At 31.3% G+C, this 115,343-nt stretch carries 113 protein-coding genes (2 of these 113 running past the window's edge); 47 read left to right on the top strand and 66 right to left on the bottom strand.

Features of this window, described 5'->3' with window-relative positions:
- Together ACTTA8_RS01150 and ACTTA8_RS01145 are read left to right on the top strand one after the other, a co-directional pair.
- Positions 1 to 136, top strand: the final stretch of a protein-coding gene (locus ACTTA8_RS01150) for a hypothetical protein (protein ID WP_440653883.1). It extends 305 nt beyond the left edge of the window; only the last 136 of its 441 coding nucleotides appear in the window; the start codon falls outside the window, past its left edge; the stop codon is at positions 134 to 136.
- A gap of 20 nt (positions 137 to 156) precedes the next feature.
- Entirely contained in the window at positions 157 to 1,008 is an 852-nt protein-coding gene (locus ACTTA8_RS01145) for a DMT family transporter (protein WP_440653881.1), read from the top strand.
- Here ACTTA8_RS01145 and ACTTA8_RS01140 read toward each other — a convergent pair whose 3' ends face one another.
- The 4 genes from ACTTA8_RS01140 to ACTTA8_RS01125 are packed head-to-tail and all read right to left on the bottom strand — an operon-like array spanning position 1,009 to position 6,115.
- Positions 1,009 to 1,596, bottom strand: a complete 588-nt coding sequence (locus ACTTA8_RS01140) for a sarcosine oxidase (RefSeq protein ID WP_440653880.1) — start codon at positions 1,594 to 1,596, stop codon at positions 1,009 to 1,011.
- A complete protein-coding gene (locus tag ACTTA8_RS01135) occupies positions 1,593 to 4,589 on the bottom strand; it encodes a sarcosine oxidase subunit alpha family protein (protein ID WP_440653878.1) in 2,997 nt (998 codons plus the stop codon). Before ACTTA8_RS01135 ends, ACTTA8_RS01140 begins: the two co-directional genes overlap by 4 nt.
- The gene (locus ACTTA8_RS01130) at positions 4,589 to 4,858 is read right to left on the bottom strand and encodes a sarcosine oxidase subunit delta (RefSeq protein ID WP_440653876.1); all 270 of its coding nucleotides are present in this window, start codon (positions 4,856 to 4,858) and stop codon (positions 4,589 to 4,591) included. Before ACTTA8_RS01130 ends, ACTTA8_RS01135 begins: the two co-directional genes overlap by 1 nt.
- Entirely contained in the window at positions 4,859 to 6,115 is a 1,257-nt protein-coding gene (locus ACTTA8_RS01125; protein WP_440614112.1) for a sarcosine oxidase subunit beta family protein, read from the bottom strand. It abuts the gene before it with no gap.
- Between the two features lie 124 nt (positions 6,116 to 6,239).
- Between ACTTA8_RS01125 and ACTTA8_RS01120 the strand changes: the two genes are divergently transcribed.
- Positions 6,240 to 7,925: a formate--tetrahydrofolate ligase gene (locus ACTTA8_RS01120; protein ID WP_440653874.1), complete on the top strand. Its 1,686-nt coding sequence runs from the start codon at positions 6,240 to 6,242 to the stop codon at positions 7,923 to 7,925.
- Here the strand turns inward: ACTTA8_RS01120 and ACTTA8_RS01115 are convergent.
- Positions 7,917 to 8,705, bottom strand: coding sequence for a type 1 glutamine amidotransferase (locus ACTTA8_RS01115; protein ID WP_440653873.1), 789 nt, complete (start codon positions 8,703 to 8,705; stop codon positions 7,917 to 7,919). The two genes, ACTTA8_RS01120 and ACTTA8_RS01115, sit on opposite strands and share 9 nt — an antisense overlap.
- Positions 8,705 to 9,856 carry an iron-containing alcohol dehydrogenase gene (locus ACTTA8_RS01110; RefSeq protein WP_440653871.1) on the bottom strand — a complete coding sequence of 384 codons (1,152 nt, stop codon included), beginning with the start codon at positions 9,854 to 9,856 and terminating at the stop codon, positions 8,705 to 8,707. The genes ACTTA8_RS01115 and ACTTA8_RS01110 overlap by 1 nt, the downstream gene beginning before the upstream one ends.
- Before the next feature lie 169 nt (positions 9,857 to 10,025).
- On the opposite strand from ACTTA8_RS01110, the gene ACTTA8_RS01105 reads away from it, so the two are divergent.
- The 5 genes from ACTTA8_RS01105 to ACTTA8_RS01085 all read left to right on the top strand — a co-directional run bounded on the left by ACTTA8_RS01105 (position 10,026) and on the right by ACTTA8_RS01085 (position 15,810).
- Positions 10,026 to 11,270 carry an ABC transporter substrate-binding protein gene (locus ACTTA8_RS01105; protein WP_440614108.1) on the top strand — a complete coding sequence of 415 codons (1,245 nt, stop codon included), beginning with the start codon at positions 10,026 to 10,028 and terminating at the stop codon, positions 11,268 to 11,270.
- Between the two features lie 74 nt (positions 11,271 to 11,344).
- Positions 11,345 to 12,265: a carbohydrate ABC transporter permease gene (locus ACTTA8_RS01100; protein WP_440614107.1), complete on the top strand. Its 921-nt coding sequence runs from the start codon at positions 11,345 to 11,347 to the stop codon at positions 12,263 to 12,265.
- On the top strand, positions 12,266 to 13,117 hold the full coding sequence (locus tag ACTTA8_RS01095; protein ID WP_440647539.1) for a carbohydrate ABC transporter permease: 852 nt from the start codon (positions 12,266 to 12,268) through the stop codon (positions 13,115 to 13,117). It begins immediately after the preceding gene.
- Position 13,118: 1 nt separating this feature from the next.
- On the top strand, positions 13,119 to 14,447 hold the full coding sequence (locus ACTTA8_RS01090) for an alpha-glucosidase/alpha-galactosidase (protein WP_440614105.1): 1,329 nt from the start codon (positions 13,119 to 13,121) through the stop codon (positions 14,445 to 14,447).
- 1 nt (position 14,448) lies between these two features.
- A complete protein-coding gene (locus ACTTA8_RS01085) occupies positions 14,449 to 15,810 on the top strand; it encodes a GH1 family beta-glucosidase (RefSeq protein WP_440614104.1) in 1,362 nt (453 codons plus the stop codon).
- Here the strand turns inward: ACTTA8_RS01085 and ACTTA8_RS01080 are convergent.
- From ACTTA8_RS01080 to ACTTA8_RS01060, 5 genes are all read right to left on the bottom strand, one after another.
- Positions 15,807 to 17,060: an MGH1-like glycoside hydrolase domain-containing protein gene (locus ACTTA8_RS01080; RefSeq protein WP_440614103.1), complete on the bottom strand. Its 1,254-nt coding sequence runs from the start codon at positions 17,058 to 17,060 to the stop codon at positions 15,807 to 15,809. The genes ACTTA8_RS01085 and ACTTA8_RS01080 overlap by 4 nt on opposite strands.
- Positions 17,060 to 18,253, bottom strand: a complete 1,194-nt coding sequence (locus ACTTA8_RS01075) for a carbohydrate ABC transporter permease (protein WP_440614102.1) — start codon at positions 18,251 to 18,253, stop codon at positions 17,060 to 17,062. Before ACTTA8_RS01075 ends, ACTTA8_RS01080 begins: the two co-directional genes overlap by 1 nt.
- On the bottom strand, positions 18,243 to 19,502 hold the full coding sequence (locus ACTTA8_RS01070) for a carbohydrate ABC transporter permease (RefSeq protein ID WP_440614101.1): 1,260 nt from the start codon (positions 19,500 to 19,502) through the stop codon (positions 18,243 to 18,245). Before ACTTA8_RS01070 ends, ACTTA8_RS01075 begins: the two co-directional genes overlap by 11 nt.
- A 47-nt stretch (positions 19,503 to 19,549) precedes the next feature.
- Positions 19,550 to 20,881: an ABC transporter substrate-binding protein gene (locus tag ACTTA8_RS01065; protein WP_440653869.1), complete on the bottom strand. Its 1,332-nt coding sequence runs from the start codon at positions 20,879 to 20,881 to the stop codon at positions 19,550 to 19,552.
- 114 nt (positions 20,882 to 20,995) lie between these two features.
- The gene (locus ACTTA8_RS01060) at positions 20,996 to 22,072 is read right to left on the bottom strand and encodes an ABC transporter ATP-binding protein (RefSeq protein ID WP_440614099.1); all 1,077 of its coding nucleotides are present in this window, start codon (positions 22,070 to 22,072) and stop codon (positions 20,996 to 20,998) included.
- An 81-nt stretch (positions 22,073 to 22,153) separates the two neighbouring features.
- On the opposite strand from ACTTA8_RS01060, the gene ACTTA8_RS01055 reads away from it, so the two are divergent.
- A complete protein-coding gene (locus ACTTA8_RS01055) occupies positions 22,154 to 23,485 on the top strand; it encodes an NAD(P)-binding domain-containing protein (protein WP_440614098.1) in 1,332 nt (443 codons plus the stop codon).
- On the opposite strand, the gene ACTTA8_RS01050 is transcribed toward ACTTA8_RS01055, so the two are convergent.
- The 7 genes from ACTTA8_RS01050 to ACTTA8_RS01020 all read right to left on the bottom strand — a co-directional run bounded on the left by ACTTA8_RS01050 (position 23,486) and on the right by ACTTA8_RS01020 (position 31,150).
- The gene (locus tag ACTTA8_RS01050) at positions 23,486 to 24,448 is read right to left on the bottom strand and encodes a 2-dehydropantoate 2-reductase N-terminal domain-containing protein (protein WP_440653868.1); all 963 of its coding nucleotides are present in this window, start codon (positions 24,446 to 24,448) and stop codon (positions 23,486 to 23,488) included.
- 8 nt (positions 24,449 to 24,456) lie between these two features.
- Positions 24,457 to 25,935, bottom strand: coding sequence for a glycerol kinase GlpK (gene glpK / locus ACTTA8_RS01045; protein ID WP_440614096.1), 1,479 nt, complete (start codon positions 25,933 to 25,935; stop codon positions 24,457 to 24,459).
- 4 nt (positions 25,936 to 25,939) lie between these two features.
- Entirely contained in the window at positions 25,940 to 28,093 is a 2,154-nt protein-coding gene (locus ACTTA8_RS01040; RefSeq protein ID WP_440652235.1) for an ABC transporter permease, read from the bottom strand.
- Between the two features lie 3 nt (positions 28,094 to 28,096).
- Positions 28,097 to 29,128 carry a quaternary amine ABC transporter ATP-binding protein gene (locus tag ACTTA8_RS01035; RefSeq protein ID WP_440614094.1) on the bottom strand — a complete coding sequence of 344 codons (1,032 nt, stop codon included), beginning with the start codon at positions 29,126 to 29,128 and terminating at the stop codon, positions 28,097 to 28,099.
- Between the two features lie 65 nt (positions 29,129 to 29,193).
- On the bottom strand, positions 29,194 to 29,745 hold the full coding sequence (locus ACTTA8_RS01030; protein ID WP_440614093.1) for a hypothetical protein: 552 nt from the start codon (positions 29,743 to 29,745) through the stop codon (positions 29,194 to 29,196).
- Positions 29,745 to 30,122, bottom strand: coding sequence for an MORN repeat-containing protein (locus tag ACTTA8_RS01025; protein WP_440614092.1), 378 nt, complete (start codon positions 30,120 to 30,122; stop codon positions 29,745 to 29,747). Before ACTTA8_RS01025 ends, ACTTA8_RS01030 begins: the two co-directional genes overlap by 1 nt.
- Before the next feature lie 83 nt (positions 30,123 to 30,205).
- Positions 30,206 to 31,150 carry an ABC transporter substrate-binding protein gene (locus tag ACTTA8_RS01020; RefSeq protein WP_262590397.1) on the bottom strand — a complete coding sequence of 315 codons (945 nt, stop codon included), beginning with the start codon at positions 31,148 to 31,150 and terminating at the stop codon, positions 30,206 to 30,208.
- 145 nt (positions 31,151 to 31,295) lie between these two features.
- Between ACTTA8_RS01020 and gcvT the strand changes: the two genes are divergently transcribed.
- From gcvT to ACTTA8_RS00935, 17 genes are all read left to right on the top strand, one after another.
- Complete coding sequence (gene gcvT, locus ACTTA8_RS01015; RefSeq protein ID WP_440653867.1) at positions 31,296 to 33,635, top strand: glycine cleavage system aminomethyltransferase GcvT; 2,340 nt, start codon at positions 31,296 to 31,298, stop codon at positions 33,633 to 33,635.
- A gap of 4 nt (positions 33,636 to 33,639) precedes the next feature.
- A complete protein-coding gene (locus ACTTA8_RS01010) occupies positions 33,640 to 33,990 on the top strand; it encodes a hypothetical protein (protein ID WP_440652230.1) in 351 nt (116 codons plus the stop codon).
- A 102-nt stretch (positions 33,991 to 34,092) separates the two neighbouring features.
- Positions 34,093 to 35,421 (top strand): NAD(P)/FAD-dependent oxidoreductase, encoded by a 1,329-nt coding sequence (locus tag ACTTA8_RS01005; protein ID WP_440614090.1) that lies wholly within the window; start codon positions 34,093 to 34,095, stop codon positions 35,419 to 35,421.
- A 70-nt stretch (positions 35,422 to 35,491) separates the two neighbouring features.
- Positions 35,492 to 36,961 carry a glutamine synthetase family protein gene (locus ACTTA8_RS01000; RefSeq protein ID WP_440653866.1) on the top strand — a complete coding sequence of 490 codons (1,470 nt, stop codon included), beginning with the start codon at positions 35,492 to 35,494 and terminating at the stop codon, positions 36,959 to 36,961.
- A 30-nt stretch (positions 36,962 to 36,991) separates the two neighbouring features.
- Positions 36,992 to 37,936 carry a glutamine amidotransferase gene (locus ACTTA8_RS00995; protein WP_440653864.1) on the top strand — a complete coding sequence of 315 codons (945 nt, stop codon included), beginning with the start codon at positions 36,992 to 36,994 and terminating at the stop codon, positions 37,934 to 37,936.
- On the top strand, positions 37,924 to 38,778 hold the full coding sequence (locus ACTTA8_RS00990) for a GXGXG motif-containing protein (protein WP_428079748.1): 855 nt from the start codon (positions 37,924 to 37,926) through the stop codon (positions 38,776 to 38,778). The genes ACTTA8_RS00995 and ACTTA8_RS00990 overlap by 13 nt, the downstream gene beginning before the upstream one ends.
- On the top strand, positions 38,778 to 40,181 hold the full coding sequence (locus ACTTA8_RS00985; RefSeq protein WP_262590391.1) for an FMN-binding glutamate synthase family protein: 1,404 nt from the start codon (positions 38,778 to 38,780) through the stop codon (positions 40,179 to 40,181). Before ACTTA8_RS00990 ends, ACTTA8_RS00985 begins: the two co-directional genes overlap by 1 nt.
- Positions 40,182 to 40,190: 9 nt before the next feature.
- Positions 40,191 to 40,604: a hypothetical protein gene (locus ACTTA8_RS00980; RefSeq protein WP_075506197.1), complete on the top strand. Its 414-nt coding sequence runs from the start codon at positions 40,191 to 40,193 to the stop codon at positions 40,602 to 40,604.
- 128 nt (positions 40,605 to 40,732) lie between these two features.
- Positions 40,733 to 42,133, top strand: a complete 1,401-nt coding sequence (locus ACTTA8_RS00975) for an ammonium transporter (protein ID WP_440618157.1) — start codon at positions 40,733 to 40,735, stop codon at positions 42,131 to 42,133.
- An 11-nt stretch (positions 42,134 to 42,144) separates the two neighbouring features.
- Positions 42,145 to 42,375 (top strand): hypothetical protein, encoded by a 231-nt coding sequence (locus ACTTA8_RS00970; protein ID WP_440653862.1) that lies wholly within the window; start codon positions 42,145 to 42,147, stop codon positions 42,373 to 42,375.
- A 57-nt stretch (positions 42,376 to 42,432) separates the two neighbouring features.
- Positions 42,433 to 42,585: a hypothetical protein gene (locus tag ACTTA8_RS00965; RefSeq protein ID WP_440653861.1), complete on the top strand. Its 153-nt coding sequence runs from the start codon at positions 42,433 to 42,435 to the stop codon at positions 42,583 to 42,585.
- A gap of 13 nt (positions 42,586 to 42,598) precedes the next feature.
- Complete coding sequence (locus tag ACTTA8_RS00960) at positions 42,599 to 43,477, top strand: class II glutamine amidotransferase (protein WP_440634355.1); 879 nt, start codon at positions 42,599 to 42,601, stop codon at positions 43,475 to 43,477.
- 3 nt (positions 43,478 to 43,480) lie between these two features.
- Positions 43,481 to 44,161, top strand: coding sequence for a protein glxC (locus ACTTA8_RS00955; protein ID WP_440634354.1), 681 nt, complete (start codon positions 43,481 to 43,483; stop codon positions 44,159 to 44,161).
- Complete coding sequence (locus tag ACTTA8_RS00950; RefSeq protein WP_440618152.1) at positions 44,162 to 45,469, top strand: FMN-binding glutamate synthase family protein; 1,308 nt, start codon at positions 44,162 to 44,164, stop codon at positions 45,467 to 45,469. It abuts the gene before it with no gap.
- 34 nt (positions 45,470 to 45,503) lie between these two features.
- Positions 45,504 to 46,829 carry a type III glutamate--ammonia ligase gene (glnT, locus tag ACTTA8_RS00945; RefSeq protein ID WP_440618151.1) on the top strand — a complete coding sequence of 442 codons (1,326 nt, stop codon included), beginning with the start codon at positions 45,504 to 45,506 and terminating at the stop codon, positions 46,827 to 46,829.
- Between the two features lie 3 nt (positions 46,830 to 46,832).
- On the top strand, positions 46,833 to 47,963 hold the full coding sequence (locus tag ACTTA8_RS00940) for a diaminopropionate ammonia-lyase (protein WP_440653859.1): 1,131 nt from the start codon (positions 46,833 to 46,835) through the stop codon (positions 47,961 to 47,963).
- 5 nt (positions 47,964 to 47,968) lie between these two features.
- Complete coding sequence (locus ACTTA8_RS00935) at positions 47,969 to 49,390, top strand: cryptochrome/photolyase family protein (RefSeq protein WP_440653857.1); 1,422 nt, start codon at positions 47,969 to 47,971, stop codon at positions 49,388 to 49,390.
- Position 49,391: 1 nt separating this feature from the next.
- On the opposite strand, the gene ACTTA8_RS00930 is transcribed toward ACTTA8_RS00935, so the two are convergent.
- Genes ACTTA8_RS00930 through ACTTA8_RS00895 form a run of 8 tightly spaced genes read right to left on the bottom strand, consistent with a single transcriptional unit; the run spans position 49,392 to position 56,844 of the window.
- Positions 49,392 to 49,811, bottom strand: a complete 420-nt coding sequence (locus ACTTA8_RS00930) for a secondary thiamine-phosphate synthase enzyme YjbQ (RefSeq protein ID WP_440653855.1) — start codon at positions 49,809 to 49,811, stop codon at positions 49,392 to 49,394.
- The gene (gene zapE / locus ACTTA8_RS00925; RefSeq protein WP_440653853.1) at positions 49,808 to 50,863 is read right to left on the bottom strand and encodes a cell division protein ZapE; all 1,056 of its coding nucleotides are present in this window, start codon (positions 50,861 to 50,863) and stop codon (positions 49,808 to 49,810) included. The genes ACTTA8_RS00930 and zapE overlap by 4 nt, the downstream gene beginning before the upstream one ends.
- Complete coding sequence (locus tag ACTTA8_RS00920) at positions 50,863 to 51,294, bottom strand: hypothetical protein (RefSeq protein ID WP_262590382.1); 432 nt, start codon at positions 51,292 to 51,294, stop codon at positions 50,863 to 50,865. Before ACTTA8_RS00920 ends, zapE begins: the two co-directional genes overlap by 1 nt.
- A 2-nt stretch (positions 51,295 to 51,296) precedes the next feature.
- Positions 51,297 to 52,595, bottom strand: coding sequence for an outer membrane protein assembly factor BamB family protein (locus tag ACTTA8_RS00915; RefSeq protein WP_440653851.1), 1,299 nt, complete (start codon positions 52,593 to 52,595; stop codon positions 51,297 to 51,299).
- Positions 52,588 to 53,232, bottom strand: a complete 645-nt coding sequence (locus tag ACTTA8_RS00910; protein ID WP_440653849.1) for a tetratricopeptide repeat protein — start codon at positions 53,230 to 53,232, stop codon at positions 52,588 to 52,590. Before ACTTA8_RS00910 ends, ACTTA8_RS00915 begins: the two co-directional genes overlap by 8 nt.
- A gap of 1 nt (position 53,233) precedes the next feature.
- Complete coding sequence (acnA, locus tag ACTTA8_RS00905; RefSeq protein WP_440653847.1) at positions 53,234 to 55,903, bottom strand: aconitate hydratase AcnA; 2,670 nt, start codon at positions 55,901 to 55,903, stop codon at positions 53,234 to 53,236.
- A 3-nt stretch (positions 55,904 to 55,906) separates the two neighbouring features.
- The gene (locus tag ACTTA8_RS00900) at positions 55,907 to 56,500 is read right to left on the bottom strand and encodes a LysE family translocator (RefSeq protein ID WP_440653845.1); all 594 of its coding nucleotides are present in this window, start codon (positions 56,498 to 56,500) and stop codon (positions 55,907 to 55,909) included.
- 2 nt (positions 56,501 to 56,502) lie between these two features.
- Positions 56,503 to 56,844: a tRNA-binding protein gene (locus tag ACTTA8_RS00895; RefSeq protein ID WP_440655459.1), complete on the bottom strand. Its 342-nt coding sequence runs from the start codon at positions 56,842 to 56,844 to the stop codon at positions 56,503 to 56,505.
- A 27-nt stretch (positions 56,845 to 56,871) separates the two neighbouring features.
- Between ACTTA8_RS00895 and argE the strand changes: the two genes are divergently transcribed.
- Positions 56,872 to 58,050: an acetylornithine deacetylase gene (argE, locus tag ACTTA8_RS00890; protein ID WP_440653843.1), complete on the top strand. Its 1,179-nt coding sequence runs from the start codon at positions 56,872 to 56,874 to the stop codon at positions 58,048 to 58,050.
- Here argE and ACTTA8_RS00885 read toward each other — a convergent pair.
- Both ACTTA8_RS00885 and speB read right to left on the bottom strand, forming a co-directional pair.
- A complete protein-coding gene (locus tag ACTTA8_RS00885; protein WP_440653841.1) occupies positions 58,047 to 59,480 on the bottom strand; it encodes an aldehyde dehydrogenase family protein in 1,434 nt (477 codons plus the stop codon). The genes argE and ACTTA8_RS00885 overlap by 4 nt on opposite strands.
- Positions 59,481 to 59,500: 20 nt before the next feature.
- Entirely contained in the window at positions 59,501 to 60,460 is a 960-nt protein-coding gene (speB, locus tag ACTTA8_RS00880; RefSeq protein ID WP_440653839.1) for an agmatinase, read from the bottom strand.
- A 53-nt stretch (positions 60,461 to 60,513) separates the two neighbouring features.
- Between speB and ACTTA8_RS00875 the strand changes: the two genes are divergently transcribed.
- Positions 60,514 to 61,242: a putative zinc-binding metallopeptidase gene (locus ACTTA8_RS00875; protein ID WP_440653837.1), complete on the top strand. Its 729-nt coding sequence runs from the start codon at positions 60,514 to 60,516 to the stop codon at positions 61,240 to 61,242.
- A complete protein-coding gene (locus ACTTA8_RS00870; protein ID WP_440653835.1) occupies positions 61,239 to 61,889 on the top strand; it encodes a peptidylprolyl isomerase in 651 nt (216 codons plus the stop codon). The genes ACTTA8_RS00875 and ACTTA8_RS00870 overlap by 4 nt, the downstream gene beginning before the upstream one ends.
- Here ACTTA8_RS00870 and ACTTA8_RS00865 read toward each other — a convergent pair.
- Positions 61,882 to 64,104, bottom strand: a complete 2,223-nt coding sequence (locus ACTTA8_RS00865; protein WP_440653834.1) for a 3-hydroxyacyl-CoA dehydrogenase NAD-binding domain-containing protein — start codon at positions 64,102 to 64,104, stop codon at positions 61,882 to 61,884. The two genes, ACTTA8_RS00870 and ACTTA8_RS00865, sit on opposite strands and share 8 nt — an antisense overlap.
- Positions 64,105 to 64,209: 105 nt before the next feature.
- Here ACTTA8_RS00865 and ACTTA8_RS00860 point away from each other — a divergent pair, with 105 nt between their 5' ends.
- Positions 64,210 to 65,337, top strand: a complete 1,128-nt coding sequence (locus tag ACTTA8_RS00860; RefSeq protein WP_440653832.1) for a thiolase family protein — start codon at positions 64,210 to 64,212, stop codon at positions 65,335 to 65,337.
- 2 nt (positions 65,338 to 65,339) lie between these two features.
- On the opposite strand, the gene ACTTA8_RS00855 is transcribed toward ACTTA8_RS00860, so the two are convergent.
- From ACTTA8_RS00855 to ACTTA8_RS00830, 6 genes are all read right to left on the bottom strand, one after another.
- Positions 65,340 to 66,194, bottom strand: coding sequence for an ABC transporter permease (locus ACTTA8_RS00855; RefSeq protein WP_440653830.1), 855 nt, complete (start codon positions 66,192 to 66,194; stop codon positions 65,340 to 65,342).
- 2 nt (positions 66,195 to 66,196) lie between these two features.
- Complete coding sequence (locus ACTTA8_RS00850) at positions 66,197 to 67,459, bottom strand: ABC transporter permease (RefSeq protein ID WP_440653828.1); 1,263 nt, start codon at positions 67,457 to 67,459, stop codon at positions 66,197 to 66,199.
- Positions 67,460 to 67,528: 69 nt separating this feature from the next.
- Positions 67,529 to 68,647, bottom strand: a complete 1,119-nt coding sequence (locus tag ACTTA8_RS00845; RefSeq protein ID WP_440653826.1) for an extracellular solute-binding protein — start codon at positions 68,645 to 68,647, stop codon at positions 67,529 to 67,531.
- A 116-nt stretch (positions 68,648 to 68,763) separates the two neighbouring features.
- The gene (locus tag ACTTA8_RS00840; protein ID WP_440653824.1) at positions 68,764 to 69,849 is read right to left on the bottom strand and encodes an ABC transporter ATP-binding protein; all 1,086 of its coding nucleotides are present in this window, start codon (positions 69,847 to 69,849) and stop codon (positions 68,764 to 68,766) included.
- A 45-nt stretch (positions 69,850 to 69,894) separates the two neighbouring features.
- A complete protein-coding gene (locus ACTTA8_RS00835; RefSeq protein WP_440653822.1) occupies positions 69,895 to 71,064 on the bottom strand; it encodes a M24 family metallopeptidase in 1,170 nt (389 codons plus the stop codon).
- Positions 71,064 to 71,810 carry a maleate cis-trans isomerase family protein gene (locus tag ACTTA8_RS00830; protein WP_440653820.1) on the bottom strand — a complete coding sequence of 249 codons (747 nt, stop codon included), beginning with the start codon at positions 71,808 to 71,810 and terminating at the stop codon, positions 71,064 to 71,066. The genes ACTTA8_RS00835 and ACTTA8_RS00830 overlap by 1 nt, the downstream gene beginning before the upstream one ends.
- A gap of 59 nt (positions 71,811 to 71,869) precedes the next feature.
- Between ACTTA8_RS00830 and ACTTA8_RS00825 the strand changes: the two genes are divergently transcribed.
- From ACTTA8_RS00825 to ACTTA8_RS00815, 3 genes are read left to right on the top strand one after another with little or no spacing between them, the layout of a single operon-like run.
- Positions 71,870 to 72,739, top strand: a complete 870-nt coding sequence (locus ACTTA8_RS00825; RefSeq protein ID WP_440653819.1) for a DMT family transporter — start codon at positions 71,870 to 71,872, stop codon at positions 72,737 to 72,739.
- Positions 72,739 to 73,680: an NAD(P)-dependent oxidoreductase gene (locus tag ACTTA8_RS00820; RefSeq protein WP_440653817.1), complete on the top strand. Its 942-nt coding sequence runs from the start codon at positions 72,739 to 72,741 to the stop codon at positions 73,678 to 73,680. Before ACTTA8_RS00825 ends, ACTTA8_RS00820 begins: the two co-directional genes overlap by 1 nt.
- Before the next feature lie 21 nt (positions 73,681 to 73,701).
- Positions 73,702 to 75,135 (top strand): aldehyde dehydrogenase family protein, encoded by a 1,434-nt coding sequence (locus ACTTA8_RS00815; RefSeq protein WP_440653815.1) that lies wholly within the window; start codon positions 73,702 to 73,704, stop codon positions 75,133 to 75,135.
- Here the strand turns inward: ACTTA8_RS00815 and ACTTA8_RS00810 are convergent.
- The 9 genes from ACTTA8_RS00810 to ACTTA8_RS00770 all read right to left on the bottom strand — a co-directional run bounded on the left by ACTTA8_RS00810 (position 75,116) and on the right by ACTTA8_RS00770 (position 83,727).
- Positions 75,116 to 75,835 carry a DUF1868 domain-containing protein gene (locus tag ACTTA8_RS00810; RefSeq protein WP_440653813.1) on the bottom strand — a complete coding sequence of 240 codons (720 nt, stop codon included), beginning with the start codon at positions 75,833 to 75,835 and terminating at the stop codon, positions 75,116 to 75,118. The genes ACTTA8_RS00815 and ACTTA8_RS00810 overlap by 20 nt on opposite strands.
- 9 nt (positions 75,836 to 75,844) lie before the next feature.
- Entirely contained in the window at positions 75,845 to 76,768 is a 924-nt protein-coding gene (locus tag ACTTA8_RS00805; protein WP_440653811.1) for a glycerophosphodiester phosphodiesterase family protein, read from the bottom strand.
- 2 nt (positions 76,769 to 76,770) lie between these two features.
- Positions 76,771 to 77,823, bottom strand: coding sequence for an ABC transporter ATP-binding protein (locus tag ACTTA8_RS00800; RefSeq protein WP_440653809.1), 1,053 nt, complete (start codon positions 77,821 to 77,823; stop codon positions 76,771 to 76,773).
- The gene (locus ACTTA8_RS00795; protein ID WP_425321982.1) at positions 77,824 to 78,669 is read right to left on the bottom strand and encodes an ABC transporter permease subunit; all 846 of its coding nucleotides are present in this window, start codon (positions 78,667 to 78,669) and stop codon (positions 77,824 to 77,826) included. It abuts the gene before it with no gap.
- Positions 78,670 to 78,671: 2 nt separating this feature from the next.
- Positions 78,672 to 79,493: a carbohydrate ABC transporter permease gene (locus tag ACTTA8_RS00790; protein WP_440653807.1), complete on the bottom strand. Its 822-nt coding sequence runs from the start codon at positions 79,491 to 79,493 to the stop codon at positions 78,672 to 78,674.
- Positions 79,493 to 80,371 (bottom strand): carbohydrate ABC transporter permease, encoded by an 879-nt coding sequence (locus tag ACTTA8_RS00785; protein WP_440653805.1) that lies wholly within the window; start codon positions 80,369 to 80,371, stop codon positions 79,493 to 79,495. Before ACTTA8_RS00785 ends, ACTTA8_RS00790 begins: the two co-directional genes overlap by 1 nt.
- Before the next feature lie 57 nt (positions 80,372 to 80,428).
- On the bottom strand, positions 80,429 to 81,736 hold the full coding sequence (locus ACTTA8_RS00780) for an extracellular solute-binding protein (RefSeq protein ID WP_440653804.1): 1,308 nt from the start codon (positions 81,734 to 81,736) through the stop codon (positions 80,429 to 80,431).
- 123 nt (positions 81,737 to 81,859) lie between these two features.
- Positions 81,860 to 82,996, bottom strand: coding sequence for a TauD/TfdA family dioxygenase (locus ACTTA8_RS00775; protein WP_440653802.1), 1,137 nt, complete (start codon positions 82,994 to 82,996; stop codon positions 81,860 to 81,862).
- A complete protein-coding gene (locus tag ACTTA8_RS00770; protein WP_440653801.1) occupies positions 82,996 to 83,727 on the bottom strand; it encodes a class II aldolase/adducin family protein in 732 nt (243 codons plus the stop codon). The genes ACTTA8_RS00775 and ACTTA8_RS00770 overlap by 1 nt, the downstream gene beginning before the upstream one ends.
- A 120-nt stretch (positions 83,728 to 83,847) precedes the next feature.
- Here ACTTA8_RS00770 and ACTTA8_RS00765 point away from each other — a divergent pair, with 120 nt between their 5' ends.
- Positions 83,848 to 84,873 carry a quaternary amine ABC transporter ATP-binding protein gene (locus ACTTA8_RS00765; protein WP_440653799.1) on the top strand — a complete coding sequence of 342 codons (1,026 nt, stop codon included), beginning with the start codon at positions 83,848 to 83,850 and terminating at the stop codon, positions 84,871 to 84,873.
- Positions 84,874 to 84,880: 7 nt separating this feature from the next.
- Here the strand turns inward: ACTTA8_RS00765 and ACTTA8_RS00760 are convergent, their stop codons facing one another.
- Positions 84,881 to 85,279, bottom strand: coding sequence for a GFA family protein (locus ACTTA8_RS00760; protein ID WP_440614058.1), 399 nt, complete (start codon positions 85,277 to 85,279; stop codon positions 84,881 to 84,883).
- A 42-nt stretch (positions 85,280 to 85,321) separates the two neighbouring features.
- Here ACTTA8_RS00760 and ACTTA8_RS00755 point away from each other — a divergent pair, with 42 nt between their 5' ends.
- The 11 genes from ACTTA8_RS00755 (at position 85,322) to ACTTA8_RS00705 (ending at position 97,697) form a co-directional block, all read left to right on the top strand.
- Entirely contained in the window at positions 85,322 to 85,789 is a 468-nt protein-coding gene (locus tag ACTTA8_RS00755; RefSeq protein WP_440614057.1) for a thioesterase family protein, read from the top strand.
- Positions 85,790 to 85,829: 40 nt separating this feature from the next.
- A complete protein-coding gene (locus tag ACTTA8_RS00750; protein ID WP_440653798.1) occupies positions 85,830 to 86,783 on the top strand; it encodes a DMT family transporter in 954 nt (317 codons plus the stop codon).
- Between the two features lie 28 nt (positions 86,784 to 86,811).
- On the top strand, positions 86,812 to 88,398 hold the full coding sequence (locus tag ACTTA8_RS00745; protein ID WP_440653797.1) for a choline dehydrogenase: 1,587 nt from the start codon (positions 86,812 to 86,814) through the stop codon (positions 88,396 to 88,398).
- Position 88,399: 1 nt separating this feature from the next.
- Positions 88,400 to 89,368 (top strand): 2OG-Fe(II) oxygenase family protein, encoded by a 969-nt coding sequence (locus ACTTA8_RS00740; protein ID WP_440653796.1) that lies wholly within the window; start codon positions 88,400 to 88,402, stop codon positions 89,366 to 89,368.
- A 54-nt stretch (positions 89,369 to 89,422) separates the two neighbouring features.
- On the top strand, positions 89,423 to 90,574 hold the full coding sequence (gene glpD / locus ACTTA8_RS00735; RefSeq protein WP_440653795.1) for a glycerol-3-phosphate dehydrogenase: 1,152 nt from the start codon (positions 89,423 to 89,425) through the stop codon (positions 90,572 to 90,574).
- A gap of 123 nt (positions 90,575 to 90,697) precedes the next feature.
- Entirely contained in the window at positions 90,698 to 91,867 is a 1,170-nt protein-coding gene (locus ACTTA8_RS00730) for an LLM class flavin-dependent oxidoreductase (protein WP_075506231.1), read from the top strand.
- The gene (locus ACTTA8_RS00725) at positions 91,864 to 93,567 is read left to right on the top strand and encodes a thiamine pyrophosphate-binding protein (protein WP_440653794.1); all 1,704 of its coding nucleotides are present in this window, start codon (positions 91,864 to 91,866) and stop codon (positions 93,565 to 93,567) included. Before ACTTA8_RS00730 ends, ACTTA8_RS00725 begins: the two co-directional genes overlap by 4 nt.
- Positions 93,564 to 94,151, top strand: coding sequence for an amino acid synthesis family protein (locus ACTTA8_RS00720; RefSeq protein ID WP_440653792.1), 588 nt, complete (start codon positions 93,564 to 93,566; stop codon positions 94,149 to 94,151). Before ACTTA8_RS00725 ends, ACTTA8_RS00720 begins: the two co-directional genes overlap by 4 nt.
- Before the next feature lie 6 nt (positions 94,152 to 94,157).
- The gene (locus tag ACTTA8_RS00715; RefSeq protein ID WP_440653790.1) at positions 94,158 to 94,940 is read left to right on the top strand and encodes an alpha/beta fold hydrolase; all 783 of its coding nucleotides are present in this window, start codon (positions 94,158 to 94,160) and stop codon (positions 94,938 to 94,940) included.
- Positions 94,933 to 96,414: an aldehyde dehydrogenase gene (locus ACTTA8_RS00710; RefSeq protein ID WP_440653789.1), complete on the top strand. Its 1,482-nt coding sequence runs from the start codon at positions 94,933 to 94,935 to the stop codon at positions 96,412 to 96,414. Before ACTTA8_RS00715 ends, ACTTA8_RS00710 begins: the two co-directional genes overlap by 8 nt.
- Positions 96,415 to 96,506: 92 nt before the next feature.
- Positions 96,507 to 97,697 carry an ABC transporter substrate-binding protein gene (locus tag ACTTA8_RS00705; protein ID WP_440653787.1) on the top strand — a complete coding sequence of 397 codons (1,191 nt, stop codon included), beginning with the start codon at positions 96,507 to 96,509 and terminating at the stop codon, positions 97,695 to 97,697.
- 31 nt (positions 97,698 to 97,728) lie between these two features.
- On the opposite strand, the gene ACTTA8_RS00700 is transcribed toward ACTTA8_RS00705, so the two are convergent.
- The 16 genes from ACTTA8_RS00700 to ACTTA8_RS00625 form a co-directional block, all read right to left on the bottom strand.
- Positions 97,729 to 98,904, bottom strand: coding sequence for an MFS transporter (locus tag ACTTA8_RS00700; protein WP_440653785.1), 1,176 nt, complete (start codon positions 98,902 to 98,904; stop codon positions 97,729 to 97,731).
- Positions 98,905 to 98,978: 74 nt separating this feature from the next.
- Positions 98,979 to 100,310, bottom strand: a complete 1,332-nt coding sequence (locus tag ACTTA8_RS00695; protein ID WP_075506298.1) for a branched-chain amino acid ABC transporter permease — start codon at positions 100,308 to 100,310, stop codon at positions 98,979 to 98,981.
- A gap of 35 nt (positions 100,311 to 100,345) precedes the next feature.
- Complete coding sequence (locus ACTTA8_RS00690; RefSeq protein ID WP_440653784.1) at positions 100,346 to 101,356, bottom strand: branched-chain amino acid ABC transporter permease; 1,011 nt, start codon at positions 101,354 to 101,356, stop codon at positions 100,346 to 100,348.
- A gap of 1 nt (position 101,357) precedes the next feature.
- Entirely contained in the window at positions 101,358 to 102,065 is a 708-nt protein-coding gene (locus tag ACTTA8_RS00685; protein ID WP_262590337.1) for an ABC transporter ATP-binding protein, read from the bottom strand.
- Entirely contained in the window at positions 102,065 to 102,853 is a 789-nt protein-coding gene (locus ACTTA8_RS00680; protein ID WP_440653783.1) for an ABC transporter ATP-binding protein, read from the bottom strand. Before ACTTA8_RS00680 ends, ACTTA8_RS00685 begins: the two co-directional genes overlap by 1 nt.
- Positions 102,854 to 103,621, bottom strand: a complete 768-nt coding sequence (locus ACTTA8_RS00675; RefSeq protein WP_440653781.1) for a pyrroline-5-carboxylate reductase — start codon at positions 103,619 to 103,621, stop codon at positions 102,854 to 102,856. It abuts the gene before it with no gap.
- Positions 103,622 to 103,655: 34 nt separating this feature from the next.
- Positions 103,656 to 104,567, bottom strand: a complete 912-nt coding sequence (gene glaH / locus ACTTA8_RS00670; RefSeq protein ID WP_440653779.1) for a glutarate dioxygenase GlaH — start codon at positions 104,565 to 104,567, stop codon at positions 103,656 to 103,658.
- A 41-nt stretch (positions 104,568 to 104,608) separates the two neighbouring features.
- On the bottom strand, positions 104,609 to 104,932 hold the full coding sequence (locus tag ACTTA8_RS00665; RefSeq protein ID WP_440653777.1) for an AzlD domain-containing protein: 324 nt from the start codon (positions 104,930 to 104,932) through the stop codon (positions 104,609 to 104,611).
- On the bottom strand, positions 104,922 to 105,626 hold the full coding sequence (locus ACTTA8_RS00660; RefSeq protein ID WP_440653775.1) for an AzlC family ABC transporter permease: 705 nt from the start codon (positions 105,624 to 105,626) through the stop codon (positions 104,922 to 104,924). Before ACTTA8_RS00660 ends, ACTTA8_RS00665 begins: the two co-directional genes overlap by 11 nt.
- A complete protein-coding gene (locus ACTTA8_RS00655; RefSeq protein ID WP_440614039.1) occupies positions 105,626 to 106,411 on the bottom strand; it encodes an ABC transporter ATP-binding protein in 786 nt (261 codons plus the stop codon). Before ACTTA8_RS00655 ends, ACTTA8_RS00660 begins: the two co-directional genes overlap by 1 nt.
- Complete coding sequence (locus tag ACTTA8_RS00650) at positions 106,411 to 107,151, bottom strand: ABC transporter ATP-binding protein (protein WP_075506243.1); 741 nt, start codon at positions 107,149 to 107,151, stop codon at positions 106,411 to 106,413. Before ACTTA8_RS00650 ends, ACTTA8_RS00655 begins: the two co-directional genes overlap by 1 nt.
- Positions 107,148 to 108,200, bottom strand: a complete 1,053-nt coding sequence (locus tag ACTTA8_RS00645) for a branched-chain amino acid ABC transporter permease (protein ID WP_440618105.1) — start codon at positions 108,198 to 108,200, stop codon at positions 107,148 to 107,150. The genes ACTTA8_RS00650 and ACTTA8_RS00645 overlap by 4 nt, the downstream gene beginning before the upstream one ends.
- Entirely contained in the window at positions 108,187 to 108,369 is a 183-nt protein-coding gene (locus tag ACTTA8_RS00640) for a hypothetical protein (protein ID WP_440653773.1), read from the bottom strand. Before ACTTA8_RS00640 ends, ACTTA8_RS00645 begins: the two co-directional genes overlap by 14 nt.
- The gene (locus tag ACTTA8_RS00635) at positions 108,366 to 109,259 is read right to left on the bottom strand and encodes a branched-chain amino acid ABC transporter permease (protein WP_075506246.1); all 894 of its coding nucleotides are present in this window, start codon (positions 109,257 to 109,259) and stop codon (positions 108,366 to 108,368) included. Before ACTTA8_RS00635 ends, ACTTA8_RS00640 begins: the two co-directional genes overlap by 4 nt.
- 63 nt (positions 109,260 to 109,322) lie before the next feature.
- Positions 109,323 to 110,561: an amino acid ABC transporter substrate-binding protein gene (locus tag ACTTA8_RS00630; protein WP_440653771.1), complete on the bottom strand. Its 1,239-nt coding sequence runs from the start codon at positions 110,559 to 110,561 to the stop codon at positions 109,323 to 109,325.
- 88 nt (positions 110,562 to 110,649) lie between these two features.
- Entirely contained in the window at positions 110,650 to 111,219 is a 570-nt protein-coding gene (locus ACTTA8_RS00625) for a LysE family translocator (RefSeq protein WP_440633680.1), read from the bottom strand.
- 169 nt (positions 111,220 to 111,388) lie between these two features.
- Here ACTTA8_RS00625 and ACTTA8_RS00620 point away from each other — a divergent pair, with 169 nt between their 5' ends.
- Positions 111,389 to 111,685, top strand: a complete 297-nt coding sequence (locus tag ACTTA8_RS00620; protein WP_440653770.1) for a TIGR03643 family protein — start codon at positions 111,389 to 111,391, stop codon at positions 111,683 to 111,685.
- Between the two features lie 3 nt (positions 111,686 to 111,688).
- Positions 111,689 to 111,946 carry a glutaredoxin 3 gene (gene grxC / locus ACTTA8_RS00615; RefSeq protein WP_440653768.1) on the top strand — a complete coding sequence of 86 codons (258 nt, stop codon included), beginning with the start codon at positions 111,689 to 111,691 and terminating at the stop codon, positions 111,944 to 111,946.
- An 8-nt stretch (positions 111,947 to 111,954) separates the two neighbouring features.
- Here the strand turns inward: grxC and msrB are convergent, their stop codons facing one another.
- The 5 genes in view from msrB to ACTTA8_RS00590 are tightly spaced (at most 27 nt apart) and all read right to left on the bottom strand, a layout consistent with a single transcriptional unit that may run on beyond the window.
- Positions 111,955 to 112,329, bottom strand: coding sequence for a peptide-methionine (R)-S-oxide reductase MsrB (msrB, locus tag ACTTA8_RS00610; RefSeq protein WP_440653766.1), 375 nt, complete (start codon positions 112,327 to 112,329; stop codon positions 111,955 to 111,957).
- Positions 112,330 to 113,223, bottom strand: coding sequence for a histone deacetylase family protein (locus tag ACTTA8_RS00605; RefSeq protein WP_440653765.1), 894 nt, complete (start codon positions 113,221 to 113,223; stop codon positions 112,330 to 112,332).
- 2 nt (positions 113,224 to 113,225) lie between these two features.
- Entirely contained in the window at positions 113,226 to 114,176 is a 951-nt protein-coding gene (locus ACTTA8_RS00600; protein ID WP_440653763.1) for a D-2-hydroxyacid dehydrogenase family protein, read from the bottom strand.
- Complete coding sequence (locus tag ACTTA8_RS00595; protein WP_440647431.1) at positions 114,169 to 115,038, bottom strand: DMT family transporter; 870 nt, start codon at positions 115,036 to 115,038, stop codon at positions 114,169 to 114,171. Before ACTTA8_RS00595 ends, ACTTA8_RS00600 begins: the two co-directional genes overlap by 8 nt.
- A 27-nt stretch (positions 115,039 to 115,065) precedes the next feature.
- Positions 115,066 to 115,343, bottom strand: the end of a protein-coding gene (locus ACTTA8_RS00590; RefSeq protein ID WP_440647429.1) for an NAD(P)/FAD-dependent oxidoreductase. Its footprint extends 964 nt past the window's final position; 278 of the gene's 1,242 nt are visible here — the last part of the coding sequence; the start codon falls outside the window, past its right edge; its stop codon occupies positions 115,066 to 115,068.

Genomic DNA, 115,343 nt, shown 5'->3' with positions numbered 1-115,343 from the left:
TTATACAAAAACTCATTTCCCTTTGGAATTGTCTCAAAGAGCCTTTAATCATCTTTGGAGAGTTTGTGAAAGTTACGAAATGTGGTGCAAAGAAACTAAGCAAAAAAATTTGATTAAATTAAATTTAATTGATTAAATTTAAATTTATTAATTATAGTGATTAAGGTATTCCCATTTATATTTATTTTACTTTGGTCATCCGCATTTATAACTACAAAACCAATCATTGATTACAGCGATCCTTTTGCTGCATTAGCCTTTCGATTTGCACTCGTAGCATTTGGTTTTTTAATTTTTTCTATCTACTCAAGGCAGAAAATAATTGTAAGTAAGAAAAATTTTTTACAATCTTTTTTCAGTGGAGTTCTTTTTCATGGATTTTATTTAGGAGGTGTTTTTTATTCAATTTCTATTGGAATGCCTACTGGCCTTGCTGCTTTAATTGTAACTCTTCAGCCAATACTAACTAACGCATTAAGTGGACCAATACTTAAAGAGAAGGTTTCTATTAAACAATGGATAGGTGTTTTACTGGGATTTATTGGAGCATCTTTGGTTCTAGGTTTTGAAATTGGATCAAAAATTCCAACTGCTGGATTAATTGCAACCATTATAGCTTTGATAGCAATAACAAGTTCAACTCTTTGGCAAAAAACAATAAGCAACAACCTACCCTTATCAGTAAGTAACATGAACCAAGCACTTGGGGGTTTTTCATTTCATTTATTAATTATAATTTTCTTTGCCGATCCTTACATTGAATTTTCAAAAACATTTATATTTGCGATGAGTCATCAAATTTTTTTAGTGTCCTTTGGAGCATTCACAATACTTATGTTCTTAATTAAAAAAAATTCTGCAAGCAAAACTGTTTCGATATTTTTTTTAATTCCTCCTACATCTGCGTTCATGGCGTGGTTATTTTTAAATGAGAAATTATCAAATTTAGATCTTTTAGGATTTTTTATAGCTACTATTGGTGTTTATATTGCTACTAGAGATAAATAATTACTTTGCAATATATCCAAATTCTAAAGATGCGTCTGTTATTGAGTGATAAAGAGATTCACCAAAACTTCTTAATCCAAATATTCTAAATTTATCTGGATCATCATCAAGCATATCAATAGTTACTGACATTCCGTTATAAGTAGAATTTAAACATTGATTTTTTTCTAGCTCACCAAAATTAAATGGGCATCCTTTTTTTAAAACTTCCTTAGCCTCCTTACCTTCAATTTCAATTATTGCTTTTGAATGAGATATGTCTGTTATTGCAAATTCATTATCATTAAATTTTTGCTCTATTTCATTTAAAGTTTCCTTTTTCTTAGAAACTAAAATCCAATTTCTTGGACCGTTCCAAAGTATTCTTGTGTTATCATTTGAGCTAACTAAAGATGGATTGTCTCTTAAATTTAGACCATCTACCTGTATATTGTCTAATGATGAGTTTGAACTTTTATACTGAACTATCTGTACAATTAATAAATTAGTAGTTTCAGATATTGAAAGTAAATTTTTATCATCTTTACCTTCAAAATCTCCAAATTGACCTTTTGCATGCACATTATTTAAAGCTGAAATTAAACTCATGATCTAACTCTTTCTCCTTTTGGATCAACATAATGTGATGAAACTATTTCTACTGGAATAACTTTGTTTTTTAATGGAGACATTACGAATAATTTTTCTCCAATCATATTTTTTCCATCTTTTAATATTGCTAGTGAAAATGGATTATCATGCTCAACACTCCAACAAGAGGCTGAGATATGACCTAATTTTTTATTCGGCAAAGGAGCGTTAGCGTCTTTAACTAAGTGTGAACCTTCTGGAATACTAGTTTTTTTATCCAATGGAACAACGCCTACAATTCGCTGTCTATCTTCAGCTACAAAAGCTGCTCTCTGCAATGATCTTTTTCCAATAAAGTCTTTCTTTTTACTTAATAACCCTTCTAATGCATTGTCGTAAGGAATTGTTCTTCCATCTAATTCAGAACCTGCAACATGCCCCATTTCAATTCTAAGTGTAGACAGTGCTTCAGTTCCATATGGTTGAATTTGAAACTCTTCTCCAAGTTCAATTATTTTTTTCCACATAAATGTTCCGTTATCAGACTCAACATTAACTTCGTAAGCTAATTCACCTGAGAATGAAATTCTGAAGATCCTAGCTTTAACACCAAATAAATCACCCTCGACATATCCCATAAACGGAAGACCTTCATTAGATACATCTGTTTTAGGGAACAATTTCTGTAATAAATCTCTTGATTTAGGACCAGCTATGGCAGCTCCTGCCCATTGCTCGGTTGTTGAAACTACATTTACATTAAGTTCAGGCCAAACAAGTTGCAAATAATACTCTAAATGCGAAAGCACATTCGCTGCTTGAGCAGTAGTTGTTGTCATGTGATAGTGGTTTTCTGAAATTCTAGTAGTTGTACCATCATCCATCACTATCCCATCTTCTCTTAACATCACTCCATATCTTGCTTTTCCAACAGGTAACTTCAACCATGCATTTGTGTATACTCTGTTTAAAAATTCCGCAGCATCAGGACCCTTAACGTCGATCTTACCAAGTGTTGTTACATCACAAACACCAACATTTGCTCTTACATTTTTCGCTTCTCTTTTTGAAGCTTCGAACAAAGTTTCATTTCCTCTTTTATAGTATCTTGGTCTTAACCAAACTCCTGCATCAACAAAAACAGCGTTATGCTCTTCATGCCAATTGTGAATTGGAGATTTTCTTGTTGGTTTTGAGTGCTTTCCTACTTCTCTACCAACAATAGCACCTATGGAAATAGGTGTATAAGGAGGTCTAAAAGTTGTGTGGCCAACGGACGGAACAACTTTGTTTTCAATCTCAGATACTAATTGTAATCCATTTAAATTACTTGTTTTTCCTTGGTCTGTTGCCATACCTAGAGTGGTATATCTTTTTACATGTTCAATTGATCTATAACCTTCTCTTAATGCAATCTCTACATCAGAAACAGCGACATCATTTTGAAAATCTAAAAATCTTTTATAACTTTTACCTTTTGGTAATGGAACACACCAAAACTTATCATGTTTAGAATATTTTTTTTCAACTACATTTGGAATAGATATTTCATTATCTTTCTCGGTAATTTTTTTTGATAATTCTTTTCCTTTTTCAAATGATGTTTTTAAAGTTTCTTCTAGAGTAAACACACCATTAGCAGCTCCCAAAGTTGTTTCATTTTGTTTTGAAACTCCTGGAACAAACGCGTCTATCTCTTCATTAAATTTAGTTTTATTTCCTGATTGTGATGCCAAATGAATTGTAGGTGTCCAAAATCCAGAAACACATATACAGTCACAATTTATATTTTCTATTTTACCAAGTGTTTTCTTGTCTTCAGAAATAGTTGCCACATCAGCTGATTTTACTTTTTTATAACCTTGTGCTGCAACTACTACATATGAATTTTTAATATTAATTCCTAAATTTTTTGCTTCATCAATAATTTCTGATTGAGGATTTGATCTTGAATCTAAAACTACAGGCTCAACTCCATGTTTTTTAAATTCAATTGCAGTTTCATAGCCACTATCATTGTTTGTAAATACTAAAGGTTTTTTTCCAACTAAGACGCCATAAACTTTTAAATATTCTTTAGCTGCAGATGAAAGCATTACTCCTGGAGTATCATTGTTTCCAAAAACAATTGGTCTTTCGATTGATCCAGATGAAATTAGAACTTCTTTTGCTCTAATGTACCAAAGTCTTTTGTTTGGATGATATTTTTTAGTTTTAGGTAAATGATCACTAACTTTTTCAGACATTACCAACATGTTGTGATCATAATATCCAAAAACTTGAGATCTATTTTTTACGATTACATTTGGCATCTCTTTCAATTCTGAAATAATACCGTCTGCCCAATCTTTTCCAGATTGGTTACCGATATTCACATCGCTTGTTAATAATGAACCACCATATCTTGGTTTGTCCTCAGCCAAAATTACTTTGGCTCCATTTTTCGCTGCAGAATACGCACTCGCTAAACCTGATGGTCCAGATCCAGCAATTAAAAGATCACAATACTCATACTTATGTTCATATCTTTCTTTATCATGTTTTGTTGATGCTACTCCTAATCCAGCTGCTTTTCTAATAAATGGCTCATAAATTTTGTACCAAAAGCTTTTTGGCCACATAAAAGTTTTATAATAAAATCCAGCAGGTAAAAATATTTTTAAAAAATTGTTTATAGCCCCAATATCAAAGTTAACACTTGGCCAACAATTAACACTGCTTGCCTCTAATCCTTCAAATAATTCTTGTTCGGTTGCTTTAATATTTGGCTCCGTTTCACCATTTCTATAAAGTTGAACAACAGCGTAAGGTTCATCAACTCCTGCACCAAAAAACCCTCTAGGTCTGTGATATTTAAAGCTTCTACCAACTAAATGAACACCATTTGCCAATAAAGCTGAAGCTAATGTATCACCTTCATATCCAAAATAAGATGTACCGTTGAACTTAAAAGAAATTTTTTTATTTCTATTTATTAAGCCGCCTGTTTCTATTCGATAACTCTGAGTCATTAAGCAATTTCTTCGTTAGCTTTATAAGTTTTAAAAATTTCATGTGTTGCAGTATCTCTTTCAACTTTTATCCACTGTCTGCAACCAGATAAGTGCTGCCAAAGTTCTAAATGTTTTCCTCTGGGACTAATTCTATTGTATACGAAATTATCCCATACTTGATCTGTGACTTCTTTATTTAGTTCTGGTCTTTTAACAGTTGCATCTCCGCCATAAGAAAATTCATTTTGAGATCTCATTCCACAATGTGGGCATTTAATATGTAACATTTATGAAATCCAAGTTTTTGTACCAAGACCTTTTTCATCAATAAGATGACCAGTACTAAATCTGTTCAAACTGTATCCTGCATTTAATTCATGAACTCTATCTTGAGCAATAGTATGTGCAAATGTCCATCCTGATGCTGGAGTTGCTTTAAAGCCTCCGTAACACCATCCACAATTTAAATACAAACCATCAATATGAGTTTTATCAATTATTGGTGAACCATCCATTGACATGTCCATAATCCCACCCCAAGTTCTTAGCATTTTTAATTTACTTAAAAATGGCATCATCGCAATTCCTTCAGTTAAAACATGTTGTAATGTTGGAAGATTACCTCTTTGAGCGTAACTATTGTAACCATCGAGGTCTCCACCCATTACCATTTCACCTTTGTCTGATTGACTAATATAAAAGTGACCTGCACCAAAAGTTACAACTTTATCTAAAACTGGTTTCACTGGTTCAGAAACACAAGCTTGTAAAAGATGAGTTTCAATTGGCAAAGTCATATTTAATTTTTCTGCTAAAATATTTGTGCTACCAGCAACACATAGACCTACTTTTTTTGCTTTAATATTTCCTCTAGATGTTCTGATCCCTTTTATTTTTCCTGCAGAAACATCAAAACCTGTAACTTCACAATTTTGAATTATATCTACCCCCATCGAGTCAGCTTGACGAGCATACCCCCAAGCAACTGCATCATGACGAGCAGTTCCAGCGCTTGGTTGCATCAATCCACCAAAGATTGGAAACCTTACGTTATCTGAAAAATCAGCCATTGGAATTAATTCTTTTACTTCTTCTCTATTCAAAAGAACTGCATCTATTCCATTTAATCTCATCGAATTTCCTCTTCTTGCGTATGCATTCATTTGTGCATCTGAGTGTGCAAGATTAATTATTCCTCTTGGAGAAAACATTACATTGTAATTTAAGTCCTGACTCATCTTTCTCCATAGATCCATTCCAAACTCACTGAAAAGACCATTTTCATCATGCATGTAGTTTGATCTGATAATTGTAGTGTTACGTCCAACGTTTCCACCGCCAATCCATCCTTTTTCAATGATGGCTACTTTTGTAATTTGATGCTCTTTAGCTAGATAATACGCTGTAGCTAAACCATGACCACCGCCTCCAATGATAACAACATCGTACTCTTCTTTAGGATTTGGATCTTTCCAAGCTAAATCCCAATTTTGATGGCCTGTTAATGCATTTTTAACCAAGCTAAAAATAGAATACTTTTGCATATTAGAATTTTATATTAATGAATTTAAATAGTTCTTATTTTTTTTATATATATATTTTAGAAGTTTCGAAAAATCTCAAATAAGATAATTATTATGCAAAAAAATTTACAATAAAGGATAACGAATGAGCGAAGTAAAATCAGATATACAGATAGCTAGAGAAGCTAAAATGCAACCAATAAATGATATTTTAGCAAAAATAAATGTACCTGATGAAAGCTCTGCGTTTAGTCCTATGGGCAGACATATTGCAAAAATAAATTTAGAATATTTAGAGCAACTAAAAGACAAGCCAGATGGAAAATTAATTTTGGTAACTGCTATTACTCCAACACCAGCAGGAGAAGGAAAAACTACAACTTCAGTTGGATTAAATGATGGTTTAAATAAAATTGGAAAAAAATCTATCGTATGTCTTAGAGAACCAAGCTTAGGTCCTTCTTTTGGTATGAAAGGTGGAGCAGCTGGTGGAGGTTATGCACAAGTCGTTCCAATGGAACAAATCAATTTGCATTTTACAGGTGACTTTCATGCAATTACATCGGCTCATAATTTATTATCAGCATTAATCGATAATCATATTTATTGGGGAAATAAACTGGATATCGATGTTAGAAGAATTGTTTGGAAAAGAGTTATGGACATGAATGATAGATCGTTAAGATCTATAAATATAAATTTAGGTGGTGTAGCAAATGGTTTTCCAAGAGAAGATGGTTTTGATATTACAGTTGCATCAGAGATAATGGCAATCTTTTGCTTATCAAATGATTTGGAAGATTTAGAAAAAAGAATTGGAAATATAACTATTGGGTATACTAGAGATAAAAAACCAGTTTATGCAAAAGACCTAAATGCTCAAGGTCCTATGACAGTTCTTTTAAAAGAAGCTATCAGACCTAATGTTACACAAACTTTGGAAAATAATCCTGCAATTATTCATGGTGGTCCGTTTGCAAATATTGCTCATGGTTGTAACTCGGTTATCGCAACTAAGACTGGTTTAAAATTAGCAGACTATGTTGTAACTGAAGCGGGATTTGGTGCTGACCTTGGTGCAGAAAAATTCTTAGATATTAAATGTAGAAAATCAAATTTAAAACCAAGCTGTGTTGTAATTGTTGCAACTATAAGAGCTTTAAAAATGCACGGTGGTGTTGCTAAAGATGATTTGAAAAACGAAAATGTTGAAGCTTTAAAAAAAGGGTTAGTAAATTTAGAAAGACATATTCAAAATGTTAAAAAATTTGGTTTACCTGTTGCTGTAGCAGTTAATCATTTTATAAAAGATACTGATAATGAAGTGAAAGCACTTATAGATTTTTGTGATAATTTAAGTGTTAAAGCTAGTCTGTGTACTCATTGGGCAAATGGTGGTGAAGGTACAAAAGAATTAGCAGCTCATGTTTCAGAATTATGTGAAAAAGATGAAGCTAAATTTCAATTTTTATACGAAAGCAAAACACCTTTGTTTAAAAAAATAGAGACTATTGCAAAAGAAATATATAGAGCAGATGAAGTAATCGCTGATACAAAAATTAGAGATCAACTTAAAAACTTTGAAGAAGCTGGATATGGTGATTTACCAATTTGTGTTGCAAAAACTCAATACAGTTTTTCAACAGATCCAAATCTTAAAGGAGCGCCGACAGGTCATGCTTTACCACTTAGAGAGGTGAGATTATCATCAGGTGCAGAGTTTATTGTGGTTATTTGCGGTGCAATCATGACTATGCCTGGATTACCTAGGGTTCCTGCAGCTGACTCTATTAAACTAAATGAAAAAGGTGAGATTGAAGGATTATTCTAAGTTAAGATAATCTAACCAATTCTCTAATTCTCTCATTCTGGAAATTTTATCTAATTTTTTGTTTTCTATTTCTATATTTTTAATGTGGTCATCAATATGATTTTGGTCTTTAAAAGCACCACGTTCTATAAGTCTATCTTTTCTAAAAATAATTAAGTTAATCATCTTGTTGTAAGTAATTTCTGGATGATACTGAAGGCCCCACACATCACAATTTCCAACTTTAAAATTTAAACCTTGAACGTTGTTAATTGGGTTTGAAGCTAGCAGTGTTGAATTTTCTGGAAGAGTTACAACTTCATCAAAATTAAATGCTGGAGTATTAAACTTTTTATTTTTGTTTTTATATAATGGATGATTTAAACCATTCTCATTAATTTCAATATCTCTTGCAATCCCTCGGTGTGACCCCTTCTCTGCCTTTTTTACTTCACCACCTGCAGCGGTTACTGCAACTTGCATTCCCCAACATATCGCTAGAACTTTTTTAATTTTTTTCTGGCATTCCTTCATAAATTCTATTTGTCTTAAAATTTCAGGTGTCTTGTTATAAATATTTAAACTACTTCCACCCCAAATAAGACCATCATAACTTTCTAGTGGATCTATATTCTCACTTATATTTTCATCTGAAGAGGGATTAACTACATCTATATTTAGTTGATCAGTAAAATTAGAAAGACTATGTTTTAAGCTTTCTGTATGAGTTTGAATACCTGCTTCTGTAAAACTTTGATTTTCCTCTTGTAAATTACCTTCTACTACCAAAATTTTCTTCATTAAAATAACTCTCCTGAAATACTTTTTTTATACATTTCTTTTAAATCATCTTTTGTTATTTTTTTTGGATTGCCTCCTGTAGATGGATCTTCAAATGCCATTAAAGAGAGTTTTTCTAAATCAATTTCATTACAATCCATAACATCTGAAAGTTTATGAGGGATGTTTAATTCTTTACGCAAATTTAATATCCATCCTAAAAAGCTTTCAAATGTACTATTTAGATTAAGATAATTACAAATAGATATAATTCTTTTTTCAATAACTGATTTATTGAAAGTTAAAACATAAGGCATAAATATCGCGTTACTTAAACCATGATGTACATCAAACTGTGCATTTATTGGATGACTTAGCGAGTGTATTGCACCAAGACCTTTTTGAAAAGCAGTAGAGCCCATGCTAGATGCCGCTAACATTTCAGATCTAGCTTCTATGTTCGTACCATTTTTATAAACCTCTATTAAAGAATTTTTAATTAACCTCATACCTTCAAGCGCGATACCATCTGCCATTGGGTGAAATCCAGGTGCACAAAAAGCCTCGAGATTGTGAGCAAGTGCATCCATTCCTGTTGCAGCTGTTATTCTTGGTGGAAGATCTTTGGTTAAATTTGGATCTAAAATTACAATAGAAGGTAAAATTTTTGGATGAAAAATTATTTTTTTTATTCCTGTTTCTTCATTAATGATGGCTGAAGCTCTTCCTGTTTCTGATCCTGTTCCTGCAGTAGTTGGAACCGCTATAATAGGAGAAATTTTATTTTCATCAGCTCTTGTCCAATAATCACCTATATCTTCAAAATCCCATATAGGTCTTTTTTGACCGCACATAAAAGCTATTCCCTTTCCGACATCTAATGCACTACCTCCACCAAAGGCAATTACTCCATCACATTTTTTTTCTATATATAAAGAAACCCCATCCATCACGTTTTTTCCAGTTGGGTTTCCTGAAAATTGTGAAAATACTTGTAAATGATCAAAGTCTTTTTTTAATTTTTCAATTACTTTTGAAGTCATTGGAAGATTTAAAAGATCTTTATCAGTTACAAAAAGTGGACTTTTAATTTTTAAACTTGAACAGGCAGTTGCAAGATCTTCTATTTTACCTGCTCCAAACCAAATAGTAGTAGGATAATTCCAATTCATAAAAAAATTATAATTAGTATAATTATATAGATATTTTCTATAATTTAATATTAGAAACTATTTATAATTTACCAATTTTTTTTTGCGACAAATAGTAATCGAAATTTTCGTTTGTAATCGATTTGAAAAATACATAGTCTATTACTCATACATAATAAAAGGAGTATAAATGAAAAAGATTATTATCTCATTAATAATGACGTTTGGAATAATCTCTTCAACTTCATTTGCTGGTACTTTAGTAATAAACACAGATACATCTGATGCAGCACCTAAAGCAGCTTTTGAATATATCATTAAGAAATTTGAAGATGAAAATCCTGATGTCACAGTAAAATGGAATGTTTTTGATCATGAAGGTTACAAACAATCTATTAGAAATTTTTTGAACACTGATCCACCTGACGTGGCAAACTGGTATGCAGGAAACAGAATGTTGCCATTTGTTAGAGCAGGTTTATTTGAAGATGTGTCTGATATCTGGTCAGATTCAGGATGGGTTGATGGAAACTTAAGTGAAAATATGGAGCATGCTAAAAAATCCATGACAATTGGTGGCAAGCAATGGGGAATTCCTTATACTTACTATCAGTGGGGAGTTTATTACCGAAAAGATATTTTTAATAACTTAGGTATTAGTGTTCCAAAAACTTGGGATGAGTTCGTTAAAGCTTGTGAAACAATTAAAGCAAGTGGTGTTACACCGATAACTATTGGATCAAAATATCTATGGACTACTGCAGGAGTATTTGACTACTTAAATTTAAGAACAAATGGATATGAATTCCATATGGATCTTACTTTAGGAAAAGTTCCTTATACTGATGCTAAAGTTCAAGCAGTTTTTGATAAATGGGATGAGTTGGTTAAACCTGGTTACTTTTTAGAAAATCATGCTGCTCTAAGTTGGCAAGAGGCTCTAACCCCAATGATTAATGGTGAAGCTGCAATGTATGTTATGGGTAATTTTGCAGTTGCTCCTTTAAAAGAGGGTGGTTTAAATGATGATACTTTAGGATTCTTTCAATTTCCTGAAATAACTCCAGGTATTCCAATGGCTGAGGAGGCACCTACTGATACAGTGCATATACCTTCAAAAGCTAAGAATAAAACTGATGCAAAACGTTTCTTAATATTTATGTCTCGAGCAGATGTGCAAGAAGAGATTAATAAAATATTAGGTCAGCTACCTATTAACAAAAACTCTGGTGTTAAAGAAGGAGATCCTTTCTTATCAGCAGGATTAAATATGCTTAATAATGCTTATGCGATGGCGCAATTCTACGATAGAGATGCTCCAGCTCAAATGGCATCAGAAGGTATGAAGGGCTTCCAAGAATACATGTCTAATCCAGACAGAAGACAAAAAATCTTGGAAAGATTAGAAAAAGTACGTCAAAGAGTTTATAAATAAACTTTTAAATTAACTTAGGGGCTTATTGGCCCCTAAGTGTAAATCGATTTCATCAATTTTTAAAATAGAATTAAATGGAACTAAATAATTCAAAAGCAAAAAGAATTACTTGGTGGCAAAAAAATCAAATTAAAGTAAGCCCATGGATTTTTTTAGCTCCAGGTTTGATATTTTTTTTCATTTATGTAATAGCTCCAATATTTGTATCTATTGGTATATCTTTTTATCAATGGGATGGCTTGTCCCCTTCGATATATGTTGGTCTTCAAAATTATATTGAACTACTAGATGATGAATATTTTTATATTTCACTTTGGAATAATGTTAAGTGGTTAGTATTTTTCATGCTAGCTGTTCCTATTGGTCTTGGATTAGCAATATTTTTAAATCAAGTTGTTTTTGGAATTAGGTTAGTAAAATCTCTATTTTTTTTTCCATTTGTTATATCTCAAGTGGTTATTGGTCTAATTTTTACCTGGTTTTACCAACCAAACTATGGGGTCATTGCACCATTTCTAAATTTCATTGGGTTAGAGGGATTTTCAATTCTTGCAAATGAAGATACTGCTACTTATGGGATAATATTTGCAGGTCTATATCCGCAAATTGCTTATTGTTTAATTTTATATTTAACAGGACTTAATAATATTAACCCTGAACAAATCGAAGCTGGAAGAATGGATGGTGCTAAAGGGTTTCATTTATTTTGGAACATAGTACTCCCACAGCTTAGACCTGCAACTTTTCTAGCAATTGTAGTTACTGTAATTGGTGCACTAAGAAGTTTCGATATGGTAGCAATAATGACTCAAGGAGGTCCTTATGGATATTCAAATGTCTTGGCGTACTACATGTTTGAGCAAGCTTTAAGTGAATATGGTTACAGAATGGGATACGGGTCAGCAATAGCAACTGTTTTATTTACGATAATGATGTTTTATATTTTGTTTTTCATATACAGAATGTATCGAAATGAGAGAGAGGATAATAACTAAATGTTCCCTACTCCTATTCATCAAAGACCAGTTGTAAATCAATATATTTATAAAATATTTTTACCTATCTCATTAATTATTTGGCTGATACCAATATTTGGTATTTTAATGACATCTATCAGAGGCCTGGGAGATATTACAGCTGGAAACATGTGGGGAACTCCGAGTGAATTTTTACTTTTTTCAAATTTACACGATGTTTTCACTAATACTCCAATGGTTAAATATACTCTAAATAGTTTTAAAGTAACTATACCAACAATGTTAGGAGCAGTTGCTTTAAGTTGTATGACTGGCTTTGCACTTGCTAACTATAAATTTAAGACAAATTTAACAATATTTTTTATTTTCATAGCTGGAAACTTTGTTCCATTTCAAATTTTAATGATACCAGTTAGAGACCTGACTTTTAAAATTGGTCTCTACAACACTATTACAGGATTGGTGTTATTTCATGTAGCTTTTCAAACAGGGTTTTGTACACTTTTTATGAGAAATTTTATTAAAGCTCTACCTCAAGAGCTTATTGAAGCCGCAAGAATGGATGGAGCATCTGAATTTAAAATATTTTGGAAAATAATATTACCTTTAACTAGACCAGCTATAGCAGCACTTTGTGTATTAATTTTTACATTTATTTGGAACGATTATTTTTGGGCAACTGTCTTAATACAAGGTGATCATGCAATGCCTATTACTGCTGGATTAAAATCATTGAATGGTCAATGGATTACAGCTTATCACTTGTTATCAACTGGATCCATTGTTGCTGCTATACCTCCCGTTGTTATGTTTTTCTTAATGCAAAAACATTTTATTGCTGGATTAACTCTTGGGGCAACTAAAGGTTAGTATGATTAAAGTTACATTTATTGGAGCTGGAAGTACTGTGTTTATGAAAAATATACTTACAGATATTTTGCTTGAAAAAAAATTCAGTAACTGTGAAATAGTTTTGCAAGATATTGATGAAAGACGATTAAAAACCTCAAATTTAGTCGCAGAAAAAGTTGCAAAATCAATAGGTGTAAATCCAAAAATTATAATTGAAAAAAATCAAAAAAAAGCACTCAGTGGAGCTGACTTCGTAATATTAATGTTTCAAATAGGAGGTTATGAGCCTTCTACAGTTATTGATTTTGAAATACCAGCAAAGTATGGACTAAAACAAACTATTGGTGACACTTTAGGAATAGGTGGAATTATGAGAGGATTGAGAACAGTTCCTGCCCTGTTGTCCGTTGCAAAAGATATGAATGAAGTTTGTCCGGGCGCAACTATGTTGCAGTATGTTAATCCTATGGCAATTAATTGTTTAGCATTGTCTAAATTTGCCCCTGAGCTTAAATATGTTGGGCTTTGTCATTCTGTGCAAGGAACTGCTGAAGATTTAGCAAAAGATATTGGTGAGGATATTAAAAATATTAGTTATGAATGTTCAGGTATCAATCATATGTCTTTTTATACTAAGTTTGAAAAAATTAATTCTGATGGAAAAAAAGAAAATCTTTATCCTAAAATTTTTAAAGCTGGAAAAGAAAAAACATTTGGAACCAATTGGGACGGATGCACGAATGAAGTTAGATATAAAGTTTTAGAAAAATTTGGATATTTTGTTACAGAATCATCCGAACACTTTGCAGAATATACTCCTTGGTTTATCAAAAATAACAGAGAGGATTTATTGAGTGAATTCAATATTCCAATTAATGAATATATTAGAAGGTGCAAAAAACAAATTAAAGAGTGGGATCAACAAGAGCAAAATTTATTAGATGGAGAAAAATTTGTTTGTGAGAAATCTTTAGAGTATGCTTCACGGATTATTGTATCAATTGTTGACGGAAAAGAAGACACAATTAATGGTAATGTTTTGAATAACAAGTTGATTTCTAATTTACCAGATGATTGTTGTGTTGAAGTACCATGTAAAATAAATAATGAAGGAATTAACCCACAAAAAGTTGGGGATTTACCAATGCATTTAGCAAACCTAATGAAAACTAATATAAATGTACAACAGTTAACTGTTGAAGCTTTAAGAACTAAAAAGAAAGATGCTATTTATCATGCAGCTATGTTGGATCCACTTACTTCCTCTTTATTAAGTTTAGATCAAATAAGTTCTATGGTAGATGAGTTGTTAATAGCTCATAAAAATTGGATACCAAAATTTAATTGACATGAAAAATAACTTTCCTAATGGTTTTTTTTGGGGGACTGCAACTGCAAGTTACCAAATAGAGGGTGCTATTGATAAAGATGGAAAGAGTAAAAGTATTTGGGATACTTTTACACATACACCTGGAAAAGTAAAAAATAATGAAAACGGGGATACAGCTGTAGATCATTATCATAGATACGAAGAAGATATTGAGTTGATGGCTAATATAAATCTAAATTCCTATAGATTTTCTTTAGCGTGGACTAGGATTATTCCAGAAGGAAAAGGTAAAATAAATCCAAAAGGGATAGATTTTTATTCAAGATTAATTGACAAATGTTTAGAAAAAAATATTGAACCTTTCATAACTTTATATCACTGGGATCTTCCTCAATCTCTACAAGATAAAGGAGGTTGGGCAAATAGAGATATGACAAATATATTTGCAGATTATTCAGAGTCTATTGTTAAAAATTTTGGAGACAGATGTAATCATTTTATCACATTTAATGAACCAGCTGTTTTTACAATTTATGGATATGTAGATGGTTATATGGCTCCAGGATACAAAGATTTAGAGAAATATTTTGCATCAATACATAATGTTAATCTTGCACATGGTACAGCTTTTCAAGCAATGAAAGCTTTAAACAATAATATTAAAATTGGTTGTTCATTTAATATGGCACCCTGTATTCCTGCTACAAAATCAAGTGAAGATCTTCATGCTACTAAATTATTTGATACTTATTGGAATAGATCATTTGCTGACCCTATGTATCTTGGAAAGTATCCAGAATTATTAATTGATAATGTCTCAAAACATATTCAACAAGATGACATGAAAACTATTTTTCAAAAAAATGATTTTATAGGATTAAACCATTATCAACATTATAGAATTAAAGCTGACAACAATAATTTACTTAAAGCAAGAGGAGCAGTTAATGATGAATTACCTTTTGGTCTTGAAGATAAAGATACAAAGTTAACTCTTATGGGATGGGAAATTGTTCCAGATGCTTATTATGATCAAATTATGGATTTAAAAAATAATTATGGAAATCCAGATATTTATTTAACTGAAAATGGTGCTGCATATCCAGATTTAATTGAAAAAAATGGAGAAATAAACGACACCGATCGTATTGATTATTTTAAAAAATATTTAAATGCTGTAAAAAAATCTATTGATGATGGAGCTAAAGTTAAAAGCTATTTTGCATGGACATTCATGGATAATTTTGAATGGGCATTAGGATTTGAAAAGAGATTTGGAATAGTGCACGTTGATTTTAAGACTTTAAAAAGAACTCCTAAAAAGTCATATTATTTTTTCAAAAAACTTGTGGAAGAGAATTCCATTCCACTAGACTTTTAATTTATTAAATCCAAATATAAAGCTGCTGACCAAGAAAAATTATTAGCACCATAAGGAGTTCCTGATTTACAACTGTAGTATTCATGAAAATCCTTTTCATGCATTAAATCTAATGTATGTGATTTTATTTTATTAGCAAAATTAGGGTCTTTTTCCAATAATCCTTTATATAAGATCCAATTACAATTAATCCAAACAGGTCCTCTCCAATATCTTATCTCCTCAAAATATTTGCTATCAGGCTTTATTGACGAAAAGAAATATTTTTCATTCGAATTATACTTTTTTAAACTTTGAATTATCGAATTATTAATTTCTTTATTTTGAATATCTGCAAACAAAATAAAATAATTTGTAATAGAAGGGATTTCTAAAGATTGCTTATTTAAAACATCGAATGAATAAAATGAATTATCATTTTGATTATATAAACTAATCAATTTATTTTCAGTTTTTGTTATTTTTTTTTCAATTGAAGCACAGTCAATATTATTTTTTGTTGCAATATAGACTAGATCTTTGCAAGCTTTCAAAAACAAAGAATTAAAACCTATATCAGCAACATTAAACATTGAAATATCATAGAGCTTTTCAGGATTATATTTTTCATTTCTGAACTGATTTAAAAGAGTAATATAACAATCGTAATCTCTTTTAAGTGGTCGTACATCACTACTTGAGACATCCAAATCTCTTCTTTTATATTCCAAATTTTCTTCAATTAAAATTTTACTTAAAGGAAAATCCCATAAAGGCGAATTATCTGTGCCACTTTCCCAAGGATGTAATATTGATACTAAACCAGTATCATTTGGGTCTCTATATTTATAAAACCATTCTAAATATTTTTTTGTTTTTTTTATTAAGTTCAAAATTCTTTTCATTTCACTCGAACTAAATTCATTCTTATCTAACATTAATTTTAAAATACTTGAGACTATAGGTGGTTGAGTTATTCCAGATGATGGAATTTTATCGCCACACTGCCAAGTATTATGATTGGGAAAATAATTTTCATCCTTTTGATGAAACAAAATATGAGGAACCATACCGTCTGACCATTGTCCTTCGAACAACTTTTCTAACTCAACTATTGCGTATTCTTTATTAAAATAAGAATAACCGAGGGCTATATATGCTGAGTCCCAATTCCATTGAGCTGGGTACAACTTATTGTTTGTAGGCAGAGTGTATCCCTCACGCCTATTATTTAATAAAATATTCTCAGCTTCTCTTTTTAACAAACTCATTAACCCTTAACGCTCCCTGATGTTAATCCACTAACTAAATATTTTTCAAAATAAACAAAAATAAATAAAATTGGTAAAGTTACAACTACTGAACCAGCCATTAAATATTGTCTTGGTGTTTCAGCTCCTACGTTTAAGAACTGTATTGCTCTTGATAATGTAAATGAGCTAGGGCTATCTAAAAACATTAGTGAAAATAAAAACTCATTCCAGGCAATCATAAATACATATAATGCTACAGAGGCAATTGCTGGTAAACTTAAAGGTAAAATGATTTTAACAATTATTCCAAACCAATTTTGTCCATCCATTATACCCGCTTCTTCAAGTTCTTTTGGTATACTTTTGAAATATCCTTGGAGCATATAAATTGCAACTGGCAGTGTTGTGGCTGTATAAATAATTAATAATCCAAATACAGAATTTCTTAGACCTAATTGACTAAAAACTGTGTAAAGAGGTATGACGAGGACAATAGCTGGAAACATATATATAATTAAAATAGAAGTAGATAAAAAATGTTTTCCAAAAAAGTTTAATCTTGCTACTGCATAAGCTGCTGGGATCCCAAGTAATAAAGTAATTATAACCGTGCCTACTGAAACAATTGAACTATTAAGCATGTACCTGCCAAAATTATATTCTGTAAAAACCACAATATAGGATTTGAATAAGGTTTTTATATCTTGTGTTAAATCAACACTGAAATCTAAAGGATTAATTAATAAAAGGGCTTGGGTCTTGAAGCTTGTTACTAGCATCAAGTAAAAAGGGAATAAAATTACAAAAGAAAAAAAGATTATTCCAAATAAGGTTAAAAAATCAAAAAATATAATTTGTGCAGAAAAATCATAATTAAAATGTTTTTTATTATAATTAGATAGCTTATTAACAAAAAATAATAGTATAAGAAATGTACCTATATAATGCCAAACAGGTAAAGAACTATTAATAAAATAATCAACTAAAACAAACACAGATGCTAATAAAATTACTTTAGATAATTTGTTAAATTTTTCACTTAAGAAAATTGAAATAATAGAAATTATAATTCCACTTAAAAAATAAAAATTAAAATTTAAAGTTTGAAGCTCAATTCCTTGTAATGTGGATAAAATTTTCCAAATAGAAATCAGTGAAAATAAAAAAAATGAGGAAATTAGACTAAATGTGATAATTGATTTAATTCTCATTGGCTCTTTTTCCTATAAGCTTAAAATAAATTAACATAAAAAATAAAAGTAATAATACAATCACCATTGATACAGCAGATCCCATTCCAATATTTCCTATTGAAAATCCCTGTTCATAGACATTAATTGGAAGTGTTCTTGTTCCTGACGCACCTCCTGTTAAAAGAAAAATATCTTCGAACTTATTAAAATTCCAAATAAACCTAATCATAAACAAAATTGAAATCACTGCAGTAATCTGTGGCAATGTTATATTCATAAATTTAGTGTAAGGCCCAGCACCATCAATATCTGCTGCCTCATAAAGTTCTTTAGGAACTGCTTGAAGTCTTGCTAATATAAAAAGAAAAGCTAAAGGAAAATATCTCCAGATTTCAAAGATAATAACAGTTGTAAGCGCTAATCTTAATTTAAATTCAAAACCAAAAATAAAAATTGATACATACTTTTGACCTAATAAATTTATTGGCTTATCTATTATACTATAATTCAGTAATAGATTATTTAAAGTACCACTATTAGGATCTAATAGAAGTTCCCATGTAAAAGCTAAGGCCACAACTGGAGCCACATAAGGAAACAATAACGTACTTCTTACAAAGCTTCGACCTCTAAACTTTTGATTTACCATTTGTGCTGACAAAATTCCAAAAACAATCGCACCCACAGTTCCAAAAAAAGTATAATAAAATGTTGTTAATAATAAATCTTTAAATTCATAGTTTGTGATTACTTTTTTAAAATTTGACAAAGTAAAATCACTTGTCAAAAGTATGTTATCTGCTTTTCCCTTTAAATTAGGTTTATTTAATTTAAATTGTTTTTTATCAATTTTTTCACCATTTTTTGTCTCAAAAAAAATTATAAATTGCTCTCTGTATTTTTTTGACCAATTACCAAAATCACACTGAACTTTATTTGAAGTGAACTTACATCTCTCATCTAAATCAATCGGTTTAACATTACTTGGGAATTTATCTTGAAATTTAACATTTCTAATATCTTGAATTAAGGAACTATTTCTTAATTTATATATAATCTTTATTTTTGAATCTTCGTTTTTAATAGATTTAACTATTTTTTTAGCTCGTGGCTCTGGAATTCTTATATCTTTTAATTGAACTTCCTTAAAACTAATCCAAACGTTTGAAAATATTGGAAATAATACTATTGCAAATACTATTAAAACTGCTGGCAAAGTTAAGGCATAAGCAGTTCTTTTTTCTATTTTTGAAAGTGAATTACTCATAAAAAAAGCGGATAATTAATATTATCCGCTTTTTTAAAAAATTAAAATTAATTGAACTGTGCTAATGCAGTATTGATCATATCAACTGCTTCATCAACATCAATTTGATCATCAATATATAATCTTGTTATTCTATTAATGAATTGAGAATTGATAACTTTAGAAGCTCTAGAAAGTTCACCTTCTTTAACTCCCCATCTATTAGCAGTATCTAAACCAGCTACAATGTTATCGATAACATCTGCTGAATAAAGATCAGTTAATGGAGCTTTTCTATCTACTCCAACTGGAAGTTTTGACCAAGCTTTAGTATACGCAGCTGGATCACTTGCATTACCTCTTCTTACAGGAAATTTTCCTTCAGGAGCAATTGCTAAAGTTGAAGTATATCCTTCATCCATAGAATAAAGAATAAACTGTTTAGCTTCATCCGTATCTGCATCAGCTGTTATACCAAAGTATCTTACATCTGCCCAAGCAGCACCTTTTTTATTGTTCGGTCCACTAAAGTTTGTAATGAAACCAGTTTTTGATGCTAACTCACTTGAAGTTGGATCGTCATTTATTGTTGGAGGAGCAGAATCTCTTAACCCTGCTAACTCATCCATAATAAATGGAGACCAGATAATCATTGGAGTTTTACCTGCAAAATAAAGTTCTCTAGATTGCTTCCAGTATAATTCACCTTCTGGACTAGCTTTTGAAATTGTTTTATAAAACTCTAAAGCTTTTTTAAGTTTGTTTCCTTGTTTTTTAATACCACCTTTTTTAACTACGTTAACTCCATTAGCCAATAATACATGTTCTAAAACCTGACTCATGAAGTTTTCGTCTGTTTTTGTAGCAGCAACAAATCCAAACATATCACTTGAAGATAAAACCTCTATTGCTTTGGTGATATTTGCATAACTAGTTGGTGGCTCTAAACCCGCTTTCTCAAAAAGATCTTTTCTATAAACGATCATTTGAGTCCAACCATCAACTGGAACAGCAGCAATTTTTGATCCTTGCTTAGCCATTTTTAATGCTCCAGGTGCAAAAGTTTTCTTACCTAATTCTTTAACTACATCATTGTTAGCATCAACATCTAAAATTCCTGCTTCAGCCCATGGCAATACATATTGAAGTGTATGATAAATTACATCAGGTAAATCACCTGCTGCAGCTGCAGCTGTTGCTCTTTTACCTAATTCTTTCTCATCGATTGGAATAACTTCAACTGCAATACCAGTTTTTGCTTCGAAAGCTTTAGCCATATCTTCTTGCTTAGCCATTCTTGCTGGTTGAGTTTCAGTTGTCCAAAACTTGATATCTGCAAAAGCAACATTATTAATAAAAAATGCTAAAGCAGATAATACTATTAATGTTTTTTTAAACATTGTTATCTCCTTATTATTATTTTAATTAAACCTTATTATTTTTAAAAAGAAATTTCTTATGCAATAGTGTCATATCTCGTTTGAGTAAGTTTCAACAAGAAATGAAAAAAACCTTTATTTAAAGGCTAAATTATTGCTATCAAATAAATGACATTTGTTTAGATCGAAACTTAAGCTAAGATTGTCGCCTACGTTAACTTTGCTGGCTCCATCAGTTTGAACTACTAGAGGTTCTCCCTCTTTTTCAAGATACAAAAAAGTAGATGAACCTAATTTTTCAATTACGAATACTTTGCTTTCCCAGCAATTTTCGCCTCCATTGATTAAGATATGCTCAGGTCTGATACCAATTTTAACACTATCACCAGGTGAAACTTTATCTGAAATTTTTGGAACAATAATTTTCCCTTGTCCTGAAATTTCAACTTCTGTTCCAGAATTATTAGAACTTAGAACTTTAGAATTAATAAAGTTCATCTTTGGTGAACCAATAAATCCACCTACAAATAAATTTTCTGGCTCATTATATAATTTTAAAGGTGATCCTTTTTGAGAAACAATACCCTGGTCCAATACAACTATATCATCTGCAAGTGTCATTGCTTCTGTTTGATCGTGTGTAACATAAATCATTGTTGCATTTAATTGATCATGCAATTTAGCTAATTCTACTCTCATCTGAACTCTTAAAGCTGCATCTAAATTGGACAAAGGTTCGTCAAACAAAAATACTTTTGGTTTTCTTGTAATAGCTCTACCAATTGCAACTCTTTGTCTTTGTCCCCCTGATAATTGTTTTGGTTTTCTCTCTAAGTATTCTTCAATTTGAAGAATTTTAGCAGCTTCCATAACTCTTTCTGTAATTTCTTCTTTAGATTTTTTTTCAATCTTTAATCCAAAAGCCATATTATCAAACACTGTCATGTGTGGATACAAAGCATATGATTGAAAAACCATTGCGATATTTCTTTCTTTAGGAGGAAGGTCATTTACAACTTGTCCATCTATTGAAATTGTTCCTGAGTTGATCTCCTCTAAGCCAGCAATCATTCTTAACATTGTTGATTTTCCACATCCGCTTGGTCCAACCAATACAGTGAAAGATTCACTTTTTATATCCAAAGACACATCTTTGATCACATGCGTAGATCCAAAAGATTTATTTATATTAGAAATATTTATCTCAGCCATCTTGAGTTAATAATTATATTGTAATTTTATTTTTAATTTGTTTATATTTGGTAAGCATATTTATAAACTGGAGAAAACACAATGAGTAAAATTGCAATTATTGGAGCAGGACCTTGCGGTCTATCAATGTTAAGAGCATTCGAACACTTAGAAAATAAAGGTGAAAAAATTCCTGAAATAGTTTGTTTTGAAAAACAAGAAGATTGGGGAGGTTTGTGGAACTATAATTGGAGAACAGGTAGTGACCAATACGGAGACCCAATTCATAATAGTATGTATAGATATTTATGGTCAAATGGTCCTAAAGAATGTTTAGAGTTTGCAGATTATTCTTTTGATGAACATTTTGGACAGCCAATTCCTTCTTTTCCGCCAAGAGAAGTTTTGCAAGATTATATACTTGGAAGAGTAAGCAAAGGTAAAATTAAAAATAAAATAAAACTAAACACAAGAGTTACAAATGTAACTTTCAGCAATGAAAAATTTGAAATTACTTATCAAGACAAAGCTAAAGACGAAATTTTAAAAGATACATTTGATTATTTGGTTGTATCTACTGGTCATTTCTCTGTTCCATTTATTCCTGAATACAAGGGAATGAATTCTTTTCCAGGAAGAATAATGCATTCACATGATTTTAGAGATGCAGAGGAGTTTAGAGGAAAAGATGTGATTGTTTTAGGAAGCAGTTATTCAGCTGAGGATGTTGCTCTACAGTGTAATAAATATGGGGCCAAAAGTGTAACTATTGGATATCGAAATGTACCTATGGGATTTAAGTGGCCTAAAGGTATGAAAGAAGTTCATTATCTAGATAGATTGGAAGGAAAAAAAGCAATTTTTAAAGATGGTACAGAACAAGATGCAGATGCAATAATCTTGTGCACTGGTTACCTGCATCATTTTCCATTTTTAGATGAAAGCATAAAGTTAAAAACACATAACAGATTGTATCCACCGAAATTATATAAAGGAGTTGTTTGGCAAGATAATCACAAACTTTTATATCTTGGTATGCAAGACCAATTCCATACTTTTAATATGTTTGATTGCCAAGCTTGGTTTGCAAGAGATGTGATCATGGGGAAAATTAAAATGCCAAGTGCTGATGATATCAATAAAGATATCAATAAATGGGTTGCTATGGAGGAAAAATTAGAAAACCCAGATCAAATGATTGATTTTCAAACTGAGTACACGAAAGAACTTCATGATATGTCTGATTATCCAAAAATAGATTTTGAATTAATTAGAAAACATTTCAAAGAATGGGAACATCATAAAGTAGAAGACATCTTAACTTACAGAAACAAATCGTTTTCATCACCTGTTACAGGTTCTGTTGCACCTATACACCATACTCCATGGGAAACTGCAATGGACGACTCGATGAAGACTTTTTTAAATAAATAATTAATAGTTAACTTTTAATTTTTTATTTTTTGTGATTGCACTTAATAGTGCATGCATAAGTGGTATTTTATTTTTATTCATTTTTTTCAATATATAGGGTGCAATCTCTCTAGCCAGATCTGCGCCCTCAACTGTATCATTTTTCATAAATTTATTTTTTGCAACTTTAAAAGTAAAACCTTTTCCTAAATATTCACCCATTTTACTGTTTCTTCCTCCAACTGCACTAACATATAAGTCGCCCACTCCAGCCAACCCATGAACTGTTTCTTTTTTACCTCTAAAATATTTTATTAAATATTCCATTTCATCTAATGATTTTCTAAATAAAGCTGAAGCAGTATTTTCACCTTCACCCGATCCAATGATCATTGAATATATATTTTTAATTGCAGATGAAAATTCAACACCTTTTACATCAGTTGAATATTCTGTTTTGTAATATTTAGTTGAGATTAATTTTCCTATATATTTTGCAATATTAATATTCTTGTTAGCTATCACGGTGTAACTTTTGATTTTTTTTGCCAACTCTTTTGCCAAACAAGGTCCTTTTAAAACTGAAATATTTAAATTTTGATTTCCTTTGTTTAGTTGCTCAGACATAGTAATAATTTTTTTATTATTTCGATCATATTTAAGACCTTTGGTCAAAACGAGAATAGAAACTTTTCTTTTTATATTTTTTAAATGCTGTCTAACCATTTCAATTCCAATAGAACTTACTGCAACAACAACTAATTCCCATTTTTCATTAAGTAAGTCTGATGAAAATTTTTTGATTGAAACTTTTTTTGACAATTTAAGTTTTAATGCTGGATGAAATTTGTTTTTGGTTATTAATTTATTTAATAGATTTTTACTGTAAGGCTCGGTTAAAGTTACTCTATGATTATTGTCAGCAAGGGGAAAAGTAAATGCAGCACCCATTGCGCCCGCTCCTATTATTAAAACTTTTTTCATAAGACTAGTTACGCTAAAGTTTTTTTAATTGCTAGTTTCCACCCCGCTAAAAGTTCGTTTCTTAATGTTTTTTTAATATTTGGAGAGAAAACACGATCTTTTTTCCACATATTTTTGATTTGATTTAAAGATTTATATTCTCCTATTTGAAGTCCAGCTAATAAAGCTACACCCAAAGCAGTTGTCTCTAATATTTTTGGTCTAACTACTTTTAAATTAATAATGTCAGCTAAAAATTGTGTGAACCAATTATTTGCAACCATTCCACCATCTACCTTAACTATTCTTGGTTTCAAACCATCCTTGTTCATTGAATCAAACAAATCAAAACTTTGATAACCAACAGATTCTACGGTTGCTCTTACTATACTTTTCCAATCACTGTCTCTTGTTAGTCCTGTGATTACTCCTCTTGCATCTGGTCTCCAATAAGGTGCTCCCATTCCGCTAAAAGCTGGTACAACAAAAACACCGTCATTAATTTTAGATGATTTTGAAATTTTTTCAGTTTCAGGTGCTTTTTTGATCAATTTTACTTTATCTCTTAACCATTGTACTCCTGCGCCAGCTATAAAAATTGAACCTTCTAAGGCGTAAGTATTTTTATTATTTAATCGATAGCAAATAGTAGTCAGTAATTTGTTTTTCGAATTAATTTTTTTTGGACCAGTATTCATAATAACAAATGCACCAGTACCATATGTACTTTTTATAGATCCTTTTTCAAAACAAGTTTGTCCAAATGCTGCAGCCTGCTGATCACCAAGAACTGCAGAAATTGAAATTTCGACCCCTGTAATTTTTTTATCTGTTTTTCCAAAATTATCTGCTGAGTTTTTGACTTCTGGTAAAATCTTAAGTGGAATATTTAGTTTTTTTAAAATTTCTTTGTCCCATTTATTGTTATTAATATTATACAGCATTGTTCGGCTTGCATTAGATGCTTCAGTTAAATGCTGCTTACCTTTTGTTAATTTCCAAATTAAAAATGTATCTACAGTCCCAAACAATAAATCATTTGAACTAAGAAGTTTTTTGGAAATTTTAACATTGTCTAAAATCCATTTAATTTTTGTTGCTGAAAAATATGGATCTATAAATAATCCAGTTTTATTTCTAAATAGATTTTCATAATTTTTTTTCTTAAGCAATTTACAGTAATCTTGGGTTCTTCTATCTTGCCATACAATTGCATTATAAATTGGCTTTCCTGTTTTTTTATTCCATAGAATTGTTGTTTCCCTTTGATTTGTAATTCCAATTGTAAGTATGTGACCTTTTAATTTTTTGGCTTTATTTATTACTTGTTTTAAAGCTTTAAGTGTTGTGGACCAGATCTCATTTGGATTATGTTCTACCCAACCATTTTTTGGAAAATATTGTTTAAATTCAAATTGTGAAACAAAAACAATATTACCTTTTATGTCAAATAAAATTACTCTTGAAGATGTTGTTCCTTGATCAATAGAAATAATAAATTTTTTCAATGGACTAAGCTATGCCTAAGTGTTTTTTTCTTTTCTCAACCCAAGTTCTGATTAAATTATCAAAAATCAATCCTATGAAAGCAACACAGATACCTAGAGTTAATCCTATTCCAGCTCCATTTTTATCTGACAATGCCTTTAAAATGTACTGGCCTAGATCTTCTGTTCCAATAAAGGCTCCAATAATGACCATAAATAAAGCAAATACGATTGTTTGATTTATTCCAAGCATCATATGTGGGAAAGCTAATGGAAATTCAATCTTAGTTAATCTTTGAAATTTATTAACACCAGACATCGTTGCTGCTTCATGCAAACCAGCAGGTACACTTCTTAACCCTTCAATAGTATATCTGGTTGCTGGAATTGTAGCGTAAACAATTACAGCAATTAATACTGAAGTATCTGTAATTCCAAACAGCATCATTACAGGAATTAGGTATACAAATGATGGGAAAGTTTGAAAAATATCACAAACCCCTAACATAAATGCTGCAGACTTTTTGTTTTGAAAACATAAAGTTCCAACTGTGAAGCCTATTAAACAAGAAACAACTACTCCAAAAGTTGCCATGTACAATGTAACCAATGCTCTATCCCACCAAGGACTTAATGCTATAAATAAAGTTAAAGCAGCAACAACTAATGCTGATCTAATTCCTCCAATTAAATAACCAGCACCTACAGCTAACACTAAAGTAGCAACAGCTGGCATTCTTAGATACAGAGCTCTCATTGGTTGAAGCACTTCTGTAATTAACCATGTATTAAATGCTTTTATATAAACAAAAAATGTATCAAAAATCCAATCTACACCTTTGTTCCAAAAATCAGCTGTTGAAAATCCTTTGTTATGTGGAACTTCAAATAAATAATTAAATGTATCTTTAAAAATAAATGTTCCGATATAAGCAAGAATAGCTCCAACAACTACTGATCCACCAAAAAATATAATATTTTTATTTCTTTGGAAGAAAGTAAGATTACCGAAATAATCTTGTTGTTGATTTGCCCACGCTAATGACATTTTATCTAATAGAATTGCAATCAAACTAATACATAAACCTGCTTCAAGAGCTAACCCGATGTTAAGTTGGTTTAAAGCAAGCAATAGATTAAATCCTAATCCTTTAGCACCAATAAACGCAGAGATCACTGCCATAGAAAAACAAACCATAATTACTTGGTTAACTCCTATTAAGATATCTCTTCTTGCGGTTGGAATAAGTACTTTAGTCATTAACTGCCAATTTGTGCAACCACTCATTCTTCCTGCTTCTATGACTTCTGGAGGAACTGCTCGTAGTCCAAGAATGGTTAATAAAATCATTGGAGGAACTGCTACTACCATTGTGATTATTACAGCTGCATGATCACCAACACCAAATAAAACAAGCGCAGGAACTAATACTGCATATTGAGGCATGGTTTGCATCACTAAAAGAATTGGATACAAAGCATTTTCTACTCTTTTGCTTTTGTAAGCAGCAATACCTAAACTGATACCGAATGCAAATGACAAAGGAACAGCCACTAATATAAAAGAAAGTGTTTGCATTGATGGTTTCCACTGACCAAAGATTGAAATATAGACCATTGTTAACCCTGCAAATAAAGCAAGTCCTATACCACTCAGTTTATATGCAAGTATTGTTGCTCCGGCTGCAACGATAGTCCAAGGTAAACCTGGTAATTCTAACCAAGGATAAGCATCAATAAAATCCCAGCTCGTGAATGCAACTATAGTTTCTAAACCTCCAAGCAAAATTTCTCTAATCAACTCAATCAAAAACGTCATAAAAGACGTCAAATTTCTACTAATCTCTAATAACAGTGGTCTTGTTTTGAACTCTTGAGTATCTTCATTCCAAAACTCCATTGGCATCCACTCGTTCATCAAGAAAAATAAAGTGTCGTTTATCCAAATAGGTAGCCACCCAAGTAAAGGTGGTAATCTCCAAAATACATCGAAAGCATAATATCGGACTTCTTTACCTAGAAAAAAATAAACACTTTGGTTAGGATCTTTTACAAATTCTGCTTGGCCTCTTATGAATTTATAAGTTTCAGGAACTTCAATTGCAAAACATAGAGCAAAAAATACAACCAACAAAAATATCCATTGAAACAACTTTGGGTATTTTTTTAAATATTCCATGGTCTAGCTACTATTTTTTCTTCCTCCAAAAACTGTATCAATAATTGTTGAAGGTTTTATTGAACCAATAATATTGTTATTAGAGTCAACCACTCCTACAATTTTTTCTTGAGTAAGAATTTTTTCTGCAACATTTTCGATAATGTCGTCTTTTGAAACTTTTATATCTCCTAAATTATCTTTATTTGAACTATCCATTACATCTTCAATGACTAAAACTTTTTCTCTTGGAACTTCTTCGGTAAATTTTCTTACATATTCTGTAGCTGGATTTAAAACAATGTTGGCAGGTGTATCTAACTGTTCTATAATGCCATCTTTCATGATCGCAATTCGATCAGCTAATTTTAAAGCCTCGTCAAAATCATGAGTAATAAACATAATTGTTTTTTGTAATTTTTCTTGCAATCTTAAAAACTCGTCTTGCATTTCTTTTCTTATTAGTGGGTCTAATGCTGAAAACGGTTCATCTAAAAACCAAATATCAGGTTCTACTGCTAAAGACCGAGCGATCCCGACTCTTTGTTGTTGACCTCCTGAAAGCTCTCTTGGAAAATAATTTTCTCTTCCATCAAGTCCAACTAGTTTAACCATTTCCATTGCTCTACTAATACTATCTTCAGTCTTAATACCCTTTATCTGAAGTGGGAAAGCAATATTTTCTACAACTGTTTTATGAGGCAACAAGGCAAAACTTTGGAAAACCATTCCCATTTTATTTCTTCTAAGCTCAATTAATTCTTTATTGTTTAATTGAAGTAGATCTTGACCTTCTATGAAAATTTTTCCTCCAGTTGCATCTGTTAATCTTGAAATACATCTTAGTAATGTTGATTTACCTGACCCAGATAAACCCATTACTACTAGCATTTCTCCTTTTGAAACTTCAAACGAAGCGTTGTTAACTCCAACTATGCAACCGTTTTCTTGAAATGTCTTTGCATCTACATTGCCGTTGGACTCTTCAAGCATTTTTTTGGCATTCTCACCAAAAATTTTATAAACTGACTCACACTTAATAACGGTCTCAGACATAAATCTTTTCAAAGTTATATGAAATTCAATAAAATTTAAATGTTAATTATTGTAACCTTTCATCATTAAAAATTCTTAATATAGTAAACTCTAGTATCAATACCTGTACTTAAAAAACTCAAAGCTTCTCCACTAACAGTAATGGTTTCATCTACCCCAACATTGTTTCCACTTACTGTAAAACCTGCATAACACTTACCTTTTTCTTGATCCCATTTAACAAAAGTTTCATCAATTTTATTTCCGTTGATTGTGTAAATCTCGTGTGCTCTAAAATTTAAAAAATTAGCACCCATAATTGCTCGTTGTGGAATTAATTTCGTAGCTTTACATACTTGCTCATATACCTCATCAGTTAATCTATAGTGGTCAGTTCCATCGAAGGATACTAATATTCCTGAAGGTAATTTAGATATTAATTCACTTAGTTTTCTTTCTTCAGCAATTCTTTGTTCTTCCAATTTCATTTTTTCTACAAGCTCTTCTCCCCCTCCAAATATTCCATTTAAAACAGCAAAAAAAGCTATCACTATTGCTGTAACAATAACTAAACCAATAAATTGCTTTGTTGAGTTTGAATTGTCTTCAGTTTTATTTAAACTATTTTCTTTTGACATTACTCTTTTAACTTTCCGTTTACCCAAGTGCCTGATTTTTGTTTTCCATCTGCCCAAGTAAATGTTCCTTGTCCATTCATAAAACCTTTGGACCATTCACCGTCATAAGTAGATCCATCTGGAAAAGTTAAAACTCCTTTTCCGCTCCATTGACTGTTTTTAAATTCACCTTTGTAAATATATCCGTTTGGCCATGTCTCAACTCCTTGACCTTCTTTTTTTGTTGCAACCCACTCACCTTCATAAGTTGTCTTATCGGTATAAATCCATTTGCCAAAACCATTTTCACAGTTTCCTTCTTTACATCCTGTACTTCGAGCAAATGCAGTTGAGTTAATTAAAGAAATTAAAAATATGAAAATTAGAAATTTTTTCATTTTGTCACTTTACACAAATTAGAATAAAAAAAAATCCCCCCCAAACAAGTTGGGGGAGATTTTAATTTTTTTAACTTTTACCCTTATTTAGTAAAAGGTTTCCAAACTGACTCGTTGTCAGCTAACCATTTTTTAGCTGCATCTTCGTGAGTCATTTTATCAACATCAACTAAAGCTGCCATCGCACCAATGTGACTTGTTGAGAATGACATCTTTTTAAATGCTGCTGCTGCGTCTGGGTGAGTTTTTGGGAAATCCTCATGAACTGCTTTTTTCAAGTATCCATCAGGAGAACCACATTTACCATCACCACCATCTTCTGGTCTGCAACCTGCTGTGTATGGAGGGAAGTCAATAAATGTAAAACCAGCACCATCTGTAAAGTTTGGTGTCCAGTTAAAGATTATAGTTCCTCTTCCTTCTTTTTCAGCCGCTGCTAATTCAGCCCAAAGTGCATCTGCACCTCCAGCAAATTTAACCCACCAAAGATCACCTAAACCTAAAGCTTCAACTCTTTGCGGAATTAAATCACCATGCCAACTTTGAGGTCCTTCCAACATTCTTCCTTTTCCATCTGGAGAGTCAGGTGTTGTAAAGTTTTTAGCACAGTCTGGATTTTTTAAAGCTGTCCAATCTGGTAGACCTGGGCATAAACCTTTTTCAACAACCCAGTTTGGGTAACCCATATCTTCAAGAGTTCTTGCCTCATGATCACCCCAGTCAAGTAAACCACCTTTGTCTAAGGCAGTAGTAAATGACTTACCGAATGCAGACTCCCATACTTCGTGAGAAATAGTTACGTCTCCAATTCTGATTGATTCATAAACCGCTTGTGAGTCAGCGTTTACATATTTTACGTTGTTACCCATGCTTTCAAAAATTCCACCAATAACGTAAGCCATTACAATTTGAGATGACCAGTTATGAGTTGGGATTACGATGGGCTTTTTGCTATCAGCGTTAGAAATTCCTGAGAAACTTACTACAGAAATAACTAGAGCAGATAATAATGACATTATTTTTTTCATTTTTTTCCCCTCTATTAATATTAATATTAACACTCTATGTTAAAACGAATAGCTAGGTAAAGAATTATTAGTTCTAAAAAATATATATATATTTAATCAATAAAAATGGTGATAAAAAATATATCAATATTAAAAAATTTTAAAAATGTTTGGAACAAGTAAAGACATTAAAAATCCTGGACTAAATATTTTACCACCTGGAGTTGAACGACATATTGTAAATGGTGGCGCTCTTACTGCTTTTCAAATTTTTCCAGATGATGAAATAGAAATAATCAACGATGAAGGAAATCAAATTTGTGAAATAATTTGTTTTAATAAAGATGGAAAGTCAGAATTAGGAATTTTAAATTTAAGAGAAAACAGTCAAAAAAATTTCATAAGAGACATTTTAAATGGAAAAGATGAAACAATCTTAGCAACAAATTATCAATTAAAAAAAAGAAACTTAAATATAAAAGAGTCTAAATCATCAATAGTTTTTGATCTTGATACAAAAGCTGATGAAAAGATTAAACTTAAGTCAAAAGATAAATGTTATGCAATCTTTGCTGCACCAGGTGAAGATATGGACGTTACCAAACAAAATCCACCAACAGATTTAACTATTTTTATTAAAAGAGCGAAAGTTATAAATGATAAAGAGTTGAGTGTTATACCTGATCCAGTTTTTGAACCACTTTATGAAGAAAACATAGATAAAGAAACTTCAACATCTTACCAAGTTAAAGAAGGAGATTACATTCAAGTTATAAGTCCTACTGGAAGACAATGTTCAGATTTTGTAGCATTTGATACAAAAAAATTAGAAAAAGGAATAGAAAAAGGATTAGATTGGCAAACAACTAGAACTTTTATGGGAAATACTTTTCCTGGTCCTGGATTACATTCAAAATTTTATGATACTGATCATGAACCCTTAGTAGAGGTAATAAGAGATACAGTTGGTAAACATGATACTTTTAATCTTGCATGTACTTCAAAATATTATGAAGATGCTGGTTACTTTGGTCATCCTAACTGCTCAGATAATTTAACTGAGAGTATGTCTAAATATGGAGTTCAAAAACAAAAAGGATGGCATGCAATTAATTTATTTTTTAATACATCGGCTGCTGGATTAAATTCAGTAATATCTGACGAATCTTATTCTAGACCAGGTGATTATGTAATGTTTAGAGCGTTAAAAGATTTAACAATTGGTACCACAGCTTGTCCTAGTGATATTGATGCTTGTAATTCATGGAATCCTACTGAAATTTTTGTTAGAACTTATGACAAAAATAAAGAATTTAGAAAGTCATTTGCTTTTCGAATGAAAACAGATTCAGAAAAAAAATTAACAAGAAATTCAGGTTTCCACGAACGTACATCTCAACTTACTAGAAATTTTGTTGATGCAAGAGGTTTTTGGCTTCCAAATGATTATACGAAACACGGAATAGTAAACGAATATAATGCCTGTAGAAACGATGCGGTATTAATTGATTTATCTTCACTTAGAAAATTTGAAATAATAGGTCCAGATGCTGAGGAATTATTAAACTACACACTTACAAGAAACATCAAAAAATTATCAGTTGGCCAAGTTGTATATTCTGCAATGTGTTATGAAAATGGAATGATGTTTGATGATGGAACATTATTAAGATTAAGCGAAACAGGATTTAGATGGATATGTGGTGATGAGTATGCTGGAGAATGGTTAAAAGAAATAGCGAAGAAAAAAAATTTTAATGCAAATGTTAAAAATTCAACAGACCAAATCAGTAATGTTTCTATACAAGGTCCAAAAAGTAGAGAAATTTTAAAAAAGATAATTTTTACACCACCTACCCAACCATCTATTGGTGAGCTAGGTTGGTTTAGATTTACAATTTGTAGAATAGAAGAATTACAAGGTATTCCACTAGTTGTTTCTAGAACTGGTTATACAGGTGAGCTTGGTTATGAAGTATGGTGTCATCCAAACCATGCCCCTGAAGTTTGGGATAAATTAATGGAAGCAGGAAAAGATGATGGTTTAATTCCTGCTGGTTTTGCTGCTCTTGATAAACTTAGAATAGAAGCTGGATTAATTTTATTTGGAAATGAATTTGATGGTCAACAAGACCCCTTTGAAGCAGGGATAGGTTTTGCGGTTCCTTTGAAAACTAAAGAAGAAGACTTCATTGGTAAAGAAGAATTAATTAAAAGAAAAAACAATCCTCAAAAAAAATTAGTTGGCTTAGAATTGATTGGAAAAGAAATTGCAGGTCATGGTGATTGTGTTCATATTGGTAGAGCTCAAGTGGGTATTGTTACAAGTGGATGTCTATCATCAACTCTAAATAAAAATGTAGCTCTTTGCAGAATAGATGCTCAATATTCAGAAATTGGAACTGAAGTTGAAGTTGGAAAAATTGATGGTCACCAAAAAAGAATTAGTGCAAAAGTTGTTGGCTTCCCATTCTACGATCCAACTAAGTCTAGAGTAAGATCTTAAAAAAATGCCGAAAGAAAAAAAAACCCTATTAGATTTTTGGGAAGAACAAATGAAACAATCTCATACTTCTAGTAATTATTTTTTCAGAAAGTCACCTTCTCACTATCACATGATGTTATTAGTTATGTCAGCTTTTAAAGAAGGAACAAAAATATCTGTTGAAGAATTAAAAACAAAATTATTTAAAACATCTAGGCCAAAATCAGCTTTAATAATTACAGAGGCTTGTGAAAAAGGATTCTTTAAACTTGAAAAAACTTCAACTGACCAGCGAATTAAAAATATAGTCCCAAGTGAGTCATTTATTAAAGAATTTAATAACTACTTAGAAACGCTAAAAAACATCAGTTATTAATTAATTTTTTGACTGATATAAAAAGTATCTAATTTTTATATATAATTTTTACTTCTATAAATAATTATATTAATTAACATTATCAAAAAATAATGTTTTGATATGACGACATTACCTTCAAAAGCAAAAGTAGTGATAATCGGTGGTGGTATACACGGTTTAAGTACTGCATGGAAACTTTCAGAAACTTACAAAAATCCTGGTGACATAGTTGTATTAGAAAAAAAAGATACAGCTGCTGGTGCAAGTGGAATTGCATGTGGAGTTGTAAGAAATAATTATTTTCAGCCAGCAATGAGAGAATTAATGGCTCATTCAGTTTCAGTTTGGGAAAGTGATCCTAAAGCATTTAAATATAATCCAGTTGGATACTTACAAATATCTCCAGAAGTAATGCATGAAGATGTTGCAAGTATATATGAACAACAAAAAGCAATTGGATATGAATCAGTTTTTATTGAAGGTGAAAAAGATTGCACAAATTACATGAAGGGAATTTTTGATGATTGGCAAGCTCAAGGCATCACTTCTGTACTTCATGAGAAAAAAGGTGGATACGCATTTAATAAAGATTCAATTAAAGCTTTAGAGAGTAAATCTACATCTAATGGTGTTCAAGTTATGAAAGGTGTAAGAGTAACTGGTTTTAAAAAAGGAAGTAACAGTCAAGCAGTAACTGGTGTTGAAACCGACAAAGGAACTATTGAGTGCGAACAAGTAGTTGTTGGTGCAGGACCATGGGCAAGAGATTTTTGGAATATGTTAGAGTTACCAAAGACAGCTCACATAAAAGGTAAAGATGGTAAGATGCATGAAACTGATATGTGGACTTACTGGATGCTTCAAGAAGGAGTTATCGGTGTTGAGCCAGATTTCTTAAAAACAAATGATGGTAAACAACCACCTGTAGTTCACGTTGATTCGACAGCACCTTTATACTCTGACAAAACAAAAAAATTGTTAACAGATAAAATTTGGGGAATTTATTATAAACCTGATATTGAAGGCTTAGGTGTTCAAGGTGGAACTTCTCCTTACATAGTTAAAAAACATTTTGATCAAGTAAATGTTGATCCTTATGGAATTGAATCTCCAGAATATCAAACAACAGACGCTTTTAGTGAAATGTGGTGTTCAGCACTTGCGCATTGCCAAAAAAGATTTGAAGGAAAATCAGATTTATACAGAAAAGGACCATCAGGTGGTTTAGGATGTATGACACCTGACTCTTTTCCTATCTTCGATAGATTTTTTGAAAACGTTTACATGATTGCTGATGCTAATCACGGATATAAAATGATTGGTGTTGGTGAACTTGTTGCAAAAGAAATTCTTGGTACTGAAAGTGATTTATTGAAGCCGTTTAGATTCAACCGTTACGAGAAGGGTGAACTTCATCCGACTTCTAACAGTCCGTTCCCTTGGAGTTAAACTCTAAGCCTAGACACGAATAAAGTTTTCAGCTACGCTTGAATAATTAATAATTCATTGAGGGGTGAAAATGACGGATCTAGAAAAACATGTTAACCAGCCAGGTAGAGCTAAACTAGTAAAAAAAGTTCGAGAAAAAATTAACGAACTTGGAATAACTTATATTTATTATCAATTTATTTCTGTAACAGGAAGAGTCGTAGGTAAAGGTATACCTGCCGATCACTGGGAAAGAACAGCAGAAAAAGGATTTCAATTAGTTTACGGAGCAACAGCAAACTTATTTTTAGATCGTCATAATAACTACATTGGTTATGGTCCAGAGGCTATGGAGCTTGTTGGAATACCTGATCCAGAGACTTTTGTGCAATTACCTTGGGACAAAAGAGTTGGAAGAGTTTTTGTAACATGTTTTAGAAACAGAGAAGAAAGAGAAAATCCAGGTGGTCACTTAACTTCAGACTGCAGAGGAAATCTAAGAATTTTCATGGATGAATTTAAGAAAAAACATGGTCTAGAATTAAGAGTTGGTACTGAGCCTGAAATGATGTGGTTAACAAAAAATGAAGATGGAACCCCAACAGGTAAAGGTTTTTCTAAACCGTTCTGTTATCACATTGATCAATTTGAGTCGTTAAGACCAGTATTTATGAAAGTAATTGAATATGCAAAAGCGATGGGACTTGATATGATTCAAGGGGACCACGAAGATGCACCAGGTCAATTAGAATTAAACTGGACTTATGATAACGTCTTAAGAAACGCAGATAGATTATCAACATATAGACAAATTTGTGCTCAAGTTGCAAGAGAACACAACTTGATAGCTTGCTTTATGACTAAACCTTTTATGGGAGTTTCTGCAAGTGGATGTCATACAAATATGTCTTTATGGAAAGGTGGAAAAGTTAAAGTAAACAAACTTGGAAACAAAAATCTTCCAGGTGTTGAGGAAGTATTTAGTTACGTTGAAGGTGGAACGAATACTTTTATGCCTGATACTAAAGACATGCAGTTACCAGGTAAAATTGGTTTACAATCAATTGCAGGTATCATGGAACACTTGCCAGCACTAACAGCATTAGGATCTTCTACAGTTAACTCTTATAGAAGATTATGGGATCAAGGTTTCTGGGCACCAGTTTATGCTGACTGGGGATACCAAAACAGAACATGTGGATTAAGAGTTTCTGCACCAGGTAGATTTGAATACCGATCAGTAGACTCTATGCATAATCCATACTTATTAGGTGCAGCGTTACTAAAAGCATGTGATCATGGAATTAGTAAAAAATTAAAACCAGCTGCTCCTGAGTCTAGAAATATTTACGAAGCTCAAAAGGCTGGTAAAGATGTTAAGAAACTTCCATTAAGTCTTGGTGAAGCTTTGGCTAGACTTGCAGAAGATGAGGTTATCAAATCTGCAATGCCAGATGAAATGTATAAAGTTTTCCATTGGTACAAAAATGATGAGTGGGAAAGATTCTTGGGTGCTACTACTCAATGGGATTTGGATACTTATCTTGATTGCTTACCGTAGGTCATAAAATAATAGAAAGGGTATAAAAATATGTGTGGGATAGCAGGATTAATTCATAGAGGAAAATCCTCAAATGTTGGAAGCGAATTACAAGGTATGCTTCAAGCGTTAAAACATAGAGGTGAAGACTCAACTGGATATGCTTTGTATGGAGATACAGATGGCAAAAATTTCATTATGCGTTTTAAAGTTGGTGAGAACGTTGGTGAAGGAAGCTCATCAGTTATGGAAGATGTTTCTGTATACGATGAAAGAAAAAAAGTTGTAGATCAAACTTTAGCAGAAATGGGAGCTAAAGTTGTTAAGGAAGAAAGAACACTTCCCTACTCTTTAAGATATGAAATTGATTACAACGCAAAAGATTTGTTAGATTTTTCTCAAAGAATAGAAAGTATTCCAGGTGTAGAGATTTTATCTATGGGTAAATCATTAGAGGTTATTAAAGATTTAGGTAACGCGAAAATGGTTTGTGATAGATATAGTCTAGATAAACTTGTTGGAACTCATGCAATAGGTCATGCTAGAATGGCAACTGAGTCTGGTGTTGATATCAAATCTGCCCACCCTTTCTGGGGCTATCCTTTCAGTGACGTTTCTGTAGTTCACAATGGTCAGTTAACAAACTATTGGAACAACAGAAGAGTATTGGAAAATAAAGGAATGAGATTTATGTCTGAGTGTGACTCAGAATTAATCGCAGTTTATCTTGCAGAAAAAATGAGAGATGGTGCAACTTTAGAAGAAGGCATGAAAGAGAGTTTAACTGGTTTAGACGGAGTATTCACTTACTTCGTAGCGACAAAAGACTCTTTGGGTATGGCAAAAGACACAATGGCTGCAAAACCTTTGGTTTTATATGAGTCAGATGATTTAGTTGCAATGGGATCAGAAGAAATAGCTATTAGATCTGTGTTACCACAAGAAATAGATACATATGATCCATTTGATGGGGAGGTTAAAGTATGGCAAATCTAAAAACAGTATCAAAAAAATCTAAAGCCCAATCTATGGGTATGCATACTGAGGTTTTAACAGGAAGAACTCAACAAAAATTCTTTAATCCTGATGAAGCTGAAAACTTTTATTATTTTGGAACATACGATGTAGATTTTAATAAAAGAACTGAGCTTGATGTAAAAGATATGACAGCTCCAGAAGCTAATAAGGAAATTGATAATTTAATGAGCCAAGGTTACGGAACAATTGTAATCAAAAACCCTCAAGGAAAACATAGCTTAGGTGTTGGTATTTTAAATAAACTTAATTTAATTTTTGAAGGCAGTTTAGGATACTTTGGAATGGGTTCATGCGATGGTCCAATCGTTAGAATTAACGGAAGAGTTGGTTGGTCTTGTGCTGAAAACTTAATGGCTGGAAAAGTGGTTATTGAAAAAAATGCTGGATCTTGTTTTGGTGCGGCTATCAGAGGTGGAGATTTAATTTGCAAAGGTAGTGTTGGTGCTAGAACTGGTATTGATATGAAAGGTGGAACTATCATTATTGGTGGAGATGCTGGTGCATTCACTGGTTTCATGATGCAGAGAGGAAGAATAATAATTCTTGGTAATGTTGGAATTAATTTAGGAGACTCAATGTACGATGGAACTATTTTTGTTGGTGGTGAAATTGGATCTTACGGAAGTGATGCAGTAGACGCTGAACTAACAGATAGTGACCAAGATTGGTTAAAAAGAAAATTAAAAGTTGCAGAAATTGGTGAAAATTTTGATGTAAGTAAAATGAAAAAAATTGTAGCTGGTAAAAAACTTTGGAATTACGATAATTTAGAACCTACAGAGAAGAAGGGAGCAATTTAATGCCTAAGAAAAAAAGTAAAAAGAATGGTAAAGGCGTTGGTGGAAAAGCTGATGTCCATGTACATGAAGAAGGAAAAAGAAATAAAAGTCTACTAGGACATAATGCTATTTTTACTCCTGAAGTTATAGACGACATTCACATTAAATCTCAATTAGGAAGATATAGAATGCGTGGAATGGCATTAATGAAAAAGATTCCAACATTTGATGATTTGGTATTTTTGCCTGGAACACTTACAAGATTTGTAATCGAAGGTTATAGAGAAAAGTGTGAAACTAAAACTGTAATTGGTCCAAGATGTGAGAACCCAATTGAATTAGATATACCTGTTTATATTACAGGAATGAGTTTTGGTGCACTTTCATATGAAGCAAAAACTGCTTTAGCAAGAGGAGCTACTATGGCAGGAAGCGCTACTTGTTCAGGTGAAGGTGGAATGATACCAGATGAAAGAAGATATTCAGAAAAATGGTATTACCAATGTATTCAATCAAGATACGGTTTTAATCCTCATCATGCACAATTAGCAGATGGAATTGAAGTATTTATTGGACAAGGGCAAAAAGTTGGTATGGGTGGACACTTAATGGGTCAAAAAGTAACTGACCAAGTTGCTGAGATGAGATCACTACCATCAGGTATTGACCAAAGATCACCTGCAAGACACCCTGACTGGTTAGGTCCAGATGATTTAGCTCTAAAAGTTGAAGAGTTAAGACAATTAACTAAAAATAAAGTTCCAATTCAGTTAAAACTTGGCGCATCTAAAGTTTATGATGATGTGCGTATGGCTGCAAAATGTGATCCAGACTCTATTTATTTAGATGGTATGGAAGGATCTACTGGAGCAGGACCACACATTGCTGCTGCAAATACTGGAATTCCAGGAATTGCTGCTATTAGAGAAGCAAGAAGAGCAATTGATGATGTGGGTAAAACTGGAAAAGTAACGTTAATCTACGCAGGTGGTGTAAGAGATGGTGCTGATATGGCTAAAGCTTTAGCTCTTGGAGCTGATGCAATCGCTATAGGTACTGGATCAATGATTGCACTTAACTGCAACAAAGATATTCCAGAAGCTGATTTCGAAAAAGAAATGGGTGTAAAAGCTGGGGAGTGTTATCACTGCCATACTGGAAGATGTCCAGTTGGTGTTGCTACTCAGGATCCAAAATTAAGAGCAAGATTAAATCCTGATGATGCAGCGTTGAGAGTATATAACTATCTACACTCAATGACTTTGGAAGCTCAATTATTAGCTAGAGCTTGTGGTAAGACGAATATTCATTCGTTAGAACCAGAAGATTTAGCGGCTTTAACTTCTGAAGCTTCTGCATTAGCGAAAGTTCCACTTGCAGGTACAAACTACACTGTTGGTGTTGATAACTATCACAAAATATAAGGGGTAACGATGGCTAAAAAGAAAACTAAAAAAACTAAATCGAAAGCTAAAGTTTCAAAAGTTAAGTTTGGAGTAAAAAAACAAACTGCTAGAGAAAAAATGATAGGCCAGTCGATTGGTTATAGATATGACGTTAACCTGTTGCCTGATTATAAAAAAATAACTCCATTCTTAAAAAAATATATTGAGGCAATGGGATGGGATGATTTAAATTGGTTGGAAGATGTACACATGGGTTACGAAGAAGGAAGACCTGCTGTGTTTTGTAGAAACGCGAATGGATGGGTAACAATTCCAAAATCAATTAAACTTCCTAACAATCAACAAGACAGAGACATGATTGCAAGAGAGCTTTTAGTTAAGTTTCAAATGTCTCCAAAACACCCTCTTGTTGATTTGAAAAAAGCTTATTTAAAGTTTTAATACTACAATCAAAAGTTGATTTATTATAAAAAAACCTAGTTTAATAACTAGGTTTTTTTATGCTCTTTATATTTGTATCGAACCATAAAATTTTATATGATTTTTAAAACTAATATGGGGAGAGAATAATGACTGATCAGTTAGCTGCTCTTACAACCATATTTACAGAATTCTACTATTGGGTAACAGTAGTACTGATGTTTTTAATTCACGTCGGATTCTGTATGTATGAAGTTGGAGCTTCTCGATACAAACACCATCAACATACTCTTATGAAAAACACAATGCTGATACCTTTGGTGACAGTAACTTGGTTTTTATTTGGTTGGTGGATTTACTGGGCTTTTCCAACAGGACCTGGATTAGCGCCTTCAATAATGAATGAGAGTACTGCTCTAATCACAGACGAGTCTGCGTTTAGTGCTACTTGGTATACAGCTACAAGTGAACTTATGGCTATCAATCTAGGAGATCACATTTCTGGTGTCTTCTGGGCTGCTTTCCTTCTGTTTTCTTGGACAGCTGCTTCTATCGTTTCAGGAGCAATCATTGAAAGAATTACAACTTTTGCATTTGGTATTTTAGCAATTGCAATTGGATCTGTATTTTGGACAATTGATGCTGCTTGGGGATGGCACTTTGATGGATGGATGTTAAAACTTTTAGGATACCATGATGCATATGCATCAGGAGTAATTCACGCAATAGCAGGTGGATTTGCTTTAGGTGTTCTTGTTGTTTTAGGTCCAAGAATTGGAAAATTCTCATCAAGTGGTGAACCTAGAAATATAGGGCCTAGAAATCCTTGGCTAGTAACAGTTGGATTATTTTTAATTTACACTGGTTTCTGGGGATTTTATGCTGCATGTAACATTCCAATTTTTGACTTAGGTCCAGAATATGGAATGGAAGGTATATCTTATTGGACAGCTACAAACATTTACGTAACTCCTACTACACTTAGTGGTATTACCTTTAACTTCTTGATGTCGTTATCAGGAGGATTATTGGCTGGTTATTGGATTGCTAAAGGTGATCCTTTCTGGACATACTCTAGTGGACTAGCGGGTGTTATCTGTGCTTCAGCTGGAAATGACTTATATCATCCAATTCAATCAATGATCATTGGTATGATCGGTGTTGTGATTGCATACAAACTACATTACTGGGTTGAACGAAAGTTCAAAATCGATGATGCGGTTGGTGCAGTAGCAGTTCACGGTTATGCGGGATTTGTTGGTCTTGTAATTTGTGGTTTTGTTTTATGGGGTTACCCTTCATCTGGTTACAGTGTGGGTGCTATGTGGGATGGAACTACTTATGCAACAATCAATCCTGTAGGACAGTTCATCGGAGCAATAATTATGTTTGTTGTTCTTGGACTGATACCAGGCTATGTCATAGCTAAAGTGCTTCACGGTATGGGTAAATTAAGAATCCCTCGAGAAGTAGAAATAGCTGGACTAGATTATGAAATGATGGAGGCTGCTAAAGAAGATGAGAAAGCAGTTTCATCTGCAACCAGGTAAAGGAGAAATATATGGCTACAGTAACAAACTGGATAGATCACCTTAACAAGCCAGCTGAAGAGGTAGCTGGGGCTGTTTACCCTGGTGCTGGATCTAGTGAAGGAATACTAGTAATCATTGCTGTAATCTTATGGATTGGTTGGCATGTCTTGACTGCAAAATCTGAGAGTGATGAACTTTCAAGATTAGCTAAAAAGAAACATGGTGCTAACGACCATAAAAGCAATATTACTGATTGGTAATTAAAATTAAAAGAAGGCGTCACATAATTTGTGGCGCCTTTTTTTTTGGGAAAAATTATGACAGATCAAAATAATGAAGAATTGAGACCTTCTAAAATGAGAGGGGTAGCTTTTCCTAAGGCGAAATACGGAGTTATAGCTGCTGTGATAATTATTGTAGTGGTTAATCTAATCTACTATAAGGATTTTTTAATATCTTTATTTAAATAATCTTAAGAAAATTATGTGTGGAATAGTTGGAATTTATTTAAAAACAAAAAAATACGAAAAACATTTAGGTAAATTTTTATCTGGAATGCTAGATGGTATGGCAACAAGAGGACCTGATAGTGCAGGATTTGCAATTTACACCAAAGAAAATAATAAAAATTATAAATATTCAATTTGTCTAAACAAATTAGAATTCAGCGAATTTAAAAAAAAAATATCCAAATATCTAAAAGGAATAAAATTAAATAACTACTCAGATCATGTGGTTTTAGAAACAAGAGAGAAACCCTCTAAAACTCTAAATTTACTAAAAGAAAAAATACCTGAAGTTTCTTTGGTTGGTTACGGAAAAAGTATTAATATTTTTAAGCAAACTGGAAATCCTAAAGATGTAGTTAAAAAATTTAAACTTTCCTCTTTTTCTGGAACACATGGAATTGGACATACTAGAATGGCAACTGAAAGTGCAATCACGACTGAAGGGTCTCATCCCTACTCTACATCAGAAGATGAATGTTTAGTGCACAATGGTTCTTTGTCAAACCATAACAATGTAAGAAGATCACTAATTAAAGAAGGTCAAAATTTTAATTCAGAAAATGATACTGAGGTTGCAGCAGGATATATTTCAAATCAAATATCAAAAGGAAAAGATTTAGAAAAGACTTTAAAAAATAGTTTAAAAGATCTTGATGGTTTTTATACATTTATAGCAGGAACAAAAAATGGCTTTGCATTGTTAAGAGATGAAATCGCTTGCAAGCCAGCAGTTGTTGCTGAAACAAAAGATTATGTTGCAGTCGCATCAGAATTTCAAGCTATGGCTCATCTTCCAAATGTAAACTCAGCTAAAATTTTTGAACCAAAACCTGGTGTGGTTTATCACTGGTAAAATATGAAGTTTGATTTAAATAAAAAAACACTTAGAGAAGTTAATAATCATCTACAAAATATTGATCGAAAAAAAAATAATAGAAAATTTGAAATTTTAAATCCTCAAGGGCAACACGCTATATGTGCAGGATTAAAAGATGATATAGATATTAAAATTAAAGGACATACTGGATATTACTGTGCTGGTATGAATCAAAAAGCAAATATTACAGTTGAGGGAAATGTAGGAACTGGCGTTGCTGAAAACATGATGTCAGGTCAAGTTGTTGTAAAAGGAAATGCATCTCAATCTGCAGGTGCAACAGGTCATGGAGGAGTATTGGTTATTGAAGGTGATGCAAGCTCTAGATGTGGAATATCAATGAAAGGTATTGATATTGTTGTGAAGGGTTCTGTTGGTCATATGTCAGCATTTATGGCGCAAAAAGGAAATCTTGTGGTCATGGGGGATGCAGATTCTGACCTGGGGGACTCTATTTATGAAGCTAAAATATTTGTAAAAGGTAAAGTTAAAAGCCTAGGTGCAGATTGTGTTGAAAAGAAAATGGATAAAAAAAATATAGATGAATTAAGTAAACTATTTAAAAAACTTAATATTTCAGAAGATCCTAAAACTTTTAAAAGATACGGATCAGCTAGAAAATTATATAATTTTAAAATTGATAATGTGGGATCTTATTAAATGAAAAAAAATCTAAAAGAATTTAAAACATTTCCAAGCTCAACTATTAAAGAGATACAAAGAGCAGCTAATGAGGGAATTTATCAAATAAGAGGTTTAGGAGCTAAACGTAAAGTTCCAGATTTTGATGATTTAGTTTTTTTAGGAGCATCAATGTCAAGATATCCACTAGAAGGTTACAGAGAAACTTGCAATACCTCAGTAGTCTTAGGTGATAGATTTGCTAAAAAACCGATTGAATTAAACATTCCAATTACAATTGCTGGAATGAGTTTTGGGGCCTTAGGAGCAAATGCGAAGGAAGCTCTAGGGAGAGGTGCTTCTGCAATGGGAACTTCTACTACAACAGGTGATGGTGGTATGACTAAAGAAGAAAGAGGTTCATCAAAATATTTAGTTTATCAGTTATTACCATCAAGATACGGAATGAATCCAGACGATCTAAGAAAAGCTGACGCTATTGAGGTTGTTGTTGGTCAAGGTGCTAAACCTGGTGGTGGTGGAATGCTACTTGGTCAAAAAATTAATAAAAGAGTTGCAGGTATGAGAACTTTACCTGAGGGTATAGATCAAAGAAGTGCATGTAGACATCCTGATTGGACAGGTCCTGATGACCTTGAAATTAAAATTCAAGAATTAAGAGAAATAACTAATTGGGAAAAACCAATTTATATTAAAGTAGGTGCAGCTAGACCTTATTACGATACAACATTGGCAGTAAAAGCTGGTGCAGATGTAGTGGTGTTAGACGGAATGCAAGGAGGAACTGCAGCTACTCAAGATGTATTTATAGAACACGTTGGAATTCCAACTTTAGGAGCTTTAAGAGAAGCAGTTGATGCACTTAAAGAATTAAATATGCATAGAAAGGTTCAATTAATTGTATCTGGAGGAATAAGAACTGGGGCTGATGTTGCAAAAGCAATGGCATTGGGTGCTGACGCTGTATCTATTGGGTCAGCAGCAATGATGGCTCTAAATTGTAATGCAGAATTGTACGTTGATGATTATAAAAAACTAGGAACTGAACCTGGATATTGTCACCATTGTCATACAGGTAAGTGTCCGGTTGGAGTTGCAACACAAGATCCTAAATTAGAAAAAAGATTAGACCCAGTAGAAGGTGGAAAAAGAATTAAGAATTATTTAACAACTTTAACTTTAGAGTTGCAAACATTGGCAAGAGCTAATGGAAAATCAGATGTAAGAAACTTAGAACCTGAGGATTTGGCGGCCCTAACTGTTGAAGCTGCAGCAATGGCAAGGGTTCCATTAGCTGGTACAGATTGGATACCAGGAAAAAAATAATTGAATTCAACTTTTTAAACAAGTAGGATTAATTATGCCAAAAAATTTATCTCAAATTGCAAAGCAAAAAAAAATAAAATATTTTTTAATTAGTTTTGTAGATCTATTTGGAGTTCTGAGATCAAAATTAGTCCCTGCCCAAGCAATTGGTGAAATGCAAAAAAATGGTGCAGGATTTGCTGGATTTGCAACATGGCTAGATATGACACCAGCTGATAGTGACATGTTCGGTGTGCCTGATCCAGACAGTTTAATTCAATTGCCATGGAATAAAGAAGTTGGTTGGTTAGCATCAGATTTATATATGGATGGTAAACCAGTAAAGGCATCACCAAGAGTAATGCTTAAAGAGCAAATTAAAAAAATGTCTCAAAAAAAATTACAAATGAAATCAGGTGTTGAGTGTGAATACTTTTTAATATCAGAAGATGGAAATTCAATAGCTGATGGAAGAGATATCCAGTCTAAACCTTGCTATGACCAGTCTGCATTAATGAGAAGATATGAATTAATCAAAGAGATTTGTGATTGTATGCTTGCTATGGGATGGAAGCCATATCAAAATGACCATGAAGACGCAAACGGTCAATTCGAAATGAATTGGGATTATTCAGATTCACTTGTCACAGCAGATAGGCATGTATTCTTTAAGTATATGGTTAAAAGTTTAGCCGAAAAACATGGTTTAAGAGCAACATTCATGCCAAAACCTTTTCATAATTTAACAGGTAATGGTTGCCATGCACATGTATCAGTATGGAATGGAAAAAATAATAAATTCTTAGATAAAAAAGATGATCTTGGGCTTAGTAAATTAGCCTACAATTTTTTAGGTGGTATAATGAATAACACTCAAGCTTTGTCTGCTTTTTTTAATCCAACAATAAATAGCTACAGAAGAATTAATGCACCACCAACAAAATCTGGTGCAACTTGGTCACCAAGCAGTATTTCCTATACAGGTAATAATAGAACTCATATGATCAGAATACCGGATCAAGGAAGATTTGAATTAAGATTAATGGATGGGTCTGCTAACCCTTATTTGTTACAAGCAGGAATAATTGCTGCTGGTCTAGAAGGTATAAATAAAAAGCTAAATCCAGGAAAACCACTTCACTGCAACATGTATGAAGATTTTAAAAAATATCCTAATTTAAAAAAATTACCTAACGATATTGAACAAGCCATAAAAATGCTTGAAAAGAGCAAATCCCTATCAAATGCTTTTGGTAAAGATGTTATTGCTAGCTATACAAAATTAAAAAGATCTGAAATTAAAAATTTCAAAAGCTCATCAACTTTTAATAAGAGAAAACCTGTAACTAAGTGGGAAAAAGACAATACCTTAGATTGTTAAAAAATGACTGTTTTATCTAATGGTCATCAATGGAAATTAACTGAATTTGTAGATAATAAAAAATATTCATTTGATAAAGATCAAATTTTAAATTCATTAACCTCAAAAGACCTGGATGATGCTTACAATTCTATCTCAAAATGGGAAGGATACTCCCCCACACCCTTAATTAAATTAAACAAATTAACAAAAGAATTAAATTTAAAAAATATTTTTTATAAAGACGAAAATAAAAGATTTAATTTAAAATCCTTCAAAGCACTAGGAGGAGCTTATGCTGTTGAAAAAGTTACTAAAGGAAATAAAGAAATAGTCGTAGCGACTGCTACAGCTGGAAACCATGGTAGATCTGTTGCTTGGGGTGCAAAAAGATTAGGTTTAAAATGTAAAATTTTCATAAGTGAATTTGTAAGTGATGCAAGAGGCAAAGCTATGGAAGCACTTGGTGCAGAAGTTATAAAAGTTAAAGGCAATTACGAAAATTCTTTGATTGAATGTATAAAACAATCTACAGAAAATAATTGGCAAATAGTTCAGGATGTTGCTTGGAAAGATTATATGCTAGTGCCTAAGTATACAATGGCTGGTTATTCAGTAATGATGAAGGAAATAGCTGAACAAATTAAAAATGAAAAAATTTCTCATATTATTCTACAAGCTGGAGTCGGTGGTATGGCTGGTGCAATGGTAGCTGGGATAGCGAGATACCTAGATAATATTCCAACAATAATTGTTGTAGAACCAGATAGTGCAGCTTGCGTAATGGAAAGTATTAAAACTGGAAAAATTGAAAAAATTGATATTAAACGAGAAAGTTTAATGGGCGGAATGTCGTGTGGAGAAGTGTCACTTGTGCCATGGGAAATCTTAAAAAACTCAGTTAAACACTGTATAAGTTTACCTGATGATGATATTGCAAAAACTATGAAATTACTTGGAAATGCAATCTTTAGTGAAGAGAGTATAGTAGCAGGTGAAAATGCTGCGCCAGGTGTAATTAGTTTAATTGCAAGCTGCGAAGATGAAACGATTAAGACAAAAATTGAGCTTAATGAAAATTCTAATGTATTAATTTTTGGTTGTGAGGGCGATACCGACCAAGAAATGTATCAAAAATTAGTAAATCAAAAATAATTATAATGAAAAGCACTGGAATATTTTGGATTAGAGAAGATTTTAGAATTGATAATAATCCAGCTCTTTCCTTTGCAACTAATAATCATGAGAATGTGGTTGCGTTATATATTTATAACAATAAAGAGTTTGATAATAGAAGAGAAGCTCAGAAATGGTGGTTATTTAAATCATTAGAGTCAATAAAAACAGAACTTTCAAAATTTAAAATCAATCTAGAAATTTTAAAAGGTAATGAGTTAGATATTTTTTCAAAGCTTAAAAAAAAAGATGATGTATGCATCTATTGGAATAAAATTTATGAACCAGATGTTATATCTAAAGGAAAAAAAATAAGAGATCTATTTATAAAAAATGAAATAGAATACAAATATTTTAAAGGAAATATTTTGAATGAATTTCAAGAAGTAACTAAAAATGATGGTACACCATTTAAAGTATTTACACCTTTCTGGAGAACTGCTGAACAAATTTATCTAAATCAACCTCCAAGTAAAAATTACACTGTAAAAAAGAAAACTAAAGCCATCAATTTTTTTAAGAATTCTCTAGATCTCAAAAATATTTTACCAAATAAAAAATGGTATGAAAAATTTGATAAATATTGGAAAGTTTCTGAAAATGATTCTCAAAAAATTTTAAAAGATTTGTTAGAAAATAAAATTAAAGATTATGGGACTAATAGAGATATACCTTCCATAAATGGAACGTCTAGGTTATCCCCATATTTAAAATTTGGTCAAATTAATGTGAATACAATTTGGAAAAAATGTAATGAGCTCAAATCAAAAGGAATAGGATATAGAAAATATATAAATGAACTTGGTTGGAGAGAATTTTCTCATAGTCTAATTAATTATTTTCCTGAATTCTTAAAAGGTAACTTTCGAAAAGAATTTGACAAATTCCCATGGGCTAAAAATGAAAAATTTTTGAAAGCATGGAAAAAAGGTATGACAGGGTATCCAATAGTTGATGCTGGTATGAGAGAATTATACGAAACTGGATGGATGCATAATAGAATTAGAATGGTTGTAGGATCCTTTTTGGTAAAACATTTGAGAATTAATTGGATAGAGGGAGAGAAGCATTTTAGAAATTGCTTACTTGATTTTAATAAAGCTAATAACGTTGCACAATGGCAATGGGTTGCAGGTTGTGGAGCTGATGCTGCGCCATACTTTAGAATTTTTAATCCTATTCTTCAGGGTGAAAAATTTGACAAGGAAGGAACTTATGTAAAAAAATGGATTCCTGAATTAAATAAAGTTCCTGCAAAATTTATTCACAAACCTTGGGAAATGGAAATCAAATATCAAGAGGCTATTAAAACAATTATAGGTAAAGACTATCCACAACCAATAGTTATTCATGAAAAAGCAAGAGCTGCTGCATTGGACGCATTTCAATCTCTGAAGAAAAAATAACTTATTCTCCCAAAAAATGATGAATTATAGATCTTTTTTGAGACTCTAATCTATGTTCAAACAGATAGAGACCTTGCCAAGTTCCCAACAATAATTCTTTATTTTTAATACTAAGAGAAATTTGATTATTCGTTAATGCAGATTTTATATGAGCTGGCATATCATCTTTACCCTCAGTTGTATGAACATAAAGCGAATTATCCATTGGTGCTAACTTATCAAAATATTTAATCAAATCAGTTTGTACATCTGGGTCGGCATTCTCCTGTACAATTAAAGACGCACTTGTATGCTGAATACTTAAATTTAAAATTCCATTCTTAAAATTATTTTCATTTATCCAATTAAGAGTTTGATCTGTAAATTCATATAACTTTTGACCATTTGTGTTTATTTGAAGACTAAAAAATTCTTGTTTCATGAATTTATCACTTTAGATGTTAATTCGTATAATCTACTGATTGTTCTTTCAAATGGTTTTTCTAATAGTTTTGATGATGTAAATTTATCCAAACTTTGATTAGCTGTTACTGCAATTGGAACACTATTATCATAAATTATATCTAATAAAGTTATAAATCTTTGTTGTTGGTTAGAATTAAAATTATCAAACTGTGGTATTTGATCGACTACTATAAAAACACAATTTTTAATAATTTCTAAATAATCTTCTGCACCTAAATTCTGATCACATAATGTTTTAAAATCAAATCTAGCCACGCCTTCATAAAAATTTTCTATTTTAAAATTTCTTCCTTTTACATTAATTATTTTCTCAGTTTTATTTTTATCTTTAGTAATAGTTCTAAAAAATTTATTTATTTTAAAATTGGTTTCTTCATCAAGTGGAAAAAAGTATCTATGTTGAGAATTATTAGATTTTCTATAGTCATCATCAATTACAAGTTCGTATTGAAAAGATTGATCCTCCATTATTTTTATAAATGGTTTGAACTGATCTCTTTGAAGACCATCTTTGTAAAGCTCAGAGATTTTAGTATTGGAAGTTACAATTATTTTTATATCTTCTTTAAAGATTTGATCAAATAATTTTCCTAAAATCATAGCATCAACAATGTTGGTTACTTGAAACTCATCAAAGTAAATTATGAATGCTTTTGATTTTAAATCTTTAACAAATTCATTAATAATATTTTCTTGATTACTACCTTTTCTTTCGTGAACAAAATTATGAAAACTCAACATAAACTCATTAAAATGTAACCTTAATTTCTTATGATCTAATTGATCAAAAAAGAAATCTAAAATCATTGTTTTGCCTACACCAACATCTCCGTATAAGTAAAACCCCTTTTTAAAAGATTGGCTTTGAAAAATTTTTGATATTAATGATTGGAAATTACCCTCATTGTATTCTTGTAATTTTTTAACTAAATCTATCTGACTAGGATTAATTTCTAAATTTTGTTTTTTACAGTGAGATATAAATTTTTTTTCAAAAGGTAAGGCCATCAACTTCTTTTAGTTTTAAAATCAATACCATATTCTGATCGTGGTCCTTTTCGTAAACCAAATGGTCCTGGAATAAATATTGTCATTGGTTTTGTGCCTGGTTCTAAATCAACTCTATGAAAAGCATTCGCTGATCTAAAACCAATGTATCCTGGCTTTCTCCAAAATCTTCCATTTTTTGTTGTTTCCCAGTACCCTCCTCTTAATATTATAGTAATGTATGGGCATAAATGGTTATGCACCCCATCACCATGATCATCATCTAACATTTCATGAATCAATATATTAAACGGAAACCACTTTGGTCTATTTCTGAATATCACATAATATCTATTCATCCACGGTTTTGCTTGATCAAATTTGGGGTGTGATGGTCCTCTATCTAGAACTACTTTTTTTCTTCCGATCTTTTCTAAAAATTTCAAGATCATATTTAATTGTATTGTAAGATAGAACCGTTTCTAATTACATACAAATTATTATTAAATATAAATGGTTCCGAAACAATGTCTCTAGAAACTTTTTCTACATTTAAAACTTTTCCTTTACTTAAATCAGCAATTATTATTTTTCCATCAGAATTTGTTAAATATAGATTGGTATTACCTATAACAAAACCAACTGGTTCAATTTCTTTTCTTTTTTTAATTTTATAATTTTTAAAAAGATCTGTAATTCTAATTATGTTGCCTTTGTTTTTTTCAACTACATACAAGTAACCATCATTCGAAACTGTAAAAATCAAATTACCAGTAATTATAGGAGTAACATTTGAATTTAAATCATTTATCCAATTAACTACACCTGTTTTTACATCCACCGAGTAAAATTCATTTTTATTATTTGAAAAAAATATGGATTTTCCATCCGATACTAATTTTGATATTTTAAAGTTGTAAGTTTCATTGATGATGCTACTGCTTTGAGTTGGTAATTGCCAAGTAATTAATCCAGTTTCAATATCAACTGCTGTGATATCTCCGATTGAGTTACTAAACACTATCATTTCATCAATTACAATTAATGAATATTTTGCATTTGATATAGTAAAAGAATCTTCTGTTTGTAAATTCCAACATTCAGATCCATCTTCAATTTTATAGCATCTCAAAGTATTTTTATAATCAACGACAAAAATTTTGTTTTTGTAACTTTTGATATCTGAATTAAATGGATAGGTATTATTTTTTGACCAATTCAATTCACCAGTTCGAATATTAATCGAATAATATTTAGCAATACTGTCTGTAATGAATATATTATTTTCTTTTATCGCAAAATTTAACTTTGGACTTAATTTTTTTTCTGACTTGGTGTAATGGTTTTTTTTCCATAACACTTTTTTATTATTATCGTATCTAATAATTGTGCCCTTTTTATCAAAGAAAATTAATCCATCTGATAAAAAAATTGGTTTGTAATTAAGATTATTTATTTCATCTAACTTTGAAAATTTAAAATTACCTATTTTTTCTAATTGGCCTTCATAGCTTTGGGCGCCGTAATTATTGGTATTATCTATTATTTTGTTGGTTGTTCTTAATCCAGATAAATCAAGTTTAACTTCTTGATTAAATTCAGAGGCTTTTACCTCTTCCTCTGCAAATATTTTTTTTACATTTTCTTTTTCTGATAAATCTTTTTCCTTATCTTTCCAAATTCTTGAATTTTCATTGAAAGAACAATTATTTAGAAGAAAAAATGTAATAAATAATGCTAATAGTCTAATCACTCAAATCTCTGTTTAATCTTTTCTCTGATTCTATTCTTATATCTGGATTTGGATTTTCTAAAGTCGTTATTTGTTGAAAAAATTCTTTTGCTTTTTGTTTTTGATCTTGAGCATAAAAATATTCGGCCATTAAGTATAATGCGTGTGATTTCCATACACTTTCTGAATTAATTAATGGATTTAGCATATTTAGTAAATCAGCTTCATTTGCCTGATCTGCATTAAATAGTGCTTTTTTATAGATAACTAAATTTTTAATTTCTTTATCTAGTGATGTTTCATCGATTATGACATCAAATAATTTATTAACCTCGCTTTGATCAGAAAGGAGATTGTTATCAATTATAAAATAAAGAGAGAGTGGAGAATAAGTTGGATCTTTTTGATTAATTATCTCCAATAATTTATTTAAAGTTGTCTCTTTAGCACTTTCAGAATGATCAATAGTAATTGCATTAAAATTGTCAGATATCTGTCTTTTTTTATCAGTTGTGTATTTATCGTAACTGTAAACACCTATTACAACCAAAACTAAAACAACAACTGAAGAAATTAGAACCTTTTTGTTATTAACAAAAAAATTCTTAATTTTTTCGTTTCTAGTATTTGCATTTATTATTGATAAATCTTCATCCATATCAAATCATGTTCCTTAGCACATATTGGAGAATTCCTCCATTTTTATAATATTCCAACTCATTTTTAGTATCTATTCTAGATAAAGTCTTCACTTTTTTAATTTCTCCAGAGATATATTTGATTTCTATAGTAACTTCATCAGAAGGATTTATGCCTTTTTCAATATCAACTACACTTATTAGTTCAGAGCCAACTAAATTTAAACTTTTTCTGTTTTCTCCATCTTTAAATTGCAGCGGTAAAATTCCCATTCCAATTAAATTTGATCTATGAATTCTTTCAAAGCTTTCAGCAATAACTGCTTTTACTCCTAAAAGTTTAGTTCCTTTAGCAGCCCAATCTCTTGAAGAGCCTGTTCCATATTCTTTACCACCTATAACGACTAAATCAGTTCCTCTTTTTTTATACTCAACAACTGCATCATAAACAGGCATTACTTTTTCTTCAGGATATAATTTTGTAAATCCACCTTCGGTTCCTGGTGCCATTTCATTTCTAATTCTAATATTTGCAAAAGTTCCTCTCATCATAACTTCATGATTCCCTCTTCTTGAGCCATAAGAATTATAATCTTTAGGTAAAATTTGATGTTCCATAAAATATTCTCCAGTTGGACTATCTTTTTGTATGCTTCCAGCTGGTGAAATGTGATCTGTTGTTATCATATCACCTAATATTAATAACGGTCTTGCATCTTTAATTTCTTTAAATCCTTCTGGTTCATCAGACAAACCTTCAAAGAATGGAGGTTTTTTTACATAAGTTGAACCTTCATCCCATTTGTAAATACTGCTTTTTTCAGTTTTAATTTGTTGCCATTGAGTAGGACCATCAGAAACATTTGAGTATCTTTGAATAAACATATCAGCATTCAAAGATTGTTTTAAAGTATCTTCTATTTCTTGATTTGATGGCCAAATATCTTTTAAAAAAATATCTTTCCCATCTTTACTTTTTCCAAGAGAATCTTTGTATAAATCAAACTCCATGTGCCCAGCAATTGCATAAGCAACCACCAATGGTGGAGAAGCTAAATAGTTTGCTTTAATATGTGGGGAAATTCTTCCTTCAAAATTTCTATTTCCTGATAGTACAGAAACAGCGTGAATATTTTCTTTTTGGATTGCCTCTACTATATTTTCAGGTAATGGTCCTGAGTTTCCAATACAAGTAGTGCATCCGTATCCAACTAAATTAAAACCTAATTGATCTAAATAAGTATTTAAACCAGCTTTTTCTAAATAGTCAGTCACTACTTGAGATCCAGGTGCTAATGATGTTTTAACCCATGGTTTAACTTCTAATCCATACTCAACAGCTTTTTTTGCAAGCAAACCTGCTCCAATTAAAACATTTGGATTTGAAGTATTGGTACATGAAGTTATTGCAGCAATTAAAATTGAACCATCTTGAATTTCATAATCAGTATTTGAAACTTTTGATATTGATTTTTTATCTTTATTAGTTGCTTCAGATAAAACTTTTTTAAATGAAGTTGGTGCATCAGTTAACAAAACTTTATCTTGAGGTCTTTTTGGCCCAGAAATAGTTGGTACAACTGTAGACATGTCTAATGAAATTACATCAGTAAATTCTAAATCATTACTTGCCCATAACCCTTGTTCTTTTGCATATTTTTCAACTACTTCAACAGTGTGCTGATCTCTTCCTGAAAATTTTAAATATTTTAAAGTTTCATCATCTATTGGAAAAAAACCACAGGTAGCACCGTATTCTGGAGCCATATTTGCAATAGTTGCTCTATCTGCAAGAGTTAGATTTTTTAATCCATCTCCATAAAATTCTACAAATTTTCCAACAACACCTTTATCTCTTAACATTTTAACCACTGTTAAAACAAGATCTGTTGCCGTCGTACCTTCGGGCATTTTATTTTTAACTTCAAAACCAATCACTTCAGGTATCAACATAGATATAGGTTGGCCTAACATTCCTGCTTCTGCTTCAATACCTCCTACTCCCCAGCCTAAAACAGAAAGTCCATTAACCATCGTTGTATGGCTGTCTGTGCCGACAAGTGTATCTGGAAATATATATTTCTCACCTTTAAATTCTTCAGACCAAACTACTTTAGATAAGTATTCTAAATTTACCTGATGACAAATTCCTGTTCCTGGAGGGACAATTCTAAAATTATCAAAAGCTTGTTGTCCCCATTTTAAAAATGAATATCTCTCACCATTTCTATTGAATTCTATATCTACGTTTTTTTCAAATGAATCTGCTTTTGCAGATTGATCAACTTGAACAGAATGATCAATTACAAGATCAACTGCTGATAATGGATTGATTGTATTGGGATCTTTATTTTTTTCTTTAACAGCCTCTCTCATTGCAGCTAAATCTGCAACAGCAGGAATTCCTGTATAATCTTGAAGCAAAACTCTTGCAGGTCTATAGGCAATTTCAGTTTTTGATTTTTTTGTTTCCAGCCAATTTTTAATTGCTTCTATTTGAGATTTTGTAACACTCAAATCATCTTCGTATCTTAATAAATTTTCTAATAAAACTTTTAGAGATTTTGGAAGTTTATTAATTCCATCTAGCCCATTTTTTTCTGCTTCGCTTAATGAATAATAATTATACTCTTTGTTGTTGATATTAATTTTTTTAAGAGAATTATAAGAATTTTTGTTTCCTGGTGTCATATTTTATAAATAAAAAGTTATTATGCTTGTTAAAAGAAGCAGTGACATAGCATAATTAAAATAATTAATAAATTTCTGATTTGTCGCAAATTTCCTAAAGAATTTACCCAAAAATGTCCAAAGAGTTATGCTCGTTACTGAAACTAGTAAAGCCATAACAAAAATTTGAGTCGTATAACTCACAAATGTTTCACCTGGATTTATATAGGTTGATACAAGAATTATAGATGCAATTACACCTTTAGGATTTAAAAACTGAAAGATAAAAGTTTCATGAAATTTAATCGGATTTTTATTTTTATTTTCTTGGTTTGATGGACCTGAAAAAGAAATTTTATAAGCTAAATAAATCAAAAATAGAGTTCCTAAATATTTTAATATTTCTTGAATTAAAGGATAAAGCTTAAATATATTTATCAAACCTAAAGCTAGGCATAATAATAAAAAGGGAAAACCAAGAGTAACCCCAATTATATGTGGAAGTGTTCTAACTATACCAAAGTTAAAACCAGAATAAAAAGCAACAAAGTTATTAGGACCAGGTGTAAATGCAGCAACAATTCCAAATAAAGTTATCGAGAGAATTTCAGGATGCATTACTAGGCAATTGGTAAACCATTCTCAGCTTTTTGTGATGGGTGTACTAAAGTAACTTTCCCTTCAGCATCTATTGCTCCTAAAACTAATACTTGTGAAACTACACCAGCAATATTTTTCTCAGGAAAATTACAAACTGCAATGACTTGCTTTCCTTTTAAATTCTCCTCATTATAATAATGAGTAATTTGAGCTGATGATTGTTTGATACCAATTTCACTTCCAAAATCTACTTCAACCACTAAAGATGGTTTTCTAGCCTTTTCATTTTTTTTAACTGAAATTACAGTACCAACTCTAATATCTGCTTTGTCAAAAATGTCATAGGTAATTTGCTCTTTAATCATAATATAATATAGTGTTTTAAGTTTATGAGTATAGATAACAATTTATATGAAAAATCAATCAAGATTTTAACTGACTTAATTGCGTTTAAAACTATCTCAGGCCAAGATAATAGTAATTTGATTGATTATTGTGAAAAAATTTTAAATAATATCGGAATAAATACTTTCAAAGTTTACGATGATGATAAAAAAAGAGTTAATCTCTTTGGAACTTTAAAAGCAAAAAATCAAAGTTCAAAAAAACCAATTATTCTATCAGGACACACTGATGTAGTTCCAGTCTCTAAAGGTTGGAGCAGTGATCCATTTGTTGCAACAATTAAAAACGATAAACTTTATGGAAGGGGATCATGTGACATGAAAGGTTTTATTGCATGCACACTTGCTTATGCACCAATTTTTAAAGAAAGTAATTTAGATAGAGACTTACATTTCTGTTACACTTTTGATGAAGAGACTGCATGTATTGGCGCTCCTCTGTTGATAGAGGAGTTAAAAAAAAGAGATATCAAAAATGGAATTTGTATAATTGGTGAACCAACTACAATGAAAATAATAGATGCTCACAAAGGTATGAATGAATACACAGTTCACTTTGGAGGGCTAGCAGGACATAGTTCAAAACCACATTTAGGAGTAAATGCTGCAGAATATGCTACTAGGTATGTTGGAAAACTTTTAGAAATAAGAGAACAGTTAAAAAAACGAGTTAAAGAAGATAGTATTTTTGACCCTCCACATTCAACTTTATCAATCGGAGGTATTAAAGGTGGTATTGCTCATAATGTCATTGCGGACAAATGTAGTGTTGAATGGGAAACAAGGCCAGTTGTTAAAGAGGATGGAGAATTTGTAACAAATGAAATTGATAAATATGCAAATGAAGTACTGTTACCAGAAATGAAAAAAGTATTTCCAGATTCTTACATAAAAAAAGAAACGATTGGTGAAGTAGTTGGGTTTAATAGGTTAAATGAGTCTGAGGCATGTGAATTTGTATCAAATATAACTGGTGATAATTCAAGAGAAGTAGTTTCTTTTGGAACGGAGGCTGGTTTATTTCAAGAACTAGGTATTAGTACAGTTGTTTGTGGACCTGGATCCATAGAACAAGCTCACAAAATTGATGAGTTTATAGAATTAAACGAAATGAAAAAATGCCTTAAATTTTTAGAAGGTGTAAAAGATAAATCGGTAAATTAACTCCAACCACCTACTGCTTTCACCTCTAAAAATTCTTCTAAGCCATGTTCGCCAGCTTCTCTACCGATACCAGAATGTTTGAAACCTCCAAATGGTGCATCAACAGCAATACCAGCTCCATTAACATCTACCATTCCAGATCTTAATTTTCTGGCAACTCTTTGAACTTTTTCAGAGTCTTGAGTTTGAATATAGTTTGTTAATCCATATGAAGTGTCATTTGCAATTTTAATTGCTTCTTCCTCTGTTTCAAATGGGATAACAGATAGAACAGGTCCAAAAATTTCAGTTCTTGCAACATCCATATCATTATTTACATCTGCAAAAACAGTTGGTTTAACAAAGTAACCTTTATCTAATCCATCAGGTTTGCCTGTTCCTCCAGCAACTAATTTTGCTCCTTCATCAATACCTTTTTGAATTAAAGTTTGAATTTTATTGTATTGAGTTTCTGAAATAACCGGACCTATGTGCTCTCCTTCTTTTTTAGGATCACCCACTTCAAAATTTTCAGTATATTTTTTTAATCTCTCTATAGCTTCATCATACATTGATTTTTCAACCAACATTCTTGTTGGAGCGTTACAAGATTGTCCAGAATTTCTAAAACATCTTAAAGCACCTCTTTCAATTGCTTCTGGATCAGCATCTTTAAAAATTATATTTGCCCCTTTACCACCTAGCTCTAAGCTTACTCTTTTAAAATCTTTAGCAGCATTTTGAGAAATCAAAGCTCCAGCTCTTGTTGAGCCTGTGAAAGAAATCATATTAATATCTGGATGGCTTGTAAGAGCATCACCTGTTGTTGCTCCATCACCATTAACTAAATTAAACACACCTTTTGGAAATTTTACCTCATCAATAATTTCAGCAAGTATCATTGATGAAAGTGGCGCTAATTCTGATGGTTTTAAAACCATTGTGCAACCTGCAGCAATTGCTGGCATTACTTTTAAACAAACTTGGTTCATTGGCCAATTCCAAGGTGTTATTAATGCACAAACACCTTTGGGTTCATATATTAATCTTTGGTTAGGAGCGTGCTCTCCCAAAGGTTTTTCAAATTCGAAATTTTTCAAATATCTGATAAATGATTTAATATGACTTGCTCCTGTTCCTGCTTGTAATTTTGTAGCAAAATCTTTTGGTGCACCCATTTCAAGAGTTATGGCTTCTGCAATATCTGCCCATCTTTTCTTATAATTTTCATAAAGTTTTTCTAATAATGCAATTCTTTCTTCTTTAGAGGAAAAAGCCCAAGACTCATAAGCATCTTTTGCTGCACTAACTGCTAGATCAACATCTGCTTTATTTCCCAAAGTAATTACAGCACAGTTATCTTCTGTAGCTGGATCGATTACTTTAATTTCTTCAGCGCTGTTTGGTTTAACCCAAGCACCATTAATATAAAAATTTTTTTTATCTAACATGATTTAAAATTATCCTTTCCTTATGATTTTGCAAATAAATTTGTTAATTCGTAAACTATTGTTGCAGCTGCAAGAGATGTAACTTCAGCATGATCATATGCTGGTGAAACTTCTACTACATCAGCTGAAACTAAATTTAATCCAGACAAACCCCTTAATACATTTACCATTTCTCTAGTTGTCATTCCTGCAATTTCTGGCGTTCCTGTACCAGGTGCAAATGCGGGATCCAAAACATCAATATCTATAGATAAATAAAGTGGATTATCTCCGACTCTTTTTCTAATTCTTTCTGCAATTTTATCTGTTCCTTCAGTTTGAAATTCATCACAGTGAATTATTTTAAAACCAAAACTTTCATCATTTTTTAAATCATCTCTGCTGTAAAGAGGTCCTCTTATTCCCACATGCATTGAAGCATCATCTAAAAATAAACCTTCTTCTCTTGCTCTTCTAAATGGAGTTCCATGTGTATATGGAGCGCCGAAATAAGTATCCCAAGTATCTAAGTGAGCATCAAAATGAACTAGAGAAACTGGTCCTTTATTTTTTTTATTAATTGCTCTTAATAATGGCACTGCAATTGTATGATCGCCACCTAAACTAATTATTCCACCTACTTTGTTTAATAGATCAGTTGCTCCCTCTTCTATTTGTTTAATAGCTTCATCAATGCTAAATGGATTACACGAAATATCTCCTGCATCTGCAACTTGTTGAATTTTAAAAGGTTCCACATCATAACTTGGATGATAATTTGTTCTTAAATGTCTAGATGCTTGTCTTATACTCTGAGGACCAAATCTAGCTCCTGGTCTATAACTGGTTCCAGCATCAAACGGAACACCAACAATCGCTACATCACAGCTCTCGACATCTCTTAATTCTGGTAATCTTGCAAAAGTACTTGGACCAGCATATCGAGGCACTTTTGTTCCACTTACTGGTTGAATAGGATTTTTATTTCTTTCTTTTGTCATTTTTTAATAATCTAAGATAATATTATCTAATCTAATTCGTCTATAATAAATTAATGAAAATTATTATTTTATTCATCTTAATATTTCAGTTTTCACAGGTAAATGCTGATGAAATATACAATCTAATCAAAATTCCTAACTTGGAAATCTATAAACTAAAAAATAAGAACAATATCCGTTATTTAAATGCAAAAGGAGATTTTAAAATAGGAGTAGATGACAACATTACTTGCAATAAGACAAATAAAGAAAATCTTAATACAAAATTTCCAACAATTGAGAGAAATATTAAAAGATACAATTCTAAATTTCTTAAAAAAATAAATTTAAAATATGTTGTATTTTGTGAAGGTTTATTTATTTCGAACATCAATACTGGCGGAATACCAGATAATAAAAATAGAACTTTAATTTTAGACATAAACTTTAACGGAAAATATTTTGAAAGAATGATTCATCATGAGATTTTCCACATGATTCAAAATAGTTATGAGGATGATTTTAATGATCAAAAATTTTCTTTATTTAATAATTCTGATTTTAAATACGCTGAATGTTCCACTTGCTCAGATAGATTAAATTTAGATTTATATAAAAATACCAATGGTTTTTTAACAGAATATTCCAAATCAATTCCATCAGAAGATATGGCTGAAATCTTTTCTTTTTTAATGGTTAATAAAAATTTGATTGAAGAGAAAATAAAAAACGACACTATATTAAATAATAAGGTTAATTTTATTAAATTAAATATATCTAAAATAGATGAAAATATTTTATGATTAAAACAATTAAGGCATCAAAATCAGAAAAAATTTTATTTATTTTTTTAATAGTCTTAGCCGTTTCTGCTTTTTCATCTTTTTTTTTATTAAAAAATAAATGTCTATTTATAGACAACAATGATTTAAAAAAATTAAACTTTAAGAACCCAAATAATATCGCTGTAATGAATTTAGAATGTGGAAATGTTATCATTGAGTTATATCCTGAAATCTCTCCTAAAGCGGTTGAAAGATTTAAAACGCTAATTGAAAAAAAAATGTATGATGGTTCGGCATTCTATAAAGTTGTTGAAAATACTTTAGTTCAAGCTGGTGATATTGAATTTGGGAATATTAAATATTTAGATTACTCAAAAATTGGAAGTGGAAAATCAGGATTGGGATTATTGAAATCAGAACTTAGTGACGATTTTGAATTTACTGAAGGTAGTGTCAGTTTTGCAAGATCAACAGAATTTGACTCTGAAGATAGTGAATTTTTTATTACCTTGAAAGATATCCCAATTTATCAAGGAGAATACACTCCACTTGGAAAAGTAAAGTTTGGTCTAGATATTCTTAAGAAAATTAAAACAGGGAATAAAGCAATCTATGTACTTAGACCTGATTATATAAACACTTTTAGAATGTTAGAGACTAATTAACTAAAGGTTTTCCGGTTGAAAGAGTATGTTTAATTCTATCTTGAGTTTGTTTGGTTTCTATCAATCTCATAAAAGAATCTAACTCTAACTTATAAAGATCATCTTCTGATAAAGTTTTATCTAAATTTGTATCACCACCACTTAAAACATTTGCAAGTTCAGTTCCAACATGCATTCCATGATCTAATATTATTTTATCATTATATAATTTCTCTAAAACTTTAATCATCTTTTCTTTCAAAGGTTTGCCTGATAGATTAAATTTGCACTCTTCTGGAGGAACAAAATCGTTGTTTTCATGGATAAGTTTTCTAGCCTCCTCAAAAAGACTGTTTCTATTCATGATTTTTCTATCCTCAGGTTTTAAATATTTTAAAGGCTCTGCTTCTACAGGGGAAGTTGCAGTTTTTGCGTATCCAATGATATCGAAAACTTTTAGAGGAGCATAATCAGGATCAGATTTTGCTTCTTCTGTTTGTGACCATCTCCATAACATTTCTTTACATCCACCTCCAGCTGGCACTAATCCAACAATTGTTTCTACAAGACCAACCACAATATTTGTGTGTGATGCAACAAAGTTACTTTGAACTAAAACTTCAAAACCACCGCCTAAAGTAAGACCTGAAGGTGCGGAAACTACTGGGTACTTTGAATATTTTAATGTTTTGCAAGTATCCTGAAAGTATTTAATAAATTTTTCTATAGATTTGAAATCATTCTTATCTGCAAAATTCATCGTATAACTCAAATTCACACCTGCAGAAAATTGCATGCTTTCATTCATAACAATAAGTGGTTTGTCAGTTGCATTTTTTAATGCATCCATTGAGTCGTAATCTAGTGCACAAGCTTTTGTAGTAAATTCGACTATATTAAAATCTTTAAAACGGTGAATTTCAGCAGAATTATTTTTATCTACTTTTATTGCTGTTGGTCTAATTTTTCCTAGTGTTTCAATATCAGTATATAATTGTCTATCTCCATAAAAGTTTTCATCTTTTGACTTAGATAAATTTTCTAAAAATTTATTATTTTCAAAATTATCTATCCTTGAAAAAAAGTTTTCTACTCCAATTGATTTTAACATTTCAAAAGGACCCATTGCCCAATTGAAACCAAGTCTCATTGCTTCATCTATATCATTTAACTTATCTGTAATTCCTGGAACTAGAGAAGACGCGTATTTAATTATTTTAGAAACTACTTCCCAAGCATATTCTCCATATTTATCTTTTCGATTAATTAAATTATTAATATCTACAGTCTCAACTCCTAAATCTATTTTTTTTGAGGTTGTATATTCGCCTGTTTCTAAATTGATAGCTTCTAATATTTTTTGGTTTCCACTTTTATTCATTCTGTAAAAACCACCTTTTCCTTTTCGTCCAGTGTAACCAGTATCAATCAATTTTTTTACAAGTGGTATTTCTTTTGCAACAATTTGAAATTCATCATTATCAGAAAGTTCTTTAATAAAGCTTTTTAAAACATCAGCCATCAAATCAATTCCAATCAAGTCATATAAGCCAAAAACTCCTGTTTTAGGTATACCCATTGGTCTTCCAAAAACTGCATCAGCTTCTTCAATTGATAATTTCATTCTAAATGCTTCAGTCATTGCTACCTGCATTGCATAAACACCTATTCTATTTCCTAAGAAACCAGGTGTATCATTACAAACGATCACACCTTTGCCTAATTCAATTTCACAAAATTTTTTAAGAGAATTGATTTTATTTAAATCATTATTTTCATTTTTTACAATTTCTAATAATCCCATGTATCTAACTGGATTAAAGAAGTGAGTTATACAAAAATCCTTTTTTTCTTCTTCAGTTAATTTTTCTGACAAAACTTTAATTGGGATAGATGATGTGTTTGATGAAACAATTGCTCCATGTTTTCTATTCTTAAATATTTTTTCATAAATATTGTGCTTTATATCAATTCTTTCAACAACAGCCTCAACAACCCAATCAGCTTCTTTTACTACATCAAAATTATCATTAATATTTCCAACTTTAATATTTTCAATTTTAGTTTTATCTAAAAGTAATGGAGGTCTTGATTTGTAAATTCTGTCTCTAGCTTTTTCAGATATTTCTGTTGTTAAATCTAAAAGAGTTACAGGGACATTTGCATTACACAGGTGCGCTGCAATTCCACTACCCATTGTACCAGATCCAATAACAACTACTTTTTTAATATCCATAATAAATAAACTTCTATTGAATTAATCAAAAACTTGAAATAAGACAAATTTCCTGATTAATTAAATTGGTAAGCTATATAAATTAACACAATATTAAAGAGAAAAATGTACAATTCAGTAATAGCTGGTTACTCCAGATCACCTTTTGCAATGGCAAATAAAGGGAAATTAATAGATGTAAAACCAGTTAATTTACTATCTGAAGTAATTAAAAATCTTGTTTCACAATCAAAAATTAATCCAAAGGAAATTGATGATGTTGTTATTGGTTGTGCTTTTCAAGTTGGTGAACAGTGTTTTAATATTGGAAGATTAGTTACTTTTTTATCAGATCTAGATATGAGAGTTCCTGGTATGTCTGTAGATAGATGGTGTGGATCTTCAATGGAGGCAATTCATATTGCTGCAGGAAAAATAGCAATGGGATCAGGTAAGATATTTATTTGTGGAGGTGTTGAAAGCATGACAAGAGTAAGAACTGGCTTTGATCCTTTACCCTACCCTTATTCTGATGAAGCAAAACAAAATCCACATTTATATTTATCAATGGGAATTACTGCTGAGAATGTTGCAAAAAAATATAATATTTCAAGAACTAAGCAACAAGAGTTTGCTTTAGAAAGTCATAGAAAAGCAAATGAAGCACAACAAAAAAATAAATTTAAAAACGAGATTACTAAAATAGGTGATTGTGAATTAGATGAAAATATAAGACCTAATAGCACAATGGAAAAATTAGATAGTTTAAAGTTGGTGTTTGATCAAAATGGAACTGTAACAGCTGCAACTTCGTCTCCTCTAACTGATGGAGCTGCTGCAACTCTAATATGTGAAGAAAATTTTGCAAAAGAGAATGGTTTAGAAATTCTTGGGAGAATAAAATCTACTGCTGTTGAAGGATGTGATCCAAACTATATGGGGTTAGGGCCAATTTCAGCGACCAAAAAAGCTTTAGAAAGAGCTAAACTTTCAATAAAAGACATTGATATTGTGGAGCTAAATGAAGCTTTCGCATCTCAATCACTAGCTTGTATCAAAGATTTAGAAATAGATATTAATAAAGTAAATTTGGATGGTGGAGCAATTGCTTTAGGACATCCTTTAGGCGCAACAGGTACAAGGATAACAGGAAAAGCTGCACAACTTTTGAAAAGAGAAAATAAAAAATACGCTCTTGCTACTCAATGTATTGGTTTAGGAATGGGAATTGCAACAATAATTGAAGCAATTTAATTTTATCTATTTATTCCTCTTAATCTCTCAGATCTTCTTCTTAATAATTCTGCACTAATCAAGATTAAAGTCGAAAGAATAATTAAACATGTTGCAACAGCTAAAATTGTTGGACTTAACTGTTCTCTTAGACCAGTCCACATCTGTACTGGAATTGTAGTATTTTCTAAACCAGCAAGAAATAAAACTACAACCACTTCATCAAATGAAGTTACAAATGCAAATAATCCACCTGATATTACTCCTGGTAATATTAAAGGAAGAGTAATTTTCATGAACGTGTTTACAGGGTTACTCCCTAAACTAGCTGCTGCTCTTGTTACACTATGATCAAATCCAGATAGTGTTGCTGTCACTGTAATTACAACAAATGGAGTTCCTAGTATTATGTGAGCAAACACTATTCCTGTATGTGTAGCTGCTAAACCAACTTTTGCCATGAAAAAGAATATTGCAACACCTGATATAATTAATGGAACAATCATAGGAGAAATAAGAGTTGCCATTATAATTCCTTTATAAGGCATGTGCCTACTGCTCAAACCTAGTGCAGCTAATGTTCCCAATATTATTGAACCTATTGTAGCAAATATTGCAATTATAAAACTATTTTTTGCAGCTAATCCCCATGGGTTTTTAGTTCCATAAACCATATCCTTATACCATCGTAAAGAAAAAGCATCAGGATCAAGATTTTTCATTCCTTCTGAAAAAACTAAAAATTCCTCAGCATTAAATGATAATGGAAATATTACAAATAGAGGCGCGACTAAAAAGAAAAATACAAAAGCACAAATAGCTAAATAAAAATAATGCCAAATTCTATAACGTGTTTCTGTATAACTTGGTAATGCCATATTTATCCTAATTTAATATTGTCTACCCCAACTAGTTTATTATAAATCCAATAAATAACTAAAACTCCAGTTAACAACATTAATCCCATCGCAGATGCAAAGCTCCAATCTAATGTTGTTTTCATATGATAAGCAATCTGGTTACTGATTAATGTTCCAGACGCACCGCCAACTAATGCTGGAGTAATGTAATATCCAATTGCTAAAATAAATACTAACAAACATCCTGCTCCTATTCCTGGAATAGTTAATGGAAAATATACTTTCCAAAAAGCGACGAATGGAGTTCCTCCTAAAGATTTCCCTGCTCGCATTAAACTTGGAGAGATTGTTTTCATAACACTATAAAGTGGAAGAACCATGAAAGGTAATAATATTTGTGTCATTGCCACATAAGTTCCAACTTTATTATACATCATCTCTGGTCTGTTATCGTCAGCAACCAACCCTATCATGACAAAAAAATCATTAACGACTCCTTGTTGCTGTAACAAAATCATCCAACTCGCAGTTCGAACTAGCAATGAAGTCCAGAATGGAAGAAGAACACAAATCATCAAAAGATTTGAATACTTCATTGGCAATGTTGCTAATAAATGAGCAATAGGATAACCCATTAAAAAACAGAATAGAGTTACAAAAAAAGCAATTTCTAAAGTTCTTAACCATAAGATCCTATGAATTCTTCTATCTTCATCAACCTGAGCAATACTTCCATCAGCAGCAAAATACATATCCATACCCTTTAGATATTTAGCTAATGTATAAGGTGGAGCTGTCCTTTTTATTGCCTGCCAATACTCAACGTTACCCCAGTTCTTATGAACCTTTATCATTTGTTCTTTGAAACTAGCGGTTTCGTCTATTTTTTTTCTTTTAATATTTCTGAAAAGTCTTTTCGTTGTTGAGTTAAAACCATTTTTCTCTTTATTTAATCTTTGTCCAAGTTTTCCATGCTCTTGGTTTTCAACTAAAACCTTATAATCATAATAAAAACTCTCAAACACTTCCTCTGATGGTAATTCTTTTCCATCCCATGTTTCCATAGATTTAAATGTCTTTGGAAGCATATTTGTGATCATTTTGTCATCAATACTTCTGGTAAACATTTCACCAATTGGAAAAATGTAAGTAATTACTAAAAATAAAAGTAGAGGAGCTACTAGAAGAAAAGCTTTAATCTTATTCTTCCGTTCAGCTTTTTTTAAACTGACCTCGAGTGGTATTCCGTCAGTTGTTAAAATTTGTTTAGTTTCAGAGCTCATAAAAAAATAGGGCGGTTAGTTAATAACCGCCCTAAATATATTATATAAATTCAGTGATTAAAACTGAAATTATAGGCCTGCTTTAAAAGCTTCCCACTTCTCACCAATCTCTGTTCCGTAGTCAGCCCAGAAGAATGGGTCTACTAAGAAATAGTTTTTAGTGTTAGCAGGAGCAGTTGGCATTTGAGGCATCATTTCTGTTTTACCATCTTTGTACCATGGCTCACCAGCTGTGATTACATCAAGAGAAGATTTTCTCCATGGAGCGTATGCGATGTACTTCGCGCTACCAGCTAACATTTCAGTGTTAGTCATCATAGCTAAAGCTTTCATAGCATTCTCTTGGTCTGGACCACCATCAACAAGTGCGAAATATTCATAGTCAAGTCCTTGACCATCCCATACTTGTTTAATTGGAGCACCTTCACCAACTTCAGCATTGAAGAATCTTCCGTTCCAACCAGTTGCCATTACAACTTCACCAGCAACTAATAATTCAGGTGGTTGAGCACCTGCAGACCAGAATACACATCCACCATTTGGATCTGTACATAGTTCTTTAATTTTATTTAACGCTCTGTCTATTCCACCGTCTTCTAGAAGTTTTCTGTAAACTCTAGTTCCGCCGTCACCTAACTTCACGCCATCCGCAGCTAAAGCAATTTCTAAATTAGTTAATGCACTAGTATAGATTGCTCTTTTTCCTGGGAATTTTTTAGTGTTAAAGAAGTCTTTAATAGTTTTAGGCTCTTTTCCACCAAATGCTCTTGTATCAAAAGCATAGTTCCAAGAATATAAGATGTTTCCTACAGCACATTCACTTGGCATTCCTGTGAAGAAATCTTCACTTGCAGGAGTTCCATCTGGTGCAGCTGGGAAGTCTTTGTCAAAATCAAATTTAACAAATAAACCTTCATCACATCCGTTAATTGTATCGAATGCAAACAGGTCTATGATATCCCAAGTAATAGCACCTGCTTCTTTTTGTGCTTTAATTTCTGATAAACCACCAGAGTAGTCAACCCAGTTGATATCTACTCCAAGTGCCTTAGCAGTCGGATCACCATACCCTAACTTTTGAGACTCTGTATAAGCTCCACCCCAAGATGCAACAGTAACTGCAAATGCTGATGAAGTTATTGAAAGAGCAAAAGAAAGAGCAAGTAATAATTTACTTAATTTTTTCATTATTCCTCCGTTTAAACGTTAATATAAATTAATTTATATAACGAAAGTACACCAAAATGAGCAAGTGAAGTCAACAGCTCATTTTATCTAATGTTATTTTGGATATTTAATTGAAATTATTTAGGATCTAAAGCTCTAGCATCAACACTATTCCAACCAATATTGATATCTTCTTTTACTTTTAGCTCAAGTTTGGAAGTGCTGTTTGGCACTTTTAAAATAAACTCAGAACTACCAAGCAAGTCTAGTCTAACTCTTGTGTGATCACCATGGTAAATAACTTCTTCAATTTTTCCAGTGAACATATTATCCATTTTATCAGTTGGATTAATTAATGCTCTTTCAGGTCTTAAAGATACTGTAGTTTTTTCACCTTTGGATTTTACTGAAATAGGATTAGCTAATATTTCTGCATTACCTAATTTAACTTTACATTTATCTTTATCTATATCAGAGACCTCACCATTAAATGTATTATTTTCACCAATGAATTCTGCAACAAAAGAGTTTACTGGTTTCTCATATAGTTCTGCTGGATCAGATAACTGTTGAACTTTACCATCGTTAAATACAGCTATTCTGTTTGACATAGTAAGAGCTTCACTTTGATCATGAGTAACATATACAACTGTGACACCAATACTTTCGTGGATATGTTTAATTTCATACTGCATGCTCTCTCTTAAATTTTTATCTAATGCGCCAAGTGGCTCATCCATCAAAACAACAGCTGGATCAAATACTAGTGCTCTTGCAACAGCAACCCTTTGTTGTTGTCCTCCAGAAAGTTGTGCTGGCATTCTAGATTCAAATCCATTTAAAGAAACCATCGATAAAGCTTTGTCTACTTTTTTATCAATTTCATCTTTTTCAACTTTTCTTACTCTTAAAGGAAAAGCTAAATTTTCATAAACTGTCATGTGTGGAAACAGTGCATAATTTTGGAACACCATTCCAATACCTCTTTTGTGAGGTGGAATATTTGAAATAATATTTCCGTCTAATAAAATTTCTCCATTAGTTGGAGTTTCAAATCCAGCCAACATCATTAAACAAGTTGTTTTACCTGAACCAGATGGTCCAAGCATTGTTATAAATTCACCTTCAGCAATATCTAATTGTAGGTCTTTAACGACAAGTACTTTCCCGTCATAACTTTTATCTACTTTATCAAATTTTACGAATTCTGGATTTTTAGACATAAAGTTGATTATTAAACATTTGTGAAAGTAGATTTCAATAGTAAATTAACTCTTGATATGAAGCTCTTTTGGAAAATTACAAAATAACTCTGAACCATTTTCTGTAACCCTAATAGCCTCGGACGCCTCAACACCCCAGTCACCAAACTGCATCACAGCAATCATATGAAAACAAACATTAGGCTCAAGAACTGTCTTGTCTCCTTTATATATATTTAGAGTATGCTCTCCCCAATCAGGAGGGTAACCAATCCCAATTGAATAGCCAGTTCTTGATCTTTTTTCGATACCATATTTATCGAGTATTTTCCAAAAAGCTTGAGCAACATCATCTACTGTATTTCCTGCTTTAATTGCGCTAATACCAGAGTTTAAGGCTTCAATAGTTTTATTCATCGTATCAATTTTTAATTGATTGGGTTTTCCAAGTAAAACTGTTCTAGCCATTGGTGCATGATACCTTTTATAAACTCCAGAAAGTTCAATAATTGTTGCTTCTCCCTCAACAAATTTGTCTTGAGTAGCTGTCAAATGTGAAGCAGAAGTACCTTTTCCTGTTGGAAGAAGAGTTGCAATACTAGAATATTCACCACCAAATTCCTCTGTTCCATAAAAAAGTGCTTTTTGAATTTCACCAACTGCATCACACTGCCTTACACCAGGTTTAATAACTTCTATTGCAGTTTTCATTCCTTGTTCTGAAATTTTTGCTGCAGATTTCATATAATTTATTTCTGCATCAGATTTTGTAAATCTTGCCCAATTTACCAATCGATCACTGTCTTTTATTTTAGCATTTGGCAAACCTTGTTTTATTTTTTCATAACAAAAAGCAGTAAAATAGTGAGCATCCATCTCTAACCCAATTGAAAGATTGTCCCATTTTCTTTCTTTAATTATTTCAACTAATCTATCGTAAGGATGTTTTGGCCAAGTATGAATGTACTCTTCGTCATACACCAAAATATTTTCATCTTTCAAATAAGTTTTTATATAAGCTCCACCTGCATCTTGAGCTCTCACAAAACATAATGGTTCATCAGCATTTACATGAACAATTGCACATTGAGCATAATAGAATGACCAGGCATCATAACCAGTTAGATAATATAAATTATTAGTGTCATGAGAAATTAAAAGTTCGATGCCTTTTTCTTGCATCATTTTTTGAACTTTTTTTAATCTCTGTTTGTATTCTTCTTTAGTAAATGACATTAGTTTGCCTCAAATAGTTTTCCAAATCCCTCAACAGAGTTATTTTTATTTATTTTTACAAGTGTATCCCAAATTAATGCTTGATTACTAGATAAAACTACTGTGTTTAATTTTTTCTCAAGTTTATCAATAATTGGTAATACAGGTAATGCTGTACACGAAACAAACAAAGCCTCTGCCCCATTTAAATCAATTTTAGACAATACTTCATATAAATAATCTTGATCTACTTTACCAATGTCATAATCAGCTTCGATATCAAAGTATGAATTAGAAGTAATTTCAAAACCTTCTGTTTTAAAATAATCTAAAACCTCATCATTTAGCTTTTTACTATAAGGTGTGAACAAAGAAATTTTATTTATATTTAATTTTTTTAAAGCTTTAATTGCTGCAGTGCTAGGCGTTGTAACTTCAGCCATTGGTTTTGCTGCTTTTACTTTTTGTTCAATAGAATTATATCCAGCTGCAATGGTCCCAGAAGTACAACCATAAACAACACAATCAATATCTTGATTTGGTAAAATATCTTTTGCAACCTCAGTTACTTTATTAGACATTTTAATCAGGTTTTCTCGAGTTAATGGATTGTAACACTCGATACGATTAACAAAAAAATCAATTTCTCTGTCTTTTATGACATTAATGAAATCTCTCTCAATCATAAAATCACTTGCAAGAGCTATTAAACCAACTCTTGGATTTGATTTACTAATATATTTTGGATCTATTTTTGTTGAATTCATATTTTAAAAGATCAATATATCAGAAGTTCTTTAATAATCATTAATATTAAATTAACGACATGAATTTAAAAGATACCTTCATTGCATCGTTGGTTCCTATTTTTTTAGGCTTTGGATTTGTCATTGCAAAACCAGCATTCGAATCTTTTCCACCAATTTTATTAATGGGTTTAAGATTTGTATTTGCGGCATCAATTTTAGTCTGGTGGTTTCCAATACCAAGAAGATATTTATTAAAAATATTCGTAGCATCTTTAATAGCTAATACTTTGCAGTACAGTATTACTTACTCAGGTTTAGACTTGATTGATGCATCTTCTGCAGTTTTATTGGTTCAAATGGAGGTACCGTTTGGAGTTATTTTTGCTTACTTTATGCTTAAAGAGAAACCAACAGTTAGAGCGCTAATTGGTATTGGTATAGCGTTTATCGGTGTTTATGTTTTAACTGGCTCACCAAATTTAGATGGAAAAATTATAGGTATTGGATTGACGATATTAGGCTCAGCTATTTGGGCTCTTGGACAAGTAATGGTGAAACCTTTAAGTAAAGAAATTAATCCTTTAGCATTGGTTGCTTGGATGGCATTATTTTCTGGTCCAATTTTAATATTATTATCAGCAATCATTGATGGAAATACTATAAATTATATTGCTAATGCAAAAATTGATCATTGGATAATTGCAATTTACATTGGTTTTATAATGCAGCCAGTTACATATGGTTGCTTTTATTATGTCATAAAAAATAATCCAATTTATAAAGTTCTACCTATTGTAACCATGGGAATTCCTCCAACAGGATTGTTGGCTGCAATTTTTCTTTTAGGAGAAGAACCAACCAAAGAACTATTCATTGGTGGAGCAATAATAATTGTTGGTGTCATATTAATAGTTTTTACAAAAAATAAAAAAGAAGAGGTAAAATAATGAAGATAGGTTTTATAGGTCTAGGAAATGTAGGTGCTAAACTTGCAGGAAGTTTAATGAGAAATGGATTTGACTTAACTGTAAGAGATATAGATCAAAATTTAACAGATCAATTTAAAAGCTCTGGTGCAAAAGTTGCAAACTCTGGAAAAGAACTTGCAGAACAAGTTGATCTTGTAATTACTTCATTGCCATCTCTAAAAGTAAGTGCAGAAGTTATGGAAGCTGAAGATGGAGTGCTTCAAGGCCTTTCTGAAAATAAAATCTGGCTTGAAATGAGTACTACTGATGAAGCTGAGGTAAAGAGAATTGGAGAAAAAGTAATTGCAAAAAATGCTATACCTTTAGATGGCCCAGTAAGTGGTGGTTGTCATAGAGCTGCAACAGGAAATATTGCAATTTTTGTAGGTGGTGAGAGAAAAGCATTTGAAAAAATTTTACCTGTCTTAACAGTCATGGGAAGAAAAGTTTTACATACTGGTGAATTGGGTACAGCAAGTACTCTTAAAGTAATTACAAATTATTTAGCCTCAGTTCATTTAGTTGCTTTAGGAGAAGCTTGGACAGTTGCTAAAAAATCTAATCTAGATCTTGAAAAAACATTCAAAGGAATAGCTGCATCATCAGGAAATTCATTTGTTCATGAAACAGAAAGTCAGGTAATCTTGAATGGTTCTTATAATATAAATTTTACAATGGATTTAGTTTTAAAAGATACAGGTTTGTTTGATGATCTGGCGAAAAAGTTAAATGCTCCACTGGAGATATCTCCAAAAGTTGTTGAAATATTTAAAGATGGACAAAAAAAGTATGGATCTAGAGCTTGGTCTTCTATGATCGTGAAAAGAATGGAAGATTTAAACAATATTGATTTTAGAGCTAAAGGTTTCCCAGAAGAATTAGTTGATAATGAGCCCGAGGAAAAAGGATATGAAATCTAAATAGTGTGCTAAAATAATATCATGTTAGATAAAAGAAAATTTTATATTGATGGTGAATGGGTAGATCCAATTAAAAAAAATGACTTTGATGTTATCAATCCATGTAACGAAGATCCTTGTGCAGTAATTTCTCTAGGGTCTACAGAAGATACAAATAGAGCAGTAAAAGCTGCAAAAACAGCATTTGAAACTTGGAAAGAAACCTCAAAAGAGGAACGAATTAAATTATTAGAAAAATTATTAACTATTTATAAAAAAAGATTTAATGAAATGGCAGAAGCTATTTCATTGGAAATGGGTGCTCCAATGGATTGGTCAACCGATGTTCAAACTGCATCAGGAAGAGATCATTTAGAAGATTTTATATTAAGACTTAAAAATTTTAACTTTGAAGAACATTTTGATGAAAAATCAAATAACCATATTTGTTATGAACCAATTGGAGTTTGTGGATTAATAACTCCTTGGAATTGGCCAATAAATCAAATCGCTCTTAAAGTTGCTCCAGCATTTGCAACTGGTTGTACAATGATTTTAAAACCCTCAGAAATTGCTCCTATATCGGGAATGTTGTTTGCTGAAATGATCCATGAAGCTGGTTTTCCAAAAGGAGTTTTTAATTTAGTAAATGGTGATGGGGTCGGAGTTGGATCAGACATTTCAAGTCATCCAGATATTGATATGGTTTCTTTCACTGGCTCAACAAGAGCTGGAAGATTAATTTCAAAAAATGCTGCTGATACAATTAAAAGAGTTTGTCTTGAACTTGGGGGCAAAGGTGGAAACATTGTTTTTGCTGACAGTTACAAAGATGCAGTGAGAGATGGTATCAGAAATGTAATGAGTAACTCAGGGCAATCTTGTGATGCACCTACAAGAATGTTGGTTGAAAAATCTATTTATGAAAGAGCAGTAAAAGAAGCGGTTGATGAAGCAAACAAAATTAAAGTAGATCAAGCAACTAAAAAAGGAGATCACATTGGTCCTGTAATTTCAAAAGTTCAGTACGATAAAATTATAAATCTTATTGAAAGTGGAATTTCTGAGGGAGCAACTTTGGCTGCTGGAGGACCAGAATTGCCAAATGGTTTAAATAAAGGATATTTTATTAAACCAACTATTTTCACAGATGTTACTAATGAGATGAGAATCGCAAAGGAAGAAATCTTTGGGCCTGTTTTATCAATTATTCCGTTTGATACTGAAGATGAAGCAGTGAAAATTGTAAACGATACTTCTTATGGTTTAGGAAATTATCTTCAAACTGATGATAAAGAAAAAGCTCACAGAGTTGCAAAAAAATTAAGATCAGGATGCGTTTATATAAACGGTAATGCAGCTGATGTTGGAACTCCTTTTGGTGGTTACAGGCAATCTGGAAATGGGAGAGAAGGTGGAGTGTGGGGCCTCACAGAATTTCTTGAAGTAAAAAATGTTACTGGCTGGAAGAATTAATACTTTTAAATTCTAGCATATTTTCAAAAGTACAAAAAGTAGGATCTTTTAATACTATTTTTGGAAATTTTTTAACAAATTCATCTAATAAATTTTTGTTAACTTTTAATAAATTATTTATTTCTTCTTGAGTAAGTTTTCTTAAAATATAGGCCAGAGTAATATGAAAAGTATATTTTTGATGATTTTTAAATTTTATTTTTAGCAATTTACTTAATTCATCTCGGCAATTTCTCAAAATATTCTCATCTTCTTTTGAGAAAGGTTCTAAAATCATACTGTATCCTCCATAAAATTTATTTAACTTTAAGTTAACCTTATTGGGAAGTGAGTAGTTTTGAATTCTCTTGCTTAATTTGGTTGCAATTTCGTTGTAATTTAGATTGTTGTTAATGTTTTTTGGCCAATACTCTGTGTTTTCTGTATTTAAATTACAACAGTCAAATAAAGTCATATGAAAACTGCTTCTAGGTAAATAAAAATAGGTCTTTGGTGGATTTAATTCTCTCAACTTATTTTGAAATTTAAATATTTCACTAGATAAATCTGTATCTATTGGAATATTAAAAATAATTGTACACCCAGGGAAAAATAAAGGATTACCTTTTTCATCAAATTTATTTTCAGCACCTGTTAAACGATAACCCTTAAGCTTATCTTGAAGGAAAATTACTTCATTATTAACAAGATCAACGTCCATTAAAAATAATTAAAACCACTTAATATTTTTTTTATCACATAATTCTTTGAGCTTAAGTGGATAATCAGTCATGATACCGTCTACTTCATATTCGATCATTTTTAACATATTATACTCATCATTAACGGTCCAAACATTTACTGGAAGACTATAATCGTGTGCATCTTTTACAGCTTTTTTATTAATATCTTTGAAATAGGGATGCCAAGCACTACCACCTAATTCTTTTATAATTTTAGGAAGATCGTAAACAATTGTGAGAGGAATATGATCTATCCAGGGAGATTTACTATAGATTGTTTTTTTGATCTTCATTCCTTTTTCCTGTTGAAAAGTTAAATAAGCTCTAGAAATTTCAGGATTTTGATTTTTAACTTCTCTTAAAATTCTCCAATCAAAAGATGAAATTATAATTTTGTCCTGTAAATTTGATTTTTTAATATCATTTAAAACTATTTGAACCATTTCTTTAGGATTTGGAGTGAGATTTTTTTCATCTGGTGTGGATTTAATCTCTAAATTTATAATTGTATCTTGAGATAAATTTTTTGATGATAATTCAAGTAACTCATCAAGTTTTGGAATTTTTTGATTTTCTAAACTTCTCTGATTAAGAAATCTTCTTCCATATCTTGTTAACTTATTAAGTGAACCAACATCAAATTTTGAAATTTCATTATATGTTAAATCAAAAATTTTAATATTTTCATCTGTAATCCAATCCCCCTCTTCATCTTTAGTAAAACTTGGATCTAATCTAAAATCATGGGTAATAACAGGTATAAGATCTTTTGAAATTAAAATATCAGTTTCGTAGGCGTTAATATTGTTTTCAAATAAATATTTAAAACTATCTAAAGTATTTTCTGGTAGATCGCCTCTAGCTCCTCTGTGACCATAAATTTTTATATGATTTGGTTTTGCTAAGATCAAATTTAGTTTACTCTTTTGCCAGTGCTTTTATCAAAGATATAATATTTATTGTCTTCAATATTTAAACTCAAGCTATCACTTTTTTTGATTGTTTGATTTCCTGGAGATCTGTAACAAAAATCTTTTATATTTTTAATTTGGCCATAAACAAGATTATCTGAACCTAATTGTTCTACTAATTCTACTTTTAAATTTATCAAACCATTTTCAGACTCTATTAAATGCTCTGGTCTTATTCCTAAAGTAACTTCACCATTATAATCACTATCTATATTTTTAATTTCAAAATTTTCTGCTGATAAGGTTTTGTTATTTAAATTAGCGTCTAAAAAATTCATTTGCGGAGAGCCAATAAAACCAGCAACAAATAAAGATTTTGGATTATTATAAATTTCAATTGGTGTTCCAAGTTGTTCAATAATTCCATTATTTATTACAGCTAATCTATCTGCAAGCGTCATAGCCTCGACTTGATCGTGTGTAACAAATATACTTGTTACTCCAACTTTCTGCTGAAGTTTTTTGATTTCAAGTCTCATTTGGATCCTTAGTTTTGCATCCAAGTTTGAAAGAGGCTCATCAAATAAGAATATTTTAGGGTTTCTAACAATCGCTCTACCCATTGCAACTCTTTGCCTTTGCCCACCAGATAACATTGATGGTTTTCTCTGTAAAAAATCTGAAATTTGGAGAAGTTTTGCTGCATCATTAACTTTTTGCTCGATTGTTTCTTTGTCAATTCCTCTGTTTTTTAAACCGTAAGCTAAGTTATTATAAACATTCATATGTGGATACAATGCATAGTTCTGAAATACCATTGCCACATCTCTTTCTGATGGATCAACTTCGTTTATTAATTTTCCATCAAGATTAATATCACCTTCGGTTATGTCCTCTAATCCCGCAACCATTCTTAACAACGTTGATTTTCCACATCCACTGGGCCCTACAAAAACCATGAACTCTCCCTCATCAATACTTAATGAAGTTTCATGTACTGCTTTTGTACCGTTAGGGTAAATCTTAGTTACATTTTTTAAATCTAAAAAACTCATTTATTTCTCCGTTTGAATTAATCCTTTTATGAACCATTTTTGCAAAAATACCACCACTAATACTGGAGGGATCATAGACAAAATAATATAAGCAAATCTTTCTGCAGTTCTTGGTAGTGCAACTCCTTCGTAACTCTCTGTGTAAATAATTTTCATCCCCATTACAACAGTCCAATATTCTTCGGCAGTAGTCATAATCAATGGCCATAAATATTGGCTATATCCATAAACGAACATAAATATAAACATTGCTGCTATCATAGTTTTTGATAATGGAACCAAGAAATCTATGAAAAAACTCCAGCCATTTGCTCCATCTAATTTCGCAGATTCCAAAAGTTCATCTGGAATTGTTTTGTAAAATTGTCTAAAGAAAAAAGTTGCAGTAGCTGAAGCAACTAATGGAAGAATAAGACCTGTGTATGAATTGGTTAAACCTAAATCAGATACAATTTTATAGCTTGGAAATATTCTGACTTCCAAAGGCACGAGCAAAGTAATGAATATTAACCAAAAAATTGGTACTGCTAATTTAAATCTATAATAAACTAAAGCGTATGCAGACATTGCTGAAATAGCCACTTTAAGTGTAGCAATTCCTAAAGCCATTATAAAACTGTTAATAAACATTTTTGCAGCAGTTACCTCTTCAGACCATCCACCTTTTTCATTTAAAACTTCATTATAGTTTCTTGAAAATTGTTCTCCTAAAGTAAATCTCATACCTTCTGTAAGTATAGAAACATTTTCATGCGTGGAACTTGCAAAAGAAATCCATATTGGGAGAACCATTAACAAAACTCCTATTATTAAAATAATATGTGCAACAATTTGAAGTGGTTTTATTTTCATTTATCTTGAAAAACTCCTTTGATAAAATGTTTCTGTAAAACAATTATAATTAAAATTGGTGGAACCATAGATATCATAACAAATGCAAAACGATGAACAATTGAACCCGACATCATCTTTAGTCCCATTACCACTGTCCAATATTGTTCTGAGCTTGTTACTAATAATGGCCAAAGGTATTGGTTGTAACCAAAAACAAACATAAATATTAACATCGCCACTATCATTGTTTTTGATAATGGGAGTAAAAAATCAACAAAAAATCTCCAAGTATTTGCTCCATCAAGCTTTGCTGACTCAAGTAATTCGTCTGGAACGGTTTTATAAAACTGTCTGAAAAACAAGGTTGCTATCGCTGAAGCTGAAATGGGCACAATTAATCCAAAATAAGAATTTACTAGATTTAATTCAGCCATTACTGAATAAGTAGGAAAAATTCTTAACTCCAATGGTACTAAGATTGTAACAAATATTAACCAGAACAATAATGTTGCGTATTTTGTTCTATAATAAACTAAAGCATATGCAGCCATTAAAGATGTGATAACCGATAATATTGCAACTCCAGTTGCCATTATAAAGCTGTTTAATAACATTTTTAAAGCGGTTATCTCTTTAAAAAAACCGCCCTGATATAACAAAACTCTCAAATAATTTTCATAGAAGCTGTCTCCTAAAAACATTTGAAGACCCTGAGTACTGATAGTTAGACCAGTATGCGTTGAACTTGCGAAAATCATCCACACAGGAACAATCATAATTAATATCCCTATAAATAAAATAAAATGAGAAAATCCTGATGTAATTAATCTAGTCATTAATTATAATGTATTCTCCCCTCTATGTACCTAAATTGAAAAATTGTAATAACTAATACAATTAACATCATCATTATTGATTGAGCTCCTGCGCTTCCTAAATCTAATCCTCTAAATCCATCCATATAGGCCTTGTAAACTAGAGTTCTTGTTTCGCCTGATGGAGCACCTATTGTTGTCGTATCAATAATACCGAATGTATCAAAAAATGCATAAGTTATATTAATAATGATTAAAAAGAATGTAGTTGGCATTAGTAAAGGAAATGTAATTGTCCAAAATCTTCTAAAACTATTTTTGCAATCTATCATTGATGCTTCAATTACAGATTTTTGTATAGCCTGCAGACCCGCTAAAAAGAATATGAAATTGGCACTTATTTGCTTCCAGGAACCAGCAATAATCAGATAAATATACGAGTCAAAAACACTTTCATACCAGTTAAATCCCCATAGGTTATTAAACAAATGGTAAAGTAAACCAAATCTTTCACTAAAAAAATAATTTGCCATTACACCAACAACAGCAGGAGCGATTGCATAAGGCCAGATTAATAATGTTTTGTATGTACTTTTACCGTGCATAATGTTGTTTGCCTGAACTGCAAGCAACAAACCAATAGAACCTGTGATGAGAGTAATTACAAAACTATAAATAATAGTAAACTTAAATGCTATCCAATAAGCAGGATCATCAAAGATAAATAAAAAATTATCAAACCATACAAACTGAGTTCCAAATCCAAATGCGTCCTGCATTGTGAAGGCATCTCTAAAAGTTTGAATGATAGGCCAATATAAAAAAATCAATAAAATTCCTAACTGTGGAGCTAAAAATAAATATTGAGAATAGCTAGATTTAAATTGGACTTTTTTCATAAAGTTTAAATAAAAATAAGGAGGGTAATAATTTACCCTCCTTAATTAGATTATTGTTTATAAAGTTTTAGCAAATTGTTTTAACAATTTAGCTGCACCTTTATCCATGTTCTTCAATCCTTTTTCGATAGATATTTTACCGTTTAACATTGGCTCAACATTTTCGTAAATCACTTCACGAATTTGTGGCCAGTTACCAGCTCTATATCCACCAGGAATAGTCGAACCTTCTAAGCTTAATTGTTCACCAACTGCTTTATGATATGGAGAAGCTCTATAGAAGTTTATAGTTTCAGCTAATTCTATACCGCCCTTAGTTACTGCAGAGTAACCAGTCATATTGTGGTAATATAGATCCATTTCTGGAGAACCCATAAATTCTATAAATTTAGCAAGTCCTTTGTACTCTTCTTCTGTATGACCATTTAATATCCAGTTAGCAGCACCACCAATAAATGTTGGATACTCTTTTCCACCTGTTACTGAATCCCAATAAGGAATATGGTTTACTGTAAAGTTAGGAACAACGCCTTTCATTCCACCAAACGATGCAGCAGAACCAAACCAAAATGCAGCTTCACCAGCTATAAACGGAGCTTGGTTATCTCCCCATGCTCTTCCTTTATAACCATAAAAGCCTTTTTCATACCATTCCTTAACTTTTTTCCAATGCATTACAAATGCATCTGTTTCAGCAAATAAAGTTTTTGTTGGAACGGCATCGTAACCATTGTTTCCATCAGTCATAAGTAAGTTATGTCTTGAGAAGAAATTTTCTGTCCATATCCAAGGAAAGTGACTTTGAACTAAAGGTATGTATCCAGCAGCTTTAATTTTTGGAGCCATAGCTTCAAATTCTTCATAAGTTTTTGGTACTGACTCAATTCCAACTTCTTTTAATATATCCATGTTTGCATACATCAAACAAGTTGAGCTATTGAATGGTACACCAATCATTTTTCCATCAGCGTCAGCATAGAAATTTTTAATTCCTGGAATGTAATTGTCTGCATCAACATCAATTCCATATTTCTCTGCCATTTCTTCAAAACCGATAACAACACCATTTTTTACTTGCGCTACCATGATTGCAGCACCGGCATCATAAACCTGCGAATAGTGTGGCTGATCTCCTGCTCTAAAAGCAGCGATTGTTGCAGCCATGTTATCTTCGTAACTTCCTTTTCCTGTAGGAATTACTGTGTATTGATCTTGTGAAGCATTAAATCTATTTGCAATTTCAATAATTACATCACCAAGAAAACCACTGTTTCCATACCACCAATGAATTTCTGTTTTTGAATAACTGTGTGATGTAAAAGAGAATGTAAATAGAATTGTAAAAATACTTAGTATTTTTTTCATTTTTTCCCTCTCTTATTTTTTTTTATTTTTTACAAATTTGTAAAAGTTAATTATTAAGATAACGTTAAATTAACATTACTTAAATGTTAAAATTTATTAATTTTCTATACTGAGTTGAATCTGTTAATAACTTTTTAAATATTTTAATCTTCCAATTATTTCATCTCTGTCCATGTAATATCCTTGAAGATGTCTATGTCCTGAGTTTGGATTAAATTCAGTTCTTCCATGAAGCACTCTTCTGTTGTTAAAAGAAAAAATATCACCTGGTTCTAATCTAAAATTAATTTGATATTTGGGATCATGAAGTAAATTTCCAAATCTGTGATGCGCTTTGTAGGCTTTTTCCATTACCTCTGGACTACAGTCTAAAACATCCATTGTTGCAACACTAAATCTTACGTCATTAAAATCGCCATCTTTAGTTAAAGTTATTGCTGGTGCATGAAAGTGTCTGTGTGCTTCTTGTGTATAATCTTTGTCTTTAAATTTAAATGGTACATTAACCAATGTATTGAATATTTCCTTTTCGTTTTCTCTTAAATAACTTGCGACTTTAAACGCGTCTATTGCAGAAGAATTTCCACCTTCCGCAGAATTTATTAGACAGTGAAGAAATTGATATCCAGGAGGATTTTCAAACCATGGAAGATCCATATGATTTCTCAAAGCATGGGCCGTATAGGCAGAATTATTTGGTTTTGGAATATTAATTACCTCGAATGGAGTTTTGAAAAAAGTTTCTCTAGTATGACTAATTCTATTTAAAACTTTTAATCCAGAGTTCTCGTCTGTCGGTGCGTTTTTTACAATTGCAATTCCAGTATGATGCAAAAGTTCCAACCATTTTATTAAACCTTGATCTGAATTAATTATTTCATCATGATCGATTTCTATAGATTGTAAATTTTTTTGAAGAGTATTATCCCAAAGTTTATAAGGTGATTTGTATTCTAAATTGTTTTTAATTGTATAACAATTTTCTCTGAGCCATTTCTGATCATAATAACTAACATGATCACCCTCACTCCACTCAATTTGGAGTTTACCATCATTGTTCAAAGAAAATTTTTTAGGATTTATATCTTGAGATACTTTAAGAATATTAAACATTCTGTGACGAGAGTCTTTGTCATGTGCTGTAGGACAATTATCTCTTAACCATAAATAATTAAATTTACTTTTTTTTCCATCACTCCAATCAACTTCTAAATTAGTAGAATTTTTAGTTATATTTTCAATTTTATAATTTTGTTCCATTAACTTTTATAATTTGAATTTTCACGATCTAATTTTCTTAACAATGCAGCCCACTCTGTTTTTCCATCATAATTATAATCATCTGAACTACTCATATTATCCCAAAAATAAGCAGCTTTTTGTTTGTCTATTTCATGTTTATTTAATCCCATGGATAAGTTTTTAACTTGAACAGTACATGCTTGTTCTAAATAATAAGCTTTAAAAAATGCTTCTGCAGCAGTTTTGCCTACAGTGTAATATCCATGATTTCTTGTAATTAAAATATCGTGCTTGCCTATAAGGTTTTCAAATTTTTTTCCAAAATCTTTGTCTTCAACAAATTCATAATCAATATATCCAATTAAATGATTTAAATAGACTGCTGCTTGTGAAAGATACATTAATCCTTCTTTTGTTCCTCCAACTGCCATAACATCATTAGCGTGACCATGAACATAAAAATTAACATCAGAACGTGAATTAAAAATCCATTGCGCAAGATTAATACAACCATCATTTAACCATGGTCCATCTGAATTTATTTTTCTTCCATCTTTATCAATCTTTATTAAAGATGATGCTGTAATTTCTTCATAAAACATTCCATAAGGATGAACAAAAGAACAATCTTTATCTTCTGCTGATCTAGCTCCTGCACATTGATTGGCCAAATCAGTCATTCCATACATATGTAAAATTCTATAAAGGGCCGATAGTTCGCATCGAACATCTTGATCTGATTTGGTCATTAGTTAAATGATTATTTAAATGACTACTAAAATCAAACAAAATCGAATTTATAAAAATCAATTAATAGTTGTATATAAATTGTTTTACATTGTACTCAATGAACTGTTAGAACTTAATTGATGTCAAAAATCGAAATTAACAACGTATACAAAATCTTTGGTAATAATCCAAAATCAGTACTTCCAATGGTCAAGGAAGGAGCATCTAAAGATGAAATATTAGAAAAGACCGGGCACACAGTTGGCTTAGATAACGTATCTCTTAAAATTGAAGAAGGTGAAACCTTTGTTTGCATGGGTCTTTCAGGCTCAGGAAAATCAACATTAATTAGACATTTAAATAGACTTATAGATCCAACTGATGGTGAAATTTTGGTTGAGGGTACGAATGTGATGTCGCTTGATAAAGAAAAGCTGATTGAGTTTAGAAGACACAAAATGAGCATGGTCTTCCAAAGGTTTGGTTTGTTCCCGCATAAAACAGTTTTACAAAATGTTGGATATGGTTTGGAAATGCAAGGTAAAGCAGAAGATGTGAGAAACAAAATCTCAATGGAAAAAATTGATGCTGTTGGATTAAATGGATTTGAAAATCAATATCCAAATCAATTATCTGGAGGAATGCAACAACGTGTTGGTTTAGCGAGAGCATTAGCAACAGATACGGACATAATGTTAATGGATGAAGCTTTTAGTGCTCTAGATCCACTTATAAGAAGTGATATGCAAAAACAACTTATTGATCTTCAATCAGAATTAAAAAAAACAATTGTATTTATTACTCATGATCTTGATGAATCATTGAGATTAGGTGACCATATTGGAATTTTAAATTCAGGAAAATTAGTACAAGTTGGAACTCCAGAGGAGATTATAATGAACCCTGCAGATGATTATGTAAAAGCTTTTGTTAAAGATGTTAATAGAGCAAAAGTAATCAAAGCAAAAATAATTATGAAAAATTTAAATGAGTCTGAAAATATCGATAAATCAAACGTCATTAAAGTAAATGAGGATCAATTTATTGAGGAATTTTTACCTCAAATAGTTTGTTCAGATTCAAATTGTGAAGTGGTTGATAAGAATGGTAATATCAAGGGCTATATTACTAATCAAGAACTACAGTCTTCTTTAACTAAATCTTAAAATAATTTTATTTAGCAAATCTTTTATATTTTGGAAGTTTGTCATTGATTTGATAAAAATCCGACTTTGAACCAACAAATATATTTCTAAAAGTTTTTAGTTTTGTTTTACCATCAAGCATTCCTGCAGAAATTGAAACATTGTCAGATTTGTCAACTTTAAAAAATATACTTGCTCCACATTTATTACAAAAACCTCTCTTAGAATTCTTAGACGACTTAAACCACTTTAAGGTAGTTTTATTTAAAAATTTAATTTCTTTGTCTTTAATATTTGTATAGGCACCAAATATACCATGAGTTTTTCTGCATTGAACACAATGGCAATTTGATACACTTCTAAGTTTATTAAGTGTTTTAAACTTTACACCTTTACATAAACAACTAGCTGTTAATACTTTTTTCATAAAACTTTATTATATGATATTAATATTAAATTAAATTATTAAATGTCTGTTTTTCTTAAAAGCTTCACTATCACAAATAATTGGGTTGATTATAACAATCACATGAACATGGCCTATTATGTTTTAATATTTGATGAAGCATGGGAAGTAGCGCTTGAAAAGTTTAAAATGGGAGCAAGTGCAGCAAAAAATCTAAACAGAAGCACGATGGTAGTAGAGACAAATACTAAATATCTTAATGAGGTCAAAGAAGGTGAAAATGTCGATATAAACCTCACTTATTTTGACCATGATAAAAAAAGATTACATTTAAAAATGGAAATGATTGTAAAAGAGACTAAAAAAATTTCAGCATCGATGGAATGGATATCTTTATATATTGATCTCAGCAAAAGAAAGGTAACAGAATTTGAAGAAGAAAAGTTGAAGTTGATGGCTTCTTTTATAGAGAAAAATGAAGCTAAATTTTCAAGTGAAAATCTTTTGTTCACCTCAAAACTTAAGAAATAATTAAATATTATTCATTATCTTATTTTGGTATAGGTGCGAAATGAGTACCGATAATAACTCTAAAGGAATTGTTCTTATTATTATTGCAATGACTTTATTTGCAATGCAGGACTCATTAATCAAATTTATATTTGAAAAAGCAGCGTTGTATGAAATTTTTTTTGGCAGATACTTTGTTGCTGCAATTTTACTGTTTTGCTACATCAAATTTAAAAAACAAAAGGTTAGTTTAAAAACTTACTATCCAATTTTAACCTTAGTAAGAGTAGTTTTGCATTTTTTAGCTTTTTCAGCATTTTTTATTTCTCTAACTTATATGCCATTAGCTACAGCTAATGCACTTTTTTTCTCCTGCCCCTTCTTTGTTTCAATCTTTGCTAAATTTTTTTTAAATGAACATATTGGGATAAGAAGATGGTCTGCAATTGTGTTTGGCTTCGTAGGTGTCTTTATAGTTTTAGATCCAAATTTTTCAGATTTTGAATATAAAAGTCTACTTCCAGTCGGATGTGCATTTTTTTATGCAGCTTCTATGACAATAACGAAATATACATCTGACAAAGATGATGTAAATACTCAGTTATTTTACTTTTACTTAATTGCACTCATTTTATGTGGAATTATTTATTTGTTTATGGGGAATGGTCAGTTCAACAATTCTAATTTTGATTCAACAACACAATTTATTTTTAGAGATTGGTTTTCTAATTTTGAGTATACGTGGAAGTTTATATTATTTTTTGGAGTTGCAGCATCAATAGCTTTTCTTTGTATTTTTTCAGCATATATTGTTGCTTCACCATCTGTAGTATCATTATTTGAATACTCTTTAATTATAATGTCTATGATACCAGGGTATTTTTTATTTGATGAAGTTCCCTCGACTAGAACATTCTTAGGAGTTGGATGCATCATTGCTGCTGGTGTATACATATATTTTAGAGAAAGAGTTAAAGAACAGTATATAGCAAGTGAAACACCAGTGAGACGATGAGTGGAATAAATATGATAGAATTTTAGTTATGAAATATGATTATTTAATAGTTGGAGCAGGAACTGCTGGTTGTGTTCTCGCAAATAGATTAACTGAAAAATCTGAAAATAATATTGCTATTTTTGAAGCTGGCAGACCAAGTGATATTTGGAAAGTAAATATGCCTTTAGCAATTTTATACACCATGCATGATCCAAAATATAATTATAAATACTATTCTGAACCAGAACCTAATTTAAATAATAGAAAGCTATTTTGTCCAAGAGGTAAAATGATTGGGGGCTGCTCAGCTCATAACGGAATGGTGTTTGTCAGAGGCAATCCAAACGATTACCAAAGATGGGCGTCTTTTGGATTGAAAGAATGGTCTTATGAGAAAGTACTTCCTTATTTTAAAAAAATTGAAACATGGTCTGAGGGAGAAAATGATTACCGAGGTGGTAGTGGTATACTGCCAGTAAACCAATCTAAAAACGAAAACCCTTTATTCAAAGCATTTATAAACTCTGCTGGTGAAGCTGGTTACAAAAAAAATAAAGACATGAATGGTAAAGAACAAGAAGGTTTTGGAATGTATGACGTCACAATTCATAATGGTGAACGTGCTAGTGTTTCTAAATATTATTTAAATCCAGCAAAAAAAAGAAAAAATTTAAAAGTATTTACAGAAGCTTTTGTTGAGAAAGTAATTTTTGATGGAAAAAAAGCCATTGGAATTGAGGTTAAAATTAATAATAAAGTTGAAAAAATCTTTGCCAACAGAGAAGTAATTTTAAGTGGTGGTGCAATTAATTCACCTCAGCTACTGATGTTATCAGGAGTAGGTCCAAGCCATCATCTTAAAGATAAAGGCATCAATGTTATTCAAAACTTGGAGGGTGTTGGGAAAAATTTACAAGATCATTTAGAAACTTATGTACAACAAGAATGTAAAACAAAAGATACTTTATATTCCTATGTTAATAAGCTTAATATGCTCAGAATTGGTATTCAGTGGTTTTTAAATAGAAGTGGTCCGTGCTCTACTTCTTTCCTAGAAGCGGGGGGCTTTTGTAAATCATCACCAGAGAGAGATTACCCTAATATTCAATTTCACTTTTTTCCAGCTTTTGTAATTGATCATGGGTTAGTTGATCCTGATAGACATGGCTATCAGTTGCATGCAAGTCCAAACCATCCAAAAAGTAGAGGTCATATAACTTTAAATAGTTCAAATCCATATGATTATCCAAAAATTCAATTTAATTATTTAGAACATGAAGATGATTTAAAACAAACAATAGAATGCATCCATGTGGCTAGAAAAATTTTAGGACAAAATTCATTAAAGCCTTTTGCTGGTAAAGAAATTGGACCTGGAGAACATGCAAGAACTAATGATTTATTAGAAGAATATATCCGATCAAAGGCTGAAACAGCTTACCATCCTTCGTGCACATTGAAGATGGGAACAGATAAAATGTCTGTAGTGGATGAAAGATTAAAAGTGAGTGGATTACAAAATATCAGAGTTGTGGATGCATCTGTAATGCCAGAAATTACAAGTGGAAATTTAAATGCACCAACCTTAATGATTGCTGAACGAGCTGCAGATTTTATAAAAAGTAGCAATTAAAGTGTCTAAAAACTATATACCAACAATTAATATTTCTTCACTGATCAAAAATAATTTTGAAACTCAAAGTGCCTATAAAAAAATTAAAGAAATTGAAAAAGCTTGTGTAAATATAGGTTTTTTCCAAGTGACTGGACATGGACTTAATTTGAAAGAAATTAAAAAAATATGTGGAATAGGTAACAAATTCTTCAATTTATCAGACAGTAAAAAAAAGAAACTATCACCAAAAAAATGGAATAAAAAAAATAAAAATCTCTATAGAGGATATTTTCCAAGTGACGTAAATGGTAAAGAAGGATTGGATATAGGAGATTTAAAAGTTACCAAGAAATATTCAATAAAAACCAAAAACCAATACATTGAATATTTAGATCTAAATACATGTTTTAATAAAAATTCTATTGAAGCCTTAAATAAATATTTCGAAAATATTTATAATTTAAGTGAAACTTTGTTTAAAAGTGTCATTAAATTAAACAAACTTAATCCAGATCTTTCAAGAAAAGCATTTTCAAGATTAAAAACACTAAGCACTTTAAGGTTTAATTATTATCCAAATCAAACGAAGCCAGTAGAAATTTCAAAACAAGATGGGGTTGCACTTGGATGTGAAACGCATGTTGATAGTGGAATATTTACAGTTCTATACCAAGATAAAAAAGGTGGTCTTCAGGTACAGAATAGAATAACAAAAAAATGGCATGATGTACCATTTAACAAAAAAGCTTTAGTCGTAAATACGGGAAGAGCTTTAGAATTTTTAAGTAAAGGTAAATTTAAAGCTACAAACCACAGAGTGCTATGGAATAAAAGCAAGAGACTTTCTGTTCCATTCTTCTTTGAACCCTCTTATGACTTTAAAATGAATAAATCTTTTCTTAATTCCAAAAAATATTCTAACACAGGTCAGATTTACGAAAAATTTCTAAATCAGTCTTTAAAAAAATTTATTGAATATCAACGTTAGAATAATTTAAGTCGTTGAAAATTTATAATTACATTTTATAAACAGTCTAATTAAATGTCTAAAGTATTTGATTTATTCATAATAGGTGGTGGTATAAATGGAGCTGGTATCGCAAGAGATGCCGCTGGTAGAGGTATGTCAGTATGTTTAGCTGATAAAGGAGAAATAGGAGGTGCAACTTCTTCTTGGTCAACAAAATTAATTCATGGTGGCCTTCGTTATTTAGAAAATTATGAATTTAAGTTAGTAAGAGAGTCTCTTAAAGAAAGAGAAATTGTTTATAGAATTGCAAAAAACATCTCAAAACCAATTCCATTTATTATTCCTCATACTGATAAAATTAGACCAGCATGGTTAATTAAATTTGGTTTGCTTTTATATGATAATTTAGGTGGGAAAACTAGTATTCCAAAATCAAAAACATTAGATCTTAATAAAAAATTTCCAGATATTCTTAAGGAGAAATACAAAACTGGTTTTCAATATTACGATATTCAAATTGATGATAAAAAATTAACAAAACTAAATGCTCAAGATGCAAAAAGAAATAAAGCCAAAATTCTAGAATACAACAAGGTTAAAAAAGCTGAAATTATTAACAATGAATGGGTCATTAGTCTTCAAAATAGAAAAAAAATAAAATCGAAAGTTTTAATCAATGCAACTGGACCATGGATAAATGAAACTTTGCATAAAAATATAAAAATAAAATCTAAAAATAAAATCAGACTAGTTAAAGGTAGTCACATAATTACAAAGAAATTATATAAAGAAGATGTTGCATTTACATTTCAAAATACAGATAAAAGAATAATTTTTGTAATTCCCTACAAAAAGCAATTTTCATTAATTGGAACAACTGAAGTGGAAGTTAAATCTCCAGAAAATACTGTAATATCAAAACAAGAAACTCAATATTTAATTCGATCAGTAAATAATTATTTAAAAAAACAGATCAGCAAAAAAGATATAGTTGATACTTATTCAGGAATAAGACCTCTAATAGAGGATTTTAAAGAGGCTTCAAAAGTTACAAGAGATTATGTTTTTGATTTAAACATTGTAAAAAAATTACCTCTTTTAAACATTTATGGAGGAAAACTTACTACATACAGAAAGTTGTCTGAAAAAGTCTTATTAGATCTTAAAAAGTTTTTACCCAAAACTAAAAAAGGCCCATGGACAGATAAAAAAAAGCTTTTTTAGATTTCCACTGCTATTAAAAAGTGATATCGTTATTTTATAAAGCGATACATAACTCGTCGTTAAAATCAAAGATTTACGAAAGTGGGATCGGTCGTCTTTAAATTAACTTTTAAAGGAGGCTTTATGAAATTTGGTTATTTTTGCAATACCACTAACTGGACACACAAACCATATCATCAATTATTAGACGAAACTAAGGAAATCACAGAATATTGTGATCAAAATAATTGGAACTCTATTTGGTTTACTGAACACCACTTTAATCATGAAGGAATGGAGTCATGCACTAACCCAATAATGATGGGAGTAGATGCGGCTGCAAGAACAAAAAATATTAGAATAGGACAAGCTGCAAATGTAATTACATTTCACAATCCTATAAGATTGGCAGAGGATATTGCTACGCTAGATCAACTTTCAAAAGGAAGAGTTGAAGTAGGTGTTGCTAGAGGAATTTATGGTAGAGAAGCAATCAATTTGAACAAAGAAGCTGATCTTAAAGACCAGGCAAAAAACTTCAGACTGTTTGCTGAAACACTTGAAGTGCTAAAAAAAGCATGGAGTGAAAAGTTTTTTAGTCATCAAGGTGAGTTTTATACATATCCTTCTCCAAATTATGTTTGGCAACATGATATGAGTCCACCAAGTGAAGAATTTATGAATATGGAAGATAACACGATGAAAAAAATTAGTGTTTTGCCACAACCTTTTCAGAAACCTTATCCTCCTATTCATCAAGTAGTTGATGGAATTAGATCAATTGAGTGGGCAGCTGAGAATAATATTAATATTATAATGTGGATACCAACAGTAAAAGCTCTAAAGGCAAAATTTGAAGCTTATAAAAATAAAAGATCTGAGGTAACCAAAAAAAATATTCCTTTAGGTGAAGGTGTATCTCTAGTTAGAGATATGTTTGTAGCTGATACAATGGAAGAAGCTAAAGAAAAGGCTGGTGAACACATGGTAAATTATATGCGTTGGGTTTGTCATTGGCGTGGTCTAGGCAATCATATGGATCCAGGTGAAGAACTTCCAGAGACCAAAGGTAAGCTGGATTTATTAAATTATGAATTTTTACACAAAAGAAATATGTTATTTGGAACGCCTGAATATGTGATTGATAAAATTCATGAATTAAAATCTGAATTAAATTTACAAAACTTACAAGTTTGGTCAAACTTTCCTGGCGTGAAACATAAAGATTGTATGAAAAGTATTAAACTTTTTACAGAAAAAGTTATGCCTCATTTTCAAGATGATTTAGGTACTGAAGTTAAAAAAGTTTCGTGATCAATTCCAAAAAAAAAATAAGCGGTGGTCAAGCTGCCGTTAGAGCTCTTAAGAGAGAAAAAACTAAACATGTTTTTGGTTTAATTGGTTCTGCAACAATGGAAATGTTTGATGCTCTTTATCATGAAAAAAGTATAAAATTTATTGGAGTTAGAGACGAAAGAACAGGTACTCATATGGCTGATGGATATGCAAGAGCATCTAATAAGCATGGTGTAATTATTGCAGGCCAAAATGGACCAGGTGCAACAAATTTAGTAACTGGGGTAGCGCAAGCAAAAGCCGCTTTCTCCCCAGTAGTTGCGATTGCAGGTTCTTACTCTACAAAAGATAAAATGGAAGATGCTTTTCAAGGCTTAGATCAACAATCCTTGTTTGCTCCAATTACAAAAAAAACTTGGACTGTAAAAAATTCTAAGATTGTTCCTAAAGTAATTGGCGATGCATTTGATTTATCAATGAAACCAAGAAGAGGACCTGTTTGTATCAATCTCCCAAGAAACATATTGGCGGAAAAAAATACTTACAATATTAATTTAAATAAACCTTCGTTCTCAAGTGAGAGTAATCTTAAAGGAAATAAAGAGAGAATAAATAAAGCAACTAAATTGCTACTGAAATCAAAAAATCCAACAATAATTGTTGGGGCTGGAATTAAATATAACTCAAAATATAGAGAAGTTATTAAATTGGCAGAATTGCTTAATGTTCCAATTGTTACAGCCGCAGGTCATGGAGATGCCATACCATTTAATCATAAATTAAATGCAGGGCAAATGGGACCAAGAGGCAATCCTGTTGCATCAAGATTAGTTAAAGAAGCAGATATTATTTTGGCTATCGGTACACGACTAGGATTTAATTCAACATTTTACTCTTATGAAAATATAAATAAAAAAGCAAAAATAATTCAAATTGAATTAGAAAAAAAAATGATTGGAAAATATTTTCCAGTATCAATAGGAATTCATGCAGATGCTGCAACAGCAACTGTTCAATTATATAAAGAAATTAAAAAAGAAAAAATCAAATTAGATGTAAAAAAATGGACTGATTTGTATTTTAAAGAAAGAAAAGAATTTTTAAATAATAGAGAAAATGAAAATTTAGGAAAAAATTTTCCAATCCAACCAAAAGGTTTGTTTAAACAACTAAGAAAAGTTTTACCTAAAAATTCGGCCATCACTTTAGATGCAGGAACCTTGTGCTTACAAGCAACAGACGCTTTAGAATACTATGATCCCCCTTCTTTATTTACACCACTAGATTTTGGCTTAGTTGGTTTTTCATTCGCTTGTGGACTTGGAGTCAAAGTTGCAAAACCAAAAAAAACAGTTGTAAGTTTGATGGGCGATGGTGGTTTTGGAATGACTATTTCTGAATTAAGTACAGCTGTTGAATATGGAATAAATACAACAACTATTGTGATGAATAATCAAAGTTGGGGAGCTGAAAAAGCTTATCAAAAAGATTTTTTTGGTAAAAGATATTTAGGTGCTGATATAACAAGTCCATCTTTTGATAAAATTGCTGAATTATATGGGGCAAAAGGATTTAAAGTTAAAAAAGTTTCTGAAATAAATGAAGCAGTTAGAGCTGCAATAAAAAGTAATAAACCTGCTGTGATAGATGTTGATGTAGATCCGAAAGCATTATACAGTTTTAGAAGAGATAGTTTTCAACATAGAATTAAAAAATGAAATTAGAGCTAAGAAAATTTTCAAAATTTGTAGACAAAACTTTTATTGAAGGAGGCAAGGAAGCAAAAGAGCCTGTATTATTAGTATCTGTTGCTGCAGTTTTTAAAAATCCATGGCATGGCCAAGGATTTGTTGAGGACTTAAGACCAACAATTTTAGATCTGGCTCCTAAATTAGGTGATTTACTTGTTCCGGAATTAATAAAAGAAATAGGATCTCCAGAAAAAATATTAGCATATGGTAAAGCAGGAGTAGTTGGACTGAATGGAGAAATAGAGCATGCATCAGCTTTTATTCACACTTTGAGATTTGGAAATAAATTTAGAGACGCTGTGGGAGGCACATCTTATTTAAGTTTTACAAATACAAGAGGACCAGCTGGATCAAAAATTTCTATTCCGATGATGCATAAAACAGACTCTGGACTAAGACCTTATTATCTAACACATGAATTTACTATACATGATGCACCATTTAACGACGAAGTAGTTATTGCAATAGGTGGAGCATCTAGTGGAAGAGCACATGCTAGAACAGGTGATCGATATCAAGATATGAAAGAAATGGGAATTGAACCCAAATAAATCTTGATGACCACTGGAACTAATGCTTCTGGAACTTTTTACTCTTACATAAAAAAAGACCAAGAAATTCCAATTGTATTTGTTCATGGTGTAGGTTTAACCCACGAGATTTGGAAACCTCAATTAGATTTTTTTAATGATTATAGTACTCTTGCATATGATATTCTTGGTCATGGAAAATCATCTTTAGATAAGGAAATAATTTCGTTTGATGACTTTTCGGATCAATTAATTGATTTAATTAACCACCTTAATATAAAAAAAATTCATTTGGTTGGTTTTTCAATAGGTTCTTTGATTGCAAGGAATTTTGCTATCAATCACAGTTCACATTTACAATCACTAACTCTTTTATGCTCAATATATAAAAGAACCGAAGAGCAACAAAAAATTGTAAATCAAAGATTTGAGCAAGCAAAGAAAGATCTTAAATTGTCAAGACAAGCTCTTAAAAGATGGTTTACAGACAAGTATATTGAAAACCATCCAAGTATTTATGATAAAATTAGCTCTATTTTAGCAGCTAATAATATGGAGCATTTTCTTAAAGTTTATGAGCTGTTTGTAAAACATCAAAATGATGAGGATTTTAATAAAATTCAAAATCACACTTTAGTTATGACTGGAGAATATGACATAGGCTCTACAGTTAAAATGTCTCAAGAATTAAATGCTTTAATACCAAAAAGCCAATTAAAGATAATCAAGGATGGAAAACATCTTTGTGGTATTGAGTGTGCCGATGATGTAAATTCATCTCTAAACAATTTTATCAAAGAAAATGAGTAAACTTAAAAAATATCAAATGTATATTGATGGACAGTGGGTCGATGCTGAAAACAATAAAACATTTAAAACTTTAAACCCTGAAAATAATGAACCTTGGGCAATTGTTCCAGAAGCAAGTGCTAAAGATACTGATAAAGCAATTAAAGCTGCGCAAAAAGCTTTTGAAGGTGAATGGCCTAAATTACTTCCTAAGGAAAGAGCAAAATTTTTAAGAGCTATTGGGGATCAGTTAAGAGAAAATGCAGAGATGCTTGGGGAAATAGAAACAATAGATACAGGAAAATTGTTTAGAGAAACAAAAAAACAAGCAATCTATATTGCAGAATACTATGATTACTACGCAGGTTTAGCTGATAAAGTTGAGGGTACAGTTTTGCCAATTGATAAACCAAATATTCAAGCAATAACCACTAGAATACCAATAGGTGTGGTGGCAGCCATTATCCCTTGGAACTCTCAAATGTTTTTAACTGCTACTAAATTGGCCCCAGCACTTGCAATGGGAAATACTGTTGTAATTAAATCATCAGAACTAGCACCGGCGGTATTATTTGAATTTGCCAAATTAATTGAAAAAACTGGGATACCCAAAGGAGTAGTAAATGTCATAACTGGATTTGGAGACCCATGTGGAAAAACTTTAACAACGCATGATTTAGTTGAAAAAATTGCTTTCACAGGTGGACCAGAAACCGCAAGACATATAATTAAAAATTCAGCAGAAAATCTTTCTGAAGTGAGTCTAGAACTTGGAGGAAAAAGTCCAGTGGCTGTTTTTGATGATGCCGAGCAAGAAAATGCAATTAATGGAATTACAGCAGGAATTTTTGGAGCAAGTGGTCAAAGTTGTATAGCTGGTTCAAGACTTTATATTCAAAAAGGTATCTATGCCGAATTTTTAAACAAACTTTCTGAAAGAGCTTCTAAAATAAAAATAGGAGCACCTATGGATCCTGAAACTGAAATGGGCCCTTTAAGTAATTTTAAACAATTAGAAACAATAGAAAAAAATATTAAAGATACTATTGATCAAGGTGGAAAAATTAAATGTGGTGGTGAGAGACATTCTTTTTCAAATAAAGGTTATTACTTTCCACCAACTATAATTGAATGTGATAATCATAATTTACCTGTTGCAGAAAATGAATTATTTGGACCTGTTTTATCTGTAATGAAATTTGATACTGAAGAAGAGGTTATCACAAAAATGAATGACAATCAGTATGGATTATCCTCTGGAGTATATACCAGCAATTTATCTAGAGGTATGAGAGTATCAAAAGCAATTAGAGCTGGAATAACATTTGTTAATACTTACAGATTAATTTCACCGTCAGCTCCATTTGGAGGTATCAAGGATAGTGGATACGGTAAAGAGGCAGGAATTGACTCAATTAAAGATTATACAAGAGTAAAAACAACTTGGTTCTACACATCAGATGAACCATCTTTAGACCCGTTCTCTATTAGATAATAGTTTAAAATAAGCCAATTTTGTCATTGAATATTCAGACTATTCATACTTAAATTAGATTTTATAAATTGTTAACAATAATGAGGAAGATAATGAGAAAACTATTTATCGCTGCATTTATGTTTGTATCAAGCTTTGGTTCAAATGTAATGGCAGACGGACATTCGATCAAAATGGGAATCATTTTAGGATTTACAGGTCCTATTGAATCTCTTACTCCAGCTATGGCTGCATCTGCAGAGCTTGCATTTAAAGAAGCTTCAGATTCAGGTTCATTACTTGGTGGAAAAAAAATTGAAGCAATGAGAGCAGACTCAACTTGTGTTGACTCAGCAGCAGCAACAGCAGCAGCTGAAGGTTTAATTTCAGGTGGTGTAGCTGCAATTATGGGAGCTGACTGTTCAGGTGTAACAGGTGCTATTGCAACAAATGTTGCTGTACCAAACGGTGTAGTAATGATTTCACCTTCAGCAACTTCTCCAGGATTAACTACTCTAGATGATAATGGGTATTTCTTTAGAACTGCTCCATCAGATGCTAGAGGTGGTCAAATCTTAGCTGACATTACTAAAGACAGAAAAGTAAAAAGCGTTGCAATCACTTATACTAACAATGACTATGGAAAAGGTTTAGCTGATGTTTACAAAGCAGCAGTTGAAGCTCATGGTATTAAAGTTACAACTGTAACTGCTCATGAAGATGGTAAAGCAGATTACTCGTCAGAAGTAGCAACTCTAGCTTCTGCTGGTGGTGATGCTGTAGCAGTTATTGGTTATCTTGACCAAGGAGGAAAAGGAATTATTCAGGCTTCTTTAGACTCTGGTGCATTTGATACTTTCGTTTTATCAGATGGTATGATTGGTCAATCATTAGTTGATGCATTCGGAAAAGACCTAAGCAAATCATTTGGATCTCTGCCAGGTTCTACTGGTAAAGGTGCTGGTGTATTTGCAGAAGTTGCAAAAGCTGGTGGTATAGATTCATCTGGTCCTTACACTGGAGAGTCTTATGATGCAGCTGCTTTAATCGTTCTTGCAATGCAAGCGGGTAATTCTGCTGACAGAGCATCTATTGCAAAAAATGTAATGGATGTTGCTAACGCTCCTGGTACTAAAATCTACCCAGGTGAATTAAAGAAAGGTTTAGACTTACTAGCAAAAGGTAAAAAGATAAATTACGAAGGTGCTACTGGAGTATCTTTTACTAGTGTTGGTGAAGCTGAAGGTTCTTTCTTAGAACAAGAAGTTAAAAGCGGAAAATTCAAAACTAAAAAACAAAGATAATTTAAATCTTATTTTAAAAAGCCCTGGTAAATTAGTTTGCTGGGGCTTTTTTTATATCTGCTCTTAAAATTACAAATAAAATAATTATCAAAAAAGGAATACACATAAAATTTACTATTTTCCAACTCAACAATGAAATTAAAATTCCTGCTGATAAACTTCCAATTGCTGTAGCAGAAAAAACTATTAGATCATTAAATCCTTGGGCTTTAAATTTTTCTTGCTCATTGTAGGCGGTTACTAACAAGCTAGTTCCTGAGATATATAGAAAATTCCATCCTATACCTAAAAATATCAATGAGACAAAATAATTTATAAAAGTCGGTTCAAATAAACTTAATGATATTGTCAAAGCATAAAAAAATACTCCCATGTACATTATATTTGAAAAACCAAATCTCTTTATTAGATTACCTGTGAACAATGATGGAAGAAACATTCCAAGTACGTGAAATTGGATAACCAATCCAACTTTGTCTACACTTAATTTATGGACATAATGCATACTAATTGGAGTAGCTGTCATTAAAAATGCCATAACCACATAACCAAAAGTAGCAGCTACCATTGCTTGTAAAAATTTTGGATCAGAAACAAATTCTTTGTAAGTTCTAACATTGGAATATGTTGAATTATTTTTATTAGTAATTTTTGAATTTTTATAAAAACTTAAAAAAATTGCAGGCATTATAGTAAGACATGCTAATGCGATATACGATCCAACATAAACATGATCACTAATTAAATCTTTTGTTTTATTTGCTAAAGTAATTCCTATAAATGCAGAGACAATTCCAGCTAACAAAAGCATAGAAACTGCCTTGGGTGCTTTGTCTTTTTCAACTGTTTCAGCTGCGGCAAATCTATACTGATGAATGAAAGCCATTCCAGTACCAAGTAAAAAACAAGAAAATGAAAATATTATGAAGCTATTAATAAAGATTGAGTAAGCAGCAAGTAAACAAGCTAAAGAGCTACCTATAGATGCCAAAACAAAACCTAAACGTCTGCCAATAATTGACATAACTTTTGCAGCAAAAATAGTAGAGATTGCTATACCAACTACATAAATTGAAGGAGGAAAAGTAGCTAGTGATTTAATAGTTGAAAGCTGACTTCCGATTATTCCACTTAAAAAAACTGTTACATTGGCTGCTGTGAAACCAAAAACCTGACTTGAAATAAGTAGAGAAAGATTTCTGTTCATTAAAACATATACTTGTCAGCCATATACATAGCCCAAGCAATAGCAGCACCTAAAATAATATATTTCATGTTTAATTATTTTATTTCTATTTTTTCTGGAAGTATACCTTTAGGTCGGTACCTCATTATGAATAACAAACCTAAACCCATCAATAAAAATCTAAAATAAGGAACACTTTCAATAAGATGAGCTTTGATAGCATTTGTTTCAGGAATACCTGCTGTAAAGAAGTTAATTAAAAACATTGAAATTGGTGCTGCTTCGATCCATAAAAACCATACAACAAAGCCACCTAAAATTGCACCAAAGTTGTTTCCACTTCCTCCAACAATTACCATTACCCAAATTAAGAATGTATATCTCATTGGTCTATAACTTCCTGGTGTAAATAATCCATCCTGAGTTACTAGCATTGCTCCTGCAATTCCAACAATTGCTGAACCTAAAATAAATATTAGCAAATGTTGTTTCACAACATTTTTACCCATAGCATTTGCTGCCTCTTCATTATCTCTTATTGCTCTCATCATTCTTCCCCATGGAGAATAAAGAGCTTTCTGAGTAAGAATTAAAAGTATTATAACAACAACTAAAAACAAACCTGAGTAGCATAGTTTAACAAATATTGAAGAACCTTCGATTACAAATTGATTTAACGCTGCTTGTCTTTCGGATAAATCAGTAATTAGATCTAACTTACTAGATTTAAACTTTTCTACTAAATTTATAAACCAATCAGTGGTCTGCAGATCGACCTCATATGGAGCTGGCCTCTTTAAGCCAATAACATTTTTAACACCTCTAGTTAACCAGTCCTCATGCTTTATTATTGCTATTACAATTTCTGAAATCAATAGTGTTGCAATTGCTAGATAATCAGCTCTCAAACCTAAAGCAACTTTTCCAACTATAAAGGCTAAACCTCCAGCAAATAATGCGCCTACGATCCAGGAGAAAATGATAGGTAAACCAAACCCACCGAGAAAACCAGTAGTTGCAGGATTTACAGCTTCAATTTTTTCAATACCTGGTTCTGCTGTAACTCTGATAATTATGATAGCTGCAATAATTAGAGCTGCAATACTGTAAGTTCTTAATTTTGATTTTTCAAAATTTTTCAAAATAAATCTGATAACTAAAACCATTACAATGATGAGCCATAAGCACATTAAAATATCAAATCCACCAGCTCTCCATGCTTCTTGAACTGGATCAACTGAAATTATTACTGCAGCAAGCCCCCCTAAAGCAGTGTATCCCATTATTCCAAAATTAATTAAACCAGCATAACCCCATTGTATGTTTGCACCCATTGTCATGACTGCTGAAATTAAGCAAAGATTAAATATTGATAATGCAATATTCCATGATTGAAAAATTCCAACTAATAGAATTAGAACCATCATAATACTGTATGCTGCAATAACGTTTAGATTTTTTCTCACAATACTTTCCCTTTGAATATCCCTGATGGTCTATAAATTAATACAATCACCAAGATTGAAAATGAAACTGCAAATTTGTAATCGGTAGAAAGTAATTGAACTAAGCCTTCTGGCTCCATACTTTCAGGTAATATGTACATAAAAAATTTTTTATATGCATATGTTAATAAAATTTCTGAAAAAGCAATCACATAACCACCTAAAAATGCACCGAAAGGATTTCCAATTCCTCCAACGATTGCTGCAGCAAAAATAGGAAGCATATTATTAAAGTAAGTGAAAGGTTTAAAACTTTTATCTAAACCATACAAAGCTCCTCCAATAGTGGCTAAAATTCCTGCAATTACCCAAGTTACCAATACTATTTTCTTAGGGTCTATTCCTGAAAGCAAAGCAAGATCTTCATTATCAGAGTAAGCTTTCATGCTTTTTCCTGTTTTAGTTTTATTTAAAAACCAAAATAATAAAGAGACTAAAACTATTGTAACAAAAATAGTAATGACCTGAGTAGATTTAAGGGCAAGTCCTTCGTTTAAACCTGTCATATCTTTAAATTCTCTAGCCTTGATAATAAATTTTTCTCCATCAAAAAACCTTCTATCTCCTGGACCTATTATAATTCTAACAAATGCTTGAGTTACAAACATCACACCGATACTAACCATAGCAAACTGAACTGGCGGACTTTTTTGAGTTCTGTAATACTTAAAAACAAATTTATCAATTGTAAGCATGTATAAGATCATAAAAAAAATACCAAATGGAAGTGCAATTAATGCTGTAGGAAGAACTCCAAGAGAAATACCTAAAGATTGAAAATACCAAGTGAATAAAATTGTCATCATGGTTCCAAATGACATCATGTCTCCAGTTGCAAAATTAGCAAATCTTAGAATTCCATAAATTAAAGTAACAAAAATTGCACCCAAAGCTAATTGAGAACCATAAGTAAGTCCTGGAATAAAAATATAATTTAGTAAAAGAATTATTGCATTAATAAAATCCATACTATCCTCCTAAGAAAGAGCTTCTTACTCTTGGATCGTTCAATAATTCTTTACCAGTCCCTGAATAACGATTTTCTCCAGTAACTAATACATAGCCTCTATCAGAAATATTTAATGCTTGTTTAGCATTTTGCTCTACCATTAAAATAGCAACATTAGTTCTCTTTACTTTAACGATATGATCAAACAATTCATCCATAACAATTGGAGATACCCCTGCAGTCGGTTCATCGAGCATTAGTACTGTAGGTTTAATCATCAACGCTCTTCCAAGTGCAACTTGTTGTCTTTGACCACCAGACAATTCACCTACCATTTGGTTTCTTTTTTCTCTTAGGATTGGAAATAATTCATAAATCTCCTCAATAATATTTTTTATCTCAGAGTTTACTAAAAATGCCCCCATTTCTAAATTTTCCTCAACTGTCATTCCAGCAAAAACATTTTTGGTTTGAGGAACAAATGAAATTCCTTGTTTAACCCGATCTTGTGGAGAAAGTTTAGAAATATCCTTACCATCAATTTTAACTGATCCAGATTTTAAATTTAATAAACCTAACATTGCTTTCATAGCTGTAGATTTTCCAGCTCCATTAGGTCCTAGAATAGAAACAATTTCTCCTTTGTTTACTTCAACAGAACAAGAATTAATTATATCTGGTCCATTTCCATAACCTCCAGTCATCTCTATTCCCTCAAAATATGCCATTAAACTTCATCCTTTAATTTTGATCCTCTACCAAGATAACTTTCTATTACCTTTTCATCTTTTTTAGCTTCCTCAACTGTACCTTCAAACAAAACTGAGCCTTCAGCCATAACAATTACAGGATCACACAATCTCCCTATAAAATCCATATCATGCTCAATCATACAAAAAGTATAACCTTTTTCTTTATTTAGCTTTTCGATTGCAGTGCCGAGATCTTTTAATAAAGTTCTATTTACCCCTGCCCCTACTTCATCCAATAATACTAATTTTGCATCAACCATCATGGTTCTTCCAAGCTCTAACAATTTTTTTTGTCCTCCAGAAAGATTACCGGCAAGCTCATTCGACAAATGCCCTAGATTTAAGAATTCAACTACTTCTTTTGCTTTTTCTTTAACTTCTGCTTCCTCTTTTGCAACTAAACCTGGCTTAAATAATGCTGACATTAGCTTTTCACCTGATTGATTTCCTGGGACCATCATTAAGTTTTCCAAAACAGATAAATTTGAAAACTCATGTGCTATTTGAAAAGTTCTAAGTAAACCTTTTGAGAATAATTCATAAGATGGAACATCTGTGATATTTTCTTCATCAAAGATTACAGTCCCACTTGAAGATTTTAAATTTCCAGCAATTAAATTAAATAAAGTTGTTTTACCAGATCCATTTGGACCAATTATTCCTGTGATAGTTCCTCTTTTAACTTTAATAGAACAATCAGAAACCGCCGCAAGTCCTCCAAAGTACTTTGATAAATTATCTATCTCTAAAATATTTTCAGACATTTATTTATCTAATCTTTTGTAAATACTATTTAAAGTTTTCTCTAATGATTTATAAAAACCAGCTTTTGTTAATTCATTGACACCTTGTTCATTTAATCCTTTAGGTGTTTGAGACTCTTTAACCAACTCTCTTAAGTTTTCTTTAGAATTTATAACCGCATCTTCTGACAAGGCTAAAAACAAAGAAGTTATATATTTTTGAGCATTATTTCTTTTTACCCCTTTTTCAACTAACCAATCAGACATCACTCTTTGCATTTCATAAAAAGGTGCCATCATTCCAGAAGTAGACCAAAAGTTTATTGAGGATTTTTCATTTTTGATTTCTACAGTAGTTCCTAAATGATTAAAAAAAGCTTTCACTTTTGAATTTGGAGGACAAATTGGAACTGGTCCTTTCTTTAATGATATTGGTGGCAAAGGAATTGCTCTTACTATTTTTGCTTTTACTTTAATGGCTTTTTTTAACTGTGATAGAGTTATTGTAGATATAAAGCTAACAATTGTTTGATTAGACTTAAATTTTAAATCTTTAATTATCTTCTCTCCCACTGTAGGTGTAATAGATAAAAATACCCAAGTAGATTGATCAACAATTTGTTGATTATCTTTCGCAATAACTATTTTTTTAAACTTTTTTTTTAAATTTTTGGCAATCTGTTTATTCCTTGGAGAAATTATTATTTTTTTAAATTTAAGATTAGATTTACATATTCCAGTTATTACTGAAGATGCAATTTTACCCGTACCAATAAAACCTAAAATCATAATATTTTGGTTACTTTATATTGATTATATTGAATTAATTAACAAAAAAAGAACCTCTAATTCGCAACAATTCTCTACTTAATTCTTTATTTTCTTTGAAAGGTTTTCTTCCATGAAGCCAAAAATAATTATTTGCAATTATAGAGCAACCAACCGGTAACTTTGTAATTACTTTATTTTCACTTCCTTCCAGAGCATCAGATAATCTTTGTAAAAAATTACCCTGTTCCATGTTTTTTGGTTCAGGAAATTGGTCAATATATGAAATATGTGGTCTTCCTTTGTTATCTGAAGAAAAAACTGGATGCTCAACTTTATAGTCTACATTTTTACTCTTAGGTGAACTCCAAAGAAAATCTTGTTTACCCACAGGATCATTTGATAATTCTTTGCAATGTTCCCAATCATCTAAATGCAACATAGCAGTTTCTCCACCTTCTACGTTTTCTTCTTCTAACTTTGTCATAATTAACCAATCAGTAATTTCTTTAACATAAGTTCCATCTGTATGAAGATCCATATTTCTATAAGCTTTTCTTAAATAAGAGTCACTCGCATCTTCGTGTTTGACATGAAAACGAGCATAGTATTTGCCTGCCATTGAGTCATGGTTAGGATTACCAATTAGATAAGCAATAGCAGTTGATAATTTTACTAAAAATTTATCATTAATTTTTGGTGAAATATTTTTTGGTCCAATTATAAAACAACCGGTTGAACGATCTCTAATTATTGAGTTCATTAGTTTACTAAGTTTATTTTCTGTCAAATCATCTAAACTTTTTGCTATGGTAAACCTTGTAAAAGGCTTCAGATCTAAAGCTGTTAAGTCAAATTTATTAAATGGAAAAACTAGTTTCTTAATAATTTCATCGGTAAATTTAATATTCAAAATTCTTTTTGATTTCTCATGTTCTTGAATTTCTAGACCAGGTATTTTTTCCATAACAAAACCTTAAGTTAACTTATTTAATAAATCAATTTTATTTAGAAATAATTAACTAATATTGCCATACTTATTGCAGAGAAAATTGTAGGATAAACATAATTTTTTTTTGAAATAAAAAAAACAGTTAGGGATAATACAACAATAACAAATCTCACTAAGTAGCTTGAGTCATCCATTACACCGACTGGAAAAATTATTGTTCTTGCAATTAGAGCTGCTAAAGTTGCATAAGCTAAACAGTTGAACCATTTAAATATCTTAGAAGTTTCTTTTATACCCTCTGAGCTTACTGCTCCAAGAAATCTTGATAAAAAAGTTGCAAGGGATGTCACCAAAATTGCTAAAACGATACTAGTTGACACTTTTTTCTCCTATTAAATAAGCAATAGTGCCACCAAATAGTCCACCTAATAAAATAGACCATTCAGGAGAAAAAAAATAAAAAACAGGTCCCAAAATAATTCCAAGTAAAACTGATAAAGTGATCTGTCTTGTTTTTGATGCTCCTACCATCATGCATAAAAAATAAACAGGATTTAAAATCGCTAAACCCATCATCATTTCCTTGTTTAAATATTCTGAAAAATAAAAACCTATCAAAGTACCAATTACAGCAACGCTCCAAGTGGCGCTTCCAATCCCTATCCAATAATCAATTCTATATTTTTCTGGAATAGTCTTATAATTACTCTTCATAATCAACCAAGCTGATACAGCTATGAAATGACATGAAAAATAATATTTCCACTTTGGTTGATCCTCATGCATCATTAATGGAAACAAAGAAACAGCCATTGGGTATAAACGAGCATTAACAAACCAAACTGCTAAAAAAATATTTAATAAAGAAGCACCAACCAATAATGACTCTGCCATAACTAGAGATCCTGGTAAAGCGTAAGTCAGCATAGTAGAAAAAACGCTTTCTTGAATGTTAAAGCCAAGATTTTTTAAAAGAGCTCCTATAGCAATAAAGCAACAACCTAATGCTATTGCCGGACTATCGTGTGCTAGTATTGATTTATAGCCTTTAAAAAAGAAATCTTTATTTATCATTAGCCACCAAGGAATAGTCTACCAACATCAGGGTTTTGCAATAACTCATCCCCTTTGCCAGCAATTGCAGTTTGTCCAGATACCAATACATATCCAATGTCTGCAAACTCTAATCCTTTTTTGGCATTTTGTTCAACTAATATAATAGTTTTCTTTTCATTTTGCTGAAGATCTCTCAAAATTTCAAAAACCATATCAATATATCTTGGTTCTAAACCAATTGATGGCTCATCAACCAACAATACTGATGGCTTCATAACTAATGCTCTAGAAATTTCTAATAACCTTCTTTCACCACCAGATAAAACTTTAGCAGGCTGATTTCTTCTATTCCTCAATCTCTCATATTTTTCTAAAATTCTTTCAGCTTCTTCAAAAGACTCTTCAGTTTTATCTTTAATATATCCACCCATTAATAAGTTTTCTTCAACTGTCATATCTGGGAATACTGAATTGTCTTGCAAGATATATGCAATTCCAACTGATTTTAATTTTTCAGCTGGCGTAAGATTTGTAATTTCTTTTCCTTCTATTTCAATTTGACCAGAGAAGATATTTGTAAATCCATAGATTGAGTGAAGAATTGTAGATTTACCAGCTCCGTTTGGTCCTATCAAGCATAGAGATTGTGCTTTGTTCACAAATAAATCAAAATTATGTAAAATTTCCATTTTACCATACCCAGCATTTAAATTCTTAATTGTCAGATGTATTTCATCTGGAGACAATTTTTTTAAATCTTCTGGAGTTGGAGCTTTTCCTAAAACTTCATATTGATTTGACATTATTGGGCTCCTAGGTATGCATCGATAACACGCTTATCGTTTTTAATTTCATCTGGTGAGCCATTTGCTAACATTTTACCGTGAGCTAAACAAAATATATTCTCCGCTAATTGCATGATCACTCTCATATTGTGTTCAATAACCAAGAGTGTGATACCAAAATCTTGATTTACTTTTATTAATCTATCTATAATTCCATTGATTAAAGTTGGATTAATTCCTGCTGTTGGTTCATCTAGTAAAAGCATTTCTGGTTCATTCATTAATGCCATGGCAAGCTCTAAAAGTTTTTGTTGTCCGAAAGACAAATCTCCTGCTCTAAGTTTTCTCTTCTGATATAAGCCAACAAAATTTAGTAAATTTTCTGCTTTTTCTGTAAGCTCTTGAGGTATTTTTGAAAACAGTTTTAATAAACTTTCATCACTGCCTTTATGGCTAATAAGCATATTATCAATACAGTTTAGTTTTCCATAAATTCTTGTTTGTTGAAATGTTCTTAATAATCCTAACTTTGCTATTACGGGAACGGGAAGTTCAGAAACTTCTTTTCCATTAAATTTAATTGAACCCTGGTCAATTGGATAAGTGCCTACAATTGAATTAAACAAAGTTGTTTTTCCTGATCCATTTGGACCAATCAATCCTACAATTTTACCTTTTTCAACTGACATGGAGATATCAACATTAGCTTTTACTCCTCCAAAAGATTTACTTACATTATTAACTTCTAAAATACTCATTTTATCTCTACCTGAGCCTTTCGATCAGCTTCATCAACTACTTCTCCAAATCTATGAGGATATTTTTCTCTCAACCATCCCATTAATCCCTCAGGGAAATAAATTACAATCACAACAATTAAAACTCCCAAAGCTACATACTGCCAGCCTAGGAAGAATGTCCAAAATCCTTCTTTAAAAATATGAAATATTGTTGCACCGATAACTGGTCCCCAAAGAGTTCCTTTACCACCTAATATTGCCATCAAAACCATGAACACTCCCATTTCTCTTCCATCAAAAGCAACGTCTGTAGAGTCGATATATCCAACTAGTCCGCCCATTATTCCTCCTGCAAGACCACAGAAAAATGCAGAAATCATCCAACCAATAATTTTATATTTCATTGTTGCAATTCCCATAGCTTCAGCCTTGTCTTCATTATCTCTGATTGCATTAAGGATTAATTTAAATCTAGTAGAGTAAATTGCTTTAACTGCAACGAATGTAAGTATCAAAACTAAGAAACTTAAAAAATAGAAGAACTCTCCTCTAGCTTCTAAGCCTCCTACGTTAGGAAAAGGTGGAGTGGTAAAACCTTGCCCTGCTCCAATAATTTCAATTCCTCCAGAAATTTCACCAGCAGCTACTCCTAATCCTAGAGTACAAATAGCAAAGTAGTGACCTCTCAATCCTAAAATTGCATAACCAATTAAACCTGCAACAATAGTTGGAACTACTGCGGCAACAACAAGTCCCATCGCCATACCTTGGAAAAATTGGGTAGGAGTATGTACAAATGTTTTTTCACCACCACTTTCTGTCCATTCTGCTAATGGAAAAAACATTCCAACTTGAACAGAAGCACACAAATACATTCCCAGCCCATAGAACAAAATATTTCCAAATGTATTGTAGCCCATCTCTCCTCCTTGAATATTCCAAGTGGTTGCAAGAACAATTAGAATACAAAGAATAGATAATTGAACTTTAAATGCTGGAAATATAAATGGTGCTGCCAAACCAAATATTAAAATTCCTATATAAAGTATTAAATTATTTTTGTTCATATAGACTATTAATTTTTTCTCTGAAATTTTGATCAACTTTAAAATAATGACCATCTTCATCATGTACACTTGAGCCTGATGAATGATATTCATCTAAGTGTTTTTTAAATTTATCTATGTCAACTTCAACCGATTGACCTTGATTATCATTAATTTTAACTTTCCTCATTTTAAGTACTCTCTTTTTCTTGAAAGTTTAAATCTTCGATAAACTAAAATTAAAACTAGTAATAAAAATACTGATCCAATTCTAAATTCTGTTCCTAAAATATAATCTGCAAATTCCTCAAAAACTCCTAATCCCATTCCTGACATAGCGACACCTGGTAAGTTTCCTAAACCAGCAACAATAACAATCATAAAAGATCTAATCGTATAAGGTAAGCCCATATAAGGATGAATAGTGAATGTTATAGAGATTAAAGCTCCAGCTACACCACATAAAGCAGCATTAATTCCAAAAGTTGCTGCATATACTTTTTCAGTATCTACACCTAAAATTTTTGCAGCACGTGCGTTTTGAGCAGTTGCTCTAATTGCTCGTCCAAGCTTAGATTTTTTCATATAAATCACTAAACAAACTGCAAATAAAATACTGATAAATGCTGAAAATATTTTTGAATTAGGAAGAACAACATTATTATCAAACAACATTGTTGTACCGTAATGAGAGTTTGCGAGCACAACATCTGCACCAAATGCAAAGTTCATTAATTGCATGAATAAAATACTTATTCCAAAGGTAGCTAAAATTGAGATGAATAAGTCTCTATCAACTACTTTATTTATAACCAGTTTATAGATCGCAATACCTACGAAATACATTATGATTGGAGCAACAATTACTCCCCATGCTGGATGAATACCGTAAAGATACATAAAGTATGCAATGTATCCTCCTAAAATAACAAGATCTCCTTGAGCAATATTAATTATATTCATAACACCCCACTGAAGTGCCATTCCATATGCAATCAATGCGAACAATACTCCTAAAAGAATGCCATCCAAGCAAGCTTGAACAGTTATCATTGGGTATTGAAATACAAGAAAATCCATAAAATATTTTTTGGTTTATATAAAAAAAAGCCCCCTATTACTAGGGGGCTCAATTTTTAATTATTATCTTTCAGACCACTTAGGTACTGGGTGAATTAACTTAGCAGATGCCCATTTTAATGGAGCAACAACTTTGTTTTCACACTTACCAGCATCATCACACATTACTTGGAAAAGTACCATTGGCTTATCAACGTTTTGACCGCCAGGTGCAAATTTAATATTTCCATAGAATGTTTGCATATTAGTAGCCGCAAGAGCATCTCTTACTTTCTTTTGATCGAAAGAGTTAGCTCTTTCAAATGCATCTTTGAATACCAATAATGCAGCTGAAGACTCAGCAGACTGGTATGGTGGATCATATCCAAACTCTTTCTCAAAGTCTGCAGCATAAGTCATTCCATCTTTAAAGAAATCATCTTTATAAGTTAGAGATTTATGCCATTGAGAAGCACAAAGAGCATACTGAGAGTTTTTACCATGTTGTTTTGATAATTTCGCAGCATCACAGTGAGTCATAGCCAACATTGGAACATCAACTTTCATCTCAGCAATTTGTCTGATTGCAGTCAATGCACCTTTAGTATGACCTGATACAACAAGAACATCTGGTTTCATTTGTTTCACCTTAACCAAAGTTGCAGCCATATCATTTAACTCTTTAGGCAATTTGTCATCTATAATGATCTTAGAACCAGTTCTTTCTGCAGCATCTAAAATACCTAATCTAACGTCCTGTGAAAAAGCATCTTGTTCAAAAGCTTGAGCAATTCTAACTGGTTTTCCACCATTTAGCTCAACTGCTGTTTCAATCGCTACATCAAGATATAAGTTTGCTGGAGCTAGTACCGCAAATAGATATTTGTAACCTTTAGTAAACAAAGATCTAGATGCACCATTTGCCTCAACCATTGGAACACCATATTTTTCAGTTACAGGTGCAATCGCTTTTGTCAAACCTGAACTGTATGGGCCAAGCATAAACTCAACACCATCTTGTGAAATTAATCTTTCTGCAAGCTGTGCAGCTCTCTTAGGGTTTGACTCATCATCATAGTAGATAATGTCAAACTTATAAGTTTTTCCACCAACTTTAATACCACCCATGCTGTTAATTCTGTCAACGGCCATGTTATAACCATTTTGAGTATGAACACCATTAGATGAGTATTTACCAGTTAAGGAAATTGCAGCACCTAAAATAATTTTGTCACCAACAACCTTTGCAAAAGATGCAACAGAAGTTGAAAATAAAATTACTAATGCAGAAACAAAACTTAAAACTATTTTATTTAACTTCATTTTATTTCCTCTTTAATTAATTAATTTATAATCAATTAAATAAATAAATTGTATGCAATGCAAGTGGCAATAAAGACTTAGTTTAGGTTTAATATTGTTGTGTAATAACAATAATTCCAGCGATAATAACTAAAACACTCGCTGAAATTGTATTAATTGTTTTAGGATTTGCTGTAATCCATTTAATCAATTTTTGTGCAAGTATTGCATAACCAATCAAGGATAAAAAATCTAATACAATGTAAGTTGTAATTAAAATTATAAATTGACTTAAAAGATTAGAACTAAAATCAATAAATTGTGGAAATATAAAAGGAAAAAACATCCATGCCTTAGGGCTAGTTCCTGCAACTAAAAACCCATCTCTAAAAAAAGATAAATTACTTTTTGTAATTTCTTCCTTATCTTTTAAGTTTTTTGGGCGAGACTTATAAATATCATAAGCAAGATACAAAATGTAAAGAACTCCAATCCATTTGAAAATATTAAGAATTAATGAATTTTCTGAAAAAAAAGAACCTATTACAAAAATTACCAAAGTCGCTTGAATTAAATTTGCAGTAACATCACCAAGTGCTGACCAAACACATTTCCCTACACCATAATTCATTGAATAAGAAATTATAACTATTCTTGGAGTACCCGGGGTAATGAACAAAAAAATGATGATTTGTAAGTAGAGTATAAATTCTAAAGGAAGCATATTCGTAAAGAGAAGATAGTCCTTAAAAACCGGGAGCTAAAGATGGCTAAGAAGGACTATCTAGGTGATAATATCAGAGGGTAAAAAAAATGCATTAAATTTTTTTTTCAAATATAAAGGGTTTATGAAAAAAAAAGGGTACAGCCCGGTTACCAAAGTTAAAAATCCTGAACCCAGCATTGACGACCCAGACTGGGTAATTTGGGCAGCTTGGGCAGACCGGATTACTTTTGAGGAAATTGAAAAAAAAACAGGTAAGCGAGAATCTGATGTAATTAAAATCATGAGAAGATCTCTAAAACCCTCTTCATTTAGATTATGGAGAAAAAGAGTAAATCAAAAAAGCATTAAGCATAGGAAAAAATTTGAATATTCTAGAAAACAAATCACTAGTAAAATTAAAAAAGGTGACTATCTATAGGGCATGAAAAAAATTACTATGTATACAGGTCCGCTATGTAACTATTGCGAAGCTGCAAAAAGATTATTAACAAGAAACAACGCTCCATATACCGAAATTGACATTTCAAAAGTTGAAGGCGCAATGGATGAAATGATTAAAAAAGCAAATGGAAAAAGAACAATTCCACAAATTTTTTTTGATGAGCAGCATATAGGTGGCTATGACGAAGTAAGAGCTCTAGAAAAAGAAAATAAACTTCAAGATTTGTTAAAAAATTAAAATTATTTTTAAACTTTTGGTTTAAAAACTAAACAGACACCATTATTACAATATCTTTTCCCTGTTGGTTCTGGACCATCATCGAATATGTGTCCATGGTGACCACCACATTTTTTACAATGATATTCTGTTCTTCCATAACCTAAGTGATAATCTGTTTTTGTTTCAAATACATCTGGCAAAGATTCATAAAAAGATGGCCAACCAGATCCACTTTCATATTTAGTATTTGAATCAAATAATTTTTCACCACAATTTGCACAATGAAAACTTCCTTCTCTTTTTTCATTATTAAGTTCACTTGATCCAGCAAGTTCTGTGCCTTCCTCAAACAAAATTAATTTTTGTTCTGCTGTTAAGTTTGGATTAATTTTTTTTGTCATTTAAATATATTTAGCACAAGTTTGATGCAGTATAGAGTGCAATTCTACTAATTTTTCAAAATCTTTATTGTATCCTCCTCCTAAAACTCCGCAAAAAGGTATTCTTTTTGCATAAAAATTTTCTACAACAAGCTCATCTCTCAACTTTACACCTTGATCAGAAATTTTTAATTTTCCTAGTCGATCATTAAAATGAATGTCTACTCCAGCAATATAAAATACAAAATCAAAATTTTCTTGATTTAACTCTGTTAAATAGTGCTTTAAAGTTTTGATATATGTATCATCCCCTGTGTTGTCTTCTAGCTCTACATCTAAATCACTAATAGATTTTTTTGCAGGATAATTAGTTTTTGAATGCATGCTAAATGTAAAAACATTTCTATTTTCTTTAAAAATATCTGAATTTCCATTTCCTTGATGAACATCAAGATCTACAATTAAAATTTTATTTGCTAGGCCCCTGTTAAGTAAATAATGAGCTGCAACTGCTACATCATTGAATACACAGTAACCGGCACCACCATTGTAATTAGCGTGGTGGCTCCCTCCAGCCGTATTACAAGAAATTCCATAATTTATAGCAAGCTTTGATGCCAACACAGTCCCCCCTGTTGCAACCAAAGATCTCTTAACAACACTGTCTACCAAAGGAAAACCTATTTTTTTAACACCATCTTTGTCTAAAGTTTTATTTGTGATGTCTCTTATATATTTTTCAGAATGAGCAAATTTTAATGTTTCAGATGAGCATGGATAAGGTTTATGAAACTTTTTGACTACATTTTTTTTAATTAAATAATTCGCAAGTTCACTAAATTTATTTATTGGAAATTTATGATCATCTCCAATTTTTGCAAAATAATCTTCGTGATTTACAACTGGTAACTCCATGGTTACTCTAAAACTCTGATTGGCTTTCCATTAACACAAGCCTCTAATCCCTCGATCATTTGATTGTAAAAAATACTATAATTTTCTGCTGTTACATATCCTATATGCGGAGTTAACAAAGCGTTAGGTAAAAATCTTAATTTATTATTTTCAGGCAGAGGTTCTTTTTCATAAACATCGATTCCAGCTCCAGCAATTACATTGGTTGATAATGCTATAATCAAATCATCTTCATTAACTATTGGACCTCTTGAAGTATTAATTAAAAAAGCTGTCTTCTTCATATTGTCAAACTCTTTTAATGTTATGCAATCTTTGTATCTCTCTCCACCTTGCACATGAATAGATAAAACATCTGAGTTCTTAATTAAATCATCTTTGCTACATGGCAAGACATCTAGCTCTTTGCATTTATCTAAGCTTAAATTTTCACTCCAAGCCATAACTTGCATTCCAAAAGCTTTTCCAATTTTTGCAACTTCACTTCCTACTCTTCCCAATCCGATTAATCCTAATATTTTTCCTTTAAGCTCAACACCAATAGTAGTTTGCCAGTATCCTTGATACATATTATCAAACTCTTCTTTAAAGTTTCTAGCTAAACCAAGGATTAGTGCCCAAGTAAGTTCAGGTGTTGGATTGATATTAATTTCTGTTCCACAAACTATAATTTTTCTTTTTTTAGCAGCTTCAAGATCTATAGATCTATTTCTTAATCCACTTGTGATAACAAATTTTAAATCACTTAAATTATCAATAAGATTTTTTGTAATTGGAGTTCTTTCCCTCATTATCAAAAGAGCCTCAAAATCAGCTAGTTGTTCAATAGCGTCTGCTTCGTCTACAAAAGGTTCACTGAAAATTTTAAATTCGTATTTTCCAGATAATTTTTCTAAATCAACAAATTGTTGAGCAACATTTTGGTAATCATCTAATATAGCAACTTTAAGCATTTTTAATTTTTTTGTTTGATAAAAATAGACCTAATATAATTAAAATAGACCCAATTAAATGAAAAAATAAAAATTTTTCATTAAAAAGTATAATTGCAAAAATTGTGCTGAATAATGGAATTAATGATAAAAAAATTCCTGCCCGATTAGCTCCAATTATCGCAACAGCACCTGCCCAACAATAGTAAGAGCCAATACTTGGAAACAAAGCAATATAAAATAAAATATAAAAAAAGTTACTATTTATCTCTACAACTTTATCTTGAATTATATCTATAAAAAATAAAGGTAAAAGAAATATTAGGCCAAAAGTGCATATGATTTGCACAAGGGCAAGTAGAGAAACATCAAAATTTCTTTTTCTTAAATACGCTGAATAAACTCCCCATGCAATTATCGCACCTATCATAAATAAATCTCCTTTATTAAAATTTAAAGAAAGTAAAATATTAAGATCCAATCTCGTGATAATAGCTAAAATACCTAATACAGAAATAAACAGGCCTGATAATTGAAAAATATTTGTTTTTTCAATTTTTAACAAAAAACAAACTAAAATTATTGTGACTGGAATTGCAGTATTAAAAAGAGATGCATTGATTACTTGGGTATGATTTAAAGCATTATAAGTAAATGAAGTAAATATACAAACACTGGTAAAGCCAAGGATAAAAAATAAAGATAAATTTTCTTTAATTTTATACTTTAATTTAAATATTTCCTGATAGGTAAAGGGAAATAAAATTATCCACACAAGACACCATCTTAAAAATGAAAGAGTATTTGGTGGTATGTTTTGCAAGTATGCAAACTTCGCAATTGTAAAATTGCCTGCCCAAAATAATGTTGCGCAAACCAACATTAAATATGCTTTGACGTTCTGACCCACTTAGCTAAATCTTAACGAACTATAAGGTTTTAAATCTAAGTTTGTATTTTCGTTCGCAATCATTCCTGAAACAATCTTTCCAGAAATTGGGCCTAAAGTCCATCCTAAATGATGATGTCCAAAACAATAATAAACATTTTTATAATTTTTTGATGGCCCCATGACAGGTAAAAAGTCTGGTAAAGTTGGTCTAAATCCTAACCACTCATCCTCATGCTCGGGTAAATCACCAAGCATATATTTTGCATTATTAATTAAATTTTTAACTCTAGATTTTG

The organism is Candidatus Pelagibacter sp. HIMB1506 (assembly GCF_052047935.1).
In the GTDB taxonomy this organism is placed as follows: Bacteria; Pseudomonadota; Alphaproteobacteria; order Pelagibacterales; family Pelagibacteraceae; genus Pelagibacter.
Note: the sequence above shows the minus strand (reverse complement) of the source record. Positions and strands in the feature narration are given on the sequence as shown.

Excerpts from the sequence above, each read along its gene's own strand:
- ACTTA8_RS01140 (WP_440653880.1), bottom strand. The coding sequence starts at position 1,596 with ATGAGTTTAATTTCAGCTTTAAATAATGTGCATGCAAAAGGTCAATTT.
- ACTTA8_RS01135 (WP_440653878.1), bottom strand. The coding sequence starts at position 4,589 with ATGACTCAGAGTTATCGAATAGAAACAGGCGGCTTAATAAATAGAAAT.
- ACTTA8_RS01130 (WP_440653876.1), bottom strand. The coding sequence starts at position 4,858 with ATGTTACATATTAAATGCCCACATTGTGGAATGAGATCTCAAAATGAA.
- ACTTA8_RS01125 (WP_440614112.1), bottom strand. The coding sequence starts at position 6,115 with ATGCAAAAGTATTCTATTTTTAGCTTGGTTAAAAATGCATTAACAGGC.
- ACTTA8_RS01120 (WP_440653874.1), top strand. The coding sequence starts at position 6,240 with ATGAGCGAAGTAAAATCAGATATACAGATAGCTAGAGAAGCTAAAATG.
- ACTTA8_RS01115 (WP_440653873.1), bottom strand. The coding sequence starts at position 8,705 with ATGAAGAAAATTTTGGTAGTAGAAGGTAATTTACAAGAGGAAAATCAA.
- ACTTA8_RS01110 (WP_440653871.1), bottom strand. The coding sequence starts at position 9,856 with ATGAATTGGAATTATCCTACTACTATTTGGTTTGGAGCAGGTAAAATA.
- ACTTA8_RS01105 (WP_440614108.1), top strand. The coding sequence starts at position 10,026 with ATGAAAAAGATTATTATCTCATTAATAATGACGTTTGGAATAATCTCT.
- ACTTA8_RS01100 (WP_440614107.1), top strand. The coding sequence starts at position 11,345 with ATGGAACTAAATAATTCAAAAGCAAAAAGAATTACTTGGTGGCAAAAA.
- ACTTA8_RS01095 (WP_440647539.1), top strand. The coding sequence starts at position 12,266 with ATGTTCCCTACTCCTATTCATCAAAGACCAGTTGTAAATCAATATATT.
- ACTTA8_RS01090 (WP_440614105.1), top strand. The coding sequence starts at position 13,119 with ATGATTAAAGTTACATTTATTGGAGCTGGAAGTACTGTGTTTATGAAA.
- ACTTA8_RS01085 (WP_440614104.1), top strand. The coding sequence starts at position 14,449 with ATGAAAAATAACTTTCCTAATGGTTTTTTTTGGGGGACTGCAACTGCA.
- ACTTA8_RS01080 (WP_440614103.1), bottom strand. The coding sequence starts at position 17,060 with ATGAGTTTGTTAAAAAGAGAAGCTGAGAATATTTTATTAAATAATAGG.
- ACTTA8_RS01075 (WP_440614102.1), bottom strand. The coding sequence starts at position 18,253 with ATGAGAATTAAATCAATTATCACATTTAGTCTAATTTCCTCATTTTTT.
- ACTTA8_RS01070 (WP_440614101.1), bottom strand. The coding sequence starts at position 19,502 with ATGAGTAATTCACTTTCAAAAATAGAAAAAAGAACTGCTTATGCCTTA.
- ACTTA8_RS01065 (WP_440653869.1), bottom strand. The coding sequence starts at position 20,881 with ATGTTTAAAAAAACATTAATAGTATTATCTGCTTTAGCATTTTTTATT.
- ACTTA8_RS01060 (WP_440614099.1), bottom strand. The coding sequence starts at position 22,072 with ATGGCTGAGATAAATATTTCTAATATAAATAAATCTTTTGGATCTACG.
- ACTTA8_RS01055 (WP_440614098.1), top strand. The coding sequence starts at position 22,154 with ATGAGTAAAATTGCAATTATTGGAGCAGGACCTTGCGGTCTATCAATG.
- ACTTA8_RS01050 (WP_440653868.1), bottom strand. The coding sequence starts at position 24,448 with ATGAAAAAAGTTTTAATAATAGGAGCGGGCGCAATGGGTGCTGCATTT.
- ACTTA8_RS01040 (WP_440652235.1), bottom strand. The coding sequence starts at position 28,093 with ATGGAATATTTAAAAAAATACCCAAAGTTGTTTCAATGGATATTTTTG.
- ACTTA8_RS01035 (WP_440614094.1), bottom strand. The coding sequence starts at position 29,128 with ATGTCTGAGACCGTTATTAAGTGTGAGTCAGTTTATAAAATTTTTGGT.
- ACTTA8_RS01030 (WP_440614093.1), bottom strand. The coding sequence starts at position 29,745 with ATGTCAAAAGAAAATAGTTTAAATAAAACTGAAGACAATTCAAACTCA.
- ACTTA8_RS01025 (WP_440614092.1), bottom strand. The coding sequence starts at position 30,122 with ATGAAAAAATTTCTAATTTTCATATTTTTAATTTCTTTAATTAACTCA.
- ACTTA8_RS01020 (WP_262590397.1), bottom strand. The coding sequence starts at position 31,150 with ATGAAAAAAATAATGTCATTATTATCTGCTCTAGTTATTTCTGTAGTA.
- gcvT (WP_440653867.1), top strand. The coding sequence starts at position 31,296 with ATGTTTGGAACAAGTAAAGACATTAAAAATCCTGGACTAAATATTTTA.
- ACTTA8_RS01010 (WP_440652230.1), top strand. The coding sequence starts at position 33,640 with ATGCCGAAAGAAAAAAAAACCCTATTAGATTTTTGGGAAGAACAAATG.
- ACTTA8_RS01005 (WP_440614090.1), top strand. The coding sequence starts at position 34,093 with ATGACGACATTACCTTCAAAAGCAAAAGTAGTGATAATCGGTGGTGGT.
- ACTTA8_RS01000 (WP_440653866.1), top strand. The coding sequence starts at position 35,492 with ATGACGGATCTAGAAAAACATGTTAACCAGCCAGGTAGAGCTAAACTA.
- ACTTA8_RS00995 (WP_440653864.1), top strand. The coding sequence starts at position 36,992 with ATGTGTGGGATAGCAGGATTAATTCATAGAGGAAAATCCTCAAATGTT.
- ACTTA8_RS00990 (WP_428079748.1), top strand. The coding sequence starts at position 37,924 with ATGGCAAATCTAAAAACAGTATCAAAAAAATCTAAAGCCCAATCTATG.
- ACTTA8_RS00985 (WP_262590391.1), top strand. The coding sequence starts at position 38,778 with ATGCCTAAGAAAAAAAGTAAAAAGAATGGTAAAGGCGTTGGTGGAAAA.
- ACTTA8_RS00980 (WP_075506197.1), top strand. The coding sequence starts at position 40,191 with ATGGCTAAAAAGAAAACTAAAAAAACTAAATCGAAAGCTAAAGTTTCA.
- ACTTA8_RS00975 (WP_440618157.1), top strand. The coding sequence starts at position 40,733 with ATGACTGATCAGTTAGCTGCTCTTACAACCATATTTACAGAATTCTAC.
- ACTTA8_RS00970 (WP_440653862.1), top strand. The coding sequence starts at position 42,145 with ATGGCTACAGTAACAAACTGGATAGATCACCTTAACAAGCCAGCTGAA.
- ACTTA8_RS00965 (WP_440653861.1), top strand. The coding sequence starts at position 42,433 with ATGACAGATCAAAATAATGAAGAATTGAGACCTTCTAAAATGAGAGGG.
- ACTTA8_RS00960 (WP_440634355.1), top strand. The coding sequence starts at position 42,599 with ATGTGTGGAATAGTTGGAATTTATTTAAAAACAAAAAAATACGAAAAA.
- ACTTA8_RS00955 (WP_440634354.1), top strand. The coding sequence starts at position 43,481 with ATGAAGTTTGATTTAAATAAAAAAACACTTAGAGAAGTTAATAATCAT.
- ACTTA8_RS00950 (WP_440618152.1), top strand. The coding sequence starts at position 44,162 with ATGAAAAAAAATCTAAAAGAATTTAAAACATTTCCAAGCTCAACTATT.
- glnT (WP_440618151.1), top strand. The coding sequence starts at position 45,504 with ATGCCAAAAAATTTATCTCAAATTGCAAAGCAAAAAAAAATAAAATAT.
- ACTTA8_RS00940 (WP_440653859.1), top strand. The coding sequence starts at position 46,833 with ATGACTGTTTTATCTAATGGTCATCAATGGAAATTAACTGAATTTGTA.
- ACTTA8_RS00935 (WP_440653857.1), top strand. The coding sequence starts at position 47,969 with ATGAAAAGCACTGGAATATTTTGGATTAGAGAAGATTTTAGAATTGAT.
- ACTTA8_RS00930 (WP_440653855.1), bottom strand. The coding sequence starts at position 49,811 with ATGAAACAAGAATTTTTTAGTCTTCAAATAAACACAAATGGTCAAAAG.
- zapE (WP_440653853.1), bottom strand. The coding sequence starts at position 50,863 with ATGGCCTTACCTTTTGAAAAAAAATTTATATCTCACTGTAAAAAACAA.
- ACTTA8_RS00920 (WP_262590382.1), bottom strand. The coding sequence starts at position 51,294 with ATGATCTTGAAATTTTTAGAAAAGATCGGAAGAAAAAAAGTAGTTCTA.
- ACTTA8_RS00910 (WP_440653849.1), bottom strand. The coding sequence starts at position 53,232 with ATGGATGAAGATTTATCAATAATAAATGCAAATACTAGAAACGAAAAA.
- acnA (WP_440653847.1), bottom strand. The coding sequence starts at position 55,903 with ATGACACCAGGAAACAAAAATTCTTATAATTCTCTTAAAAAAATTAAT.
- ACTTA8_RS00900 (WP_440653845.1), bottom strand. The coding sequence starts at position 56,500 with ATGCATCCTGAAATTCTCTCGATAACTTTATTTGGAATTGTTGCTGCA.
- argE (WP_440653843.1), top strand. The coding sequence starts at position 56,872 with ATGAGTATAGATAACAATTTATATGAAAAATCAATCAAGATTTTAACT.
- ACTTA8_RS00885 (WP_440653841.1), bottom strand. The coding sequence starts at position 59,480 with ATGTTAGATAAAAAAAATTTTTATATTAATGGTGCTTGGGTTAAACCA.
- speB (WP_440653839.1), bottom strand. The coding sequence starts at position 60,460 with ATGACAAAAGAAAGAAATAAAAATCCTATTCAACCAGTAAGTGGAACA.
- ACTTA8_RS00875 (WP_440653837.1), top strand. The coding sequence starts at position 60,514 with ATGAAAATTATTATTTTATTCATCTTAATATTTCAGTTTTCACAGGTA.
- ACTTA8_RS00870 (WP_440653835.1), top strand. The coding sequence starts at position 61,239 with ATGATTAAAACAATTAAGGCATCAAAATCAGAAAAAATTTTATTTATT.
- ACTTA8_RS00865 (WP_440653834.1), bottom strand. The coding sequence starts at position 64,104 with ATGGATATTAAAAAAGTAGTTGTTATTGGATCTGGTACAATGGGTAGT.
- ACTTA8_RS00860 (WP_440653832.1), top strand. The coding sequence starts at position 64,210 with ATGTACAATTCAGTAATAGCTGGTTACTCCAGATCACCTTTTGCAATG.
- ACTTA8_RS00855 (WP_440653830.1), bottom strand. The coding sequence starts at position 66,194 with ATGGCATTACCAAGTTATACAGAAACACGTTATAGAATTTGGCATTAT.
- ACTTA8_RS00850 (WP_440653828.1), bottom strand. The coding sequence starts at position 67,459 with ATGAGCTCTGAAACTAAACAAATTTTAACAACTGACGGAATACCACTC.
- ACTTA8_RS00845 (WP_440653826.1), bottom strand. The coding sequence starts at position 68,647 with ATGAAAAAATTAAGTAAATTATTACTTGCTCTTTCTTTTGCTCTTTCA.
- ACTTA8_RS00840 (WP_440653824.1), bottom strand. The coding sequence starts at position 69,849 with ATGTCTAAAAATCCAGAATTCGTAAAATTTGATAAAGTAGATAAAAGT.
- ACTTA8_RS00835 (WP_440653822.1), bottom strand. The coding sequence starts at position 71,064 with ATGTCATTTACTAAAGAAGAATACAAACAGAGATTAAAAAAAGTTCAA.
- ACTTA8_RS00830 (WP_440653820.1), bottom strand. The coding sequence starts at position 71,810 with ATGAATTCAACAAAAATAGATCCAAAATATATTAGTAAATCAAATCCA.
- ACTTA8_RS00825 (WP_440653819.1), top strand. The coding sequence starts at position 71,870 with ATGAATTTAAAAGATACCTTCATTGCATCGTTGGTTCCTATTTTTTTA.
- ACTTA8_RS00820 (WP_440653817.1), top strand. The coding sequence starts at position 72,739 with ATGAAGATAGGTTTTATAGGTCTAGGAAATGTAGGTGCTAAACTTGCA.
- ACTTA8_RS00815 (WP_440653815.1), top strand. The coding sequence starts at position 73,702 with ATGTTAGATAAAAGAAAATTTTATATTGATGGTGAATGGGTAGATCCA.
- ACTTA8_RS00810 (WP_440653813.1), bottom strand. The coding sequence starts at position 75,835 with ATGGACGTTGATCTTGTTAATAATGAAGTAATTTTCCTTCAAGATAAG.
- ACTTA8_RS00800 (WP_440653809.1), bottom strand. The coding sequence starts at position 77,823 with ATGAGTTTTTTAGATTTAAAAAATGTAACTAAGATTTACCCTAACGGT.
- ACTTA8_RS00790 (WP_440653807.1), bottom strand. The coding sequence starts at position 79,493 with ATGACTAGATTAATTACATCAGGATTTTCTCATTTTATTTTATTTATA.
- ACTTA8_RS00785 (WP_440653805.1), bottom strand. The coding sequence starts at position 80,371 with ATGAAAAAAGTCCAATTTAAATCTAGCTATTCTCAATATTTATTTTTA.
- ACTTA8_RS00780 (WP_440653804.1), bottom strand. The coding sequence starts at position 81,736 with ATGAAAAAAATACTAAGTATTTTTACAATTCTATTTACATTCTCTTTT.
- ACTTA8_RS00775 (WP_440653802.1), bottom strand. The coding sequence starts at position 82,996 with ATGGAACAAAATTATAAAATTGAAAATATAACTAAAAATTCTACTAAT.
- ACTTA8_RS00770 (WP_440653801.1), bottom strand. The coding sequence starts at position 83,727 with ATGACCAAATCAGATCAAGATGTTCGATGCGAACTATCGGCCCTTTAT.
- ACTTA8_RS00765 (WP_440653799.1), top strand. The coding sequence starts at position 83,848 with ATGTCAAAAATCGAAATTAACAACGTATACAAAATCTTTGGTAATAAT.
- ACTTA8_RS00760 (WP_440614058.1), bottom strand. The coding sequence starts at position 85,279 with ATGAAAAAAGTATTAACAGCTAGTTGTTTATGTAAAGGTGTAAAGTTT.
- ACTTA8_RS00755 (WP_440614057.1), top strand. The coding sequence starts at position 85,322 with ATGTCTGTTTTTCTTAAAAGCTTCACTATCACAAATAATTGGGTTGAT.
- ACTTA8_RS00750 (WP_440653798.1), top strand. The coding sequence starts at position 85,830 with ATGAGTACCGATAATAACTCTAAAGGAATTGTTCTTATTATTATTGCA.
- ACTTA8_RS00745 (WP_440653797.1), top strand. The coding sequence starts at position 86,812 with ATGAAATATGATTATTTAATAGTTGGAGCAGGAACTGCTGGTTGTGTT.
- glpD (WP_440653795.1), top strand. The coding sequence starts at position 89,423 with ATGTCTAAAGTATTTGATTTATTCATAATAGGTGGTGGTATAAATGGA.
- ACTTA8_RS00730 (WP_075506231.1), top strand. The coding sequence starts at position 90,698 with ATGAAATTTGGTTATTTTTGCAATACCACTAACTGGACACACAAACCA.
- ACTTA8_RS00720 (WP_440653792.1), top strand. The coding sequence starts at position 93,564 with ATGAAATTAGAGCTAAGAAAATTTTCAAAATTTGTAGACAAAACTTTT.
- ACTTA8_RS00715 (WP_440653790.1), top strand. The coding sequence starts at position 94,158 with ATGACCACTGGAACTAATGCTTCTGGAACTTTTTACTCTTACATAAAA.
- ACTTA8_RS00710 (WP_440653789.1), top strand. The coding sequence starts at position 94,933 with ATGAGTAAACTTAAAAAATATCAAATGTATATTGATGGACAGTGGGTC.
- ACTTA8_RS00705 (WP_440653787.1), top strand. The coding sequence starts at position 96,507 with ATGAGAAAACTATTTATCGCTGCATTTATGTTTGTATCAAGCTTTGGT.
- ACTTA8_RS00700 (WP_440653785.1), bottom strand. The coding sequence starts at position 98,904 with ATGAACAGAAATCTTTCTCTACTTATTTCAAGTCAGGTTTTTGGTTTC.
- ACTTA8_RS00695 (WP_075506298.1), bottom strand. The coding sequence starts at position 100,310 with ATGATGGTTCTAATTCTATTAGTTGGAATTTTTCAATCATGGAATATT.
- ACTTA8_RS00690 (WP_440653784.1), bottom strand. The coding sequence starts at position 101,356 with ATGGATTTTATTAATGCAATAATTCTTTTACTAAATTATATTTTTATT.
- ACTTA8_RS00685 (WP_262590337.1), bottom strand. The coding sequence starts at position 102,065 with ATGGCATATTTTGAGGGAATAGAGATGACTGGAGGTTATGGAAATGGA.
- ACTTA8_RS00680 (WP_440653783.1), bottom strand. The coding sequence starts at position 102,853 with ATGTCTGAAAATATTTTAGAGATAGATAATTTATCAAAGTACTTTGGA.
- ACTTA8_RS00675 (WP_440653781.1), bottom strand. The coding sequence starts at position 103,621 with ATGATTTTAGGTTTTATTGGTACGGGTAAAATTGCATCTTCAGTAATA.
- glaH (WP_440653779.1), bottom strand. The coding sequence starts at position 104,567 with ATGGAAAAAATACCTGGTCTAGAAATTCAAGAACATGAGAAATCAAAA.
- ACTTA8_RS00660 (WP_440653775.1), bottom strand. The coding sequence starts at position 105,626 with ATGATAAATAAAGATTTCTTTTTTAAAGGCTATAAATCAATACTAGCA.
- ACTTA8_RS00655 (WP_440614039.1), bottom strand. The coding sequence starts at position 106,411 with ATGTCAAATCAATATGAAGTTTTAGGAAAAGCTCCAACTCCAGAAGAT.
- ACTTA8_RS00650 (WP_075506243.1), bottom strand. The coding sequence starts at position 107,151 with ATGAGTATTTTAGAAGTTAATAATGTAAGTAAATCTTTTGGAGGAGTA.
- ACTTA8_RS00645 (WP_440618105.1), bottom strand. The coding sequence starts at position 108,200 with ATGAACAAAAATAATTTAATACTTTATATAGGAATTTTAATATTTGGT.
- ACTTA8_RS00640 (WP_440653773.1), bottom strand. The coding sequence starts at position 108,369 with ATGAGGAAAGTTAAAATTAATGATAATCAAGGTCAATCGGTTGAAGTT.
- ACTTA8_RS00635 (WP_075506246.1), bottom strand. The coding sequence starts at position 109,259 with ATGGATTTTCTTGTATTTCAATACCCAATGATAACTGTTCAAGCTTGC.
- ACTTA8_RS00630 (WP_440653771.1), bottom strand. The coding sequence starts at position 110,561 with ATGAAGTTAAATAAAATAGTTTTAAGTTTTGTTTCTGCATTAGTAATT.
- ACTTA8_RS00620 (WP_440653770.1), top strand. The coding sequence starts at position 111,389 with ATGAAAAAAAAAGGGTACAGCCCGGTTACCAAAGTTAAAAATCCTGAA.
- grxC (WP_440653768.1), top strand. The coding sequence starts at position 111,689 with ATGAAAAAAATTACTATGTATACAGGTCCGCTATGTAACTATTGCGAA.
- msrB (WP_440653766.1), bottom strand. The coding sequence starts at position 112,329 with ATGACAAAAAAAATTAATCCAAACTTAACAGCAGAACAAAAATTAATT.
- ACTTA8_RS00605 (WP_440653765.1), bottom strand. The coding sequence starts at position 113,223 with ATGGAGTTACCAGTTGTAAATCACGAAGATTATTTTGCAAAAATTGGA.
- ACTTA8_RS00600 (WP_440653763.1), bottom strand. The coding sequence starts at position 114,176 with ATGCTTAAAGTTGCTATATTAGATGATTACCAAAATGTTGCTCAACAA.
- ACTTA8_RS00595 (WP_440647431.1), bottom strand. The coding sequence starts at position 115,038 with ATGTTGGTTTGCGCAACATTATTTTGGGCAGGCAATTTTACAATTGCG.